A 114,144-nucleotide genomic window follows, 5' to 3' on the forward strand; every position below is an offset into this window, starting at 1 on the left:
CCAGGCACGACCCCGGCCAACCCGAACCCCCCACCACGCACCCATCCCGACACGCCAACCGGCCGCCGGGCCGAACACCCACGCCCACACCCACCACAGGACCCTGTTGACACGAACCCTCATAGGCTGCTCAGGGAGCAGAGGGAAGGCATCGCCTGCGCTCCTCGCACCTCAGGGAGCAGAGGGAAGGCATCGCTAACGCTCCTCGCACCTCAGGGGCCGATTGGTGTGCGGCTCTTTCGGATCTGGGAGCAGGGTTGACGCACCCTCCCTCAGCGCCGCCCGATGATCAGCCGTCCCAGGATCCCGACGGCGAACATCGCGACGCCCACGCCGCCGACGATCAGTGCGACCCGGGTGACGTCGTCGTAGGCGCCGTCGATGATGAGCTCGGCGACCTGGCGGCCCGAGCGCTCTGCGCCGGCCACCTCCTGCTTGGCGCGGTCGGCGAAGAACAGGCCCATGGCCCAGGTCGAGACGCCGGCTGCAAGCACGCCGAGCCCGAGCCACGCGAAGACGGTTCCGCGTCGTCGGGCGATCAGCAGCGCGAGCACGGCTGCGATCACGGCCACCGCCGCCGAGCCCCAGGCGAGCAGCGTGATCTGGCTACCCACCTCCGCGTACCGGCCCGCCTCGAGGCCCGAGGAGCCGTTGGTCAACTCGACGACCACCGGCCCCTGGATCGCGTTGCCACCGGTCAGGTTCAGGGAGCGGTTGATCATGTTCGTGATGTCGAGTTGCATCACCGAGGTGTCCGAACCGGGCGCCGGCTCCTCGAACAGGAACGCGTGCTGCTGGCCGACGACATCGGCGAAGTCCTGCTGGAACTGTTCACTCTCGGTGTAGCGGCCCGCCAGCGGCCGCACCAGGACGCCGGCGATCGGCAGGTCTGTCCGCGCGGTCGCCTGCGCGGCGATCTCATCTGCGAGGTAGTCCTTGACCTGCTGGTTCTCGGCCATCGGCGCGACCGTGGCGACGAACCCCGCCTGGTCGACGATGCGTTGATCCAGCCAGAAAGACGGTACGGCGAGAACGGTCGCCGCGATCGCGACAAGTGTCAACAGGGCACTCAGGAAGCTACGCACAGCCACGAGGCTACCGAGCCGGGGAACTACTCCCCGATCACATCCGAGGCGCGGCCGACGATCAGCGGGTCGGGCGTGCCCACGAAGGACTCGTTCTTGCCGTCGTAGTCGAAGAGACTCAGCACGTGACGCATGGCGTTGATGCGCGCCCGCTTCTTGTCGTTGGACTTCACCACCGTCCAGGGTGCGTGGTCGGTGTCGGTGGTGGCGAACATCGCCTCTTTCGCCTCGGTGTAGGCATCCCACTTGTCCAGCGACGCCAGGTCCATGGGCGACAGCTTCCACTGGCGCACCGGGTCGATCTGACGGATCGCGAACCGGGTCCGCTGCTCGAGCGGGGTGACCGAGAACCAGAACTTGACCAGGTTGATCCCGTCGTCGACGAGCATCTTCTCGAACGCCGGGACCTGGGCGACGAACTGCGTGTACTGCTGCGGACTGCAGAACCCCATGACCCGTTCGACGCCGGCGCGGTTGTACCAGGAGCGATCGAAGAACACCATCTCCCCGCCGGCGGGCAGGTGCTGCACATACCGCTGGAAGTACCACTCGGTGGCCTCGCGTTCGCTGGGCTTCTCCAGGGCGATCGTGCGTGCGCCGCGCGGGTTGAGGTGCTCGTTGAATCGTTTGATGGTGCCGCCCTTGCCCGCCGCGTCTCGGCCCTCGAAGACCAGCAGATGCCGCTGCCCGGTCTGCTTGGACCACTTCTGCAGCTTCAGCAGTTCGATCTGCAGCCGCCGCTTGGTGACCTCGTACTCGCGGCGGCTCATGCGCTCCTCGTACGGGTAGTCCTCGCGCCAGGTGTCGACGACATTCCGTTCGGGCAGGGTCAGCAGGACCGGGTCGTCGTCATCGTCGTCGTTGACCGTGAAGTGCGTGGTGTCGTGGAGGTCGACGAGTTGCTGAAGTGCTTCGCGGCCGTTGAGCACGCTGAAGTCGGGGCCGATCTGTGTCTCGGGATCGTGGAGGTCGGTCACTCCACAACGATAGGTCGAAGCGGCGAACGACGCCCGACGCTCCGGTGAACTACCGTCGCGCCGGGCGTGTTCTGTCTCTCAGATGTCGTGCACTCGATGGCTTCGACTCGACCAGCGGTGGCGCAGCTCAGTGTCGGTCGGCGTCAGTTCCGCAGGTCGATCGAACCGGCGTGCAGACATGCCTTACCGGTGCTGGTGTCGAACGCGGTCGCGAAACCGCCACTGCAGCGGGCACCTTCGGGACCGGCGTAGGCCTCGCCGCCCCAACCGCCGATCGCGACCGTCGTACCGCCGCGACGCGCCTGCGCGACGGACAGCGCGCTCGGGCCGGTCGTGACCGAATAGGCGTTGCCCCGGCTGTTGGCGCCGGCGAGCGCCGTCGAACCGGGCTGCAGGTTGTAGGCCGCGGCGTTGCCGCCGTTGTCCGAGACCGAGACCGCGGTGCCGCGACCGCTGTATTCGTCGGCACTCGCGCGACTGCCGACTCCGGCCTTGGCGCCGCAACCGCTGCGCCCCTCGACACGCTCGACCTGATGACCGTTCGACACCGAGCAACGCGTGTCCGCCGCGGCGACCCCTTCGCCCGACAACCCGGCGAAACCAACACATCCGGCGAGCCCCGCCGCCAGGACCAGGCCGCGAACGGCAAACTTCTTGATTCTCAACTGCTTTGGCCTCCATAGCTCGGGCGCCCGGTAAGGAACGCCCTCAGCGTACAGGGGCCGACGCCGCGGAGGAGACGATCGACTCGTCACGTCCCGGTCACGATCGTCCTCAGGCCGCCGCGCGCTTCTCCACTTCCGCGGTGAGTCCCTTGCGCGCGGTGTCCACGGCCATCTTCTGGGCGCGTTTCACGATGAGTCCGGGCAGCTTGATCTTCAGCTCGACGGCCAGGTCGAAGCGGACATGGGCACCCTTGTCGGATTCGGTGACGGTGTACTTGCCGTGCTGCTCGCTCAACTGATTCGACTCGATGAGGTGCCATTCGCACGAGTTCTCGGTCCAGTCATAGGTGCAGGTCTGCTCGTCGGAGATACCCGCGGCGGTGACGACCATCCGCACCTTCTGCGGCGTGCCGTCGTCGTAGCTGGACAGGATCTCGGCTTCCTTGTGCGGTCCCGACCAGTCCGGTAGGGACTCGATGTCCATGAGCACTTCCATCACCACCGAGACCGGGGCGGCGACGTCGAATTCGATGTTCGCTGAGACAGCCATGCGCTGAATCTACCGCGCGCCCGGGCCGCCGATGCAACGAACTGTCGAGGCTGTGTCGAGCCGCGACGGAGTCGCCCTGGATCGCCGCGACGGAGTCGCCCTGGATCGAACCGTTCAGCTCTCGCGATCGACCAGGTTGACCGGCCACGCCTCGTCCGGAATGTCACGCAACGAGCACGCCTGGTCGACGGCGGTGAACCAGCCGCGGAAGTGCATGATCTCGCCGATGACCGGGTTGCGGACGGTCGCGTCGCAGCGGAATCGATCCCGTTTCTCGTCCCACCCCTCGATGTACTTCATCTGAGCGGTGAACAGGCCCTTCATCCCGACCTTGGGTCCGCGTCCGAGCCAGCGCATCGGTCCGCTCTCGAGCAGCAGTTCGCCGGATCGCGTCACCGACGGTTCGATCGGATACAGGAACTCGGGGCCGTCGCCGAAATAGTCGACCAGGCCCGTGCGCCCGGCCACCAGCAGGGAGTTCAGCTTGCGCGGGCCGGTCGTGTACTGGAAGTTGCGCAGCACCGCGAGCGACTCGCGCCCCAGCTCGTCGGAGTAGCAGTAGTAACCCTGGGTGAATGGAACCATGCGACTGGTCTTCGAAGGCAGCGCATTGCGCTTGGCATAATGCCACAGGGCGGGCGGCGGCAGCGCCGACGACACGTAGACCGACTCGTAGATCCCGCTACAGACCTGCGCGACACCGGAAGTCGAGTCGATGCCGTAGCGCCATGCGACGTTGGGATGCAGACGGTCGAAGTCCGAACCCAGCGCATGCCGGAAGACCGGCGTCATGGCGCAACCTCCCCGAGCTCACCCACCGATTCGAGCCCGTCCCGACGATGAACGGATACAGGCCAGACGCCACCACGGCGGTGACGACATGGTGAACCTACTAACGGAGCACACCTGTGTCCAACGTCTCGCCCCGGATCAGACCCGATCGACGGCCGCGTCGCAGAGGCTCGCCAGTTCGGCGATGACGCGATCGAGGGGTTCGACGCTGCGCCGTGTCTGGCACAGTCCGACCGCTCCCTCGACCGCCGCGATGATGAGGTTGGCCAGTGAGTCGGCACGGTCGCTGTCGACGCCGTCGACCACCAGCCGCGCGGTGACCAGGTCGGCCCAGCGCTGCAGGATCTCGGCGGATGCGTCCGCCACCGCGGGTTCGCTGCGGCGGGCGAGGCCGCCGGCCAGCACGGGGCAGCCGAACTGGAAGTCGGTGTTGACCAGAAGTCGCCGCCACACCCCGCCGATCTCGCGCACCGTGTCGGCCGGGGTCATCGTGGTCGGACGTCCGATGCGTTCGGCGATGAACTCGCCGGCGTACCGGACGGCTTCGGTCATCAGTTGGGTCTTACCGCCCGGGAAATGGTGGTAGATCGATCCCCGTGGTGCGGAACTCGCCGAGATCACGTCGCCGATGGAGGTGGCGGCGACCCCGTCGCGGCCGATCAGATCGGCCGCGTGCACGACCATGCGTTCGCGGGGGCCGCGCTCGTCCGCGCCGGTGATCACGGACTCGGCGGGATGTGACGCCATGCAGCAACAACTCCTATGCCGACCCTCATACAACCGATGTCGTGGCCAGCATACATAGCATCGGCCGAGGTCATCCCGTATGCGGCGCGGCCTCGCCGATATGCAGACCTTCATAACCACGACGGAGTATGCAACCATGCATAGTCATGACGACCACGACTAACGCACCCACCGACCCCACCGCCATGTCCGGACTCGAGCTGCTGCGAGCCTGGCAGGCGGGCGGCGCGGGCTCCGACCGTCCGAGCATCGGCCGCCTCCTGGGCATGGTGCCCAAGCAGATCGACGAGGGCGCGGTCACCTTCGCAGTGACTCCGCAGCCCGACTTCGCCAACCCTCTCGGCACCGTTCACGGCGGTATCTGCGCCACGCTGCTGGACTCGGTGATGGGGTGCGCCGTCCACACCACCCTGCCCGCCGGGGTCGGCTACACGACGCTGGAGCTGAAGGTGAATTACATCCGCTCGGTCGCCGTGGACGCCGGGGAGCTGACCGGCGTGGGTACCGTCATCCACGCCGGCCGCACCACCGCGACCGCCGAGGGCAAGGTGTTCTCCGCCGACGGCAAGCTCGTCGCCCACGGGACCACCACCTGCATCGTGTTCCGGTAGCCGGATCCAAGTCCGGCTGCATCAGCTGGCGAAGAGCCGAGGCGACATCTGTGCATGTCGCATGCCGAACAGCTCGAGCGCGAAGCTGCTGGAGCTCAGGGCGTCGAGCGGAGCCCGCTCGACGTCGGCGGCAAGGTCGACGAGAGCGGGTGTCGCCGCGACCAGTGCACGCTGTGCGCCGAGCGAACCGAGCCTGCCGAGACGTACGCACGCGCTGAACGCGGATGCCATCGACGAACGCAGCGTCCCCAGGGTCGCGATGCGCCGGTCGATCCCGAGGCCCGCCTGGACCACGGCTTCGACGACGGCCAGATTGCCCGGTGCATTCGCCGACGACACCGCGCGAAGGTAATCCGCGCGAGCACAGTCCGGCACTCCGCAGATCATCCCGACACGAGCTGCGGTGTCGGCGAGCTGACGCCCCGGCTTGAGCGACGCGTCTCGCGCGTTCTCCGAGGTCTTGTAGCTGAGCAACTCCCGATCGAGGCCCGTGAGCATCGCGAGATCGTCACTCGCCCAAGCGTGGACACCGACAACCGCATCGAGCGTCGCGACCGAGGTCGCCACGTAATCCGCGACGAGCTCGACGATCTGATCGGGCCCGGCGTCGGGAAACGCACGCAGCCAGCTCTCGATGCCGTTGCTGTGGACCAGACGGCCCGCGGGAAAAGCGCTGTCGTGCAGGTTCAGCCAGCCGACGGCCGCCGCGAAGGAATCGGGCACAGAGCAATCGGACACAGCGGAGTCGATCGCGGTCCTCGGGCAGCAACTGATGACGGGTCGATCAGTCATGATGGTGATGATGGTGATGATCGGCCGACGTGTTCGACCATCCGTGTGAGGCGAGCGGGACGTCGGCCACCACACCCTGCAGACGCAGTGCGGCGAGGGTGTCCTTCGCGGTCGTCGCGCTCGTCATCAGCGGCGTCGACACCTGGTGCGCCGAGACATCCAGCGGGGCATGCTGGTTGCCCAGCAGATAACCCAGCAACAGCATTCGCCGCGCACCGTCGGGTCCGCCGTTGGCATCGAAGTCGACGACGATGGCGGGCTCGGCAGCACGACGTACCACGGTGATGGTCTCGCCGTCGTCGGCCAGGACCGCGCCGTCGTCGAGAAAGGAACCTCGTGGGAGGCGGAGCCGCACCGTCGATCCCGATGCGGTCGTGAGCATCTGTCGGTGCTTACGCGCGTCCCCCCAACCGATCTCGACGAGGTCGAGTCGACGTCCGTGGAACTCTTCATCACACTCACGTCCCAGGAGGTGGGTCACTTCCCGCGCCTGCTCGGTGGATTCAGTGGTCATGGGGTGTCCTCTCAGATCAATCGCCTTGGGGGCGGTGCCAGCATCAACAGTTCGGACCGGATTGACGCCAGACACACGGCGAGCGCCTCACGCATCGCGGGTGCTCTCGTGCCGAGCACGCGCACGATCGCACCACTCTCGCCCGGCAGTGCGCTGACGCCGCTGACCACATCCAACGCGTCCAGGGCCGATTGCAGTGCATTCTGTAATGCACCGGTGCTTCTCGTGGGAGCTACTACCAGCAACGTAGCGCAGTAGTTCGCGCCGATCAGCCGCTCCGGCAGCGAACCGGCGTCGTCGACCCGCCCTTCGGGTCGACTGAACCGAAGCGCGTCCCGCGCAACGACCTCACCGTCGACCCGCACCGTGGTCCGGCAGACGAGAGACCGGTACCGGAACCGCTCCCCACGGCCGATCCGCCCGGAAGCGAGCATCTCCCATCCGACGAAGAGCCCCGAACCCCGGACGTCGATCTCGGTGTACTGAGCGAACCGGGAGTCGGCCTGCGGAATGATTTCGCGCGGTACGAACTCGACCACCGATCGATCTGTGACCCGGATCCGTTGGTGGTGGGTTGCCCCCGGTCCGTCGTGCCCGTCGAACACCTGGGTTGCCGCCTGGGACGTGAACAGGAGATGGCTGCCGGGGCCGGCCGCCACAGTCGTGTGCAACGAGTCGTCGGCGAAGATCCCGCCGGACGGATTCTGTACGCAGAGATAGGCGATCCGTGGGTCGACGTCGACATACAGCGGTGTGGTGACCCGTTGCGGGTAGGCCTGCCGCAGATGCCGCACCCGAGTCCTTCCGCGAACATCGGCGACCACGTCGACATCGAGAACCCCCGGTTCGATCATGCCTTCGGCGGCGTGGGAAGCATTGCTCCCTTGACTATCTCGTCGGCCACCTCGACAACGCCCGCCTGATGCCGTAGGTCGGTGAACAGTGTGGGTTTACTCGGCCGGGCAACCGAACAGTCGTGTCGCATGCGATCCAGGTCGGCTCCGACCATCTCGGCGAGATCGATCTTGTTCACCAGGAGCAGGTCAGCCTGCAGAAGGCCGATACCCTGCTTCCGCGGGATGTCGTCGCCGGCGGCGGTGTCGATGACGAAGATCCAGTAGTCGACGAGATCACTGCTGAACGTGGCAGCGAGATTGTCTCCGCCGGACTCGATCAGCACCGCGTCGAGGCCTGGGTAGGCAGCCGCCAGGTCATCCACGGCGGCCAGATTGACCGATGGGTCCTCGCGGATCGCGGTGTGCGGGCACGCACCGGTCTCGACGGCTCGGACCCGCGCGGGGTCGATGATGCCGCTGCGTCGTACACGCTGGGCGTCCTCGTCGGTCACCAGGTCATTGGTGATCACTGCGAGATCGACCCCGCGTTCTGTGAGGACGGGGACCAACGACTCGACCAGCCTGGTCTTGCCGGAGCCGACCGGTCCGCCGATTCCGATACGGATCGGATCCGAACTCATGCTCTCCTCCTATTTGAGCGTGTACCGGCGTCCGAGCGGGACGCTCGACATCGGTGTGCTCGTGCAGATCTCCCCGTTCACCACCACCCGGTAGGTATCGGGTTCGATGGAGATCTCGGGCAGGTGGTCGTTGTGGACGAAGTCCGCCTTGGTCAAGGCCCTCGAACCCGTGCAGCCGATCAGCGGGGTGTCGAGGCCGAGTCGTTCCCCGAGGCCCGAGTCGAGGGCCGCACGTGCGACGAAGTTGACCGACACGTCAACCGGCGACTTGCCGAAAGCCGCCCATTGCGGGCGATACTTCAGCGGTTCGCAGGTCATCAGCGAGGCGTTCGATTCACCCATCACCGACCACGCCGGGAAGCCACCTTTGAACACCACTTCTGGACGGATACCGAAGAACTTCGGCTCCCACAGCACGATGTCGGCGAGCTTGCCGGGCTCCAGCGAGCCGACCTCGTGGTCGATGCCGAACATCTTCGCCGGATTCAACGTCAGCTTGGCGATGTAACGCAAGATGCGCTGATTGTCCGCGCCGGTACCGGCGTCGTCCGGCAACGGCCCACGGGTGGCGCGCATGTGCGAGGCGAGTTGCCATGTACGGGCGATGGTTTCGCCGATGCGGCCCATCCCTTGCGAGTCCGAGCCGATCGCGGAGATGGCGCCAAGATCGTGCAGGACGTCCTCGGCGGCGATCGTCTCTCGCCGGATACGCGACTCGGCGAAAGCCACATCCTCCGGTATCCGCGCATTGAGGTGATGGCACACCATGACCATGTCGAGATGCTCGTCGAAGGTGTTGAGCGTATACGGGTTGGTCGGATTCGTGGACGACGGAAGGCAATTCGGCTCACCCACGACCCGCATGATGTCCGGGGCGTGTCCACCGCCCGCACCTTCGGCGTGATAGGTGTGGATCGTGCGCCCACCGATTGCGCGCATGGTGTCCTCATAGAAGCCCGACTCGTTCAGGGTGTCACTGTGGATCTGCACCTGTAGGTCGAGTTCGTCGCCCGCGTCGAGCGAGGCGCGGATCGATGCCGGCGTCGCACCCCAGTCCTCGTGGATCTTGTAGCCGATCGCACCGGCGAGTCCCTGCTCGATCAACGGTGCTGTGGATGCGGCACTTCCGTTCGCGATGAATCCGAAGTTCATCGGGAATGCCTCTGCTGCCCGAAGCATCCTTGCCAGATTATGTGGCCCCGAGCTGGTGATCCCCACCGTGACCGGACCCAGGCCCCCACCGATCATGGTGGTGATACCGCTCGAGATGGCTTCCTCGACCAGTCCGGCGCTGTCGAAGTGCACGTGGACGTCGATGGCTCCCGCGGTCGCGATCATGCCTTCACCCGAACGGATGTCGGTGCCGGCTCCGATCACCAGCTCGGCATCGACCCCATCCATGGTGGCGGGGTTGCCGGACTTGCCGATGCCGGCAATGCGCCCGTCCTTGATCCCGATGTCGGCCTTACGAATCCCCAGCACAGCATCGATGATGAGGACGTTCGTGATCACGAAGTCCAGTGCGCCTTCGGCATTCGTGATCGCATTGTGCACGGCCATGCCCTCACGCATGGTCTTGCCGCCGCCGAACACCGACTCGTCGCCGTATACGGTGGCGTCGGACTCCACGCGCGCCAGGAGTTCGGTGTCGGCCAGACGCACCCTGTCGCCGGTCGTCGGCCCGAACAGCTCCGCATAGTGCCTACGCGTCAGTCTCTGCACCATAGTCCCCTCCTGAAGTGGTCCTCCCGGTTACGTCTCCCGCGGACGTGTCCAGGAATCCCGCTGCGCGCAGGTCGCGTAGCGTCGCGGCGGGCAGCGCAACATCGGTTGGGCCGTTGGTCATGTCGTTGAGGCCGGTGATGACGCGCTCGCCGCCGAAGGCGACGAGTTCGACATCGTGCTCGGCCCCGGGCTCGAATCGGACAGCGGTGCCCGACGGGATGTCCAGACGCATCCCGAAGGCCTCCCGCCGATCGAACAACAGCGCCCGGTTGGCCTCGAAGAAGTGGAAGTGCGAGCCGACCTGGACCGGTCGATCACCTGTGTTGACCACCGTGATCGCTGCCGTGTCCCGCCCGTCGTTGATCACCACGTCTTCGTCGACGAGCAGATACTCCCCGGGCGTGTGCTCGTCACCGGCCAGTCGCGTCGGCGCAGGGCCGGTTCCCGGCCGGATCGGGTCGTGAACGGTCACGAGCTTCTGGCCGTCGTCGAAAAATCCCTCCACCTGCACCGACCCCAGGAGGGCTGCGACCCCGGGGGCCACGTCGTCATCGGTGAGGAGCGACGCACCGAGTGCCGCCGCCTCCGAGACGCTGGCTCCCCCACGAGCGGCTTCCGCCACCTCGTCGGCGATCAGAGCACGAGCTTCCGGATAGGTCAGTCGCAGTCCGCGAGACCGACGTCTGCGCGAGAGCTCGGCTGCGAGGAAGAGCAGCAGCCGGTCCTCGTCCTTCGGTGTGAGATGCACAGGTGTTCCCTCTCAGATGGCCGACACGTCGGGAGGTTCGCGGGTCAGGCCCCGACACCCTCAGCCCACGGGTAGGTGTCGAGGAAAGGGTCGGGTTCGATCGGTCCGTCAGAACTCCACACCACGTCGAACTGACCGTCGGCGGTCACTCGGCCGATCCGCGCCGTCTTGGTGACATGGTGGTTCTCGCCGTCGACGGTGACCAGTCCCTCGGGCGCTTCGTAACTGACGCCGGCCGCAGCAGCGGACACCTCTTCCGGTGTGAACGTATCCGCCTTCTCGACCATCTGCTTCCACAGGTGCACAGCGGTGTAGGCCGACTCCATCGGGTCCGAGGTCACACTCGACGACCCGAACCGCTCCTTGAAGGCGACAACGAACTCGTCGTTCACCGGATTGTCCAGTGACTGGTAGTAATTCCACGACGACAACTGACCGACGAGATTCTGGGCTCCGATGCTCCTGACCTCTTCCTCGCCGACGCACATCGACATGACCGGCATCGTCGATGCGTTCAGGCCGACGTTGTTGTACTCGCGGAAGAATGCGGCCAACGAGTCGCCGACAACCACATTGAACACGGCATCGGCGTCGGATCGACGGATCTTGTTGACGATCGTGGAGAAGTCGGTGGAGCCGAGCGGAGCGTAATCCTCACCGGCGATGGTCATTCCGTTCTCCTCCGCATAAGCACGCACAATCGCGTTCGAGGTGCGGGGGAAGACGTAGTCACTGCCCACGAGGTAGATCGACTTCACTCCTTGTTCGCGGAGGTAGTCCAGTGAGGGGATGATCTGCTGATTGGTCGTGGCACCCGTGTAGAAGATGTTCGGAGAGCTCTCCAGCCCCTCGTACTGCTGGCCGTAGTAGAGCAGCGCACCGGTGTCCTCGAACACGGGGAGCATCGCCTTCCGGCTGGCAGAGGTGTATCCGCCGAAAACTGCTGCGACACAGTCGCTCGCTACGAGCTTCTGGGCCTTCTGGGCGAAGATCGCGGGATCGGAGGCACCGTCCTCGGAGATCTGCCGCAGTTGCTTTCCGAGCACACCTCCGTCCGCGTTGATCTGCTCCACGGCGAGCGTGATGGCGTCATGGATCACGACTTCGCTCACTGCGGTACCACCGCTGAGCGAGTTGATCGATCCCACCGCGACCGAATCTCCGCTCGTATCGAGACAGTCGACGCGGCCTGCGGCGCTGTCACTGTCGGAAGCCGCACTCCCGCACGCGGACAGCATGACACCGGCCACCGCCACAGCGGTGATCGACATCGTCATGCGCCATCGGGAACGTTCACGTGAAGAGTCCGTGGTCATCGGTAACTCCTGGCTTGTCGGCCGGAGTTGCTGCTCCGGGCCGTCTGAGATCAATCGGTCACCGGCCGCACAGCGGTGTGCGACCCGTGCCTCGAATCTAAGGACCGAGACCTGCCGCGCGAATCGGGAGAATTCCCCATCTTTCCCACTTCGATTGTTAACTGCTGGTTTCTAAATCGACAACGAGTGTTGCGTCGCCGGCCTGATGTGAAACATCGCCGAAACGCGCTTGCGGAACAATGCAACCCATCGAATGATCATCGTCGGGGGGTTACGGAGAGCGCATGAGATCGTCGACCACCGGGCCCTATCATGAGGCACTGGGGAGCGCGGCCGACCTCAACACGCGTGCCGACGAACTGCTGTGCGCGCTCGGTGAGCGCGTGTCGTCGTCGGCAAGCGCGATCAGTCTGTGGGATCCGGTCGCGGGCCGGCACCTGACCCTCGCCAATCACGACTATCCCGATTCAGTCATGAGCCATTTCAACAGCTGGTTCGTCTCGAACGACCCGCTGTTCAAAGAGATGGAGAGAACCCGCTCCGGCGCGTTGCGCTGGCGTGACTTCCCCGGGTACCGACGGACCCACTCGGTCACCAACGTGTTCACCCCGGCCGGATTCGACGAGGGACTGTCCGCCCGCCTGGTCACCGCACAAGGCACTTATGCCGGGACCTTGCACGTCAATTCCGACGACCGCCGCTACCCCCGCGACGTGGACGTCACCGAAATCAACGAGCTCCGCAGCAGTGTCGCGTCGCTTCTCGACACGACAATGCGTCCGGTGATGGTGGCTGACTTCCTCTCTCCAGGGAGCCCCGCGTGGCTCATCGACAGGTCGGGAAACTGCCGGGCCCTGCACGATCAGCTCATACCAGATGTCGACCCCGAACTGCTCTCGATCGTCGCACGACTCGCCGGTACCGAGCGCAAGTTCCGATGGTGCGACCCCGGGGGAACCTGGCATCTGGTCCGGCTGCTCCCGGCGACGCCGCGATATCGGGCCGCCACCCCCGTGGCCCTGACCTTCGCCACGCCCGAGCCGCTCCCATTCGACCTCACCGGACGGGAGCTGGAGGTCCTCACCCTGGTGGCGAACGGTCTGACCTCGGCGCAGGTCGCCGGTGCGCTCGTCATCAGCGCCAAGACAGTCGGCCGCCACATAGAGCATCTACTCGGCAAGACCGGGGTCGCCAACCGCGTCGGACTGGCAACGCTGGCGCATCAGCACGGTCTCCTCAGCGGACGCCAGATGCAGCCTTGAATCGCCGGCGTAGTGTCGGAGGTACCCGGCCGGTCAGTCCGTGCGTGCCGCCGCGATGATCGCGGCGATGTCCTCGTCCCGCATCCCGAACCCGGCGAGGCGTCCGAGCGGTATCGACGCCATCATCCGTGCCATGTCAACGCCGAGGGCGTCGTCGGAGCTCGCCAGCGGGTTGTCCTCGAACCGGGACGCGAGCGCCTGCGCCGCAGCAGGATTCGCCAGGACCTCGCCAAGGGTCGAGTTCTCGTCGATTGCGAGATGAACCTCGTCGCCCGCGATCTCGACGGTGGTGGTCAGCCGGATGTCCCGACTCGACGCGCCGACGTCCACCCCGTACTCACCCGGTTCGACGACCCAGCGGTCGACGCGGGTGTCCCAGTACGCGAGGTCGTTACGGTCGATCGCGATCGAGATCCTCTGCGACTCACCGGGTTCGAGGTCGCGGGTGGTCGCGAAGCCCGTCAGCTCGCGCGGCGGTCGTCCGACTCGTGAGTCCGGCTTCGACGTGTAGACCTGGACGATGTCACGTCCGGCTCGAGAACCGGTGTTGGTCACCGTCAGCCCGACGACCACTCCGTCGACGCCCGGATCATCCGATGCGACAGACAGATCCGAGTACTCGAAGGTCGTGTAGGACAATCCGTGCCCGAACGGGTAGGCGACCTCGATGTCCCGGGCGTCGTACCAGCGGTAGCCGACGAAAATGCCCTCGCCGTAGCGGATGTGCGAGTTCTCGTTCGGGAAATTCAGGTATGCCGGGGTGTCCTGCAACCTGACCGGCACGGTCTCGGTGAGCCGACCCGACGGGTTGACGACCCCGAAGAGCACGTCGGCGATGGCCCCGCCCCCGGCCTGGCCGAGGAGCGCGCCGTCGAGGATTGCCGGGGCCGCGGCGATCGATCCGAGGCGGAGGACGCCTCCGTGAGCGAGCACGACCACCGTTCGCGGTTGCACCGCCAGGATCGCGGTCAGCAACTCGACCTGGTCCGCCGGCAGTTCGATGTCGTCGCGGTCGAAGCCCTCCGACTCCTGTGCGGCCGCCAGTCCCAGGAACAGCACGGCGGCATCGGCGCCCGCCGCCGCGGCGAACGCGCCCGCCGTATCCACCCGCGAGCCGTCGGTGCTGAAACCCGGGGCGTAGGTCACCGTGCCGCCTGCTGCCCGGATCTCGTCCACCGGTACGTCGAGGCGCGTCGGGTTCACGTGCGAACTGCCGCCGCCCTGATAACGGGGGTCGTGCGCGAACGAGCCGACGACCGCGACGGAGCGTCCGGGGCTCAACGGGAGCAGATCGCCGTCGTTCTTGAGCAGGACGATGGACCGCGACGCGGCCTCGCGCGCGAGTCGGTGGTGGAGATCGAAGTCGACGACGGACCGGTTCGCCCGGCCCGCGGCGGCCCGCTCCGCGAGTTCCCGGACCGCCCGGGCCGACCGGTCCAGCGCCGCCTCGTCGAGGGTTCCGTTCCGGACCGCGTCCACGACCTGCGCGTCGGTGCGGTCCCCCGGGCCGGGCATCTCGAGATCCAGGCCGGCGGCGACCGCCCGAACGCGGTCGGCGACCGCACCCCAGTCGGAGACCACCACGCCGTCGTAGCCCCACTCACCCCGCAACAAGTCGGTGAGGAGCCACCGGTTCTCCGCCGCGTACGTGCCGTTGATGCGGTTGTAGGAGCACATCACGGTCCACGGGTTCGCCGTGCGGATGATGTGCGCGAAGGCGCGGAGGTAGATCTCCCGCATCGGGCGCGGGTCGACGTCCGAACTCGACCGCATCCGGTCGTCCTCGGCGTTGTTCAGCGCGAAGTGTTTGAGCGACGTGCCGACCCCGATGCTCTGTACGCCGCTCACCCACGCCGCGCCGAGCCGGCCCGTGACGAACGGATCCTCGGAGAAGTACTCGAAGTTGCGGCCGCACCGGGGATCTCGCTTGATGTTCACGCCCGGGCCGAGCAGCACGTCGACGTCGAGACCGCGTGCCTCGCGGCCGAGCGCTTCGCCGACACGACGGATCAGCTCGGTGTCCCAACTCTGGCCGAGTCCGACCGCGGGCGGGAAGCAGGTGGCGGGTTCGCTGCCGGCGAGGCCGAGGTGATCGGTGGCGCCGGTCTGTTTCCGGACCCCGTGCGGACCGTCCGTGAGTGTCAGCGCGGGAACGGAACCGACCGATTTGGTGGTCCAGAAATCGGCGCCGCTGCCCAACGCGGCCTTCTCGGTCGAGCTGAATTCACTCACTCCAAGACACTACCGACGATCGTCGGGCGGTCAGCTCGCTCCCGGGCAGTTCACGGTGTAGTCCCACTCCGTGTTCCGGTCCGGCCCGGTCACTCGAACCACGACCGAGGTGTCGCCACCGGGTGGAACCGTGATCCGGACACTGCCGGTTCCCTGGTTGATGTCGTCTCCGACGTAACCGGTGTTGTAGATCTGCCGGCCACCGTAGAACACCCGGATCTCGTCCGGGATGTCGTAGGTGTCGTAGTTCAGCGTGAAGCTCGTCGGGCCTCGCAGGCCGAGGATGTGCCGGGTCTCGGTGACACCGTAGCCGCCGGACTTGGTCTCGGAGTTGCACCGCTGGGTCGACGGCGGAGCCTGATTGCCCCCGAGACTCCCGAAATAGTCGAGGCCGCCCAGACCGTATTCCTCGAGACTGCCCCCGTCGACGCTTCCGCCGTCGAGGCTCCCGGACTCGAGTGGCGCGGCATCGGCGATCGCGGCCGGGACGACCGCAGCGGTCGCCGTCGCGGCCAGGATGAGGGCAGCTCGAACGAAAGTGGTTGTGCGCATCGATTTCTCCGGCAGTCGAGTCGTTTCGGGGGTGGTTCCGACGCTAACGCGACCTGCCATCCGCGGATATCCCCTCATCGGGTGAAAGCACGACGACCAGATGACACCCGTGCGGGTGACACCTCGCTGCCACAGCGTCTCGGGCGGCCAGCCCCTACGTCAGATAACGGTCCCGGAGCGCCTTCTGGTCCGCGGCACCCAGACCCAACGCCTCGCCGAAGTAACCCTCGATTCCGCCGTACCGCTTGTCCACCTCGCCGAACGCGGCGTCGAGATAGCCGGAGTCGACGCCCAGCACGCCGACGAGCAGCTCGGGATCGCCCCCGGCGGCGGCGAACCCGTCGAAGATGGGTGTGAGCGACGGGATCAGACGTTCATTGGTGAGCAGGTAGTCGCGATAGACGTCGTCCTTCGGCACCCCGAGCAGTGTCAGCAGAGACGCTGCGGCCCAACCTGTTCGGTCCTTGCCGGTGGTGCAGTGCATGAGGGCCGGCGTCGAGCCGTCGATCAGTCCACGAAACAGCTGCGTGTACGACGCCGTCGCACTGGGCACGGTGATCATCTCGCGATAGGTCCCGCAGATCATCTCGCGCGCCTTGCCGCCGGACAGCATCTCGTCGGCCTGCGCGACGACGGCGGGATCGGCGAGGACAGCACCGATGTTGGCGGGAATCGACATCTGCGCATCGGCGAGGACATCGAGTGCGATGTTCGACGCGCCGGGCAGGACGGGGTCGGGGATGGCCTCGCTCTCGTGCGCCGATCTCAGGTCGTAGACGGTCTTCAGGCCGAGCGACTCGAGCGCGGAGACGTCGGCGGCGTCGAGCGCGGAGAAATCCGTGGACCGGTACAGCACGCCGGATCGAACCGTCTGCCCGTCCCCGGTCCGCCAGCCGCCGAGATCGCGGAGGTTGGGCATGCTGGAGATGGGGCTGGGCGCGCCGGGGGTCGCAGTCACGGTCACATCGTGACAGATTGTGCGGCGGTCAGTCGGTGAGCGCGCTTTCGAGCATCGGCCACGACTTCACGAGCTGGTCCTGCCAGTAGGGCCAGGCGTGCGTCCCCGGTGCATAGTCGACGGTCGCGGGAATGCCGAGTTGCTTGAGTCGACGGGCGAGATTGAGCGTGCACTGGTGGGTGGCGGCCTCGATGGCGCCGCCGACCGCGATCTGGTCGATGTAGATCGTGGTCTTCCCGTCGATTCCCTGGCCCTGCAACCGGTCGTGCGGTCCGGGGACCCCCGTGCCGGTGCTGATGTAGATCGCCTTGCCGCGCAGCTTGTAGGCGTTGACGACCGGGTCGTGCGCCCGCCACCCCGGGGAGCCGACCGGGCCCCAGATGTTGGCGATGTCGCCACCGCCGCGTCCTTCGACGACCGCGCGGATGGCGAGTCGGCCGAGATTCGTACTCGTCTCCGCACAACCGCTGTAGGAGGCGACCGCGCGGTAGAGCTGAGGTGCGGCTTGGGCAAGACTCAGCGACGACGTTCCCGCCATGGAGATCCCCGCGATCGCGTTCACGCCGGTGGTGTTCAGCTTCCGATCGATGAGCGGCGGTAATTCGCTGGTCAGAAACGTTGTCCATTTGTTTCGCCCCAGCACCGGGTCGACTTTCACCCAGTCGGTGTAATAGCTGTACGCACCGCGCATCGGCACGACGACATTCACATTCTTGTCGGCGACGAAATCAACGATGTCGGTTTGCTCGAACCAGTGTCCGGTGCCCTCGCCGCCACCCGCGCCATTCAGCAGATACAGCGTCGGTCGGGGCACCGAGCGGTCGGCGGGCACGAGAACCCGGACCGGTACGTGACGTTTCATCGACGGCGAATACACCGACAGGTCCAGGACCCGGCCATCGGCGACAGCGCGGGCCAGCGCCTTCGCCCGGGACGAGGAATCTCCCGAGTCGGCGCCGGCGAACGACGGAACAGCAAGCGCGACAACGAGTACAACGATCGAGACCGTTCTGGCGACCAGGCGTCGGCGGAACAGACCACCCACTGCGGACATCACAGTCCCTTCACATCACTACATGCTCACATCGCTACCGCGCCGCCGTCTCGACAACGGAATTCACACACGCAGATATCGATCCGAATACGTTTCACCATACGCACCGGAGACGGCCCCGTCCGGATTACCACGGCCGGGGCCATCGCTGTTCACCTCGCGATTGCGCACACCATGGTCATTATTGGAGGCGATTTCACGATGACTGATCCCGGCCGGTCGAGGCGTCGTGCTCCTGAACAGCTGATCTCGTGCGAGTGCGCCGGCCGTGATCGTCTCTGCCGTCGAAAAACGACCGGCCACTTCGAAAGGCGCAGGGAACGCATTCACCGACCACCCGGTGCCAGATTCGGCCGATCGGACTACAGCCGGACCGCCTCTGATCGCACCGACACCGGAAACATCATGCGTGGATTCTGGAGCAGCGCCGGCGGGGCGACGGCCGACCGCTCGAGCGTGCCGGTCCAGCGGACCCGACGCCGATGCGGGGTGAGCGCCCTGCCCCGGCGGGAGAACTCGTACTCGCCGATCAACGTCCCCAGGGGCAGCACGTCCGGATCGGTGGGGTCGACGACGGCGACCTCGTCCCCCACCCGCAGATCGGAGACGAACGACGCGAGCACGCGGAGGTCCTTGCCCGGCCGCCGCCCGGGGCTACGCTCCTTCAGCAAGGCGCGCAGGGCGGTCTTGGTGCCCACCGAGGCGTCAGCGTCGATGCCGGATTCGACGCCCAATCCGACCATCTGCCGGCGTCGGAACTGAGCGAACTGTTCGTCGGATCCGGCCCGGATGATCCACACGGTGCGGGTCGGTTCGTCCAGATCGTGCGCGTCGGTGGCCGGCGGATCCGGCCAGAAGTACGGCATCTCGTCGTCGAGGTCGACGTCGTCGAACACGGAGCCGTAGAAGTCCGGCGCTTTGCGGAGCAGCGCCGAACGGTGACTGCGATGGAGTCGGTCGTCGCCGAGCCACGCGGGCATCAGACCCTGCGCGGTCAGCTCGGCTTGGGACGCACCCACCACCCCGGGCGCGAACTCGGCGATCATCGGAGCAGTGGTGTCCGCACGACCGCCGCCGGTCCACACGTCGACGAAAGCGAGCCCGTAGGCGACCAACGCCGGGGTGTGCCCGCGCCACATCGTGACCGCGGGATGGCTGGCCCAGCCGTAATCGAAGAGTTCGAGCGCCCGCAGGATCTGCAACGTCTCCACGCGCTGCTTACCGAGGCGCGCGGGGTCCAGGACCTCGGCAGAGCGTCGAAAGTCCGGGTAGGGCAGGAACGTCTGCATGGCGCTCGCATACCCACTTCGGACGGGCGCTCACACCCGGCGGAGCCGCGCGGCGCCGAACTCAGAGTTGTCAGCTGCTACCGAAGATCGGCGATCCCGGCCCCGGCGTCACACCAGGACCGGCTCAACCAGCGGCGGGTGCGATCTTCTGCCGCGCAGCGTCAGCCGAAGCCCGCGATGGCCTCGAGGAGGTGATCGACGCTCGGACTTCGGGGCTCAGTCGGATGCGGAGTCCGACGCGTCGGTCCCGACCTCCGGCACCGCACACACGCCGTCGACGCAGACGGCCGCGTCGTCGTCGCCGATCATCTCGAAGGGCACCACCGGGTCAGACACGATCGGACTCCTCGGCGCGGACCTTGTCGAGGGCCTGCGCGAAGGTTTCCGGCGCCTGGGCTCCGGAGATCCCGTACTTGCCGTTGATCACGAAGAAGGGAACCCCGCTGATCCCGTATGCACGGGCTTGGTCGATGTCGGCCTCGACGGCCGCGGCGTACTCGCCCGACTCGAGCGCGGCCAGCACGGCGTCGCGATCGAGACCGACATCGGCCGCCAGATCGGCGAGTTCGTCGGCGCGGCCGAGTGGCGCCCCTGCTCGAAGTACGCCTGGAACAGACGCTCGGCCAGATCCGCCTGTCGGCCATGCGCTTTCGCGAAGTGCAGGGCCTCATGCGCTTTCAGGGTCTTGGTGTGCTGCAGCCGGTCGAAGTCGTAGTCGAGACCGACCTCGGCGGCGATCCCGCGGACCTGGTCGAGCATCCCCCGGACCTGATCGGCCGGCATGCCCTTGTGCCGGACGAGGAAGTCGACCTCTGAACCGTCGAAGTCGACCGGCGTATCCGGTGCGAGCTCGAAGCTGTGGTAGGTCACTTCGACGTCGTCGCGTCCGTCGAACTCGGCGAGGCCCGCCTCGAACTTCCGTTTGCCGATGTAGCACCAGGGGCAGGCGATGTCGGACCAGATGTCGACGGTGATGGGAGCGCTCATTGCCCTCTCAACACCTCGCGGATCGAGAACGTTCCCGGGAGTGCCTCACATGCGATCAGCCGACCCGCGCGCGTCGAGCAGGTCGTCGAGATGCGTTCGCGACCAGTCGCACAGGCCGTGGACCGTCGTGACGAGGTCGCGGCCGGCGTCCGTCAGGGTGTAGTCCACCCGCGGATTCGCGCTGCGATGGTCGTGCCGATGGATCAGGCCGTGCGCCTCAAGATCGCGCAGCGTCTGGGTGAGCACCTTGTCGCTGATCGTCCCGATCGACCGCTTCAACTCGCGGAACCGGCGGGGACGCTGCCGGACCTCCTCGAGGACGGTCAGACCCCATTTCGTCGACACGACGGCGAACACCGACCGCGCGAGTTGCCGGGCGCGCTCTTCGGCCTCGGACGACGGCGCGGCGTCCCCGCTCACCTCGAAGTGCGTACTGCCGCTCATCCGCCTGCGCTCCTAGCGTGGGGTCGATGCGAGTGCTGAAGACCTACGCCAGGATATTCGTCGCCGACCTCGACGAGTCTCTACCGCTCTACGAGACGATCGTCGGCGCATCCGCCGATCTGCGGTTCACCTTCGAGAAGGCCGAACTCGCCGCCGTCGGAAACTTCCTCCTCATCGCGGGAGCCGACGACGACGTCGAGGCCTACCGGTCGACCGTCGGACCGGTCATCGTCGACGATCTAGACGCCTTGATCTCGCAGGTCAGTGGCGAAGCCGGGGCCGAGGTCATCGGCGAATCCGAGAGCACGACAGGACGATTCGCCTACCTTCGCCATACCGACGGTGCGGTCCTCGAGTATGTCCAGTGGTCGCGGGAAGTCGCCGAAGCCGTGCTCGGAACGCCGAAGGCCGGCCCCCCGCTCGGGTGACCGGCCTTCGGTTGGTGCTGCGTGAGTGGACGCAGGGATCTGATCAGGAGATCAGAAGCCCATCCCGCCCATCTCGTCGCCACCCGGCATGGCCGGTGCGGCGTTCTTCTCGGGCTTGTCGGCGACGACGGCCTCGGTGGTGAGGAACAGAGCCGCGATCGAGGCTGCGTTCTGCAGCGCCGAGCGGGTGACCTTCACCGGGTCGTTGATGCCGGCCTTGAGCAGGTCCTCGTACACACCGGTGGCGGCGTTCAGGCCGGTGCCGGTGGGCGAGTTGAGGACCTTGTCGGCGACGACGCCCGGCTCGAGGCCGGCGTTGATCGCGATCTGCTTGGCCGGAGCCGACAGCGCGACCTTGACGATGTTGGCGCCGGTGGCCTCGTCACCCTCGAGCGAGAGTGCGTCGATGGCCGGCTCCGACTGCAGCAGGGCCACGCCACCACCGGCGACGATGCCCTCTTCGACGGCAGCCTTCGCGTTACGGACGGCGTCCTCGATGCGGTGCTTGCGCTCCTTGAGCTCGACCTCGGTGGCCGCGCCCGCCTTGATGACCGCAACACCGCCGGCCAGCTTGGCCAGACGCTCCTGCAGCTTCTCACGGTCGTAGTCGGAGTCGCTGTTCTCGATCTCGCCGCGGATCTGGGCCACGCGACCGGCGATGGCGTCGGGATCGCCCGCGCCCTCGACGATGGTGGTCTCGTCCTTGGTCACGACGACCTTGCGAGCGGTACCGAGCAGCTCGATGCCCGCGCCCTCGAGCGAGAGGCCGACCTCTTCGCTGATGACCTCGCCACCGGTGAGGATGGCGATGTCGGCCAGCATGGCCTTGCGGCGGTCACCGAAGCCCGGGGCCTTGACGGCGACGGACTTGAAGGTGCCCTTGAGCTTGTTGACGACGAGGGTCGAGAGAGCTTCGCCCTCGACGTCCTCGGCGATGATCAGCAGCGGCTTGCCGGCCTGGATGACCTTCTCCAGCAGCGGCAGCAGGTCCTTGATGGTCGAGACCTTGCCCGAGACCAGCAGGATGTACGGGTCGTCGAGGACGGCTTCCTGGCGGTCGGCGTCGGTGACGAAGTAACCCGAGATGTAGCCCTTGTCGAAGCGCATGCCCTCGGTGAGCTCGAGCTGCAGGCCGAAGGTGTTGGACTCCTCGACCGTGATGACGCCTTCCTTGCCGACCTTGTCCATCGCCTCGGCGATGAGCTCGCCGATCGAGGCGTCGCCGGCCGAGATACCGGCGGTGGCAGCGATCTGCTCCTTGGTCTCGACCTCCTTGGCGCTCTTCAGCAACGACTCGGTGACGGCCTCGACGGCCTTCTCGATGCCGCGCTTCAGACCCAGCGGGTTGGCGCCGGCAGCGACGTTGCGCAGACCCTCACGGACGAGAGCCTGGGCGAGAACGGTGGCGGTGGTGGTGCCGTCGCCCGCGACGTCGTCGGTCTTCTTGGCGACTTCCTTGACCAGCTCGGCGCCGATCTTCTCGTACGGGTCCTCCAGCTCGATCTCCTTGGCGATGGACACACCATCGTTGGTGATCGTGGGGGCGCCCCACTTCTTCTCCAGGACGACGTTGCGACCCTTGGGTCCCAACGTCACCTTGACGGCGTCGGCAAGGCTGTTGAGGCCCCGCTCGAGGCCGCGACGGGCCTCTTCGTCGAACGCAATTTGCTTGGCCATGGGTAAGTGATCCTCCGAAGGGGGTGACACTAGGTTCGTATGGCCGGAACTCGGTGCCCGCGACGGACGACCGGTGTGTCATTCGGTACCGGCCTCACCGTCCCGACCTGGCACTCACAGCTCGCGAGTGCCAACCTCGTTTTTAGCACTCGACCAGTGCGAGTGCAAGGCTGGATCAGGTGTCCCGGTCGGCTGCGTGGTCGGCCGCCGCGACGCTGACTACGTTGAGGACATGTCACTCGCCTCCAGGGAGTTCAGGTTCGGGGTCAACATGCTCGCGGCCGACACCGCGTCGTCGTGGCAGACGCGTGCCCGATCGGTGGAGGAACTCGGCTACGACGTCCTGCTCGTCCCCGACCACCTGGGCATTCCGAGCCCGTGGCCGGCACTGGCCGTCGCGGCCACCGCGACGCAGCGCCTGCGCGTCGGCCCGTTCGTCCTCAACGCCGCGTTCACCAACCCCGCGCTGCTCGCCCGGGACGCCGCCACCGTCGACCGGTTGTCCGACGGCCGCGTGGAACTCGGACTGGGCACCGGCTACGTCCGGGATGAGTTCGACGCAGCCGGGATCGAATTCCGGTCCGCGGGCCGGCGCGTCGATCACCTGTCGGCGACCGCCGCCCGCGTGACTGAGCTGCTCGCCGACGAGGATCATCAGCCCCGACCCGTGCAGCCCAGGATTCCGCTCCTGCTCGCCGGCAACGGCGACCGCGTGCTGACGATGGCCGCCGAACACGCCGACATCGTCGGCTTCACCGCGGCCCGAACGGGACCCGACGGCGATCTGGAACCGCTGTCCGCCGGCGATTTCGACGAACGGGTGGCCTTAGCACGCGCCGCCGCCGGGGACCGCGCCGTCGAGGTGGAGTGGAATCTCCTGCTACAGATCGTCACCGTGACCGATGATCCGACGGCGGTGGCCGACGAGCTCATCGCGAAGCACGAACTGTCGATGAGCGCCCAGGAGTTCCTGGGCCTGCCGTCGGTGCTCATCGGATCGGTCTCCGACATCGCCGCCCGCCTCGTCGACCTCCGGGAGCGGACCGGGATCAGCTATCTCACCGTGCTCGAACCCGCGCTCGAGGTGTTCGCCCCGGTGATCGCGGAGCTGCGCGCCGTCGACGCCGGAGGGCGGTGAGGCGGTCACGGTCATTCGCACCCCCGACGACCGACGTCCCGCAAGCTGCCGGTCGACTAGGGTCTGAACCGTGGAATTCCTGCTGATCATCATCGTGGCGCTGCTGGCGATCATCGCGGTGGTCGTCATCTTCAACTTCCTGGGCAATCGGCGGGCCCGGCAGGCCGAGCAGGACGCCCTGCGTGAGCGGACCTATCGCCCCGGCGATCCGTTCTCGTCGGCCGACGACGATTCCGTCTACGGCGACCCCCGCGATCTCAAACCCGGCGATCTCGTCGAACTGCGCGGTCAGACCTACGCGGTCCGGGGCACCCTGCGCCTGACGCAGGACGGCTACACCTGGACCGAGAACTTCCTCGACACCGGTGTCGGGTCCAAGGCCTGGATCTCGGTCGAGGACGATCCCGACCTCGAGGTCGTGCTGTGGCACGAGGTACCCGGTGCCGCCGTCACCCCCGGCCCCGACACCGTGGAGCTCGAGGGGCGTCGATACCAGTCGGAGGAGGCGGGCTCGGCGCGTTTCACCTCCGCGGGGACCACCGGCGTCGCGACCTCGGGCCGGATGGCCTATCACGACTACCAGGCCGGCGACGACCGTCTGTCCTTCGAGGACTACGGCAGCGGCTGGGAATGCGCCCGCGGCGAACTGTTGTCCCGCGCGGACTACCGCATCTACCCCACCAACCCGGCTCCGGAAACACCCTGACGGGGGCCCCGACGCCCGCCCATCCACACGACGCCCTGAGCACGGAGACCCCACACCGCATGACCGAGAATTCCGAACATCCCGGCGACCCCGCCGCGCAACTCGCGGTGGCCTACGCCGACACCAGCGCGAGCCAGCTCGGCTTCTCGCTGAGCGCACCCTTGCAGGAGCCCCTGGCACAAGAGGATCGCGAGATCGACGGCATCACGGTGTCGGTGCGGTTGCTCGGCGCGAGCCATCAGGTACTCGTCGAAGACGGGGTGCAGCGGATCTGCGAGACCGTCGCCTGCCTGCCGGAGGTGACCTCGGCACTGCCGGAGAGTTTCCAGGAGAGCGGTTACTACTTCAGTTCCCGTGTGGAACAGGTGAATCCCGACCAGCTCGCCGCCCTCGTCGAACAGCTGAGCGCCCGCGTCACCGAACAGCTGGCCACCGGACACCCGTGCGTGATGGGACGGTTCCCGGGGGAGCCGCACGCCGTCACCGCGATCGTGTCGGAGTCCACCGATGACTCCATCAGCTGGCACACCTGGCACACCTATCCCAAGGCCGCCGAGGTCGTGATCACCTCCAGCAGGATCGACCGCGGTCCGGTGGCCCGTCCATGACCGGGCAACCACCGCCCGGCGGCCCGCCGGACCCACGCCGTCGTCTGAACAAGACCCGCAACATCATCATCGGCGTGATCGTCGTGCTCACCATCTTCGCGCTGATCGGTGCGTGCACCGCGCGAGTTGCCCGTGGCGGCGGCATCGGGGGGTCGGCGCGCGACTACATCACGCAGAACTACGAGCGCGACACCTCCCTCGACGAGGGCGACGTCGACGCCTATGTCGCCGACGGGACACCGGAGCAGGTCGCGGCCGAGATCCGCGACGCCGAACGTCCCAGCGACCAGCGGAGCGGCGCCGCCGGCGCGGGCAACATCGCCGGCACGCAGTTCCTCCAGTACCCCGACTACCTCGTGGGCCTCTTCCCGCTGGCGGCCGGCGCCACCCGGGTGATGCTCAGCCGGGACTACCGGTCGGGGTATCACCACTACCACCCCTACGTCGGCGCGTTCTGGGTCCCGACCCCCCGCTATGCGGGTAGCGGCAGCGGAAACCGCGGCGGCGGGAGCGGCGGTGGTGGCAAATGATCGTCGTCCGCCCGGCACGTGCCATCGAATTCGTCCGACCAACCAACGGAGAAGACCATGCTCGCTGATATCGCTGAGAACGCCTACGCTGCAGGCGCTTACGCCGGTGTCGGCGTGATCCTGATGATCGTCTCGTTCGGCATCCTCGACCTGCTCACGCCCGGCAAGCTCCGTTCGCAGCTGTGGACGGACCGCAACCGCAACGCCGGCATCCTGGTGGGTTCCAACATGCTCGCCGTCGCCGTGATCGTCACCGCCGCCATCGTCGCGAGCGAGGGACGACTGCTCGAGGGGCTCACCTACACCGCGGTGTACTCGGCGATCGGCCTGGTCGTGATGGCGGTGACCTTCCTCGTCATCGACCTGCTGACCCCCGGCAATCTCGGCGAGTTGCTGGTCCACCCGGAGAGCCACCCGGCGGTGTGGGTGCAGGGCGTCGCACACATCGGGGTGTCGATCATCGTGGCCGCCTCCATCCTGTGACCGGGTTCCCGCACTCCCCCGTTTGTCCGTGACCGGTCACGACTCCGCTGCCGCCGACACCGAACCGGTGACGACCGAACCCGTTCCGGACGCGCTGGCGATACGACCGCGATTCGCCCGCGCCGGACTGCTGGCCGTCGTCTTCGTCTGCGCCGCCTGCGGGTTGGTGTACGAGCTCGCGCTGGTCTCGCTCGGCTCGTTCCTGATCGGCAACACCGCGACGCAGGCGTCGATCGTCCTCGCGGTCATGGTCTTCGCGATGGGCATCGGGTCACTCGCCGCGAAACCGCTCCAGCCACAATCGGTCACGGCCTTCGCGGTCATCGAACTGCTGCTCGCCCTCATCGGCGGCCTGTCGGTGATGGCGCTCTACGCGGCGTTCGCCTACCTGGAGTTGTACACGCCCGCCCTCGTCTTGGTGGCCTTCGTGCTCGGCATCCTGATCGGTGCCGAGATTCCGCTGCTGATGGTTCTGCTGCAACGGATTCGACGCCAGGAGGCAGGTTCGGCGGTCGCCGACATGTTCGCGGTCGACTATATCGGCGCCCTCATCGGCGGCCTGTGCTTCCCGTTCCTGTTGCTGCCGTTCTTCGGCCAGTTGCGGGGTGCTCTGGTGGTCGGGCTGGTCAACGCCGCGGCCGGCTGCTTCCTCGTCTTCGTCATCTTCCGCAAGTCGATGTCGCGCACCCAGATGGCCGTCCTCTCCGCGTCGGCCGTCGCCGTCGTCGCCGTCCTGATCGCCGGCCTGATGCTGTCCGGCCGCTTCGAGATCACCGCGCGCCAAGCGCTGTACCGCGATCCCATCGTCGCCGCCGAACGTAGTGCGTACCAGGACATCGTCATCACCGAGAACCGTTTCGGCGCAACGGCCGACACCCGCCTGTACCTGAACGGCGACCTGCAGTTCTCCTCGGTCGACGAGCATCGCTACCACGAGACGCTGGTGCATCCGGCGATGTCCGGGAACCACGACTCCGTACTGATCCTCGGCGGCGGTGACGGACTCGCGCTCCGCGAGGTGCTCACCTACCCCGACGCCCGCGACGTCACGCTCGTCGAACTCGACCCGGAGATGATCCGACTCGCCCGGACCGACGAGCGTCTCACCACCTTGAACCGGGGATCGATGACCGACCCCCGAGCCGAGGTGATCGCCGCCGACGCCTTCTCCTGGCTGCGCGGCACCGACCGCCGGTTCGACGTCATCATCGTCGACATGCCCGACCCCGACGACTCGGCCACCGCGAAGCTGTACTCCACCGAGTTCTACGCGATGGTCCGGGCGCATCTCGCCGAGGCGGGCCGCACCGTGGTCCAGGCCGGGTCCCCGTACTTCGCGCCGAAGTCGTTCTGGTGCGTGGCCTCGACCATGCGCGCGGCCGGACTGGACCCGACCCCGTACCACGTCGACGTGCCGGCCTTCGGCGACTGGGGATTCCACCTGGCCGGCGCCGGGGGCAGGGTGACCCCGACCGTGGCGGCGCCCGGCCCCCTCCGGTTCCTCAGTCCTGAACAGTTGGCAGCGGCAACGGTTTTCCCGCTCGACCGGCAGCGACTGGATCTGCCGCCGTCCACCCTGATGGATCCCCGGATCCTGCGGTACGCACAGGGCGAGTGGGCGACCTACTGACGCCGCAACGCCTCCGCGCGCAGGTACTCCAGGTGATCCCACAGGTCGCGCTCACGATCGAGGTCATGACTCTCCGCGGATGACTCCGACACCCGCCCGCGATCGATGTAGGCACCGGTAACCGCCTGCGGCACACCGTGAATCGTCTCGGCGAGCCGTCGACCGGCCGTCGGCACCCGATCGAACGGCCCTACCAGGGTCAGACCCGGCAGGACCCATCTGTTCGCAAGACGCTGCGGTGCGCTCGCCGCCCGGGCCAGGTCCGTACCGGGCACGTAACCCGGGTTGTACGAGACGATCTCGACGCCGTCGGGGAGCCGACGTGCCCACTCGTGGACGAGATGGATGGCCGCCAGTTTGCTCGTCGAGTACGCGGTGCGGCCGGCGGCCGGACTCGAACCCCCGAACGCACCCGGGCGGGACAGGCGTGCCGGGCTCGTCCACCGCGGCGCGGGGACCATCCCGAGGTTGTGCCGGAGATCGCCGAAGTGCGTGTCGCTCACCGTGATGGTGATCCGGGAGCCACGGGTCAGATGTCCGCCGAGCTCACCGATCAGCAGGTGGTTCGCGAGTACGTTGACCGCGAAGGTCGCCTTTAGTCCGTCGGCGGTGACGTGCTCGTCGTCGAGGTACTGGATGCCCGCGTTGCCTGCCAGCCCGCGCAGCGGCGGCAGCGTCGCGTCGTCGAGCATCCGCCGGATCTCCGCCGCCGCCCTCATCGTCCCGGCGGTGTCGGCGAGATCGGTGTCGACGGCGACGACGCGCCCGGCGCCCTCGCCGAAGCCGTCGACGAACCCCGCGGGCCCGCCGCCGCGAGCGAGGACCAGGAGATGACATGACCGGTCCGTCGACACGATGGACCGGGCGGCGACCAGACCGAGCCCGCGGGTGGCTCCCGTCATGACCAGCGTCCAGTCCGGATTCGGGGTGAGTGGTCGAGTCATGTCGGCTCCCGCCGCTTGAGTTGACGTTGTCAACACCAGAAGACGCCATTCGGTTGACGATGTCAACTGTAAGGTCGGGTGATGACCACGAGGGCGGAGAGCGCGGCACACACCAGGCAGGCACTGCTGGCCGCGGCGTCGGCACTTCTCGACCGCGGCGGGCCGGAGGCGGTGACCCTACGCGAAGTCGGCAGTGGCGCCGGGGTTTCCCGCTCGGCCGCCTACCGCCATTTCATCGGGAAAGAGGAACTGCTGGCGGCCCTCGCCACCGACGCATGGGCGGTCGTCGCTTACGGTCTCGACGCCATCGCCGCCGACCCGGAACTGTCGCCCGAGGATGCGGTCCGATCGGCGCTGCACGCGCTGTCAGACCTCGGACTGGGCCGGCCGCACCTGTACCGGCTCATGTTCGCGACCCCGGCCGGCACGCCGTCGATCCCCGCAGCGGCACGCGCTCAGGACGGCCTGGTGTCCCTCGTGGGCCGCATCGTCGGCGCCGATGCCGCGCGACACCACGCAGCGCTGCTCTTCGCGGCGGCCCACGGCCTCACCGACCTCGCCACCCACGGCCATCTGCCGCCCGACAAGTGGCACGCCGATCGGCACACCCTCATCGACCTCGCCGTGTCGTCGTTGCCGCACACCACGGACGCTGATCGGGGCATCGATGTCTAGCGGCGTGACCATCGCTCTCGTTCTCCTCGGCGTGCTCGCGTGCGTCGGCGCAGTCGCGCTGATCCGCACCCGGCGCGTCGTGCGGACCCCGGCCGAGCGGGCAGTTCATCTGGCGCTGCACACCGCGTCGCTCGCCGCCCGCTCACTGCGCACCGGACTGTCGGCGGAGTCGGCTCGCGAAGCACTGCCGCACCTGCACACCCTGACCGGCGCCGAAGCGGTCGCACTGTACGACGGCGAACCGAGCCGCCTCGCCCACGAGCCGGACGGTGAGGCCATCTGGGACGACGAGATGCTCGGTCACGCCGACCGTGCGGCGTCGTCCGCGCTGGGTGACCTCCGACGCGTGCTGCTCACCGACCCCAGCGGCGCCGAGTCGCCCGTGCGCGCGCTGGTAGCCCAGCCGCTCCTCGCCGACGATGTCGGGGTCGGGGTCCTCGTGGTCGCCACCACGCGACGGCCCGGCCCCGGAATGCTCGGCGCCATCGCCGAAGTCGCGCGGTACGCGTCGAGCCAGATCGAACTCGCCGACCTCGACGCATCCCGCGCACGGCTCAACCGCGCCGAGGTCCTCGCCCTGCGCGCGCAGATCAGTCCGCACTTCATCTACAACGCGCTCAACACCATCGCCTCGTTCGTGCGGACCGACCCCGACCGGGCGCGCGATCTCGTCCTCGACTTCGCCGACTTCACCCGATACTCCTTCCGGGCCGCCGGCGAATACACCGTGCTTGCCGACGAGCTGCGGAACATCGACCGCTACCTCACCCTCGAACGAGCCCGCTTCGGCAATGCCCTGGACGTCAAACTGCATGTCGCACCGGAGGTCCTGAACGTCGTCGTGCCGTTCCTCGCCTTGCAGCCGCTCGTCGAGAACGCCGTCCGGCACGGTCTCGCGTCAAAGGGCGGCGGCACGATCACCATCGTCGCGGCCGACGAGGGCACCGACTGTGTCATCACGGTCGAGGACGACGGCGTGGGCATGGAACCGGAGCTCCTGCGCAGCGGCGCTCTCGACGCCCTCGACCACAGCGAGGGTGCCCACGTGGGCCTGACCAACGTCGACCACCGGCTCCGCGCCGCGTTCGGCAACGACTACGGACTCGTCGTCGAGACGGCGGTCGGCGCCGGCACCAAGGTGGGGATGCGTGTCCCGAAGTTCCGCGCGGGCATCCGGGCGTGAAACGCAACGCCGGAGTTCCGGCGGTGACCAAACTCCAGGGCGGTAAACTGCGGGCTGTCGTCGAGGCGGGAGGTGTTCCATGACCGCACTGGTCGTACTCGCGGTCGACGACGAACCACCCGCTCTCGACGAGCTCGGCTACCTGTTGAACCGGCAGGACGACGTTGCCGAGGTCCACTCCGCGTCCGACGCCACCGGCGCCCTCCGCGAACTCAACGAGCACCGCATCGACGCGATCTTCCTCGACATCAACATGCCCGGCTTGTCGGGACTCGAACTCGCCGGCGTCCTCGCGAAATACGCCTCGCCCCCGGCGATCGTGTTCGTCACGGCCCACGACGACCGGGCCGTCGACGCCTTCGAGGTCGGAGCGGTCGACTACCTGCTCAAACCCCTACGCGAACAACGTCTCACCCAGGCGGTCGACCGGGTCCGCGCGAGCCTCGACAGTCGGGAGCGTGCACCCGAGCCCGCGCAACCGACCGTTCGCCCGGATCGTCGCGCCACATCGGACGAGGTCATCCCGGTGGAGATGAGCGGCGTCACCTCGCTCGTCCGGCGCGATTCGATCTCCTGGGTCGAGGCCGTCGGCGACTACGCCCGACTGCACGCCGACTCGGGCGCACACCTCGTCCGCATCCCGTTGTCGACGCTCGAATCGCGCTGGCAGGAAACCGGATTCGCCCGAGTACACCGGTCCTACCTCGTCGCGCTGCCGATGGTCACCGGATTGCGGACGGTCGGCGGCGGCACGGTGGTGTGTGTCCGCGCGAACGGCGCGTCCGAGGCCGTCGAGCTGCCCGTGAGCCGCCGACAGGTCCGCGAACTCAAGGACCGCCTCATCCGGGACCCGCTGCGCCAGTACCGTTCCCCCACCGCACGGGACGATGGCTGAGCACCCGCCTCAGCGCGAACGGGTGGTGCTCGCCTCCCGCCGCGGGGCGCGAATGGTCCGCACCCGCGTCGAGGTCCAGGAACAGACCGAGGTCGGCGACGCGCTCGTCCGCGGCCTCATGCGCGCCCAACTCGGTCTCGGCCTGCGGCTCGGGGGCGCCCTGCTCACCGTTGCTGCCGCCATACCCGTTGCGGCCTGGATGTTTCCGGGGATCGCCGACGCCGGCGTCTTCGGGATTCGACTCATCTGGCTGATGCTGGGAGTACTCGCCTTCCCACTCCTGTATCTGACCGGACGGCTCTACGTCCATCTCGCCGAGCAGGCCGAACGCGACTTCATGGGCCTCGTGGATGACGATCTGTCCGACGCACCCGAACCGGGCCCGCCGTGACGACCGACGTCCACGCCCTCACCGCGATCGGCCTGTTCGCCGCGGCCATCGCCACGATCGCGGTCGGCGCGTGGGGTGGGCGTTTCTCACGGACCACGTCGGACTTCCTCGTGGCGTCGCGGAGCGTCGGCTCACGCTGGAACGCTGCCGCGGTGTCCGGTGAATACCTCTCGGCAGCATCGTTTCTCGGCGTGGCGGGCCTCATCGCGAAGTACGGCGCCGACGCACTCTGGTACCCCGTCGGGTTCACCGCCGGCTACCTGGGCCTGTTGCTGTTCGTCGCCGCGCCCCTGCGTCGTTCCGGGGCCTACACGGTGCCCGACTTCGCCGAGTTCCGCCTCGCCTCGCCGGCGGCACGGAAGACCGCGATGCTCGTCGTGGTCGTCGTCTGCGTGCTGTACCTCATCCCGCAGTTCCAGGGCGCGGGACTCACCCTCAACATCCTTCTCGGCGCACCGGTGTGGGCCGGCGTGGTCGGCGTCGGACTGATCGTGATCGTGAACGTGGTGGGCGGCGGCATGCGATCGATCACCTTCGTGCAGGCCTTCCAGTACTGGCTCAAGCTGACCGCGATCGCGGTCCCCGCGCTCGTCCTGATCGGCGTCTTCGCCCAGGACCCCACTCCCGTCGGCGAACCCGCGCCGCCGCGCATCACCACCGCGACGACCGTCGACGTGACCACCGACGTCTCGGTCACCGTCGCCGAGACCACCGGCGTGCGGGTCACCGGGACGCTCGACGGGGTCGTCGTCGACGACGCGCCGGTGGACACCACCGGACCCCACGTCATCTCCGCGGGCTCGACGATCTTCCTCGACGCCGGTGCGGCCACTCCGGTCGTCGCGGGCGCGCCGGCACAGAACGCGGACTGGATCGCCCCCGGCGGGGGCTTCGGCGGCAGTCACCCGCTGTACCAGGTGCTGTCGCTCATCATCGCGATGTTCCTCGGCGTGATGGGTCTGCCCCACGTGCTGGTGCGCTTCTACACCAACCCCGACGGGCGATCGGCGCGGCGAACCGCGCTGGCCGTCATCGCACTGCTCTCGTTGTTCTACCTGTTCCCCATCCTGCTGGGGGTGTTCGCACGGCTCTATGTCCCCGAACTGCTGATCACCGGCACCGCCGACGCCGCGGTCCTGTTGCTGCCGAGCGCGGCGGTCGGCGGGATCGCCGGTCAGATCCTGGCCGCGCTCGTCGCCGCCGGGGCGATCGCCGCCTTCCTCGCCACGTCGTCGGGACTGCTGGTGTCGGTCGCCGGGGCGCTCGCCACCGACCTGCTGCGCGGCCGGGTGCGCGACTTCCGGGTGGCCGCGGTCATCGGCGGACTGATCCCGATCGGCTTGTCGCTGGCCGCCGCGTCCCTGGAACTGTCCCGCACCGTCGGGTTGGTGTTCGCCGTCGCCGCGTCGACGCTGTGCCCGCTGCTGGTCCTCGGGATCTGGTGGCGCGGACTCACGGCCGTCGGCGCCATCGCCGGGCTCGTCGTCGGCGGCGCGTCGTCGGGGTCGGCGACGATGCTGGCGATCGCCGGGGTCGTCGACGACGACGTGCTGGGCGGGTGGCTTGCGGTCGTGATCGGCTACCCGGCCGCCGTGACGGTCCCGCTCGCGTTCGGCACGATGGTGCTGGTCAGCAAGGCAACCCGGGGACGGGTACCCGTCGACCTCGCACGGACCTTTGCCCGGATGCACGTCCCGGAACGCGTCGGGATGGGGCTCGATCGCACCCCGGGACGGGCCCCGGACGAGCGGACGACCTGACCGTTCGGACAGGTGACCGTTCGCCGTTCGTCGGATCTCACCGACCGTCCGGCGCACGGACGGCGGGTTTCGGCGTGTGACCCAGGCCACCCGATTGTCTGTGATCTGCACCTCATTCAGGCTGAGTTCCGTAGAGCCATCACACATGTGGCCACGTCACCCTGGGAGGAAACGTGTCGACCGTCGACCAACCACCACCGGCGCCACACGCGCCGACCGGCGAAGAGTTCATCGAGATGCAGGCCAGTCCGGAGTTCCAGGAGCTGCGACGGACGCTGCGGAAGTTCGTCTTCCCGCTGACCGCGTTCTTCCTGATCTGGTACGCCCTCTACGTGCTGCTCGGCGCCTTCGCCCATGACTTCATGGCGACCCAGGTCTGGGGCAACATCAACCTCGGCCTGATCCTCGGTCTGTTGCAGTTCGTCAGCACCTTCGTCATCACCGGCATGTACGTACGCTTCGCCAATCGCAATCTCGACCCGAAGGCCGAGGCGATCCGCAACGAGATGGAAGGCGGGCCCGCACTGTGAACACCACAGCCGTACCCACCACCGACGTGACCGTCCTCGCGGCGACCGTCGGCAGCCCGGCCGCCAACATCGCCATCTTCGCCGCGTTCGTCGCGGTCACGATGTTCGTGGTCATCAAGGCCAGCAAGAACAACAACACCGCCGCCGACTTCTTCACCGGCGGTCGCGGCTTCTCCGGACCGCAGAACGGCGTCGCCATCGCCGGCGACTACCTGTCGGCGGCCAGCTTCCTCGGCATCGCGGGCGCCATCGCGGTCTACGGCTACGACGGCTTCCTCTACTCCATCGGGTTCCTCGTCGCGTGGCTGGTCGCGCTGCTGCTCGTGGCGGAACTGCTGCGCAACACCGGCAAGTTCACGATGGCGGACGTCCTCAGCTTCCGCCTCAAGCAACGCCCGGTGCGTCTGGCCGCGGCGATCTCCACCCTCGCGGTGTCGCTGTTCTACCTGCTCGCCCAGATGGCCGGCGCCGGCGGCCTGGTCGCGTTGCTCCTCGACATCGAGGGGCGCCTCGGCCAGTCCATCGTCATCGCCGTCGTCGGTGCGCTGATGATCGTCTACGTGCTCATCGGCGGCATGAAGGGCACCACCTGGGTGCAGATCATCAAGGCCGTCTTGCTCATCGCGGGTGCCGGCATCATGACCGTCATCGTGCTGGCCAAGTTCGGCATGAACCTGTCGTCGATCCTCGGTGCGGCACAGGACGCGGTGACCGACTCGACCAGCGAAAAGGTCGCCGCGCGTGACGTTCTCGCTCCCGGTGCCCAGTATGGCGGGTCCCTGACGAGCCAGATCAACTTCATCTCGCTCGCCATCGCGCTCGTCCTCGGCACCGCGGGCCTCCCGCACGTGCTGATGCGGTTCTACACCGTGCCGACCGCGAAAGAGGCTCGCAAGTCGGTGGTCTGGGCCATCGCCCTCATCGGCGCCTTCTACCTGTTCACCCTGGTTCTCGGTTACGGAGCGGCCGCCCTGGTCGGACCGGACAAGATCCTCGACGCCGCCGGCGGACAGAACTCGGCCGCACCGTTGCTCGCGTTCGAACTCGGTGGCGTGGTCCTGCTGGGCATCATCTCGGCGGTCGCCTTCGCGACGATCCTCGCCGTGGTCGCCGGCCTCGCCATCACCGCGTCGGCGTCGTTCGCCCACGACATCTACGCCTCGGTGATCAAGCGCAACAAGGCAAGTGAGGACGACCAGGTCCGCGTCTCGCGATACACCGTCGTGGTCCTCGGCATCGTCAGCATCGTCCTCGGCATCCTCGCCAACGGCCAGAACATCGCCTTCCTGGTGGCGCTGGCCTTCGCGATCGCCGCGGCCGCGAACCTGCCGACGATCGTCTACTCGCTCTACTGGAAGCGGTTCAACACCCGCGGCGCCCTGTGGAGCATGTACGGCGGCCTGATCTCCACGATCGTCCTGATCGTCTTCTCCCCCGCCGTCTCCGGGTCGTCGACCGCCATGATCTCCGGCGCCGACTTCGCCTGGTTCCCGCTGGCCAACCCGGGCATCATCTCGATCCCGCTGGCCTTCGTCCTCGGCATCGTCGGCACGCTGACCAGCCCGTCGGACAACGGCACCCCGGAACGCAACGCCGAGATGGAGGTTCGCTCCCTCACCGGCATCGGCGCCGAGAAGGCCGTGCAGCACTAGCCAACTCGCGCTCGACCCGCAACGACAGACGCACCACCGATCTTCGGTGGTGCGTCTGTCGTCGGTGTGGGATTCCTCCCGCGGCGCAGTTTCCGTCGTGCTTATAGGATCCAATAAGCGGAACGGAAACGGCACCGCGGGAACGAATTACGTATCTCAGGCATCCTGAATCCGCGCGAACGGTCGAGCCGCCTCGAGTTCGAAGGCCAACTCGAGGAGGGTGCGTTCCTGGCCGAGGTCGGCCGCGAAGTGGATGCCCACGGGCATGCCCGACTCCGTTTGTCCGAGAGGCAGACTGATAGCCGGGGTGCCCGCGGTGTTGTTGGCCGGGGTGAAGGCGATGAACCGGGTCAGTCGGCCCATCGCCTCGTCGAAGTCGAGTGCGGGATCGAGGTACCCGATCTCCGGGGTCGCGTGGACGACGGTCGGGTTGAGGACCACGTCGAAGGTGTCATGCAGTCCGCGGATCGCCGCCGTGGACCTCCGCAGCCCGCGGACCGCCCCGGGCAGCCGGTAGAAGTGCCGGAGCGCGCTACGCGAGAGCCCACGGGTGAACGAGTCCACCTGGGAACGGTCGAAGCCCTTGTCGACCACCCGTTTTCCGAATCGGTCCAGCGCCAGGGCCAGCAGTGACCAGTAGTCGATGAAGTCCCGGACGTAGTCGCGATCGACCGGCAACGGCACCATCTCGGTGCGATGTCCGAGGGACTCGACCAGCTCGGCGGCCTCGGTGACACACCGTTGTGTGTCCCGGTCGAGCAGCGAGCCGGTCAGCGGCTCGGTGATCAGCGCGATCTTGAGCCGTTTGGTCCCCGGCCCCTCGACCAGCCCGACCGGCGGCATCCCGGGCGCGGGCCGGAAACCCTGTGTGTCGGCGAGGAATCGGGCGGTGTCGCGCACCGAACGGCTGACGATCCCGTTCGACACGAGGTCGATCGGCGCGTCCCGGGTCTCTTTCGACGCCTCGACGCGCCCGCGACTCGGCTTCAGTCCGACCAGCCCACAGATGGCGGCGGGGATGCGGATCGACCCGCCACCGTCGTTGGCGTGGGCAATCGGCAGTGCACCGGCCGCGACGAGCGCCGCGGAACCACCGGACGAGCCGCCCGACGAGTAGTCGGTGTCCCACGGGTTGCGGGTCGGCTCGCGGTCGACGAACTCCGTCGTCGAGGTCAGTCCGAAGGCGGGCATCGTCGACGCGCCGACCACATTGACGCCGCTCGCGAGGAACTGATTGGTGAACGCCTCGTTGGCCTTCGCCGGGCGCTGGGGCACCGCAGCCGAACCGTGACAGGTCGGCAGCCCCGCGAAGTCGGTGTTGTTCTTGATGATCGACGGCACCCCGATGAACGATCCCAGCGGGAAGTCGTTCTCGACCGCGCGTTTGCGCGCACGCTCGCGATCGTCGAAAGCGATGGCGTTGAGGTGCGGGTTGACGGCATCGATCCGCGCGATCGCGGCCTCGACCGCCTCTGCGGCGGAGATCTCGCCGGATGCGATGGCCTGGGCGACGCCGACCGCGTCGTGCTCGCCGAGTGCGTCGTCGGTGAATGCGTGAACGTGTTTCATTCCCGGGACCCTATCGTCTCGGCCTACCTTCTCGGCGCAGCTCCGATCATCGACAAGACGTCATCGACCAGGCCGGCGGCGTGATCGGCGTCGAGCTCGAGTCCGAAGACCGCATGGTGATACAGCGGGGCGATCACGTGGTCGAGCACCTGCCGGACCGACGGTGTGGCCTCGCCGCGGTCCCGCGCCCGCGCGATCATCTGTTCGGCGTGCTCCCGCCGGATCTCCCAGCAGGGGCAGACCTCGACGATGTCCTCGCGCGCGGCGACCATGGCCCGGAGGTAGGCCCGGCGCTTCGGGCGTGCGATGTCGGCGGCGATGATCTGCGCCCACTCGGACAGGTCCTCGGCGAGAGTGCCGGTGTCCGGCAGGGGTTCGCCCTGCGTCAACGCCGCAACGGCGACCTCCCCGAGAAGCGCGTCGATCGTTCCCCAGCGTCGATAGATGCTGGTCGGATTCACCCCGGCGAGTTCGGCGACCTCGGGAATCGTCATCGTCTCGCGGCGCCCGGCGCCGACGAGCTGACCGACTGCCGTGTAGACGGCCGATTGCACGCGCGCGCTACGACCACCTGGACGACGGGTCGGCGAGGCGGGAGCACCAGAAATCGGGCTGTCGGGGGTGCGGGCCGTCGTCATGGAAGCCATTATTGCAAAGCTGATTGCTTTTGGAACGCGGTCCGGGCTAGTTTCTGAATGCAAATCTGTTTGCTTTAAGGAGACCTCGTGGCGCCACTGCACCCACATCGCGCGTTCTGGCTGATCGCGGCGACGTACATGATGGTCCTGTTCGCGTCCGCGGCACCGTCGCCGCTGTACCCCGTGTATCAGGAACTGTGGGGATTCTCCGCGCTCACACTGACGCTCGTGTTCGCGGTGTACGTGGTGACCATGCTGGTGAGCCTCCTGACGGTCGGGTCTCTGTCCGATCATGTCGGCCGGCGGCCTGTCCTCGCCGTCGCGCTCGTCCTGCTCATCGCGAGCATGGTGCTGTTCGTCGTAGCCGAGGACGTCGGCACCCTGCTCGCCGCGCGCGCCCTGCAAGGCCTGGCCACCGGCGCGGCGATGGGCACCTTGACCGCGACGACCGTCGATCTGCAGCCCTCGGCCCGTGCCGGATCGACGATCGTCGGCGCGGCCCCGGCGATCGGCCTGGCGAGCGGCGTCGCCGTGGCCGGGGTGCTCGTCGAGTACGCACCCGCACCCCGCGTCCTGATCTACGAGATCATCCTCGGCCTGTTCGCCGCACTGCTGATCGCCCTTCTCGTCGTCCCGGAGACCCGCGAGCGAATCGGCTTCGATTCTCGACGGCAACTGGCCGGCACGCTCGCGCCGCAGGTGCGCGTGCCTCGCGAGGTCCGCACGGTGTTCCTGGCGTCTGTTCCCGCGCTCGTCGCCACCTGGTCCCTCGGCGGCCTGTATCTCTCGCTCGGGTCGTCGGTGGTCTCCAGTGTGTTCGGCGTGGACAATCACGGCGCGGCGGGCGCGATCCTGTTCGTCTTCTTCGCCTGCGCGGCCGTCACGTCCCTGTTCATCACCGATCGCACGTCGACGATCAAGGCTGCGTACGGATTCCCCGCACTCGCCGCCGGCGTGGTGATCTCACTGGCCGGGGTCCTCATCGAATCCCTGCCCTTCTACATCGTCGGTTCGATCGTGGCCGGCTCGGGCTGGGCCGCCACCTTCCTCTCCGCGATGGACAACATCACCGCCGCGACACCTCCCACGAAGCGCGGTCAGGTCTTCTCGTCGGTGTTCGTGGCGAGCTATCTCGCGTTCAGCGTCCCGGCCGTGATCGCCGGCATCGTCGTCTCGCACATCGGTTTGCGCGACACCATCATCGGCTACGCCGGTTACGTTCTCGCGATGGTGATGATCGCGGCGGCATCCGCGGTGACAGTGCGCCGCCGGGCAGCATCCGCAGCCCGGAACGCAGTCGAAGTCTCTCCGGCGCAACCGGAACCGGCATGCAGGGGCTGAATCACCCGCCGACGGGCGGTCGCCATCCCACCATCCGCGTGGCCAGCTCCGCGTAGAAGCCCCCCATCTCGTCAGGCGAGAGTGACCCCCCGTCGCGATACCAGCGCGCGACATCGATCCCCATGGACAGCATCGCGTTGGTGGTGGCGAGTGAGTCGGCGACATCGAAGTCCCCGCATGCGATCCCGGCTTCGATGATGTCGCGCACCCGTTTGGTGATCTCGCGACGCATGGCCATCACCGTGTCCAGATGGTCGGGCGCGAGGGCGTTGAGTTCGTAGTTCACCACCCGGCCCCCCACGTGCTCGCGCGCGTGGTGCTCGGTGAAGGCGTGGAAGATCGCCCGCAGCCGGTCGCCGGGGGACGCCGACGGATCATCGGCGTCGTCGATCGCCGCGAGAATCGCGCGATGACCGGCGTCGGAGATCTCGAACAGCAGCTCCTCCTTGGAGCGGAAGTGCACGTAGACCGCCGCCGAACTCATCTGCGCGCCGTTGGCGATGTCTCTCGTGGTCGTCCCGTTGAACCCCTTGGCGGCGAACGCCTCGACGGCGGCGCGCAGGAGCCGGGCCCGGGCGGCCACGGGCCGGACTTCGGGCGTCGGATCGGCAGACGGGCCCACGGTCACCTTCTCGGAACGGTCGGACTGGTCTTCGCGACGAGCCCGTGATTGACAGCATCCGGCCCGCGCGGCATAGTGCAACCTATCACTAAGCAAGCGCTTAGTCATTCGTGGCTCGGTTGGGTTTCCCCAGCTTGGGTGCACACGGCAGAGGTCCCCAGTTCGACCACACCGCCCGGGGTACGGACACCCTCGACAGGAGTAGAGAAGAACCCATGCAGCTGAAATTCAGTCCTGAAGAAGAGGCCTTCCGCGAGGAGTTGCGCAGCATCTTCGCCAAGGTCCCCGAAGACGTCCGCAAGCGGTGCGAAGAGGGCAAGCTCCAGTACCCCGAGGACCTCGTCACCACGACGCGCATCCTCAACGAGCACGGCGTGGCCACCCCCAGCTGGCCGGTGGAGCACGGCGGCAAGGACTGGACCCCGATCCAGCACCACATCTACCGCGAGGAGATGAGCCTCGCGTTCGTCCCCGACATGCTGCCGTTCAACGTCGGCATGATCGGCCCGGTCATCGCCCAGTTCGGTTCCGACGAGATGAAGGAACGCTTCCTGGCCAAGACCGCCAACCTCGACATCTGGTGGTGCCAGGGGTTCTCCGAGCCCGAGGCCGGCTCCGACCTCGCCTCGCTGAAGACCCGCGCGGTCCGCGACGGCGACGACTACGTGATCAACGGCCAGAAGACCTGGACCACGCTCGGCCAGTTCGCGGACTGGATCTTCTGCCTCGCGCGCACCAACCCCGATGTCAAGAAGCAGGCCGGCATCAGCATGTTCCTGTTCCCGATGGACACGCCGGGCGTCGAGATCCGCCCGATCCAGCTCATCGACGGCAGCTACGAGGTCAACGAGGTCTTCTTCAACGACGTCCGCGTGCCCGCCGAGAACATGGTCGGCGAGGAGAACAGCGGCTGGACCCAGGCGAAGTTCCTGCTCGGCAACGAGCGCAACGGCATCGCCCGCGTCGGCTACACCAAGGCCAAGCTCGCCCGCGCCAAGGAACTCGCCAAGCAGACCCGGACCGCCAAGGGCACCCTGCTCGACGATCCGCTGTTCGCCGCCCGCCTGGCCGAGGTCGAGAACGAGCTGCTCGCCCTCGAGCTCACCCAGCTGCGCGTCGCCGCCTCGTCGGCCGACGGCAAGCCGAACCCGGCATCGTCGCTGCTCAAGCTGACCGGCAGCCAGCTGCAGCAGGCCGCCATGGAGCTCCTCGCCGACATCGCGGGCCCCGACTCGCTCCCGGTCGCCCAGCTCGACGCCTCGGCTCCGAACGGCAGCGCCGAGGTGAGCGCCCCCGAATGGGCCCAGCTCGCCGCCCCGACCTATCTCAACTACCGCAAGGTCACGATCTACGGCGGGTCGTCGGAGGTCCAGCGCCAGATCATCGACAAGGCTGTCCTCGGCCTCTGAGCGCCGACCCCGCACCTTTCGACCTTTCACTAAGGAACACCATGGATTTCGAGCTTTCCGAAGAGCAGGGGATGCTGCGCGACACCGTTCGCGAGGTCCTCACCAAGACCTACGACGTCGAGACGCTGCGCAAGGTCACCGACACCGATCTCGGCTGGAGCGAGAAGGTGTGGAAGTCGCTGGCCGAGATAGGCATCCTCGGCCTCACCTTCCCGGAGGACGAGGGCGGCATGGACGCCGGCCCCGTCGAATTCACCAGTGTCATGACCGAACTCGGCCGCGCACTGGCACCTGAGCCCTACCTCGACTCGGTCCTCGTCCCCGGCTCGCTCCTCGGCCTCGCCGACGACGCGACCCGCGCCGAGCTGCGGACCGCACTGGCGTCGGGCGAACTGCTGATGGCCTTCGCCCACACCGAGCCGGGCGACCGCTGGCCGGAGGCGCGGGTGGAAACCACCGCGTCGGCCGACGGCGTCCTCAACGGCACCAAGAGCCTTGTCGGACACGGCGATTGCGCTGCGAAGCTGATCGTTTCGGCGCGCGACGACAACGGCGTCGGCCTCTACCTGGTCGACGCGGACGCCGACGGCATCACCCGGACCCCGTACCGGACGCACGATCGCCGCCGCGGCGCACAGATCGAGTTCCGCGACGTCAAGGCCACCCGCCTGGGCAGCGGCGACGCGTCGCAGACCATCGCCGACGCCGAGGTCGGCATCCAGACCGCACTGTGCGCCGAGGCCGTCGGCGCGATGGAGCGGAGCCTGGACCTGACCGTCGAATACCTCAAGTCGCGCAAGCAGTTCGGCGTCACGCTGTCGGCCTTCCAGGCCCTCACCCACCGGGCCGCCGACATGTACGTCCAGCTCGAACTCGCCCGCAGCCTGAGCCTCTACGCGACGTCGGCGCTGGCGGACGGGATCGCCGATCCGATCATCGCGTCGCGGGCCAAGCTGCAGATCTGCCGGTCGGCGCGCCTGATCGGTCAGGAAGCGATCCAGATGCACGGCGGCATCGGTATGACCGCCGAGTACCCGATCGCCCATTACGTGAGCCGTCTGACGGCGATCAGCCACACCCTGGGCGACGCGTCGGACCATGTGACCCGCCTGGCGGAGAACATCGACACCTACGACATGCTCAGCGTCGGCTGATACCGGCTACTGTCCTTCAGCGAAGGCCCTGCGCGTTCTCGCGCGCAGGCCTTCGCTGAAGTCGTTGTCGGGCGGCAGCCCGCTGATGCCGATGCGAGGCGAGAGGGAGCCGGATGGAACTGCTGCGGGACAACCTGGCCGCGGGGGCATCGTTCAGCCTGGTGGGGATCGCCGTGCTCGTCCTCGGCTTCGCCGCCCTCGACCTGGTGACACCGGGCCGGCTGCGGCAGCTGGTGTGGATCGAGCACAACCGCAACGCGGTGCTGCTGACCACATCGGTGGTCATCGGTCTCGCGATCGTGCTGGTCTGTTCGGTCATCGACACCGAACTCCTGGAACTGTGGCGCGCGTTGCTCTACACCGTCGCGTACACGGTCTTGGCGATCGCGGTGATGATGTGGTCGTTCGTGCTGATCGACTGGCTCACACCCGGGAAGCTCGGCACGCTGCTCTTCGACGGCGCGCCGCGCAGTGACGAGACCCCCGACGACGCCGTGACCACCGGCCGCCGGGCCGCCGACGAACACCCCGCCGGGTGGATCACCGCCGCCGTCTTCGTGGCCATCGGTGCCGTCATCGGGATCACCCTGCTGGTCTGAGTTCGGAGCGACATCGCTGGTCCAGGCGTTTTCCGGGGTTGACTCGGGCGCCCGAACATGCTTATTGACCCTCGGCCAACAAGCCCATAGGGTGAGCGACCATGACCGCAGCACTCATCGAGGAATCCATCGACATCGACGCCACGCCCGAGCAGGTGTGGTCGGTGATCTCCGATCTGAAGCGCATGGGCGAGTGGAGCCCCCAGTGCAAGAAGATGATCATCCGCGGCGGCACCGTCGGGTTGGGGACCAAGACCATCAACATCAACCGCCGGGGTCCGCTGGTGTGGCCGACCACCTCCAAGGTCGTCCGGTTCACCCCGAACCAGGAACTCGGCTTCCGGGTCGCGGAGAACCACACCATCTGGAGCTACACCATCACCCCGAAGGACGCCGGGGTCACGGTCACCGAGCGGCGCGAGGTCAACGGGTCGACCACCAAGGTGTCGTCGGTACTCGTCGACAAGCTCTTCGGCGGCGCCGAGTCGTTCGAAGAGGAGCTCAAGCTCGGGATGGCCGAGACGCTGGGCAAGATCAAGCGCGCCGCCGAGTCCAACTGATGATCAGGTCCCGCTGAGCTTGCCGATGAGCTCGGGGAGGTCGGCGACCGAGTCGATGATGTGGTCGGGGTAGGGCCCGAACTCGTCACGCTGCAACGCATGCAGCGCCTCCTCGCGGAACTTGCCGGTACGGACCAACACCCCGATCAGCGCCGCCGCCTGGGCACCGAGAACGTCGTTGTGCATGTCGTCGCCGACCATCACCACCTGGGTCGGCTCGAGACCGAGCACTTCGGTGGCCGCCCGGAAACCGACCGGCGACGGTTTGCCGATCGCCTTGATCTTTGCGCCCGAAGCCTTTTCGAGGCCCTCGAGGTACACCCCGGTGTCGATGCTCAGACCGGCCGACGTCGACCAGGTCATCGACCGGTGCATCGCGATCACCGGGATGCCGTCGAGCAGCATCTCCAGGACCTTCGACAATGCCACGTGGGTGAACACCGAGCCGGCGCCGCCGAGTACCACCACCTCGGCCGACGCCGGGTCGTCGGTCAACTCCACGCCGGTCATGTCCTCGGCGATCGGGCCCTGGTTGAGCACCCACACGCGCTTGCCCGGATAGGTGGCGGCGACGTGTTCGGCGGTCAGCTTGGCGGCCGACAGGATCTCGTCCGGCTTCACCTCGAAACCGCATTCGTTGAGCGCCTCGGCGATCTCGCCACGCGAGCGGGACGTCGTGTTGGTCAAGAACATCCGCGGGATGCCCTGGTCGGCGAGATCGGCGATCGCCTCGACCGCGCCGGGCAGCGCCTGCCACGAGGTGACCATCACCCCGTCGATGTCGAACAGCAGACCCAGCGCCATGCGCACGAATGTAGTCCTCGCCCAGCGGCGTCGCAGGACGGCCCGGCCACGAGCCGGGACGGCGGCATCGTCCCCGTCGACACCTGGCATGCTGAGCGCATGCGTACCGTCGTAGAGCATCAGCGCGTCGTCGCGGCGTTGTTCGGCGCACCCGAACCGTCGGAGGTCGCGGTACCCGAATCGCTGGGTCTCGCCACGTTCACCGACGTCGACGCCCCGCTGTCGCTGCCCGGCTTCGACAACTCCGCGATGGACGGATTCGCGGTCCGCGCCGACGATCTCGCGGACGCGAGCGCCGACGATCCGGTCACCCTGCCGGTCGCCGCGGACATCCCCGCCGGCCGCACCGACGACCTCACTCTCGAGCCGGGCACCGCGCACCGCATCATGACCGGCGCCCCGATGCCCGCGGGCGCCGACGCGGTGGTCCCGGTCGAACTGACCGACGCCGTGGTGGGCCCGGTCGCCGCGGCGCCGACCGTCACGTTCACCGCCGCACCCGAGCGCGGCAGGCACATCCGGCGCGGCGGCTCCGACATCGAGGCCAGCACCCGGGCGCTGCCGGCCGGCACGGTGATCGGCGCACCGCAGATCGGCCTGCTCGCCGCACTGGGCCTCGCCGAGATCACCGTCGCCCGACGGCTGCGGGTCGTCGTGCTGTCCACCGGTTCCGAACTCGTCGAACCCGGAAAACCGTTGCGCCACGGGCAGATCTATGAGTCTAACGGCGCGATGCTGACCGCCGCGGTCATCGAGGCCGGCGCGGCCGGCCGTCACCTGCACTTCGTGCCCGACAACACCGCGGACTTCGCCGCGCGGCTCGACGAGGTCGCCGACGACGCCGATCTGATCATCACCTCGGGCGGTGTCAGCGCCGGCGCCTTCGAGGTGGTGAAGGACGCACTGTCGGCGACCGGGACCGTCGAGTTCGTGAAGGTTGCGATGCAGCCGGGCATGCCCCAGGGGTGCGGCCACTTCCCCTCCTCCCGCGGCCGGCGCGTGCCGATCATCACGCTGCCGGGAAATCCCGTCAGTGCACTCGTGTCCTTCGAGGTCTTCATCCGGCCCGCGCTGCGGGCCGCGATGTCACTGCCCGCCGACCGGGAACGAATCCGAGCTCGTCTCGGTGCCGACATCCGCTCACCCCGCGGCAAACGACAGTTCCTGCGGGGCGTGCTCGACGCCGGGCCTCGCGACGGGGTGGTCGGGGTGGACCCGATCGGCCCGCCGGCGTCCCATCACCTGCGCTACCTCGCCGAGGCCGACGCGCTCATCGACGTCCCCGCCGACGTCGAGACGGTCGAGGCGGGAGCCCTGGTGGACGTGCTGGTCCTGCGCTGACGACGAGGTCTCCGGGCGCGGCGCTCTAGAGTGGACGCCGATGCACCCGGCGATGCGGTGCGCACCATGTACCCGGCCTGGACACAGGCCAGAGGAGGTTGATCGTGGCCCGACGTCCGCGTCCGGACGGCTCCGGTGACACCGGCCGTGTCGCCCATTTTCTCGATCTGGCCCGAGAGACCATCCCTCCGATCCACCCGGCGGGTGTGCCGTTCGTCGCCGCGCCCGCCGCCGTCGCGCTCCTCGGGCGTCGACACCGCTGGATCGCCCGGCCGGCCGCGCTGACCGCCGGCGCGTGCGCGGCCTTCTTCCGGCATCCGAAGCGGGTCACCCCTACCGAACCCGGTGTGGTGGTCGCCCCCGCGGACGGGACCATCGCCCTGGTCGACGAGGCCGTCCCGCCCGCCGAGTCCGGCCTGGGCACACAGCCGCTGCCCCGGGTCTCGACCTTCCTGTCGATCTTCGACGTCCACGTGCAGCGCGTGCCGATCGCGGGCACGGTGACCACCGTGACCCACACGCCCGGCGCGTTCGTCTCCGCCGACCTGCCCGAGGCCAGCCGTGACAACGAGCGGACCACGATGACCATCCGCACCACCGCCGCAGACGGCGCACCCGGCCCCGAGCTGGCGGTCGTGCAGATCGCCGGTCTCATCGCCCGTCGGATCGTGTGCGAACCCACGGTCGGGGACTCGCTGGCGATCGGCGAGACCTACGGGCTGATCCGATTCGGGTCGCGGGTCGACGTCTACTTCCCGGCCGGCACCCGGCCCCGCGTCTCGGTCGGCCAGCGCGCGGTCGGCGGCGAGACCCCGTTCGCGTACCTGAATCAGTGAACTCCGGCCCGGTGAACCCGACCGACATGACCTCACCCGGCACGAACCCCGGGCGGCGACGCCCCGGCTCGCGCACCGCGCGCATCCCGACCGCGCGCTCGGCCAGCCGGCACGCACAGGCACATCCGGTTCCGCGGGAGCCGGAGCGCCGGCGTCTGCGCCGCCAGGCACAGGCCAGCCGGATCGTGATCCCGTCGTCGCTGACGATCCTCGCGATCTGCGCGGGCCTCACGGCCATGCGGTCGGCGATCAACGGCGACGTCGACACCGCGATGGCCCTTCTGGTCGCGGCCGCGTTCCTCGACGGCATCGACGGTCGGGTCGCACGCCTGATGGGAGCCACGAGCCGGATCGGCGCCGAGATCGACTCACTGGCCGACGCGATCAACTTCGGTGTGGTCCCGGCGATGATCGTCTACTTCCACTTCATCGACGGGCATGACCTCGGCTGGGTGCTCGCACTGATCTACTGCTGCGCCATCGTCCTGCGCCTCGCCAGGTTCAACACCCTGCTCGACGACGACGAGGCACCCGCGTACACCAAGGATTTCTTCGTCGGTGTCCCCGCGCCCGCCGCGGCGATCTGCGCGCTCCTGCCGATCGGGCTGGAGCAACAGTTCGGCGACGGGTGGTGGACGTCGTTGCCGGCCGTCGGCGGGTGGCTGATCTTCGTCGCCTTCCTGGCCGTCAGTCGCGTCCCGACGTCCTCGCTGAAGACCGCGTCGATCCCGGCCCGCGCGGTGGCCGGCCTGCTGGTGCTGGTCGCCGCGGCCGCGGCACTGCTGGTGACCTTCCCGTACGTGCTGATGATGATCGCCATCGCCGGATACGTCCTGCACATCCCGTATGCGTGGCGCGCGCGCCGCTGGGTCGCCTCCCGGCCCGAGCACTGGGACGACAAGCCGGCCGAACGTCGGGCACAGCGTCGGGCCCTGCGTGCCACGTCGCCCGGAGGTCGACGCCGTCGGCCGGTCATCAACTCCCTCGGCCGTATGGGCCTGAACCGTCCCACCGGCCCCGGCCGGTCCGTGGTCGGCGCGCCCGGCGAGACGACCGAAAGCGAGCCCGAATGAGCACACCGGCCTCCCTCACGCTGACCGCGCGGCACAATCCCTCGGCGGCCGAGGCGCGGCGCGGCATCATCCGCGTGCATCCCGAGGTGTTGACGGCCCTCTCGCTGCGGGAATGGGACGCGGTGTCGATCACCGGCGCACGGGTCACGGCGGCCGTGGTGGCCGCGACCGAGGCCTCCGCGCCGACCGGCGTCGCCCTCCTCGACGAGATCGCCTTCTCCAACGCCGGTGTCCGCGAGAACTCGACGGTCGTGCTGGCGCCCGTTGAGGTGCAGGGCGCGAGCCGGGTGGTGGTGAGCGGTTCGGCGCTGGCCACCCAGTCGATCACCGAGTCGACGCTGCGCCGCGCGCTGCTGGGGAAGGTCTTGTCCGTCGGTGACGCCGTCTCGCTGCTCCCCCGCGACCTCGGCCCCGAACTCGCCGCGACCGAGGCCACGCGCGCCCTGGCCCGGTCGGTCGGGATCACCTGGACCACCGAGCTGCTGACCGTCACCGCCACCGAGCCCGGGCCACCCGCGGGCGGTCCGGCGTCGACGCCGGTGAGCGTGCAGACCAACACCGCTGTGCTGTGGTCGACGACCGCGGGCGAGGTGCCGCCCCTCGTCGACCGGACCGGTCCGGGGTCACCCCGGATCCCCGGCGCCCTCGGCATGGTGTCGGAGTCCGACTCCCGCCCGCGGCCGGTCGCCGCGCCCAGCCCGGTCCGCGAGCCCGCCCGTGAGCCCGAGATCCCGGTCCGGCCGGTGTCGGAGCTGGTCGGCGTGGACTCCCAGATCACCAAGCTCACCGAGTGGCTCACCATCACCCTCGACGAGCCGGAGGTGCTGCGCACCCTCGGTGCGACACCGCGTCTCGGCGTCCTGGTCACCGGCCCGGCCGGCGGCGGCAAGGCGACCTTCGTGCGTTCGGTGTGCGCGTCGCGCACGCTGGTGACCATCGACGGCCCGACGGTCGGCGCGACGGAGGCCAACACCCGCCTGCGGACGGTCGCCGACGCGGTGGCCCGCACCCGGGCGGCCGCCGGGGTCCTGCTGATCACCGACGTCGACGCGCTGTTACCCGCCGAACCCGAGCCCGTCGCCGCACTGATCCTCGACGAACTGCGTTCCGGCATCGCCGACGGCCGCATCGCACTCATCGCGACCACCGCCGAACCGGTACGCCTCGACGCCCGGTTGCGCGACCCGTCGCTCTGCGACCGGGAACTGGTCATCGGCCTCCCCGACGCCGCGACCCGGGCGCGGTTGCTCTCGGCGATCCTGTCGAACGTCCCGACCGACGGCGACCTCGACCTCACGTCGGTCGCCTCGCGCACCCCCGGTTTCGTCGCCGGGGATCTCGCCGCGCTGGCCCGCGAGGCCGCACTGCGCGCCGCGACGCGTGCGAGTGCCGAGAAGTCCGCGCCGTCGCTGCGCACCGAGGATCTCGTCGGCGCCCTCGACGTCATCCGGCCGGTGTCCCGCTCGGATTCCCCCGAAGTCGCGCTTGGCTCGATCACCCTCGCCGACGTCGGCGACATGGTCGAGACGAAACAGGCTCTGACCGAAGCGGTCCTGTGGCCGCTGCAACACCCCGACACCTTCGCCCGGCTCGGCGTCGACCCGCCGCGTGGGGTGCTGCTGTTCGGCCCGCCGGGCTGCGGCAAGACCTTCGTCGTCCGCGCGCTCGCGGCGTCGGGTCAGCTGTCGGTGCACACGGTCAAGGGCGCCGAGCTGATGGACAAGTGGGTCGGGTCGTCGGAGAAGGCGGTGCGGGATCTGTTCGCCCGTGCCCGCGAGTCGGCGCCCTCGCTGATCTTCCTGGACGAGGTCGACGCGCTGGCCCCGCGCCGCGGTCAGTCCACCGACTCCGGTGTCGGCGACCGGGTGGTCGCCGCGCTGCTCACCGAACTCGACGGCGTCGAACCACTCCAGGACGTCGTGGTGCTCGGTGCGACGAACCGGCCCGACCTCATCGACCCGGCGCTTCTGCGGCCCGGGCGACTGGAACGGCTCGTCTTCGTGCCGCCGCCGGACGCCGACGCCCGCGGCGACATCCTGCGCGCCACCGGGCGCGACGTCCCGCTCGACGGAGTCGACCTCGACGAGCTGGCCGGCGACCTCGAGGGCTACTCGGCGGCCGACTGTTCGGCCCTGCTGCGCGAGGCCGCCCTGTCGGCGATGCGCCGGGACATCGACGCCGCCGCGGTCACCGTGGCCGACGTCGAGGAGGCCCGCAAGCGGGTTCGGCCGTCGCTCGATCCCGCGCAGGTCGCCGACCTCAAGGCCTACGCCGAGCGTCGGCTCGACTGAGCACCGCCGAGCCTCCCTCGGCCACCGGGTGAGTCCCGGAACTCACCCGGAATAACCTCCGATAGTTGTTGGTTGCAACCATCACGACTTATGGTTGCATCAATCAACCAATCGGGTGCGCCACCGCGCGCGCCGATTCGCCGCCCGCCCGTCTCCTCGTCGCGGGCAGCTCTCTTTCTCGGAGGTTTGCCATATGAGTGCACCCGCGTCCGCGATGGCGCCGGCCGAAGACGTGCCGATGACGCATCGTCAGAAGATCGAGGCCCTCATCGGCCTCCTGCTCGGCATGTTCGTCGCGTTCCTGTCGTCGACCGTGGTGTCCAACGCCCTGCCGACGATCATCACCGACCTGCACGGCACCCAGGACCAGTACACCTGGGTCATCACCGCGACCCTGCTCGCGTCCACCGCGACCACGCCCATCTGGGGCAAGTTCGCCGACCTGGTCAGCAAGAAGCTGCTGGTCCAGGGCGCGCTGTTCCTGTTCACCCTGGGTTCGGTCCTCGCCGGGCTCTCCACCTCGGTCGACATGCTGATCGGCTTCCGCGTCATCCAGGGCCTGGGCCTCGGCGGCCTGCAGGCGCTGGTCGTGATCGTCGTCGCGACGATGTTCAGCCCGCGCGAACGCGGCCGCTACCAGGGCCCGATGGCCGCGGTGATGTCCGTCGCGACCGTCGCCGGTCCGCTCATCGGCGGCGTCATCGTCGACACCAGCTGGCTCGGCTGGCGCTGGACGTTCTACGTCTGCGTCCCGCTCGCCGTCATCGCCCTACTCGTCATCCAGCGCACGCTGAACGTCCCGGTGGTCCGCAAGAAGGTCAGCATCGACTACCTCGGCGCCGCCCTCATCGCCTCGGGCGTCAGCACCCTGCTCATCTGGGTCACCTTGGCGGGCAAGAACTTCGACTGGGCGTCGATGACCTCGTACGGACTGGTGGCACTCGGAGTCGCGCTGCTCGCCGCAGCCGTCTTCGTCGAGTCCAGGGTGTCCAGCCCGATCATCCCGCTGCACATCTTCCGCGACCGCACCACGGCCCTGGCGACTGTCGCCAGCGTCGGCGTCGGTGTCGCCCTGTTCGGCGGCGCTGTGTTCCTCGGGCAGTACTTCCAGATCGCGCGCGGCTACTCGCCGACCGCGGCGGGCCTGCTGACGCTGCCGATGGTCATCGGCTCGATGCTCTCGGCGACCGTGTCGGGCAACCTGATCACCAGGTACGGGCGGTGGAAGCGATTCCTCGTGGCCGGTGCCGCGATGATGACGATCGGCTTCGGCCTGCTCGCGACGATCGACGCCCACACCGACATGGTCGTGGTCGGTGTATTCCTCTTCGTCCTGGGCTGCGGCATGGGTATGACGATGCAGAACCTGGTCCTCGCGGTGCAGAACAACGTCAGCCCCGACAACCTCGGCGCGGCGACCTCGACGGTCACCTTCTTCCGCTCCCTCGGTGGCGCGGCGGGTGTCTCGGTGCTCGGCGCGGTTCTGTCCAACCACGTCACCGACCTCATCGCGAAGGGGCTCGGCGCACTCGGCATCGGCGCCGGCGCATCCGGTGGCGGCAGTGCCGGCCTGGCCAATCTGAACGAGCTGCCGGCTCCGATCGCGGCCATCGTCCGCGGCGCCTACGGCGACGGGACCGCCCGGGTGTTCCTGGTCGCGGCGGTCATGGCGGCCCTGAGCTTCATCGCCATCGCGTTCATCAAGGAGGTTGCGCTGAAGACGATGAGCAGCGACGAGGAGCGCCGCGCGCAGGAGGCGGCGGTCGCCGACGTCGCCGTGCCCGCAGCCGTGGCACCGTCGGCGGTCGGTCCCGTCGCGGACGACGCCGTCGCCGGCGAGACGCGGACGGGCGACGCCACCCGCGCCCGATGAACACCATCGCCGTCGGGGTCGATCTGAGTCCCGAATCCGAGGCGGCCGCTCACTGGGCGGCCGCCTCGGCCCGCGACGGGGACCACCTGCTACTGATCCACGGATTCGCGGCAGCCGTTGCGCTGCAACCACTCAGCGAGTTCGAACTCGACTTCGACGTCAGCGCCACGCGGCGAGCAGCGGCCGCCCACCTGACCGCGGTGGCCGGCCGTCTCGGCACCCGGCATCCGGGCCTGCGCATCGAGACCGTCGTCGAACACGACTTCGCGATGCCCCTGCTCACCAGGCTGTCGGGCCAGGTCGATCTGATGGTCCTCGGCCATCATCGACCCGGCCTCATCGAACGCCTCACCACCGGGAGCATCAGCTCAGCGCTCTCGGCCCGGTCGCGATGCCCGGTCGTGACGGTCCCGTACGGCAACCTCGCGACGGGCGGTCCGGTCGTCGCGGCCATCGATGCCGACGCCCCGTCCGATCTCGCGCTGTCGACCGCCTTCGAGTACGCCGATGCCACCGGCAGCCCCGTGGCGATCGTGTGCGCGATCCCCGACGACGCCCCGCCCACTCGGATCGAAGCGGTGTACGCGCGAGCCGATGCGCTGCTCGAACCCTGGCGCCGGCGCTTCCCCGACCGCGACACGACGCTGCAGTTGGTCAACGGCAACCCGTCGAGGGCCGTCGGCGAGGCGGTTCCGCAGGCGTCGCTGCTCGTCGTCACCCGGCCACGCGCGGGAAGCACCTTCGCGACCTGGGCGGGGTCGGTGGCGCGCGCCGCCCAGCACCACACGCGATGCCCGATCGCGATCGTCGATCACAGTCGGTCCGGTCACCTCGACCGCGGGTCGACGAGCTAGTGGTGTGTCTCGGAAATAGGTGGCCGGTATCCGGTGGAGCGATCGGTGTTCTGGCAAGGCGGAGGAGGGAGGGATAGCGGAGCTATCTCGACCGACGACAACGCAGCCAGGCGCCGATCGAGCGCCGGAGACCAGTCGCTTATTTCCGAGACACACCACTAGTGCGATGCCTACTCCACGTTGACCAGATAGAACACCGACGACCCACCGCCCGCAGCCTGCGGGGACGCGCCGATCTGGACCCAGTAGGTCGAACCCTCCTTGGTCGCCGACAGCACGACGACCGATTGTCCACCCTCGGTCGACCGGTGCGATTCGACGTAACCGGCCTCGGTGAGCGTCTCGGTCGCGGCCTCGAGCTGATTGCCCGCGTTGGCCGGGCCCTGCACCGCGACCTCCCAGCCGTCGGAGCGACTGCCGCTCGCCGAGAGCACGTGACCATCGATGAGCGGGACCTGCGCGGCCGGGAAATCCGACGGCAACGGGACGCCGTCGGGGCCGGCCTGCTCCTCGTCCGCACAACCCGCGACGAGGCCGAACACCAGCAGGACAGCGGCGATGCTGACGGCGGTACGCCGGAGCCAGTCGAACCGGAACATACGGGCAACGGTAAAGTAGCCACCGCGGGTGTTCGCCCGTGACACCCCGCCGGGAGAAAGACGGAGTGCCCTTTTGATCTCTGTGTTGGCTGCGTTGGCAGTGTGCGCACTCGTCGCGCCCGCAGTCATCCATTGGATGGGTACCCGCGGTTTCTACGTTCTCGCACTGGCGCCCCTCGGCGCGCTGATCTGGGTCGTGCTCAACTGGCCGCCGGCCGATGCGGCTGCCGCCCGGGTCGAGACGGTCAGCTGGGTCCCATCACTCGAGATGGACATCGCCACCCGCTTCGACACCCTGACCGCCATCCTGTCGGTGCTGATCCTCGGGGTCGGTGCGCTCGTCCTCTGCTACTGCGCCCACTACTTCGACGACGCCCGTCCCCGCGTCGCCGTGTTCGGCGGGGAGATGGTCGCGTTCGCCGCGGCCATGTTCGGCCTCGTCATCTCCGACAACATGCTGGTGCTGTACGTGTTCTGGGAGCTCACGACCGTGCTCTCGTTCATGCTGGTCGGCTTCTACGGGGTGCGCGCGACGGCTCGACGGTCCGCCACCCAGGCGCTGCTGGTCACCACGTTCGGCGGTCTGGCCATGCTCGTCGGCATCATCATGCTGGGCGAGCGGTCGGGCACCTACCTGCTGTCGGAGATCGTCTCGGCACCGCCGACCGGCGTCTACGTCGACATCGCGGTGGTCCTGCTGCTGATCGGCGCGCTCACCAAATCGGCCATCGTCCCGTTCCACTTCTGGCTGCCCGGCGCCATGGCCGCACCGACCCCGGTCAGCGCGTACCTGCACGCGGCCGCGATGGTCAAGGCCGGCATCTACCTCATCGCACGACTGGCCCCCGCCTTCTCGGTGACGATCAGCTGGCAGATCGCGGTCGTCGGCCTCGGCCTGGTGACGATGGTGCTCGGCGGATGGCGCTCGCTGCGCGAGCTCGACCTCAAACTCATCCTCGCGTTCGGCACGGTGTCCCAGCTCGGCTTCATGGCCGTGCTGGTCGGCATCGGCGACGCGAACGTCGCCATGGCGGGCATCGCGATGCTCGTCGCGCACGCGCTGTTCAAAGCGTCGCTGTTCATGGTCGTCGGCATCATCGACCACTCCACCGGCACCCGCGATGTCCGCAAACTCGCCCGGCTCGGCCACCGTCTCCCGGGGCTGGCGATCACCGCCGCGGTCGCCGGGGCGAGCATGGCCGGCATCCCCGTCACCCTCGGATTCGTCGGCAAGGAAACAGCTTTCGCCTCGGTGTGGGAGACCGGGGCGTTCGTCTCGTGGCAGGCCCACGCCGTCGACATCATCCTGCTCGTCGGCTCGATCATCACCTGTGCCTACACGCTCCGTTTCCTGTGGGGCGCGTTCGGCCGCAAGGTGCGCAGCACCCCGAGTCCGGCGGTCGCCAAGATGCACCCGCCGAAGTGGCCCTTCTACTTCTCGCCCGTGGCGCTCGCCGCGGCCGGTGTGGCGGCCGGCGTGTTCAGCCCGCAGCTAGGCGCTCTCTTCGAGCCGTACGCCGAGACCCTCGATGGGTACGGGCACGAACTCGAGCATCTCGCGCTGTGGCACGGGTTCGGTCTGCCCGTCGTGTTCTCGATCATCGTCATCGTCGGCGGCGCCCTGCTGTTCCTCGGTATCCGCCGGGTCCGCGACCGCGTCTTCGGCTTCCGCCCGCTGGTGAACGCCGACCGCATCTACGACGCAACGCTGCGCGGAGCCGACACCCTGTCGCTGCTGCTGACGCGCAACACCCAGCGCGGGTCACTGCCGGTGACGCAGGGCGTCATCCTGTGCACCGCGATCCTGCTGCCGACCATCGTGCTGTTCGCCGGCGCTCGCGACCGACTGGAGATCGACTACGACGCCAAGCCGGTCCAGCTGGTGATCGGCGGGTGCATCGTCGCCGCGTCGTTGGCCGCCGTGCTGCTGCGCAACCGCCTCGCCGCGACGCTCGTCGTCGGGATCACCGGTTACGGCTGCGCGATGCTGTTCGCGCTGTACGGCGCCCCCGACCTCGCGCTCACCCAGTTCCTCGTCGAGACGCTCACCCTGGTCATCTTCGTGCTGGTGCTGCGCAAGCTGCCCGCCGAACCGGAGAAGCGGCACGCCACCGGGTTCAAGCCGCTGCGCGCCCTCATCGGACTCGCCTTCGGCGCCATGCTGGTCCTGATCGGGTTGTTCGCGGCGTCCGCGCGCTCGACCGAACCGCTCCACGTCGACCTGCCCGAGGCCGCCTACGACTACGGTCACGGCGCCAACGCCGTCAACGTCCTGCTCGTCGACATCCGCGCCTGGGACACCCTCGGCGAGGTGTCGGTGCTCATCGCGGCCGCCACCGGCGTCGCGTCGATGGTCTTCCGCAACCGCCGCTTCGGGGCGGCACCACGCGTGGCCGACGCCGCCCGGTTGCAGGCCGGCGACAACGGGGACGACAGCGACGACGACGATCACGTCCCACCGGACCGCACCACGTGGCTCCTCGGTTCCGGACTGCGCGACCCGCGCCACCGGTCGATGGTTCTCGAGGCCACGACGCGATTACTGTTCCCGACGATGGTCGTGCTGTCGATCTACTTCTTCTACGCCGGCCACAATGCGCCGGGCGGTGGCTTCGCCGGCGGCCTGACGATGGGTCTCGCGCTCGTCCTCCGCTACCTGGCGGGCGGACGCTACGAACTCGGTGAGGCGCTGCCGATCGAGCCCGGCCGCATCCTGGGCGCCGGCCTGGCCGTCTCGGCGACCACGGCGATCGTCTCGATGTTCCTCGGCGCCCCCGCACTCTCGTCGGCGGTCTTCGAGGTCACCGTCCCGGTCCTCGGCAACATCAAGTTCGTGACCGCCCTGTTCTTCGACCTCGGCATCTACCTGATCGTCGTCGGGCTCGTCCTGGACGTGCTGCGAAGTCTCGGCGCGCGTCTCGATGTGGAGACCACGATCGCCCGCACCGCGGCGCGCATCGAGAACTCGCGTGGCGACACCGCGGCGGACGACGCCGCGAGTACCACCGGCGAGCAGGTGAGCCGATGACCACGAATCTCTCGCTGATGCTGGTCGTCGGCGCGATGGCGGCTTGCGGCGTGTACCTGCTGATGGAACGCAGTCTGGTCCGGATGCTCTTCGGGCTCCTGCTCGTCGGCAATGCGCTCAACCTGATGATCATCGTCGTGTCGGGCGGCATGGGGAACCCGCCGATCATGGGCCGGTCGTCGGAGAACCGGGCGTCCGACGCCGATCCCCTCGCGCAGGGCATGGTCCTGACCGCGATCGTGATCATGATGGGCGTCGCCGCGTTCGTCCTGGCGCTGGTCTACCGGCTGTTCGTGATCAATCGGGACGACGACGACGTCGAGGACGACGAGGAGGACGTCAAGATCTTGAGCGGATCGCTGGGGACGGCACCCGACCGCGATCGCAGCGACGATCCACTGACCCACTCCGACACCCCGACCGGCGATCACTTCGACGACAAGGGCAATCCGCTCACCGCGGAGGAGGCCGCCGCCCGGCACGCCGCGCTCTACGAGACCGACATCATGCCGACGGACTCCGACGTCGTCGACGAGATCGGCGGCGCGGAGGAGGAGCCCGATCCCGAGACCTCGGCGCAGACCGCCGCCCGCGAGGACGGGCCGGACGTGTACGGGCCGGGCGAACTCGGTCCCGACGAGGTGGGTCCCAAGTCGGCCGTCGCGCCTCCCGACGGGTCCGGCGAGGACGACGCCGACCCCGACGTCATCGACCAGCGCGAGATGCCGGACCGCGACGTGGTCGGGCCGGACAAGAAGAAGCACGCCGACGAGGACGGGGGTGACCGATGACCCCGCAGGAGTCATGGATCCCCGTCCTGATCACGCTGCCGACGCTGGTGCCGCTGGGAGCTGCCGCCGTCTCGCTGCTGCTCGGCCGCAGCCCCAAGATCCAGCGGGCGGTGTCGATCGTCGCCATCACCGTCGCGTTCGTCGCGTCGTGCCTGATGCTGTACCTGACCGACCGCCACGGGACCTTCGCGGTCGCGATCGGCGGCTGGGGAGACAAGGGCTACCCGAACGGACCGCTCGGGATCACGCTGGTCGTCGACCAGCTCGCGGCCCTGATGCTCGTCGTCTCGACGATCGTGCTGCTGTGCGTCGTCGTGTACGCGATCGGGCAGGGTATCCGTGACGGCACGGCCCAGCAGCCGACGTCGATCTTCCTGCCGACCTACCTCATCCTGACCGCGGGTGTCTGCAACGCGTTCCTCGCCGGCGACCTGTTCAACCTGTACGTCTCGTTCGAGATCCTGCTGACCGCGAGTTACGTGCTGCTGACCCTCGGGGCGAGCGCCGAACGTGTCCGAGCGGGCGCGTCGTACGTGATGGTGTCGATGGTGTCGTCGCTGATCTTCCTCGCGGGCATCGCGTTCGCGTACGCGACGACCGGCACCCTCAACCTCGCCGAGATGGCCGTGCGCCTCGACGACGTCCCCGACGGGACCCGCAACGCGCTGTTCGCGGTGCTGCTCGTGGCGTTCGGCATCAAGGCCGCGGTGTTCCCGCTGTCGACGTGGCTACCCGACTCCTACCCCACCGCGCCGGCACCCGTCACGGCGGTGTTCGCCGGCCTGCTCACCAAGGTCGGTGTGTACGCGATCGTGCGCGCCCACTCGCTGCTGTTCCCCGGCGGCACGATGGACGCGGTGCTGCTGGTCGCCGGCCTGTTGACGATGCTCGTGGGCATCTTCGGCGCGATCGCCCAGGCCGACATCAAGCGACTGCTGTCGTTCACCCTCGTCAGCCACATCGGCTACATGATCTTCGGCATCGCGCTGTCGTCGGACCTCGGGATGTCGGCGGCGATCTACTACGTCGCCCACCACATCCTCGTGCAGACGACGCTGTTCCTGGTCGTCGGCCTGATCGAACGTCAAGCCGGTTCGGCCTCGCTCCGCCGCCTGGGCGGGCTCATCGCCAGCCCCCTGCTGGCCGTCCTGTTCCTGGTGCCCGCGCTAAATCTCAGCGGCATCCCACCGTTCTCCGGTTTCATCGGCAAGGTCGCCCTCCTCGAGGCGGGCACCCAGGACGGGTCCGTGCTGGCCTGGATCCTCGTCGCCGGGTCGGTGGTCACCAGCCTGCTCACCCTCTACGTCATGGCCCGCATCTGGACCAAGGGATTCTGGCGACCGCGCGCCGACGCCCCCGAAGGCGATCTCGCCGACAAGGGCCCGTCCGCGCTGATCGACGAGAGCGCCGACGACGCCGCGTTCTCCGACCGTGAGGACGTCGGTCGGATGCCCGTGATGATGGTGCTGCCGACGATGGCGATGGTGGCCGCGGGACTCGTGCTCACCCTCTGGGCCGGGCCCATCTTCGACTTCACCGACCATGCGGCGACCGACGTCGTCGACCGCGCCGTCTACGTCGACGCCGTGCTGGGAGTGGGTGGTACCCGATGAGCGCGCAGGATCGAGCCGACGACCGCGCCCGCGGAGCATCCGCGGCGCCCAAACGGCGGCCGCCGGTCGTCTCGACCAAGGGACCGGTCCTGTCCCTGATCATCAACGTGTGGCGCGTGTCGCTGCTGTTCGTCTTCTGGCACTTCGTCGCCGCGCTGGTGTGGTTGCGCACGCACACCCGTGTGCCCAGGTGGCTGGGCAGCGACGGCCGCGAGGTCGCGGTCCGGTTGTGGACCATCGCGTGGCTGACGTTCGTCTGGGTCCTGCTGTGGGGCACGCCGTCCTGGGCAAATGTGATCGCAGGGATCGTGCTGGCGATCCTGGTGCTGACGGTGCTGCCGTTGCCGCGGGTCCCGGTCGAGGGCCGTATCCATCCCCTGTCGGTACTGCAGCTCGTCGGCCGCCTGATCGTCGACTTCTTCGTGTCGAGTGTGCAGATCGGCTGGATGGCCATCCGTCCCGGCCGGCCACCGCTGGGCGCCGTGGTACGGGTGCGCGTCGCGATCAAGTCCGACATGGTGCTGACCCTGGCCGTCGACTACCTCAACCTGGTGCCGGGCACCATGGTCCTGGAGATCGACCATCGACGCCGGATGCTCTACGTGCACGTCTTCGACGTCCGCTCGGAGAAGAAGGTGCGGGCCTTCTACGATCAGGTCGCCTATGTCGAGCGGATGTTCATCAAGGCGTTCGAGCGGGACAGCGAATGGCATCCGAGTCCGTTCCACGGCATCGACGAGGACTTCCACCACGTCCGCACGGTGGACCGGTCGGTGGACAACGCCCGGTCGATCGACGACACCGAACCGGAACGTCGACAGGGCGAGCCCGAGCGGGAACGAGGTGACTCATGAGCTACGTCTGGACGATCGCCGCCGCCATGCTGCTCGTCGCCGCGGTGCTGACGATGATCCGCATCCTGCGCGGCCCGACGACGCTCGACCGACTCGTCGCACTCGACGTGCTCATCGCGCTGTGCATGTGCGGCCTGGGGACCTGGGCAGCGTTCAGCCGTGATTCGACGGTGGTCCCGGCGATCGTGGCCCTGGCCCTCCTCAGCTTCGTCGGGTCGGTGTCCATCGCGCGGTTCCGAGTCCGGGACGACCAGACATGATCATCGACATCATCAGCGCGACGCTGCTGCTCCTCGGATGCCTGATGGCGGTCACCGCCGCCATCGGACTCGTCCGGTTCCCGGACACCCTGAGCCGGATGCACGCGGCCACCAAACCGCAGACCTTCGGCCTGCTCCTCATCCTGCTGGGCGCCGTGCTCCGGCTCGGCGACAACGTCGACAGCGGGATGCTGATTCTCGCCGGGCTCTTCGCCCTGATCACCGCGCCTGTCGTGGCGCATCGGATCGGCCGGCTCGCATACCAGGAGCAACGGGCCCGCGACGGGCTCATTGATCAGCGGGACATGGAGTCACCGGACCGGGACTGACTGCGGACCGATCGTCCGACGCCCCTCGCGCCTCACGGACCAGCGCGAGCGCGGTGTCGATGCCCCGGGCGGCTTCCCCGGGAACCACCCGCACGAGCGCGAGTGCGGCGATGACCAGGGCCGTCACGGCGTCGGCAAGGACTGCCTGTCGATCGTCATCAAGCTCGGGCGAGCTGGCCCGCACACCGGACCCCACCGCCCCCCGCAGCTCGTCGCGATAGGCGGCAATGGTCCGGGTGACGGCAGCGTCGCGCCCGATGGGGGCACCGGCGGTGTTGATGAGCAGACAGCCCTCGCGCGCCGGGGAGGTGTCATCGGTCAGCGCCGATCGCAGCCCGCTCAGGTAGTTCTCGACGGCGTCAGGCGCAACGGTGCCGCCGGTCAGGGGACGCAGCCGCGGGCGGACCACCTCGTCGAGATAGCTCTGTACGGCGGCGTCGAAGAGACCCCGCTTCGATCCGAAGGCATGGTAAAGACTCGATCGACCGATCGGAACACTATTCTCCCGACGGGCCCGTCGACAAGGAGGAGTACGAAATGGTCATCGCAGGTCTGGTGCTCGCCGCGATCGCGGCGCTCGTCCACGTCTTCATCTTCTATCTGGAGTCCATCGCATGGACGAGCGCGCGCGCACGCGCGACGTTCGGCACCGGCACGGTGGAACAGGCGAGCGCACAAAAGGAACTGGCGTTCAACCAGGGGTTCTACAACCTGTTCCTCGCGATCGCCGTGTTCGTCGGGATCGCCTTTGCCATCGGCGGATCCATCGCGATCGGCGCAACACTCGTCATCACCGGCACAGCCTCGATGGCGGCCGCGGCACTTGTGCTGGCGCTGTCGAGCCCCGACAAGATCGCGGCCGCACTGAAGCAGGGTGTGGTTCCCGCTCTCGGAATCGTCGTGCTCGCCATCGGTCTGGCCATCTGAGCCCGGGCCCTGCCTCCCGGATCTCGCGCCGACTGAGATCAGGGAGCGTCCAGCTCGGCGACCACCGACGCGACCACCTCGCGTAGCGAACCGGTGCGACGATGCACGTCACGCTGCCGCTGATAGCTCGCGCCCTGGGCGATGATGCGCTCGACGCCGGCCAGCTCGTCGACGCAATCGAGCTCGCGCGCAATCGGTTCGAGACGTTCGAGCAGAGCGGTGAGGTCCTCGGTCACGAGTTTCTCGGTGCAGTCGGAGTCGAGGATGACGATGGCGTCGAGTCCGTAGCGGGCTGCCCGCCATTTGTTCTCCTGGACGAGCCAGGGCGCCATCGTCGGCAGCTTCTCACCCGCCGAGAACCGCCGGTCCAGGTCGACGACCAGGCAGTGGATGAGTGCCACGATCGCCGACAGCTCGCCGAGGTTGGTCATGCCGTCGCACACGCGGACCTCGATGGTCCCCAGATGCGGGGAAGGCCGGATGTCCCAGCGGATCTCGTTGAGATGGTCGATGATCCCGGTCGTCTTCTGGTCTGCGACGAAGGCCTCGAACTGCTCCCAGGTCTCGAACTGGAATGGCAGCCCGGCGGTCGGGAGTTGCTGGAACATCATGGCGCGATTGCTCGCGTATCCGGTGTCCTGACCGGCCCACATCGGCGACGACGAGGACAGCGCGAGCAGGTGCGGATAGTAGTTCAGGAGCGCGTCGAGAACGGGTAACACCTTGTCGCGGTGGCTGATCCCGACGTGGACGTGCACGCCCCAGATCAGCATCTGCCGCCCCCACCACTGGGTGCGCTCGATCAGCTCCGCGTATCGGTGACCCTCGGTGAGCAGTTGGGTCGAGTACTCCGCGAACGGATGCGTACCGGCGCCGTACAGATCGACGCCGAGGTCCTCGGTCAGCCCCCGCACCACGCCGAGCGTGCCCGTGAGGTCGGCGATCGCCTCGCCCGCGGTCCGGCAGATGCCGGTCACCAACTCGACGGTGTTGCGCAGCAGCTCCTTGTGGATTCTGCCCGCGAAGTCGGGATGGTGTTCGCCGACGGCGGCGAAGAGCGCCGCCGCCGAGTTCGACAGGTCGCCGGTTCCCTTGTCGGTCAGGGCGAACTCCCATTCGACCCCGAGGGTGGGGGTCGGTGACCCGTCGAACTCGATCGGTGTCATGTGCTCAGGTGGCGTCGGACGGCGCCAGAACCCCTAGCTCTCCTCCTCGATGACACCGCACGCGATGCGTGCGCCGGCGTCGCCGGTCCGCAGGGTGTCGGGGTTCGGTCCGCCCGGGTACTTGTCGGCCGGGATGTTCCCGAAGTTGTCGGGCTTCTCATGGATCATGATCGACTTGCCGATCAGCTGCTGGATCGTCACCGCATCGGTCGTGGTGACCGTCCGGCCGGTGTGGTCCTCGAGGATGTTGATCGAGATCAGATCTCCGCTCGAGGGATGGTCGGTGTTGCCGTCCACCTGCAGGTGTCCGCCCGCCGAGGTGAACGCCTGCGAGCCGCCGGCGCCCGCGTCACAGGTGCCGGTCTCGTGGATGTGCATGCCGTGGAACCCGGCCGGCAGCTCACCGGCGGTGACGCGCACGTTGATGGTGACCGGCTCGGAGGTCTCGGTGGCCGCGGAGATGTGGGCGTGGCCCACGACCTCGCCGGAGGTGTCCTTGATCTCGGCGACGGCGATCTGGCCGCTGGGCTCGCCGTCGACGTCGTCCTCGGCGCCCGGCGGGAGCGGCGCATCGCTGACGACGGGCGGCGTCGTGCCCGGGACGTCCGTGGGTTCCTGGTCGGGGCTGCACCCGGCCAGTGTCACGCCGATCAGTCCTGCGGAGAACAACGCGGCGAGAGCGCGGGGCGCGGCGAGTGTGGAACGTCCGGACATGTCACTCCTTGGTTGGCGGACAGTGGTTTTCGGTAATTCTCGGTTCAGCTGTTTCGTAATTCAGAGGTTCGCGGCTCGGCCCGGGTCATGCGCCGCTGACCGCGGTCACCACGACCACCGGGATGCCGCCGCGGCACCGGGTGAACGAGGCCGGCCGCTCCTCGACCGCGACCTGGCCGCCGAGTGCCTCGGCGACCTCGTCGGCCTGGGCCTTGTCCGTGTCGTCCTCATGGAAGACCGTGTTCTCGCTGAACCCGCCCGCGGTGTAGTTGCCGGGCTCCGCCATCTGGTAACCCCTGGCCTCCAGCAGATCGGTGACGTCCGAGGCGAGGCCCGCGACCTGGCCGGCGTTGATCACGCAGAGCCGCTTGTCGGTCGACGCCGCACTCGTGGACGCCGGCGTCGACGTGGGCGACGAACTCACGGTCGTCGCGGCTTCGGTCGTCGGGGCGTCGTTCCCGGCGGTCGCCGCGGAATGCCAGCCGAGGCCGATGAAGACCACGGCGACTGCGAAGAGCATCATCGCCCCCGCACGAAGCGGCAGGCGATTGGGCTCACGATCTGCATTCATCACCGACGACCTTAACGCACCGCGCGAGGGCGACCGGGTTCAGCGTCTCAGGTGATCTCGAAGCCCAGACGGCGCGCCGCACGGGCCTTCTGACGGGTCGCGCGCAGGCGCCGGAGCCGCTTGACGAGCATCGGATCGGCCGCGAGCGCCTCCGGCCGGTCGACCAGCGCGTTGAGCACCTGGTAGTACCGGGTCGCCGACAAACCGAACAGCTCTTTGATCGCTTCTTCCTTGGCGCCGGCGTACTTCCACCACTGGCGCTCGAACGCGAGGATGTCGTGTTCGCGGCGGGTCAGACCGTCCGCACCGACCTCGTGCGGATCGACCGGCCGGCCTGCCGCCCCGGCCTCTGCGTCCTGGCCGGGGGTGGGTTGATCGCCCTGTTTCTGGCTACGCGCAGCTGCGCCGTCCATCTCACTCCCTCAGATACCAGTCGACGACCTCACACCACCGCTGACGTGCACCTATTCGCGATGCGACGCGGGCGCGGACGTCTCCTCACGGAGACGAATGACAGCGGTGTGGTTCGCAGCCAATCTAACCACGGCGGGCCGGTCCGATCGCGGTGTGACTCGCCACGGCGCGCATCACGACCATTCCGTCGGACGGCGACCGCTGTTAGGCTGCCCTCACTCATCCCTGTCCGGGATGGGTCGAGGCGGGGGGACAGAGATGACGACGGTCGGGATGACGACAACCGGATCCGGGGTGGCGAGGACCCGGCGAGCAGTGATGGGAGCCATCGCGGCGCTGGCCTCCACGGCCGCCGTCGCGACCGCGGCACTCGCCGCGCCCGCTGCCGCCGCGCCCGCCGAGCGCGTCGTGGTCATCGTGCCCGGCCAGCAGCTCTACGCCGGCAACGCGCAGAACGAGGAGACGTTCCGTCCGCTGGCCGAGGCGATCCGCGCCGACGGGAACACCGTGGTGTACGCGCACGCCGGGGGACGCGACGTGGCGTCCGACGCCCGGCTGATCCAGCGGACGATCGCACCTTTCGTCGGCACCGCGAAGTCGATCGGGCTCGTCGCCCACAGTGCGGGCGGGCTCGGCGCCCGCCACTACCTGAAGTTCCTCGGCGGGTCCGACGTCGTCGACGAGTACGTCGCCATCGGGACCGCCCAGTACGGCTCGCCCGGCGGTTGCGCGCAGCCGCGCGACGGCGGGTACGACACCTGCATGTACGCCGACGCGGTCACCGAGCTCAACCGTGGTCCCGACGCCCCCGGCCCCACCCGGTACTCGGTGGTGCAGAGCGACGGCGAATGGACCGACGGGCGCCTCGACGGCACCGCACAGTGCCGCGCATACTCCCCGGTCCCCCTGGCGAACACCGGGTACGACCACGTCATCGAGATGCGCGACCCGACGATCATCGCCAACGTGCGGACGTCGCTGCGCGGGTCGTGCGCGGGCTCGGTGGTGACCGAGCCGGTCGACAGCTTCGACTGGCAGTCGACGCTGTTCCCCGGCATTCCCGGCCCTGCCGGTGACGCCATCCGCGACGCCGTACCCGGCGTCGTTCCTGCGCCCTGAGCAGCGCTAAGGTGATCGCCATGGCGATTCTCCCGATCTGCATCGTGGGCGAGCCGGTCCTGCACCAGCCGACCACTCCGGTCCCCCTCGACGCGGACGGCCGTCCGTCCGATGAGGTCGTCGGCCTCATCGACGACATGTACGAGACCATGGACGCCGCCCACGGTGTGGGCCTGGCCGCCAATCAGGTGGGCGTCGGGTCCCGGGTGTTCGTCTACGACTGCCCCGACGGCGACCGCTCGGCGGCCCGCCGCCGCGGCGAGGTCATCAACCCGGTCCTCGAGACCTCCGAGATCCCCGAGACCATGCCGGATCCAGACGACAACGACGAGGGATGCCTGTCGGTGCCGGGTGAGCAGTTCCCCACCGGCCGTGCCGACTGGGCCCGCGTCACCGGCACTGACCGGACCGGCACCGAGGTCGTCATCGAGGGCGAGGGGTTCTTCGCCCGGATGCTCCAGCACGAGGTCGGCCACCTCGACGGCTTCCTCTACGTCGACGTGCTCGTGGGGCGCAACGCCCGGGCCGCGAAGAAGGCGATCAAACGCAACAAGTGGGGGGTCCCCGGTCTGACGTGGACGCCCGGCGAGGTCGCCGACCCGTTCGGGCACGACGACGACTGATCTCGCTTCCGCGTGGAGGTCTCATTGTCGGGTGCCGTCGCTGGCGACCGCGTCGTCGTTCGCTATCTGCTGGGCGATGCGACCCCCGCCGATTGGCGGGGAGATCCCGCGGCCGCCCGGTCGGACGTGACGGGCGTCCTGCTCGACGACTCCGACCCGCTGCGGATACGACGCGACGACGAGGAGTTGTCGATCCCGTTCGCGGCGATCACCTCGGTGCGTCTGTTGTCCGCGAAACCGGTGCGCAACAGCGAGATCCGCGCGCTCGAGCACGCCGCCGCCGTCGCCTGGCCCGGTGTCGAGACGGAGTGGGTCGACGGCTGGCTCCTGCGGGCCGGTCACGGATTCAGCAGACGCGCCAACTCAGCTGTGCCCCTTGAACGCCACGCACGTCCCGACGCCGCGACCCTGCGACATATCGGTGAGTGGTACGCCGACCGCGGACTCCCTCCGCTCCTCGCCTACCCGGATCGCCTCATCCCGTCGGGCTCCGTTCCCGGAGACCCCGGGGTCGAGGTACAGATGCTGACCGCCGACCTGCCGGGGCTCCGCGCGCGCACCGGCGAGATGCACGGACGGACAGTACAACTCGATCCGCAACCGGACGCCCGCTGGTTGAGCGCATACGCCGGTGGGCGCGCGTCGCGCGGACTCGACACCGTGGCCGGCGTCGTGACCGCCGGGGACGGCCCGATGACCTTCGCGACCGTCGACGACGCAGCAGCGATCGGGCGGGGTTCGGTGACCGAGTCGCCGGACGGACACCGGTGGCTGGGGTTGACCGCCCTGTGGACCGACCCGGGCTCGCGCGGGGGCGGGCTATCCTCCGCGGTGGTCGCGGCGCTGACGGCGTGGGGGGTCGAGCAGGGCGCCGACTCGGTCTACCTGCAGGTCGAGTCCACCAACCGGTTGGCCGGATCGTGGTATCGCCGCCTGGGTTTCGGGCTGCATCACACCTATCGCTATGTGACACCGCACGTGCCGGCCGCGTCGGAGGACATCCGATGAGGATCGCCACCTGGAACGTCAACTCGATTCGCGCCCGGTCCGAGTCCGTCGTCGCCTGGGCGGAGACCGCCGGCATCGACGTTCTCGCGATGCAGGAGACCAAGTGTCACGACGACGCGTTCCCGCTGATGAGTTTCCTCGCCGCCGGTTACGACGTCGCGCACGTCGGGCAAGGCGCCTACAACGGTGTCGCGATCGCCTCACGGGTCGGGCTCGACGAGGTCGAGATCTCCTTCGACGGCGTGCCGACGCACCCGGTCGACGGCCAACCGATCCGGGAGGCTCGGTCGATCTCCGCGCGCTGCAACGGTGTTCGCGTCTGGAGTCTCTATGTACCCAACGGCAGGACACCCGACGACCCGCACTACACCTACAAGCTCGCCTGGCTCGACGCGCTGCGGAATCACGTCACCCTGCGGCTGGCCCACGACCCCGCCGCAGACATGATGCTCGCCGGCGACTGGAACGTCGCCCAGACCGACGACGACGTGTGGGATCGCGAGTACTTCGAGGGACGCACACACGTGACCCCACCCGAACGCGCCGCAGTGCAGGGGTTCCTGGAGGCCGGCCTCGTCGACTCGGCCCTTCCGTACGCCCCGGGGTACACCTTCTGGGACTACACCCAGCTGCGGTTCCCCCGGAACGAGGGCATGCGCATCGACTACGCGTTCTGCTCGCCCGCTCTCGACACCCGCATCATGGGCGCCGTCGTCGATCGCGCCGCGCGAAAAGCGAAGGGCGCCAGCGATCACGCCCCCGTGGTCTTCGACGTCGCCGACTGATCGCGGCTGCGCAACACAACTACTCCCTCAGGTGCGAACCTCCCCATGCTCCCTGAGGTGCGAGGAGCGATAGCGACGAGCCACGAAGGGCGCGGCGAGATGCGTCGCGAGGCCCTTCGAGGCTCGCTTCGCTCGCACCTCAGGGAGCAGGGGCGCCGTCAGGCGAACGACTTCCCGACGATCCAGTAGGCCTGGGATTTCACCGACTTCTTGGGAATCCCGTAATCGTCCCTGAACAATCCGGCGACCGTGCGGGTGTTCGTGGAATCGAGTGCAACCCAACCGAAGTGGTCGGCGGCGGCGAAGGCGGCGGATCGGACCGCGTCGACGAGGGCCGCGCCGTCGCGCTCACGCGGGAGCCAGTGCACCGTGTCCTGTGTGCGGGCGCGCAGCGGCAGCGACCTGTCGCTCTCGTGCTGATACTCGAACCAAATCGTCGCACCCGCCCCGGAGTCGCCGAGCGAGTCCAGCAGCGAATTGATCGCCGGCAGCGAGGCGGTGTCGCCGGCGATGAGCCATCCCGCCGGCGCGGGGTCGGGGATCGCGAACTTCGAGCCCATCAGGGTCGCGCCGATGGCGTCACCCACATGTGCGTCCTGAGCCCATCGGGCGGCGGTGCCGTCGTGGATCGCGAACTCGATGTCGAAGGTGTCCGTCGCCGGGTCGGGATCGACGAGCGTGTACCCGCGCTGATGCAGCTTGCCGCCGTCGGCGAACCAGAGGCGCACCCACATGGTCGGGTGGATCGCGGAACCGGCGAGGAGCCCGCCACCGTGGAAGCGCAGTCGCAGATAGTGATCCGTCACCGCCTCTTTGCCGGTGAGGGTGAAGGTGAAGTCGTCACCGCCCAGGATCTTCATGACGGCGCCCTGCCAGCCGCGCCCCTTCGTGGATACCTCGCTCATGTCTGAACCTCTCTACAGTGCCTCCCCGGCCCGGGGTCCGGGCCGGGGAGACACTGTCATTCTCGTGACCGTCGGCATGACACGACGCACCACGGAAAACCGGACCTACTGGAAGGTGCCGTTCTCGACCATCTGACGGGTCTCCAGGCGACGGATCTTGCCGGATGTGGTGCGCGGCACCGAGTCCGGCGCGACGAAGATGACTTCGGCGGGCATGATCCCGCACGCCGACGCGACCTCGGAGTTGACCTCTGCACGCGCCTGGTCGGGATCGGACCCCTTGTACTCGGCGAGGATCACCAGGCCCGGCCGGGCCGAACCCTCCCCCCGCGCCATGGCGACGACGCCGCCGCGACGCACGCCGGCGACTTCGGCGGCCGCGCGCTCGATCTCGATCGGGAACAGGTTGCGGCCCGCGACGATGATGACCTCCTTGGCCCGGCCGCAGATCACCAGCCGATCGTCGATCAGGTAGCCGAGGTCGCCGGTCGAGAACCATTCGCCCGCACCGAGATCGGCGTCGCCCAGGTAGCCGCGCATCATCGACGCGCCGCGGATCTCCACGTGTCCGACGTTGCGCCCGTCGATGACCGGGACGTCGACATTCGGCTCGACGATGCGAACCTGCATGCCGCCCAGCGGCTTACCGAGGATCGCGTACCGGCGGCGAATGGGCTCGCCACCGCCGGGCGGGGTCACGGCGACCTCGTCGTAGTGCACCCCCTCGCCGACCGCGGGCATCGTCACCGCGCAGGCGGATTCGGCCATTCCGTAGGCGGGTGCCGCGGCGGAACGATCGAATCCGAACGGAGCGGTCGCCTCGAGGAACTTGTCGAAGGCGTCGGCGTCGATCGGCTCACCGCCGCTGATCGCGACGCGCAGGTGTGAGAGGTCGATGTCGCGCAGCAGTTTGCCGTAGCGGCCGAGGATGTCGTAGGCGAAGTTCGGCGCCGCGGTGACGGTCGTCTTGGTCTCGGTGAGCCACTGCATCCACTTGAAGGGCGCCGCCGCGAAGGCGGTGTTCGGCACGATGTAGGCGGGGATGCCGGTGGTCATCCCGGCGAGCAGGAACATCAGACCCATGTCGTGGTAGAGCGGCAGCCAGCTGAACCCGGTGTCGCGGGTGCGGTGGAGGCCGAGCCGGCTGACCAGTTCGATGGCGTTCGAGTAGACGGCCGAGGCCGTCAGGGCGACGGTCTTGGGGTCTCCGGTCGATCCGGCGGTTCCCTGGAGGACGGCGATGGTGTTGCCGTTGACGTTGCGGGCGACGAAGTCGGTGGTGTCGGCGCCGAGGCCGTACTCGCCCACTCGCGCGATGTGCAGCCGTCCCTCGACCTTCGACAGCAGATCGAGCTGGGCTCCGCTGCCGAGGACGGTGCCGACGCCGATCGACACGTACCGGTGGTAGGTGTTCTGCGCCCATCGCTCCTCGTCGGCCCCCCGGATGGGGCCCGGCAGGATAGTGACCGGAACACCGGCGAGCCACGCGCCCTGGATGGCGGCGATCAGGTCGACCGTGGGGTCCCCGATGAGGCCGAGCGCCTGCGGCTCGTGCAGTTCGCTGTCGGCCAGCAACTGGACCGCGATCTGCTCCGCGCGGGCATGGACCTCGCGCCACGGCGCCGTCACCCACTCGCCGGTGTCGGAGTCCAGGACGGACAGACTCGTATCCCCCGCCAGCATCGCCTCACGAACGGTGGCCGCCAACGCATTGGTCGAGCCCGCTTCCTCCAGGATCACGCTGTTCTGCGACATTCTCGTTTCCCGTTCTCGCCAGCACCTGGCGTCGGTCGTCTGATCGTCTTCCGGTCGTGTGAGCGACCGAGTGGTCATACCGCGGGTCGTCCCCGACCGCTGGTCTCGCGAACACAACTGCTCGCACCATTTGGGTAGGGTAGCCTAATCTTTCTCGGACACAAGACCCAGAGTCGATCATCGCGACTACGTGATCCGCGTCATCCGATGAGACGAGTTCGCGAAACTTAGGCTAACCTAATTCGCGTCGGCTCGCGGGGCTCTCGCCGGCATTGCCCAGAGATTGGGCGGAGCGGTTAGTTAGTATAACCTACCCTAAATGCGGGTTCCCCGGACTGAGTAAACATGTCACCGAACTGCGAGAGGCACGCCGGCTGATGGCCACGAATTCCCAGACCACGGATCTTGTCACCGCGGCCGACATCGTCGCCGAGGTGTCCGAGGCCCTCGGCCTGACGCCCGAGTCGATCGACCCTGAGCAGGACCTCATCGCCCAGGGACTCGACTCGCTGCGGATGATGCGACTGGCCGGCACCTGGCGCAAACGCGGCCTCGACGTCGACTTCGCCCGCCTCGCCGCACAACCCACGGTCACGGCCTGGGCGGCACTTCTGCGCTCCCCGGCCGGTCGGCCGAGCGACGCGAACCCGGCCGGTGCCGGCGCGGCAGCCGCCGCGACCTCGGACATCCGCGACGAGGTGGCCACGGCGCTCGGCGTGACCCCCGAGTCGATCGACCCGGAGCAGGACCTCATCGCCCAGGGACTCGACTCGCTGCGGATGATGCGACTGGCCGGCACCTGGCGCAAACGCGGCCTCGACGTCGACTTCGCCCGCCTCGCCGCGCAACCGACCATCACCGCGTGGGCGGCGTTGCGGGGCGGCACACCCGCGCCGACCACCGACGACATCGCACCTTCGTCATCGGAGCCGACCGAAGGACCGTTCCCCCTCGCTCCGATGCAGCACGCCTACTGGATCGGCAGGTCGGACAGCCACGCGTTCGGCAATGTCGCCGCTCACCTCTACATCGAGTTCGACGGTTCCGACGTCGATCCCGACCGCTTCACCTCGGCGATGGCCGCGCTGCTGGAACGCCACCCGATGCTGCGCGTCCGAGTGCTTCCCGACGGCACCCAGGAGATCGGCCCGGCACACCCCGAAGCCATTGCGGTGCACGACCTTCGGGAACATTCATCGGAGACGGTCGAGCAGGTCCTGGCGGCCCGCCGCGCGAACGGCACACACCGCGCGCTGCCGGTCGACGAGGGAGCGGTGATCCGCGCCGAACTGAGTCTGCTGCCGGGGAACTCGACCCGTGTCCATCTCGACGTCGACATGATCGCCGCCGACGCGATGAGCTACCGCGTCCTCGTCGACGACTTCGCTCGCCTGTACCGCGGCGAGTCCCTGCCGGAACTCGGCGTCACCTTCGCGACGATCACCGCGGATCGCACGTCGCGGGAGATCCGCGACGACGACGTGACCTGGTGGCGCGAAAGGATTCCCACACTCCCCGGCCCGCCCGAACTCCCGCTCGACGAACGTGCGATGCGCGGCGATGTCGAACCGCACAGCGTCCGCCTCCACCATTCGGTGTCCGCGTCGGACTGGAAGCGACTCGAGGAGCACGCGCACCGGCGCGGCGTCACCCCCGCGGCCGCGGTGGCCGCAGTCTTCGCCGAAGCCGTCGGAACACATTCGGCCACACCGCGATTCCTGCTCACGGTACCGTTGTTCGATCGTCCTCAGGTCCATCCGGACGTCGAGCGGGTGGTGGGCGACTTCACGTCGTCGATCCTCGTGGGCGTCGACCTGAGTGAGCCGGCGACGCTCGCCGAACGTGCGCGATCGATGCGGACATCGATGCACGAGGCCGCCGCGCACGGTTCGATGAACGGACTGGACGTGCTTCGCGAACTGAGTCGCCACCGGGGCGAACCGGTGGTCTCGCCGATCGTGTTCACCAGCGCGCTGGGACTGGGAGACCTGTTCTCGCAACAGGCAACCGACGTGCTGGGCGATCCGTCGTGGATCGTCTCGCAGGGTCCGCAGGTACTGCTCGACGCACAGGTGACCGAGGTGGCCGGCGGGCTGCTCCTCAACTGGGACGTCCGCGCCTCCGACCTCGAACTCACCACCGCACGTTCGATGTTCGACCACTATGTCCGTCTGCTCGGGCTCCTCGTCGACGGTGAATGGGATGCGCCCGCGCCGGACCCGATCACGGCCGAGGTTCGAGCACAGCGCCTTTCGGTGGAGAGTCCACTACCGGCCACCGACACCTTCGACGGCACCCTGCACGGAACCTTCTTCGCCCGCGCCGCCGAGCGTGCCGGGACACCGGCAGTCGTGTCCGACGCACGCATCTGGACCCACGCCGAATTGGCCGACGAGGCCCGCCGAGTCGCCGGAGCCCTGGTCGCAGCCGGGGTCACACCGGGTGACACGGTCGTCGTGCACCTCCCCAAGGGCGGCGACCAGATCGTCGCCGCGCTCGGAGTGCTCGCCGCCGGCGCGGCCTACGTCCCGATCGCCCCCACCCAGCCCCGGGCGCGCCGCGAGCGCATCGTCGACGTCGCCACCCCGGCCGCAATTCTCACCTCCGAACCCTCCGCCTGGACCTCTGCCGAAGCCACCGTGCTCGAGGTGGACGACGCCCGACGCACCGATCCGGTCGACCCGGTCGCGATCGGCGGCGACGCCCTCGCCTACGTCCTGTTCACCTCGGGCTCCACCGGATTGCCCAAGGGCGTACAGGTTCCGCACCGGGCCGCGGTCGCCACGATCACCGACCTCGTCGACCGGTATGCGATCGGAGCCGACGATCGCAGCCTGCAGGTGTCCTCGCTGGAGTTCGACCTCTCGGTCTTCGACATCTTCGGCCTCCTCGCCGTCGGCGGCGCCGTCGTCGTGCCCGGCGACGACGAGCAGACCAAGGTCGACGACTGGGCGCGGCTGCTCACCCAGCACTCGGTGAGCGTGCTCAACTGCGTGCCGTCGATCCTCGGCATGCTCCTCGATCTCGCCCCCCTGCCCGCGTCGCTACGGATGATCATCATGGGCGGCGACAAGGTCGACGTGTCGCTGCTCGAGCGCGTCGGCGCACAGCTGCCCGATTGTCGCGTGGCCGGCCTCGGCGGGACCACCGAGACGGCGATCCATTCCACCATCTGCGAAGCGGATGCCGTCCCGGCCGGAATGGCGTTCGTGCCGTATGGGATTCCGCTACGCGGCGTCCGCTGCCGGGTCGTCGACGACGCCGGCCGCGACCGCCCCGACCTCGTGCCGGGTGAACTGTGGATCGGCGGAGCCGGCGTGGCCGACGGTTACCGCGGCGACCCGGAGCGCACCGCCGATCGTTTCGTCGAGCACGAGGGACAGCGTTGGTACCGCACCGGCGATCTCGCGCGCTACCTCCCGGGTGGCTTCCTCGACTTCCTGGGCCGCGCCGACCACATGGTCAAGATCCGCGGGTACCGCGTCGAACTCGGTGAGGTCGAGGCCGGGTTGCTGGGTCTGGCCGGGGTGGGCTCGGCCGTCGCCTGGTCCGACGGTCGCGACCTGCGTGCCGCGGTGGTACTCACCGACGGATCGACCGAGGACGACGCCGCCCTGCGGGCCCGGTTGTCGGAAGCCCTTCCACCGCACATGGTCCCGCGGTCCATCACGGTCCTGGACCGGTTCCCGCTGACGCCGAACGGCAAGCATGATCGCAAAGCCATCGCCGCCGGCGTCCGGTCCGACGACGACGCCGTCGAGGCGGTCGCGCCGCGCGGCCCGGTCGAAGAGGCCCTCACCCTGATCTTCGGCGAGGTCCTGCCGACCCCGCCCGTGAACGTCACCGAGGACTTCATCTCCCTCGGCGGCGATTCCGTCCAGGCCACCCGGGTGGTCGCACTGACGCGCCAGTGGCTCGACGCACCCGGCCTCTCGGTCGCCGACATCTTCTCCCGGCGGACGATCGCGGGGCTCGCCGGACGACTCACCGAACTCGGCGGGGAACGCGCCGAGTTCGTGGCACAGACCTTCCTCGACGTCCTGCAACTCACCGACGAACAGGTGGAGGCCGAGATCGCGCGCGGCTGAGAGCATCCGGCACCTTCTCCGGCACCCCAACAGACCACCACCCAGAGCAAAGGCATCATGACCATTTCCTCCGCCCCGACCTACGACCTGACCTCGGTCGACCTCGACGACGTATCGCACGCCGCGACGGTCCACGGATGGCTCACCCATCCCAAGGCCAAGTACTGGGACATGCTCGACAGCTCGGCTGCCGACGTGGAGAAGATGATTCGCGAGTCGGCCGAGGCCACCGCCGGCACGCCCCACGGAATGCGCCTGGGTTACCACGACGGGCGCCCGCAGTTCCTGTTCGAGCTCTACGACCCGGCCACCAGCGAACTCGCCGCCCCCTCCAGCGGTTACGTACCCGCCGACGGTGACATCGGCATGCACCTGCTGGTCGCCCACGCCGAACAGTCCCTGCCGGGCTTCACCGGCGCGGTGATGCTGCACATCATGCGGACCGCGATCCTGGAGGTCGGCGCCGCGCGCGTCGTCGTCGAGCCCGACGTCCGCAACAAGGCCGTGCACCGCCTCAACGCGAGTGTCGGCTTCCGCGTCGACGGCGACTACCCCGTCGGGAACAAGACCGCGCACCTGAGCTACTGCACCCGAGCCGACTTTCTCGAGGTGACCGACAACGGCAAGTCCGTCGGACCCGTCGAGGTCACGGACCTGGGGGCGTAGATCGTTGACTCTCCAGGACATCGGAACCATTCCGGGATTCGCGACGCGCACGGCCGGGGGGTCGGGTGCGCGAAGCCATCGCCAGACGTACCACACCAGGATCGCGAAGAAGATCCTCGCCGAGTTCTCCCACGAGCGGGCACTCGCCCCGGTGGCGAGTGGCGACGGGTACGTCGTCTCCTCCGCCGACGGCCGCACCGACTACCACTTCCGCGCCGACCGACTCGCCCTGGACAGCTGGGCGATCGACGAGTCGACGCTGCGTCGTGTGCGCGACGGCGCCGAACTCCCCGTCGACGCGGTGGCGATGATCGTCGACCTCGCCCCGTTCCTGGGGATCGGTCCCCAGGCGCTGCCGGAGTACCTCGAGGAGTTCATCAACACCCTGGCGATCAGCGCCGACCGTCCGGACGAACGACGCATCCCGGCAACGGATCTCGCTCACGCCGACTTCCAGACCATCGAGGCGACGATGACGGAGGGGCACCCGTGCATCGTCGCCAACGCCGGCCGTCTTAGTTTCAGCGCGGACGACATCGAGCGCTACGCCCCCGAGGTGGGCAACCACTTCCGACTCGTCTGGCTCGCCGTCCGTCGCGAGGACTGTGACGTCGCCACCGTCAGCGACGTCGACTACGACGCGCTGCTCCTCGACGAGCTCGGACCCGAGACGCTGTCCGACTTCGGGGACGCCCTGCGCGAAGTCGGTTGTGACCCGGCCGATTACCGGTACCTCCCGGTGCATCCCTGGCAGTGGGTCGAGAAAGTACGCAAGCTCTACTCCGCCGACATCGCCGACCAGCGCATCGTCGAGGTCGGCACGAGCCCCGACCTCTATCAGGCACAGCAGTCGATCCGCACGGTGTTCAACGCGACCACCCCGACCCGCAACTACGTCAAGGTCGCACTGTCGATCGTGAACATGGGTTTCACACGCGGGATGTCGGCCGACTACATGCGGACGACGCCGCTGATCAACAACTGGGTCCGTGGACTCGTCGCCGACGACCAGTACCTCGCCGCGATCGGCTTCGAGATGATCTTCGAGGTCGCGGCGATCGGTTACCGCAGTCCGACGTTCACGCCGATCACGCAGCCGGGGTCGGAGTACCGCAAGATCCTGTCCGCGCTGTGGCGACAGAGCCCGGTGCCGCTGGCAGCCGCCGACGAGCAACTGTCGACCATGGCCGCGCTGCTTCACGTAGACCACCTGGGGGAGCCACTGGTCGGCGCGTTCATCGACCGTTCGGGTGTTCCCGCGACCGAGTGGATCCGTCGCTACCTGCGCACCTATCTGCACCCCATCGCCTACCTGCTCTACCGATACGAGCTGAAGTTCTCACCGCACGGGGAGAACCTCATCCTCGTTCTCGCCGAGGGCATCCCGGTGCGAGCGATCCTCAAGGACATCGGCGAGGAGGTATCGGTGTTCGGCGAGGCGGACGGACTCCCGGAGAGTTGCGCCCGCGTCCGGACCACCGAACCGGACGAGATCCGCAACCTGGGTGTGCTGTCGGACGTCTTCGACGACTTCCTACGTCCACTCGCCGAGATCCTGCACACGCACGGCATCATCGGCGACGACGAGTTCTGGTCACTGGTGGCCGAGAGCCTGCGTGAGTTCGTCGCCGCCCACCCCGATCTGGAAGACAGGTTCGCTCGCTGGGATCTGTTCGCACCGGAGTTCGGGGCGGTGCACATGAACGGGCTGCAACTGCGCAACAACAAGCGCATGGTCGACATCGAGGACTCCTACGCATCGCTGATCGACGCGGGTCACCGGCTCGTCAATCCGATTGCGCCGCCGAGGGACCGGTGACGGAGATGACCACCACCCGCACCCACGCACCCGACGACGTGGAGATCCTGCGTGATGACCACGGCATCCCGCACGTCCTCGCCACGACGCCGCGCGGAGCTCTGTACGGACAGGGCCGGGCATGCGGCGAGGACCGGCGCTGGCAGATCGAGTTCATGCGGCTGCGCGCCGAGGGACGCACCGCCGAGGTCTTCGGGGCCGGCTGCGTCGAATGGGACACCTTCGCCCGCCGCGCCCAGCTCGACGTGGCGGCGAAACGCATCTTCGACGCATCGTCCACCCGCACCCGGGAACTGGTCACCGCCTACGCCGACGGCGTGAACAGCACCCTCGGCGACCTCGAGAAGTCCTCTGCTGCACCGGAACTCGAGGCGTTGGCGCATCGCCCGCTGCCGTGGCGGCCGTGGACGCCGATCTCGGTGTTCATCATGCACCACGTGCTCTTCGGGCGGTTCACCACGAAACTCTTCCGCCTGCACGCCTGCCGCACGCTCGGTCTGGATGCGCTGCGGTTCTGGGACTTCGAGACGCGGGAGACCGACCCCACGGTGCCCGCGATGCCCGATGAGGCGTTCCTGGGGGAGATCCTCGCGATCACCCGCCCGGCGTCGCCCGAGCAACCCGCCCCGGCGGTGGACCTCGGCGATCCGATGTCGGGCAGCAACGCCTGGGGTGTGTCCGCCGAGCGGAGCTCGACCGGTGCACCCATCGTCGCCGGCGACCCGCATCGATTCCTCGAACTGCCGGGCATCTATCAGCAGTTCCACCTCGCCTCGACAGGTCCGCACGAAGCGTTCGACATGGCCGGGTTCGCCTTTGCCGGCGTCCCGGGAGTCCCGCACTTCTGTCAGGGCGACGACATCGCTTGGGGCATCACGAATGCCATGGGCGACTATCAGGATCTGTACCTCGAGCGATTGACGCGCGACGAGGCCGGCACGCTCCTGGTCGAGGTACCGGGCGGCGGGCGGGTGCCGGCCGGGGTGAGCACCGAGACGATCCTCGTCCGGGATGCCGAACCCGTTGCCGTGCAGCTCCTCACCACCCCGAACGGTGCGGTCGTCTTCGGCGGCCCCGACGAGTCGTTCGCGATGAGCATCCGGTCCCCGCTGCTCACCGAAGAAGTCACCTTCGACGCGCCGATCGACCTCCTCTTCGCGCACACCGTCGCCGATGTCGAAGCAGCCCTGACGAAGTGGGTCGAGCCGGTCAACCGCGCGGTCATCGCCCACGCCGACGGCACCGTCGCCACCCACGTGGCCGGCCGGGTGCCGGTCCGCGCGCCCGAGAACTACTGGTTGCCGGTCCCGGGCTGGGACGAGCGCTACCAGTGGCGCGGATACGAGACGGGTTCGCTCGGTGACCCCGGCTTCGACGCGACCCTCCGCAGCAGCATCACCGTCACCGCCAACCAGCGGATGTCCGATGTGCCCGCGTTGCAGCCGCTCACGAGTGAGTGCGTCGAACCGTTCCGCGCCGACCGGATCACCGCGCGGCTCGACGGTCTCGGTTCGGTGAGTCCGGCGGATTGCGCCGACATCCACACCGATGTCCGGCTCGAGCAGGCGAGCGTCGTCCAGGAGTTGCTGTCACGCGTACGCGGCGCCGACGCCGAGGCCGAGGGCATCCGGGAGCGCCTGGTGGCGTGGGACCGGTCGATGACCGCCGACAGCACCGACGCGTACCTCTATGCCGAGTTCCGTACCCAGTTGGTCCTCGGGGTCGCGAGTACCGACGTGCTCGCGCCGCTGCGCGGGCCGCACGGATTCCCGGCGGTGTTCCAGCCGTGGTTCGTGCCCGAGCCCCGTCTCGCGACCGCGCTGACCTCCGTCGTCGCCAACACGGCGGGGATCGGCATAGACATCGAGGCCGCGGCGGTCGCCGCCCTCGATGCCGTGGTGGCCCGGATCGGGACCTTCGGTTCGACGCCCACGTGGGGCAGCGTCCATCGCCTGGCACCGATCCACGGATTCGACCTGGTCGGCGCGTCGCCGCAGCACCCGGATCTGTTCGCCACCCTTCGTCCGACTCCCCTGCCCCTGGCGGGGGACGCCGAGTGCGTCTTCGCCAACGCCGCGGCGGTCGGCACCCACCTGTGCATCACGGGTGCCGCCGCACGCTACGTGTGGGACCTCGCCGACCGCGGGGCGAGCCGCTGGATCGTCCCGCTGGGCGTGAGCGGTGATCCCCGTTCCGATCACTTCCAGGACCAGGCGCCGCGGTGGGCGGCGGGCGAGCTGATCGAGGTCGTCCGCGACTGGGATGTGTTGCGTGGCACGACCGCAGCAGCGTCGACACCGTCCACCGCCACATCGACCGAGAGGGAACCATGCCCGCGTTGACCGAAGCGCGACTGACGCTGTTGCGTCGTCGAATCGCGCAGGCCAGCGAACCCGCCCAGACGGCGCCCGCGACTGACGAACCGAGGGCCTCCGTGCCGTTCGGCGAGTTCGGCACCGCCGAACGGCGGATGTGGCGGATCTACGAACTGGATCCGGAATCGGTGTCGCACAACATCGGACTCGTCCTGCAGTTCGGCGGTACTCGAACGCTCCGATCGGTCGTCGCCTCCGCCGAGCTACTCGTCGAGCGCTTCGGGGTCCTGAGCTCGGTGGTCGAGGTCGACGACGCGGGCACGCCGCGTCGCCGCGCCGTGTCGCACGCGGGATCGTGGGACGCATCGGGCACGGTGTGGACCTGGGGCCTGCCGGACGCGGAGGCAACCGGACCCGTCGACGATGCCGACGCGATCGCGACCGCGCTGACCCGCACGCCATTCGATCTGACGTCGGATGTGCCGCTCCGGCTTCGGGTCTCGGGCTCGGACGGCGACGTCACGATGATCCTCGTCGTGCACCATCTCGCCGTCGACGACACCTCGTGGCCGCTGCTGCTGGGCACCCTGGTGTCGGGTTCGTGGCCCGGGGACGTCACCGCCGACTCCCGCCCGGTCACACCAGATTCCACGGCCGCCTCGGCAGCCGCCGAGGACGCGGTGCGCCACGCCCTCACGACCTGGGCCGCCGACGACGTCCGCTATCCGCTCAGCGGCGAGTTGCCCACCGAGAGTGCCGCCGACAGCTGGCTCTCGCCGATGGACGACCGCGACGGCATCAAGGTCGCCGCCCCGGTTGCGGCCGACTCGCTGGCCGCTTTCGGCCGGGTCGCCCAGACCGTCGGGGCCACCCCGAACGCGTTGCTGATCGGCGTGTGTTCGCTGGCCGCGTATGCCCTGACCGGCGCCGCCGATCACGTCCTGGTGGTGCCGGCCGACAACCGTCGTCGGACGCAGTCACCCCAGAACGTCGGATACTGCGGCAACATCATCCCGATGCGGTTCCGCATCGACCCCGACGCCACCGTCGAGCAGGCTCTCCGGGACGCGGGCGCGGTCATCTACCGATCGATGGAACACTCCGGCACCGACTTCGGGCCGATCCTCACCGCGTTGCGACAGCAGGGCGGCCGTTTTCCCGTCATCGAGATCATGGCGTCGGTCCGGCCCGCACCGCTGCGCGGAATCCCACAACCCGCCGACGCCCCGGTCACCTGCCGGTCGGTGTTCAACGGGATCGCCAACTACCCGCTCTCGATCGCCTTCGAGGCCGACGACGAGAGCACCCACGTCGAGGTCGACCACCAGCCGGGGATCGTCCCCGACGCGGTGGCCGACCGCGCCACCGCAGTACTCACCGCACTCGTCGATCTGATTCCGACGTCGTTGCACCAGAACGTCTCCGCACTCGTCGAAACCCTCGCCGAGAGCGCACCACAGAAGGGCAGCGCCGGATGACCGGCCTGCCACCGCGCCACCGCGCACCAGAGTCAACAGGGGGGAACTCAGTGTCCGAAGACCGCCAGTCCGTATGGGGTGCCTCGCGATTCGCCCGTCCCGGCGATGGCTGGGCCGACGTCGGGCGCGGCTTGGCCGAGGTCGCGGCCGCGGTCGGCGACGACCATCACGGCGCCCCGCTGCCGAGCGGTGACCCCGTCGCGGTGCTCGGCGGGGTGACGGCACTACTCGGCCCGCACGGAGTTCCGGAGAACGGGATCGGCGAGTCCGAGGCGCTGACCCGACTCGCCCGCCTGGTGGCCGAGTTCGGACTGGACCTCACCCATCCGATGGCCGCGGCGCATCTGCAACCCGCTCCGCTGTCGGTCGCGGTCGCCGCCGACGCCCTGGCCTCGGCCACCAATGCCTCACTCGACACCTACGATTCCGGCCCGGCCACACTGGCGCTCGAGACCTGGACCGTACAGTCGCTGGCTCGTATGGCCGGGTTCGGCGAACATGCCGGCGGTGTCTTCAGTCCCGGTGGATCGATCTCGAATCTGCTGGCGCTCATGATCGCTCGCGACCACACCGCTGCCCGGCGGGGCATCGACGTGCGGCACGACGGCGTCGGCGCGTTGCACCGCCCGGTCGTCTTCTGCTCGCGCGTGGCGCACTTCTCGGTTCACCGCGCCTGTGCGGCACTGGGGCTGGGCGAGACCGCGGTCATCCCGGTCGAGGTCGACTCGCATCACCGGATGATCCCGGAGGCGCTGGAGACGGCCATCCGCGAGGCCGGCGCGGCGACCCCGCTGGCGATCGTCGCCACCGCGGGCACCACCGACTTCGGTACCGTCGACCCGCTCGGGGAGATCGCCGACATCGCCGAGCGGCACGAGATCTGGATGCACGTCGACGCCGCCTACGGATTCGGCTCGCTGTTCTCCGACCGTCTCGCCGGTCTGCTCACCGGCGTCGAACGCGCCGACTCGGTCACCCTCGACCTGCACAAGGTCGGTTGGCAACCGGCGGCCGCGAGCCTCATGCTGCTGTCCGACGCCGATCGCTTCGTGTCCCTGAACCGTTCGGTGGCCTACCTCAACCCCGACGACGACGTGGAGGCCGGGTACAGCGGCCTCCTGGGTCAGACGCTGCAGACGACGCGACGTCCCGACGTCCTCAAGGTCGCGGCGAGCCTGCTCGCCTACGGACGCCGCACTCTGGGTGACATGCTCGACAAGTGCAACGACCTCGCGGTGTACGCCGAACAGCGAATCGCCACCGAACTGCAGCTCGAGCTCATCGCACCGGTCACGTTGACCACCGTCGTGTTCCGGTATCGGTGCACCGATCTCGACGCGGTCAACGGCGAACTGCGGCGTCGGTTGATCGCCGACGGCAAGGCACTCATCGGCCGTACCCAGGTCCGGGTGCCCGGTGAGGAAGAGCCCCAGACCTGCCTGAAGCTGACCCTCCTCAACCCGGAAACCTCGGAGAGCGACATCGACGAGCTGTTCGATGAACTGTTGCGCGTCGCGCTCGAGGTGGAGTCGGAAGGCACCGCCGCACCCGGCGCGGAAGTCCACAGTGAAGAAATGGTGAGAGTGTCCGAATGACCCCAGAAGAGAAGACCACTGTCGAGAACGTAGACGTACTCGCGATCGGTTGCGGCCCATTCAATCTGGGCCTCGCCGCGCTCGCCTCGACGCTCGACGACGTGAACCTCCTGGTCGTCGACTCGCGAGACGAGTTCCGGTGGCATCCGGGCCTGATGTTCGACGACGCCACCCTCCAGGTGAGCTTCCTGTCGGACCTGGTGACGCTCGTCGACCCGACCCATCCGCTGTCGTTCCTGAACTACATGGCCGACATCGATCGCATGTACCGGTTCCTGGTACGCGAGGACTTCTTCCCGACCCGCATCGAGTACGAGGCCTACCTGCTCTGGTGCGTGTCCCGGCTCGACTCGCTCCGGTGGGGCACCACCGTCGACGACGTGGCCTGGGACGCCGAGGCCGACGCGTTCCGGGTGACCGTGCACACCGGCGCGAGCTCCTCGACGGTCATCGCACGACACGTGGTGGTCGGCATCGGCACCGAACCGTTCGTCCCGCAGGCACTCTCGTCGGACTCGCCCGCGGTGGTCCACAGCTCCGACTACCTGTTCAACCAGGAGAAGGCGCTCGCCGCCGACACCGTCACCGTCATCGGCTCCGGCCAGTCGGGTGCCGAGATCGTCATCGATCTGCTGGAATCCAACCTACGCGGCGGCCCCGCGGTCCGATGGTGGACGCGCACACCATGGTTCGCGCCGCTGGACTTCACGAAGCTCTCGCTGGAGATGACCACGCCGGCCTACATGGACTACTTCCACAGCCTTCCCGAGGCCGCACGGGATCGGGTTCGCCCGCAGCACTGGCAGTTCCACAAGGGCATCTCCACCGACACCCTGGAGCGCCTGCACGACCTGCTGTACCGGCGCCAGTTGCAGGACAAGCTCAACCCGGTGCAGCTGCGGATCTCGGTCGAGGTCGAAGGCATCGACACCCTCGCCGACGGCAAGCTCCGGGTCCGCGGCCGTCACCTCGACACCGGCTCCGAGCTGGCCCACACCACCGACATGGTCATCGCCAGTACCGGCTACCAGGCCCGCAGGGCGGACTTCCTGGCCCCGATCGAGTCTGCGCTGCACCGGGATTCGCGCGGACGCCTGGTCATCGGCGCCAACCACGAGATCGAGACCGACGACGCCCTGACCAACCGGATCTTCGTCGCCAATGCCGAGGAGCACGCGCACGGCGTCTCGGCCCCGAACCTCGACATCGGCGCGGTCCGCAACGCACGCATCCTGAACACCGTGCTGGGCCGCGAGGCCTACCGCCTGCCCAGGCACACCGCGTTCACAAGTTTCGGCGCCTCGGACGACGACGACATCGTCGCGCCGTAACCCGCTAGCCGGCTCACGGCCCGATCCGCCACGTGCGGCTCGGGCCGTTGTCGTTGTTGCGAAGTGGCTTCGACACGGCTCCTCACTGCGCTCGTCGCCTGCTCAACCAGCGGGGGTGATCCGCTGCGCTCGTCGCCTGCTCAACCAGCGGGGGCGATCCGCTGCTCCCTGAGGTGCGAGGAGCGATAGCGACGGGCACCCCCCCTGCTCCCTGAGGTGCGAGGAGCGATAGCGACGGGCACCCCCCCTGCTCCCTGAGGTGTGAGGAGCGATAGCGACGAGCCACGAAGGGTCCGGCGACCCCGAAAACCAACTCGCCCTCCACATTCCGCGGAGGGCGAGTTCGTTTCAGACCGAGCTCAGTTGGACGCCGCGGCGAACGACGGCTTCAGCAGGTCGAGGACGTACGGGATCGAGTTCGGCGTCGGCGCGTTGAGACCCGTGATCTGCGACTGGGTCATGAACGTGACGGCGTTGTCCTTGACCGCCTTCAGGTTCTTGTACCCGGGCAGCGACTTCAGGGTCTCCGCCTGCTCGGGGGTGGCCGTGGCCACGACGAGTACGTCGGCGTCGAGCATCGGGATGTTCTCGGTGCTCAGCCCGAAGCGCGGCTGGCCGGTCCGCTGGTACTCGGCGACCAGCTTGGGAGCCATCTTCATCCCGAGCGAGGTGAACAGCTTTCCGGCGCCGTCGTTCTCGTCGCCGAGCACCGACAGCTGGTCGTTGCCGTACATGAACGCGAAGGCGTAGGTCTTACCCTTCAGATCCGGGTACTCCTGCGCCACCGCCGCGATCTTCGCGTTGGTGTCGTCGATGATCGACTTCGCCTTCTCCGGGTCGTGCAGCACGGTGCCCATCACCGTGACCATGTCCTGCCAGGGATCGATCTCCTGGTCGCTGATGGCATTGACCGTCGGGGCCAGCTTCGAGATCTGCTGGAACTCCGGGCTGTCCGAGGCGAAGCCGGGTGCGAAGATCAGGTCCGGGTTCAGCTTGGCGATGGTCGTCGCGTCGTCGCCCTTGGTGGGATCGACGAACGTCGCGTCGGCCAGCTTCTCGCCGTACCACGGCTGCATCTCGCCGGTCGCCGACTTCGAGTAATCGTAGTACCCCACCGGCGTCTCACCGAAGGACAGAACGACGTCGGTCCATTGATCACCCAGGGTCACGATCCGCTCCGGGGTGTCCGGGATCGTCACCGACCGGCCGTCCGGAAGGTTGAGTTGAACGGTGCCACCGGCGGATTCGTCATCCGAGCTCGAGCAACCGGCCAGCAGGCCCGCGAACAGGAGTGCACTCGCGGCGAGTGCGCCCAGGCGTGGTCGTGAAATCACGTGAAGATCCCCCAATGGGTTGTCGGTGTCGTCCGGCGGACCGGACCGTGTCACCCCGCGCGGTCAGAGCGAGCAGGGCAGCAGGACGAATCCCGCGATGGTGCAGACGCTTCGGTTGGAGAGCTTCCACTTGTTGCCGCTCCACACGAACGTCATCGAGCGATTCTGGCTACCGCGGCCGACCACGCTGATCTGCAGCGGAGCGGTCAGCGTGTTGCCGCTGACCTGGACGGGCCCGACCATCTGGTAGCTGAGCCCGACGTTGCCGTAGGTCGTGATCGCGCGGGCGACGAGGTCGATCTGACGGAGCGCGCGCTCACCGCCCTCGAGTTCGGCGGCGCGTGCGGCGCGGCTGCCGTTGGAGTTCATGACGATGCGGACCTTGGTGTTGAGCTGTCCGGGCGTCAGCGCGGTCGGGCCGGCGGCAACGCTCTGCTGCGGGGCGGCCGTGGTGCCCGGCGCGGGAGCAGGTGCGGGGGCCGCACCCGGAGCCGGCGCGGCTCCTTCACCGGGAGGACCGACCGGTCCACCGATCGCTCCGCCGCCTTCGGGCACGTTTTCCGTCGGGGCCGCTGCCGGTGCGCCGGCGGGTGCGGGCTGACCGGGGACGGGCTGCTGGCCGGCAATGCCCTGCTGGGGCAGCGCGGTCTGCGCGGCACCGAGGTTGACGACGGTCGGCTGTGCGGCGGTGGCGGAGTCGTTGCGCTCGCTCACCACGATGCCCACCACGCCGATCGTCACGACGATCGCGGAGATGATGGCAGCGATGCCTGCCGACGCCAGGACGGTCGGGACGCTGACCCCGCCCGACCGGCGAGACGAACCGGTGTCCGACTCGCGGTGGTCGACCCCCGAGTAGTAATCGGCCCCGGCCGGGTCCTGGTAGTTGACGTCGTTGCTCATGTTGTTCTTTCTCCGTGTATGTCTTCGCCCCCGCCGAGCCGACGGCCACCTGTATATTGCAGCCCTCGGACCCCGGATTACAAGGCAAGCCTAAGCTCGCACCCCCGTCAGGTTGACGGGAGGGCCTCCTGCAGCACTTCGTCGAGCGCGGCCACGAACCGTTCGGCGTACCCGGGTAGCGCCTGCGCGTCGGTGACGACGCCGAACGTGGTGGTGTGTCCGAGGATCAGGGTCGTCACCGACAGCGAGTAACCCGCGAGCGGCGACAACGGTGTCAGGGTGACGATCGAGCGCCCCAGCACCGACCGGACCCGCGAGAACCCGGGGTTGATGCCGATGTGGATGTCGGGGTGCATGTGGGACATCGACGCGTTCACGATCGCGCGCTGCAGACCCCACAGCGGGGCGCGCGGCAGATCGTCGGCGGCGGCCAGGTACAGCTCCGGCTTCCGCGTCGCTATGGTTTCGAGTTCGCTTCGCGCACGGCCGATCTGACGTGACAGATCGGGCTCGTTGCCGAGCAGGTTGAGGAGCGCCACGGACACCGCGTTGCCGGTGTGCCGGAACTCGTCGTCGAGGGTCACCGGCAGTGTCACGCGGACGACGTCGGCCTGTGGGGACGCGGGCGGGTTGAGGCTGATCGCCCGGCCGATGGCGGCGAGGAGGAACTCGTGAACGGTCGCGCCGTTGCCCTTGGCAGCCTTGCGCAGCGTCCGGGTCGACGCGGCGAACAGGGCGTACTCGCGCTCGCCCGACTTCGTCAGCGCGGGCCAGGCTCGTTTCTTGCCACCGCCCGCCGCGTGCTGGTCGCCATAGGCGGCCTTCGCCTCTTTGAGTTCCTCGGGGTCGATGCCGCTGATCCGGAAGCGGGGACTTGTGGCGAATCGCTCGAACTCCGCGAGATCGTCGGGTTCCCCGTCGGCGAGGAGAGCGGCGAAGGCCGCCCCCGCGATGCCGTCGGAGATGCTGTGGTGCACCCGGAGCAGGACCCACTGTCCGACGCCTTCGGCACCCGCCGACGGCGTGAACAGGGTGATGTCCCAGAACGGGCGCGGACGCGGCAGCGGCGACTCGAGCAGTTTCGTCACCCGTCGCTGGAGATGGGCGCGATCGGTGAACCCGAACTCGGTCACGTGCTCGCCGGCATCCCAGCTGTCGTCGGCGAGCACCATTTCGGGCTTGCGCCAGCGGCCGTTGCGGATACCCAGCCGGAAGATCTCGAACAGCCCGGCCCGCTCCCGGACCCGCGTCCGCACCTCGTCGAGGCCGAGCAACGCCCCGTTGCTCTCGAGCTGCAGGATCATCGACCAGTGCATGGGCGCGCTGTCTTTGTCCATGTGCAGGTAGGTGTGGTCGGGCGGCGCGAGTTCGGTGACACGCGCGTCGGCCGGCGCCTGGCTGGCTGGGCTGTTCATGGGATGACCGCCTGGGTAAGAGGGACGATGGCTCGAGCGCTTCAGGACACCGGCGAGCCGGTGCCGTGGAGTTCGGAGTCGACGAACATGGCCTTATAACGCTCGGTGTCGGGTTTCATCGCCGCCGCGACCAGTTCCCACAGCACCTCGTCGGTGCCGCCGCCGACGCGGGCCAGTTTCATGTCCCGCCACCAGCGACCGATGGGGGATCCGGTCTCGAGGTAACCGATACCGCCGAAGATGTGCAGGCACTCCGACGCGACCTCTTCCCCGAGGTTGGCGGCGGTGGCCTTCAGCGCCGCGGCGGTGCGCAGGTTGATCTTGCCCTCCGCGGCGACACCGGCCAGCGAATAGCGCAGGACGTCGACCCTGGCCTGCAGATCGGCGACGCGCAGCCGGAGCGCCTGATGGTCGTAGAGCTTCTTGCCGAACTGGGTACGCTCCACCATCCGGGCGAGTGTCACGCCGATCATCACGTCGCACGCGGCGGCGATCTGGGCGGCCACCGAGTACCGCTCGTGCGCCAGTCCCCAGCTGATGATCGCCAGGCCCGTCCCCGGCCGGGCGATCAGCGCCTCGTCGGGAATCCAGGCGTCGATGGTCACCGGCGCGGTGTCGAGGGGCCCGGCGCCGAGTTTCGCATACGGCTTCCCCACCGTCACCGACTCGATCGGGACGGCGGCCAACGCCACGTTGCCGCCCACGTCAGGACCGTCGTCGACGCCACGGCAGACCACGAACACGTGGTCCGCGATCGGCGAGAGAGACACGAACTTCTTGTGCCCGACGACGCGGAACCCGCCGTTCTCCGGCAGGATCCGGGTCTCGGAGTTCTGTAGATCCGACCCGCCTTGCTCCTCAGAGGCCCCGATACACAGCACGGTCTCGGCGGTCAGGGCGCGCTGGGCCAGGTCTCTGAGATAGTCGTTGCGGCCGAAGCGGCGGAGGATTGCGATGGCCGAATCGTGCAGGCTCACACCCACTCCGATGGCCGCGGAGCCCAGCGCGCCGAGATGTGCGCCGAGGGCGAAATGGTCGTGGAGGTCGGTGACCTTGCGGTCCTCCCACTTGCGGACGAAGACGCCCTCGGCACCGAGGTGTTCGAGCAGGGGCCGCGGGAATCGATGATCCCGCTCGGCCTGCGCCGTCCAGGCCGTCACCTGCTCGTCGAACGCGGCGTCGAGCAGTTCGGCGTACGTCTGCACTGGGGTCTCCACAGTCATGTCGGGTCCGGGTCCTCTCAGGCCGGGGTGCCGGCCTTCGACCGGATGAGGTCCTCGAGGTCGCCGACGGTCTTGGACTCGAAGAGCTCCCGTTCCGACAGCTTCACGCCGAGACGCTCTTCGATCGCCACCACGCCGATGGCGAACGCCACCGAGTCCAGCCCGAGGTCGTCGATCAGCTTCGAGTCGCGGCTGATGTCGCCGAGCGCGAGGTCGAGGTCCTCTTCGAGGATGCCGCGCAGGGCTTCGGTGATGTGGTCGGACATGTGGTGGCTCCTGGGGTGGTGATGTTCGGTCGAAAGTATCGGTCGGTCAGCGCGGGACCACGTACGGGGCGACGCTGGCCAGCTTCTCGCAGGTCTCGGTGAACTCGCGCTCCGGCGTGGACTGCGCGACGATCCCGGCACCGGCACGCAGCCATGCGCCTTGCCCGGACGAGAAGATGGTGCGCAGGGCCAGGGTCGCCTCGAGCTCGCCCGTCGACGAGGCGGTGAGGATCGCGCCGGAATACAGGCCGCGGCGTCGGGGCTCGAGACGGTCGATCGCCTCCACGGCCGGGGTCTTGGGGATGCCCGACGCGGTGATCGACGGGAACACCACCTCGATTGCACGCCAAGGCGTTTCGTGATCGGCGAGGGTCCCGCGCACGGTCGAGGCCAGATGCTGGACGCTCCCGCGCTCACGAACCTCCATGAACTCACTCACGGCCGTGGTGTCCGCAGCGGCGATCGAGGAGATCTCGTCGAAGCACGCGCGCACCGACATGGCGTGCTCGGCGATCTCCTTGGCATCCGAGAGCAGGTCGGCGCGGGCCGCCGCGTCCTGCTCCGCGGAGATCCCGAAAGCCCTTGTGCCGGCCAGTGGTTCGGTGACCACGGTCCGGTCGTCGTGCACCGCGACGACGAGTTCGGGACTGAACCCGGCCGCCTGCAGGTCACCGAGCGAGAGCAGGTAGCTCCGGGCGGGGTTGTTGTCGGCGCGGCCGCGGGCGTAGGTGGCGGGGATGTCGACGTCGAACGGGATGTCGACGGCACGCGAGAGGATCACCTTCTGGTACCGCCCGGCTTCGATCTCGGCGACAGCGGTGGCCACACGGCCGCGGTAGTCGTCCGGGTCGGACTGCACGTCCACCGGCCGCGACTCGCCGGGAACGGTTGCTCGCGAGGCGATCTCGAGGAGACGACCGGCACGCTCGGCGTCGAGCGACCCGGTGTCGACCCCGTCGGCATCGACAGTCGCCTCGAACTCGGGAACGATGAGGTGCGCCAGCACCGTGTCCTCGGGAACGCGCTCGAGGATGCCGTGATACGGGGCGCAGAAGTCGAAACCGACCCAGCCGTAGACGCGCCAGTCGGAAATCGACAGCGACGCGGTCGCGGCGGCGAGCGCGTCGGCGGGGTCGCCGCGCCAGGGCGTCGTCGTGCGGTCGCCCTGATCGTCGACGATGACCTCACTGCGTGTGATCACCACGCGGGCGCGGACACCCGCCGCGAAGGTCCAGCGCCGGTCGCGCTCGTAGACGACATGGTCGCCGAATTCGCCGGAGCCGGCCCAGGCCGCCGTGATCCGCGCGGCATCGGACTCGCTCAGCGGCGAGGCCGGCGCGAGCAGGTCGACGAACTGCGCGGCGTGCGATTCGGTTGTCAGCGACATGTCCTTCGTTCCTCCGGTCGTGATGCACTCGAGCACCGATGATCATAGGGAATCTTAGGGCAGCCTAATCAAACAATCCCCCGCGGGTCGACAGCCGGCCTCCCGCCCTGCATCGACCGGTAAGGTTACCCTATCCTGCCTGTGTTTGAATGAACTCATGCCGACGCATCTCGACCCCGCGACCGATCTGCTCGACGGTTTCGCTCCCCACACCGACGCACAGGCACAGAAGTACCGCGACGCCGGCGTCTTCCTCGACCGCCCGTTGTTCGCCGGCCTCGATCTGGCCGCCGAGCGAACTCCCGACTCCCCTGCGCTGACCGACGCCTCCACCGACGGGCCGCGCACGCTCACCTATGCCGAGTTCCGCGACGCCACCCTCCGTCGTGCCGCCGGTTTCGTCGCGGCCGGACTGCGGCCGACGCAACGGGTCGTGTTGCAGCTGAACAACTCCCTCGACTTCGCGGTCACCCTGTACGGCCTCCTACGCGCGGGTGTCGTTCCGGTGATGACGCTGCCCGCGCACCGGATCACCGAGATCGCCCATCTCGCAGCCGGTGCCGGCGCGGTCGCCTACATCGGTGAGGACGGCCGCCGGGGGTTCGACTATCGCGAGCTCGCGACCGAGCTGCAGTCACGGGTGCCCGACGTCGCGCAGGTCTTCATCTCCGGCGAACCTGGTCGATTCACACCGCTCCCCGACGCCGACCCCGCCTCGGTCGAGCTCCCGGCTGCCCCCGACGCCGGGCTACCCGCCCTGTTCCTCGTGTCGGGGGGCACCACCGGACTGCCGAAACTCATCGCGCGCACGCACGACGACTACGACCTCAACGCCCGGCTGTCCGCGGACGTCGCCGGCCTCACCGCCGACGACACCTACCTCGTCGCCCTGCCGGCCGCGCACAACTTTCCGCTGTGCTGCCCGGGAATCCTGGGCGTCTTCGGTGCGGGCGGCCACGTCGTCTTAGCCGACAACCCCAGTCCGGACAACACTTTCGACCTCATCGAGCGGCACCGCGTCACGGTGACCGCGCTCGTCCCCGCGCTCGCGCAACTCTGGTGCGCGGCGACCGAGTGGGAGCCGGCGGACATCAGCTCCCTGCGCCTGCTGCAGGTGGGCGGCGCCAAGCTGGCACAGTCCGACGCCGTCGCCCTCGACGCGGCCCTCGGCCCCGTCGTCCAGCAGGTCTTCGGCATGGCCGAGGGGCTGATCTGCTACACCCGGACCGACGACCCGCGTGACTTGGTGCACCAAGTGCAAGGGGCACCGATGTCGGAGCTCGACGAGGTGCGGGTCGTCGACGAGGGCGGAGCCGATGTCCCCGACGGGGAAGAAGGTGAACTGCTGGTGCGGGGGCCCTACACGATCCGCGGTTACTACCGCGCCACGGCGCACAACGAGAAGTCCTTCACGCCGGACGGCTTCTACCGGTCCGGGGACAAGGTCACCCGGCTGCCGTCGGGGCACCTGGCCGTGACCGGCCGCATCAAGGACACCATCGTGCGCGCCGGGGAGAACGTCGCCGCCGACGACGTCGAGGAGAACCTCCTCGCCCACGATTCGGTCCGGCAGGTCGCGGTGGTCGGGCTGCCCGACGACGCGCTCGGTGAGAAGATCTGTGCGGCAGTCGTGCTCTCGCACGAACACCCCCCGGCCCGACCACTCGAGCTGGCCGCGATCCGCACCTTCCTCGCCGACCGCGGACTCGCCTCCTTCAAACTGCCCGACGTGGTCCGCGTCGTGCGCACGCTCCCGGTCACCGCAGTAGGCAAGATCGACAAAAAGGTGCTCCGCGAGACACTGCTGTCGGAGCCGTCGGCAGGCTGAGCCGAGTCGGAGCCCGCTCCTCACACCGGCGCGAGGAGCGCGACCACCGCACCATAATCCCAAGGAAGCGCATAACCCCTGCTCCCTGAGGTGCGAGGAGCGATAGCGACGAGCCTCGAAGGGTCCGGCGAGGAATGTTCCGGAGCCGCCGAGGCTTACCTTCGGATCACACCGGCGCGAGGGTCACGATCCCGGGATGGCCGTCGAGATAGTGCTTGGTGAAGGTGCACACGGGCCGCAGGCGGGCGCCCTGCTCGCGGGTGAAGTGCACGACGGTGCGGGTGAGTCGGGTGGCGAGACCATGTCCGGTGTACTCGTCGTAGAGCACGGTGTGTAGGACGGTGATGGTGGTCTGACCGTCGACCGTCTCGGTCGAATAGCCGAGCACGCCGACCAGGTCGCCGGCGACCCACAGCTCGAACCGGTCGCGGTCGGGATTGTGCACCACCTGCGAGATCTGCTGCAGGATCGACTTCGCCGACTGTGGTGGTCGCTGACGATGCTTGCGTAGCACCCGACCCTCCTCACCTCTTGATCGTGGACATCGGACCACTGACATGTGCCGTCCGAACCTCGGCATAGGCCCCGCTTGTGATCCGGGTCACACGGTACCTTACGGAACCGTAACTGATGACCCCGATCGTCCGGTCGTCGCACATCGAGACGGTCGCGCGCACCCCTACGACCCGAACGAACTCCGCGCTGTAGGGTGGCGGACGCACGACAACTACACCGCGGGGGCTCTCACGATGACCGAGGGCTGAGATGGCGACGGGCGGTCGCCGACCGCTCGAACCTGTCCGGGTAATGCCGGCGTAGGGAGACAAGCCATGGGCACACGTGTATCCGCGACTCGCGACGGCAGCGCACCCGCCGACTCAGGGTTCCTGACCCTCGGTCCGATCGAGGGCAGCACCAAGCACCACCTCACGGTCGGCGACCTGCGCGTCCCGCAGCGTCGTATCCACCTCACCAACGGCGAACACCTCGACGTCTACGACACCTCGGGTCCGTACACCGATCCGACGGCGCGCATCGACGTCGAGAAGGGCCTCGCCCCCACCCGCGACAACTGGCGCCGCCCGGAACCGGTCGACGGCGCGAGCACCCAGCTAGCTTGGGCGCGGGCCGGGATCATCACCGAAGAGATGCGGTTCATCGCCGCCCGAGAGGGCATCGACCCCGAACTGGTCCGGTCGGAGGTGGCGATCGGGCGAGCGGTCATCCCGGCGAACCACCGGCATCCGGAGTCCGAACCGATGATCATAGGCAAGAACTTCGCGGTGAAAGTCAATGCGAACATCGGAAATTCGGCGGTGCGCAGCTCGATCTCCGACGAGGTCGAGAAGATGGTGTGGGCCACCCGCTGGGGCGCCGACACGATCATGGATCTCTCGACCGGCGCCGACATCCACACCACCCGCGAGTGGATCATGCGTAACTCGCCGGTCCCCGTGGGGACGGTTCCGATCTACCAGGCGCTGGAGAAGGTCAACGGCGATCCCGCCTCGCTGACCTGGGAACTGTATCGCGACACCGTGATCGAGCAGGCCGAGCAGGGTGTCGACTACATGACCGTGCATGCCGGTGTCCTGCTGCGCTACGTTCCGCTGACCGCGAAGCGGGTGACGGGCATCGTGTCGCGCGGCGGTTCGATCATGGCGGCCTGGTGTCTCGCGCACCACCGGGAGTCGTTCCTGTACACGCACTTCGACGAGTTGTGCGAGATCTTCCGCCGCTACGACATCACGTTCTCCCTCGGCGACGGCTTGCGCCCCGGATCGATCGCCGACGCGAACGACGAGGCCCAGTTCGCCGAACTCCGCACTCTCGGCGAGCTGACCGCGATCGCCAAATCGCATGGTGTGCAGGTCATGATCGAAGGCCCCGGGCACGTCCCGATGCACAAGATCGCCGAGAACGTGCGCCTGGAGGAGGAGTTGTGCGAGGAGGCCCCCTTCTACACCCTGGGTCCGCTCGCCACCGACATCGCGCCGGCCTACGACCACATCACCTCGGCCATCGGCGCGGCGATGATCGCTCAGGCCGGCACCGCGATGCTGTGCTACGTGACTCCGAAAGAGCATTTAGGACTTCCGGACCGCGACGACGTCAAGGTCGGCGTGATCACGTACAAGATCGCGGCGCACTCGGCCGACCTGGCCAAAGGCCACCCGCGGGCACAGGAACGCGACGACGCACTGAGCAAGGCGCGCTTCGAGTTCCGCTGGACCGACCAGTTCAATCTCGCCCTCGACCCCGACACCGCGCGCGCATACCACGACGAGACGCTGCCCGCCGAGCCCGCGAAGACCGCCCACTTCTGCTCGATGTGCGGACCCAAGTTCTGCTCGATGCGGATCTCGGCGGACGTCCGCGCCTACGCCGAGGAGCACGGTCTCGTCACCGCGGACGACATCGACCGGACTATCGCCGAGGGCATGGCCGCGAAGTCGGCCGAGTTCGCCGAGGCTGGTAACCGCGTGTACCTCCCGCTCCAGACGACCGGCGGCGCCTGATGCGCACAGACGACGCACGACGACGCACAGTCGACGCGAATCAGCGCACGGTCGACGAACAGGCCTACACGGGACTCCCGCTGTCACCGCCCGGAACGGCCCCGGTACGGGTCCTGACCATCGCGGGTTCGGACTCCGGCGGGGGCGCGGGAATACAGGCAGACATGCGCACCTTCGCCCTGCTCGGGGTGCACGGGTGTGTCGCGGTGACCGCGGTGACGGTCCAGAACTCGGTGGGCGTGAGCGGGTTCGAGGAGATCTCACCGCAGACCGTGGCGGCGCAGATCGACTCCGTGTCCGGTGACATCGGTGTGGCCGCGGCGAAGACCGGGATGCTCGCGTCGGCGCCCATCATCGAGGCCATCGTCGAGCAGTGCCGCACGAGCGGAATCGGCCGGGACACATCCGTTCCGCTGGTGGTCGATCCAGTGTGCGCGTCGATGCACGGCAACCAGCTGCTCGCCGACTCGGCACTCGACACCCTGCGGCACAGCCTGTTTCCCCTCGCGACGGTGGTGACACCGAACCTGGACGAGGTCCGGCTCATCACCGGCATCGCGGTCACCGATGCCGCGTCGCAGCGCGACGCGGCCAGGGCACTGCTCGATCTCGGGCCGCGCTGGGCGCTGGTGAAAGGCGGGCACCTGCGAACCTCGGACCACTCCCCCGATCTGCTCTACGACGGCGACCAGTTCATCGAGCTCAGCCACGAACGCATCGACACCCCGCACGACCACGGCGCCGGCGACACCCTCGCCGCCGCGATCGCATGCGCGCTGGCCCACGGGCACGACGTTCCCGCGGCGGTCGGCTTCGGCAAGGACTGGGTGACCCGCTGCCTGGCGGCCGCGTATCCACTGGGCGCCGGCCACGGTCCGGTCAATCCGCTGTGGCGTGTGGGCGTCGGGTCGGCGGACTGACGCGAACACGAGAAACAGACAACGCTCCCCGACGGCGACCGGCGCCATCGGGGAGCGTTGTCTGTGTCGAGGGACCGTCAGGCGGTTCCGCTGAGGGCCTTGCTCTTCAAGTGCTCGAACTCCTGGGGTGTGATCGCGCCCGAGTCGAGCAGGTTCTTCGCGTCGGCGATCTGCTGGGTCGGTGAGGTGCCTGCGACGGACCGGATGTACTCGTCGGACGCCTGCTTGGCCTCGCTGTACGCCTCACGCTGACGCTCGGCCATCCCCTTGCCCTTCGCGAGCAGGTACACGATGGCGGTGATGTACGGGAAGATGATCAGGAAGACCACCCACGCCGCCTTCGCCCACCCCGAAGCCGCCTTGTCGCGGAACAGGTCGCTGATGATGTGCCACAGGACGATCAGGTATGCGACGAACGCGAAGATGACGATCGTGTACCAGATGAAGTCCCAGAATGAATCCCACATCGGAGTGTCTCCCTTGTCTAGAAGAATCGGCGCTCGCACGCCGAGCACATGAACCGATATGAAGCATTACACAGCACCGACCTCGACACCGTGACGAACTGGAAAGAATTTAGTGAAATCGTGTGAAGAGACCAATGCGGGCGCAATTCCTCCGATTTCGCCCCGCACGATCACAACTTCGCGAAGGGCGACATGGAATCTCACCCGGTAGGTATCGAGAAGGTCGAGCTCGGTCTCGACACGTTCGGGGACATCACCGCCGAACCCGACGGCACATTGCGCTCGGGGTCGCAGACCCTGCGCGATCTGCTCGAGCAGGCCATCCTCGCCGACACGGTCGGCGTCGACTTCCTCGGTGTCGGTGAGCATCACCGCGACGACTACGCGGTGTCGGCACCCGAGGTCGTACTCGGCGCGATCGCGGCGCGCACCACCCGGACGCGTCTCGGTTCGGCCGTCACCGTCCTGAGTTCCGATGATCCGATCCGCGTGTTCCAGCGGTTCTCGACAGTCGATGCGTTGTCGTCGGGTCGCGCCGAGGTGATCCTCGGGCGCGGGTCGTTCACCGAGTCGTTTCCGCTGTTCGGTTTCGACCTCTCCGATTACGAGGAACTGTTCAGCGACAAGCTGGCCCTGTTCGCCGAACTGCGCACCGGCCGACCGGTCTCCTGGTCGGGTTCCACGCGCAGTCCGCTGCAGTCCCAGACGGTCTACCCCGAACTCGAGAACCCGCCCCTGCCGACGTGGATCGCGGTCGGCGGCAGCCCGGAGTCGGTGGTACGTGCCGCGTCGTACGGCCTGCCGCTCATGCTGGCGATCATCGGCGGCGACCCGCTGCGCTTCAAGCCGTACGTCGATCTCTATCACCGCGCCCTGCGCGAGATGGACAAGCCGCTATTGCCCGTCGGCGTGCACTCACCGGGACATGTCGCCGACACCGACGCGCAGGCACGCGACGACCTGTGGCCGCACTACCGCGAGTACGTCGGACGCATCGGTCGCGAACGCGGCTGGCCGCCGCCGACCCGCATCGAGTTCGAGCGGTCGACCGGACCCGGCGGCTCGCTCTACGTCGGGTCGCCCGACACCGTCGCCCGCAAGATCGCGTCGACCGTCCAAGCACTGGGACTGAGCCGATTCGACCTGAAGTACTCGCACGGGACACTCGGCCACCCCGAGCTCATGCGCAGCATCGAACTCTATGGAACGCAGGTCATCCCGCGGGTGCGCGAACTGCTCAGCGTCGGGTCAGGGTGAGCTGGAAGTCGCCCGCGGGATCGGTCCACGCCGACACGACGGACAGTCCGGCCGACTCGAGTTCTTCCGCGAGCGCCCCGGGCTGGAACTTGGTGCTGATCTCGGTGTGGATCTCGGTTCCCGCGGGCACCCGCCACGATCGGCCCAGCACACCGAAGTACGCGTCGACGTCCCGCCGGGCGCGAAGCCACATCTCGACGCGGTGCTCGCCCGGATTCCAGCGGGCGATGTGTTCGAAGTCGTCGGCGTAGAGCCCGCGAGCGTCGAGGCCGGCACGGAGCACCTCGATCATGTTCCGGTTGAAATCGGCGGTCACACCGGCACTGTCGTCGTAGGCGGCGACGAGCCGCCCGGTGTCCTTGACGAGGTCGGTACCGAGGAGAAAGTAGTCACCCGGGGACAACGAGCCGACCATCGAACGATAGAACTCCGCGCGCGCAGCAGGATCGAAGTTGCCGATCGTGCCACCGAGGAACACCGCGAGGCGCGGGCCGTCGGCGGGCGGGAGATCCAGGTCGGGCTCGGTGAAGTCGGCGACCACGGGGACGACGTCGATCCCGGGATAGTCGACGGCGAGCACTTCGGCTGTCGTCGTGAGCATCTCGGTGCTGACGTCGACGGGGACGTAGGTCGGACGCTCACCGTCGGCGGCCGCGTCCACGAAGGCGTCGAGCAGCAGACGCGTCTTGGTCGATGTGCCCGAGCCCAGTTCGACGATGACGTCGGCACGGGTCGTCGAGGCGATCTCGGCCGACCGCGCGCGCAGGATCGCGGTCTCGCGGCGGGTGGGATAGTACTCGGGCAGACGGGTGATCTCGTCGAAGAGCTTGCTGCCGCGCTCGTCGTACAACCACTTCGTCGGGAGGACCGGCGGTTGCTGCCACAATCCCGAGAGTGCGTCTGCGGCAAGGCCCCCGATGGCCGTGTCCCCGGTGGTCGCCGTCACCGGGGTGTCGCTGTCGAGGCTCATCGGGCCAGCCGGAGTCCCGAGAAGACCCAGCGCGACGGCGCCGGGAAGAAGTTCCGGTACGTCAGTCGTTCGTGACCCACAGGCGTCACCGCGCTCGCCCCACGCAGCACATGCTGGTCGGACATGAACTTGCCGTTGTATTCACCCACCGCGCCGTTGGCGGGCACGAAGCCGGGATAGGGCAGGTACGCACTGGCCGTCCACTCCCACACATCCCCGATCATCGCCGCACCGACGCGGCCGGGATGACATCGGTCCGGGTCGAGCAGGGCCCCGCGCTCGGTACCCAGTGAGCCGGCGGCGATCTCCCACTCGAATTCGGTGGGCAACCGGGCCCCCGCCCAGCGGGCGTAGGCGTCGGCCTCGTAGAACGAGACGTGCAGGACGGGCTCGTCGGGCACGATGCGCCGCCGACCGGACAGGGTGTACGTCGTCCAGTCCGACGGGTCGGTGGAGCGCGCACCGGTCTCGTCGCGCCAGTATCCCGGTGCGTCCCATCCGGTCTGGCGGATGGTCGCCCACCCGTCGGACAACCAGAATTCGGCGCGCCGGTAACCGTCGTCGGCCATGAACTCCAGCCAGTCGGCGTTGGTGACCGCGCGGTCGGCGATCTCGAAGTCCTCGAGATACACCCGGTGTCGGGGGCCCTCGTTGTCGTAGGAGAATCCGCTGCCCAACGCGCCGATCTCGTTGACGCCGCCCTCGAACTGCCGCCAGCCCAACGCTTTCGCGATGCCCGGTTCGTCGGGTTCGCGATCGACGTACACCGGCCCGAACGTATTGGTGGAGAAGAGATGCTTGATGTCCATGAGCAGCAGCTCCTGGTGCTGCTGTTCGTGATTGAAGCCGAGTTCGACGAGTTCGAGTGCGGCCTCGTCGAGGTCGCCGCGCTCGAGGAGATCCACCATCGCGGCGTCGACATGCTCGCGATAGCGGGTCACATCGCGGACACCCGGCCGCGTGACGAGACCGCGATCAGGTCGTGGATGCCGTTCTCCCACAGCCTCGTAGTAGCTGTTGAACAGGTACCGGAACGTGTCGTCGTAGACCTTGTACGCGGGGTCACGCCGCAGGATGAACTCCTCGAAGAACCAGGTGACGTGCGCCCGGTGCCATTTCGCCGGGCTCGCCTCGGTCATCGACTGCGGTGTCTGGTCCTCGGGCGAAAGCCGTTCGGACAGCGTGTCGGTCAGGGCGCGGACGTCGAGGTAGCGACGCGCGACATCGGTGACGACACCGTTCGCCGGCGGGCTCTCGGCGGACCGGGTGTCTGTGGACTGGGGACGAACCGACGGTTCGGTGATGCTCACTGGATAACCTCCCGTGGCAAAGCCTGGAGCGGCCGGCGACGACTTCGCCGATCTCCGCATCCATCGTCATGACGCTTGCCGTTCCTGTCAACGCACACGCGCTTGATAGGCCTCGACGTGTCGTCGTCAACTCGGGGTTGACGCGATCGACTCGTCAACCTACGGTTGACGCATGCCCCAGAATTCAGTCTCCATCCGCCTCGACGACCTGATCCATGCCATCCGCAAGGTCCACGAGGACCCGCTGGACCAACTCTCCGACGCAGTGGTCGCCGCCCAGCACCTGGGCGACATCGCCGACAGCCTGATCGGTCACTTCGTCGACCAGGCCCGCCGCTCGGGAGCATCGTGGACCGCCATCGGCACCAGCATGGGCGTGAGCAAACAGGCCGCTCAGAAGCGGTTCGTCGATCGGGTGTCGTCCGCGGGCGAGAACGATGCTCCCGGCGCGGACAACCCGTTCTCGCGTTTCACACCTCGGGCCGCGAACGTACTGATGGCCGCGAACGCGGCAGCTGCCGCGGGCCGTGCCGAGCACGTGACCCCGGCCCACATCGCGCAGGCCCTCACGGCCGAACCGAAGTCCCTCGTGTTCCATGTGTTGCGGGACTCCGGCGTCGACGCCGACACCTGGCGTGCGGCCATCGCGCCGCTGCTCCCGGCACCGCGGGACATCGCCGACGACGAAGCAACGAGCGTGGTGCCCTACGACGACGCGTCGAAGTCGGTCTTGGAGTCGACCGTCGGCGCCGCCCTCGATCTCGGGCACAACTACATCGGCACGGAGCATCTCCTGCTCGGCTTCTTCGCCGATGGCACGCTTGCCGAGGCGATGAGCGCGCTGGGCCTCACGGCCGACGCCGTCCGCTCGACCATCGTCGCGACGTTGGCGCAGGTACTGGAGCAACCCGGCGCCGGGAGCGAAGCGAGCGGGCCGAATCAAACCGGCCCCGGGAGCGAAGCGAGCGGGCCGAATCAAGCCGGCGCCGGGAGCGAAGGGAGCGGGCCGGGTCAGACCGACTAGTCCGAATCGGAGATGTAGTGCACCGCAGCCTCTTCCGCGGAGGCTCCGGCGCCGTCGATCCCGGCGTCCTCGGCGACGGCGTCCGACTCGGTGTCGATACCCGATCCGGCGTCCGGGGCGATGAGACGTCCGGCGCGGCGGTCCCCGACCTCGTCGTCTTCCTCGAACTCGTCGTCACGATCGGAATCGTGTGCGCGCCAGTCGGTCCGCGCACGTTCCTCGGCGGTGATCTCGTCGAGCGGATCGACCGCTCCGACGTCGGGTTCCTCTTCGGCCAGCCGCTCGTCGAGCGTCTCGCCCTCGGCCTGCTCGCGAGAGGTCAGCCCGTGGACGGCGCCCTTGGGCGCATAGTCGGGCGGTGAGTACCCCTCGTCGAGGACGTCGTCGACGCCGCGGTCGTCCAGAGTGTCCTCCGGCTGCAGTTGGTCGTCCTCGTCCAGGCTGTACTCGCCGTCCGAACCCTCCGGGGTGCTACCGATGTCGTCCTTCATCCTTGCCACGATGCCAGCCCGCCGGGAGTCCTGCCAGGACGACCCGATGGCGCGACGTGGCCGACCGCTGTCGGTCGCGCTCACCCGGTTCGGCCGAATCGCCGATGCCGGCGTGCCGGATCGGCGACAATGTCGAGGGTGATCGAGGAAATGCAGGCCGAGGCCCGGGCGCTGCTCTCGGCCGGTGAATACGACCACGCGCTGGCCGAGTTCTCCGTGCTCCGCGAGATCAGATCGCGCCGCGAGGGACCGTATTCGGTGATGTATCTGTCCAATCTGCACGACTGCGTCCGCTGCATGTCCCATCTCATGCTGTGGTCCGACGCCAGCCACCTGTGTCGTGAACTGCACGGCAAGTACGTGCGCACGCACGGGCGCGCCGAAGCCGACACGGTCGACGTCGCGAAGCACTGGGCTTGGGCGCTCGTGCACCTGCACGACTATTCGCCGGCCGTCCGGTTGTACCTGCTGACCGCCGACGCGCTCTGGGAGTCCGATCCCGCCCAGGCGCAACGTCTGCTCGGCGCGGCGGTGGTCCACCGGCACGACACCGATCCCCTCGCGCTGATCTCGCCGGGACTCATCGACGGAGTCGGACTCCGTCACGCCGACGAGGAGCGAGAACTGCTCACGCGCCTGGTCGATAGGTTGGCCGATGGTGGCGGCGCCCCGGCGAGCGCGACCACCATCGACGGTCTGGCTCTGGTGTGAGCCGTCAGACGACGTCTCGGCGTCGGCGTCGCATGATGTAGCTGTCGGCGCCCATCCGGCCGGCCGAGGTGTAGCCGACGGCCAGCAGGCCCGCGATCAGCGCGAGCGGCCACTCGTAACCGCCGTCCATGTTCCAGAACCCGGCGTCCCAGTGCACGAACACGATCGCGCCGATCATATCGGCGATCAGCAGGGTCGCGACGATGGGCAGCAGCAGTCCGAGGATCAGCAGGATGCCGCCGATCAGCTCGACCCATGTCGCGTAGTACGCGGCGAGCTCTGGGTAGGGGATGTCCATGCCGGCCGGGCCGAATGCCGCCTTGGTGGCGTCCATACCCTGGGTGACCAGCTTCTGCCACCCGTGGGCGATGAAGATGATGCCGAGTATCAGGCGCGCGAGAAACTGCGCCACACTACCGAATCCGCTCATTCCGCACTCCTCGAATCGATCGGGCGGGCCGGCTGTGCCGCCGCCAGGTACTCTCTCAGTGTCCGGGACAGCATCGCCCCGTCGCGGGTGAACAGCCGAATCGAGACGTCACCACCGAACCGCAACCGCTTCGTGACCGGTCGCAGCGCGTCGCCGACGCGACTCGTCGAGGCGCGCCGCCGCACGTCAGCCCGCCGGGGCAGAACGGAGTAGGAGTCGAGAGTGCCGGGAAAGTCTGGGCTGGGTTCACGTGGCAACTCCGGGCAACCCGTGCTGGGGGCACCCGCCGACGTCCTCGATACATATCTGCCCGACAACGGCAATCTGGGCTATCGCATCTCTCGATACGATCTGGAACTCGAGTACAAGGTGTCGAGCAATCGACTCGAGGGCACCGCGATCCTGACCGCGACGTCGTATGCCGAGCTCAAGCGTTTCACCCTCGACCTGGCGAGCTCGCTGTCGGTGCAACGGGTGTCGGTCAACGACAAGCGCGCCCGCTATTCGCATCGTCGGCACAAGCTGACCATCACCCCCGACACTCCACTCCCCCCGGGCGGGGCGATGACCGTCACCGTCCGATACCACGGCAGTCCGCATCCGATCCGCGGCCCGTGGGGTGAGGTCGGTTGGGAGGAACTGACCGACGGCTCGCTCTGTGCGAACCAGCCCAACGGGGCGGCGTCGTGGTTCCCCTGCGACGACCACCCGAGCGCCAAGGCGCCGTACCGGATCTCGATCACCACCGACAGCCCGTATCACGCGCTCGCCAACGGCGTCCTGGAGTCCAAGCGGGTCCGCGCCGCGCAGACCACCTGGGTCTACGAGCAGGTGGAACCGATGCCCACCTACCTGGCGTCGATCCAGATCGGTCAGTACAAGCAGATCTCGTTGGCGTCCAAACCGATTCCGGTCTCGGGCCTCGTCCCCTCGCGACTCGAGGAGAACTTCGGGGTCGATTTCGGTCAGCAGACCGAGATGATGTCCGCGTTCGTCGAGATGTTCGGGCCGTATCCGTTCCCCCAGTACACCGTCGTGGTCACCGACGACGAACTCGAGATCCCCATCGAGGCACAGAGTTTCTCCACCTTCGGGGCCAATCACTGCGACGGCAGCCGGCACGCGGAGCGGTTGATCGCCCACGAGCTCGCGCATCAGTGGTTCGGCAACTCGGTGACCGCGGCCCGCTGGCGCGACATCTGGCTCCACGAGGGTTTCGCCTGTTACGCCGAGTGGCTGTGGAGTCAGCACTCGGGCGGCCGCAGCGCCGACGAATGGGCGCGTCACTACTACGCGAAACTCGAATCGTCGCCGGTGCGTGTGCCACTCACCGATCCCGGTCCGCGCAAGATGTTCGACGACTGGATCTACAAACGCGGCGCACTCACCCTGCACGCACTGCGGCTGACCATCGGTGACGGCGACTTCTTCGCGCTGCTGCAGCGGTGGACCGACAAGTATCGGTACGGCTCGGTGACCACCGAGGACTTCATGGCGCTCGCCGCCACCCACTCGTCGAAGCCGCTCAAGGATCTCTGGGACGACTGGCTGTTCACGCCCGAGTTGCCGCCGTTCCCGGGTCCTTCCTGAACCGTTCGATGACGACCGATCCGACGACGCCGGGTCCGGACGCCGGTTCGGCCAGTCCGCCAGGCGACACCGACGCACGGTCACTGGGCCGGGTCACGATGGCGACGATCGTCGCGGCCGCGTCGGGGTATGTCGTCCTGCTCTTGGCGGCCAGGCATCTCGGGGCCGTCGGTTACGGCGTGTTCGCCGTGTTCTGGGCCGCCTACGGCCTGGTGACCGGGGCGCAGAACGGGCAACTGCAGGAGACGACGCGGGCGGTCCGGACCGCCGCATCGGAGGGGCTCGCACGGTCGCGCCCGTTGCTGGTCAATGCGGGCATCGGGCTCGGCCTGGCCGTTCTGGTCGTCGCGACGTCACCGTTGTGGAGCTCACGGGTGTTCACCGCGGATCGCGGCCTGTCGGTGCTGCTGCTCGCCGTCGGCGTGGCGAGCTTCGCGGTGTACGCGCACCTGTGCGGAGCGTTGTCGGGGCGGCTGGACTGGTCGTCGTTCGCGGTGCTGCTGTCGGTCGACGCGCTGATCCGGCTCGCTGGTGCCGGTGTCGCGGTCGCGGCCGGCTGGGGCGTCACCGCGTTCCTGGTCGTCACCGTCGTCGGGTCGGTGTCGTGGTGCCTGCTGCTCGTGGTGTCGGCCTCGGCCCGCCGTGCCATCGGCGTCGCCGGCGACGTCGCGCCCCGACGTCTGACGGGCAACACCCTGACCGCGATGGCCGCCGCCGCCGCGAGCGCCGTCCTCGTCATGGGTTTTCCCGTTCTCATCAACCTGACCACCGACCTGCGTGGCGGCCCCGACGCCGACGAAGTCCGGACAATCGGCGCGCTGATCCTCGCCGTCACCCTGACCCGCGCGCCGCTACTGGTGCCGCTCAACAGCTTTCAGGGTGTGCTGATCTCGAGGTTCGTCGACCGCCGGGACCGTCGCCTCGGCGCGCTGGGTGCTCCCCTCGGGATCGTCGCCGCGGTCGGTGGCGTGGGGGTACTGGCCGCGTGGCTGGTGGGCCCGTGGCTGTTGCGATCGGTGTTCGGCGCCGACTTCGATCTCGACGGTGTGGTTGTGGCGCTGCTGACGCTCGGCGCGACGTGCTTGGCGCTGCTGACCGTGACCGGCGCCGCCGCGATCGCCGCGGGCGCCCACCGCTGGCACGCGGCCGGATGGTGGGTGTCGACCCTGGTCGCAATCGCGATGTTGTTGCTGCCGCTCGACGTCGCGACCCGGACCTGCGTCGCCCTCGTCGTCGGACCGCTGGTCGGCCTCGGCGTGCATCTCGTCGGGGTGCTGCGGGCCTGACCCTTCGTGACGCTCGCAAGCTCGCTCCTCAGGGAGCAGGGGGTCGGCTCGCAAGCTCGCTCCTCAGTACCTGCGGCCTCGCGGCCGTCGTTGACCGAAAGAACCGCATACCCCCTGCTCCCTGAGGTGCGAGGAGCGCAAGCGACGAGCCTCGAAGGGCTGGTGAGGCGCGCTACGAGCCCTTCGAGGCTCGCTTCGCTCGCACCTCAGGGAGCAGGGGTTAAGCTCGCTTCGCCCGCACCTCAGGGAGCAGGGGTTGGGCTCGCTTCACACGCACCTCGAGGAGCGGGGGGCGCTCCTAGCTCCCGGCCGAACCCCGCAACCGGCCGACCCCCGCCCCGACGCGAGCCGAGAGGTGGTTCAGCCTCGACGTCGCGTGCCACCTGGCGGCGCGTGCCGCCTTCGGCCAGCCGTGCGCCTCGCAACGCTGCGCTTCGTCGGCGAAGAATCGGTTCTCCTCGGCGAACCGCCGACCGTCGACGGCCTGCACGGAACTCACCGAGGCGCGGTGCCTGCGGTAGGAGAAGACCACCTCGGGGTCGTAGACCAGTGACCCGCCGGCGCTCGCCAAATCGACGAGGAGTGCGAGATCGAGGACGATCTCGAGTCCGGGCCGGAACCCGACCTCGCGCACGGCGGCGGTCCGCCACAACAGGGACGGAAAATAGGTCCAGTTGCCGTGGTACAGCGAGGTGGCCAGCCGTTCCCCCGACAGCACGGTCGCCCGCGGCGGCGCGAGAACCGACTTGATCCGGTCACCGAGCGGCGTGACCGGTTGACCGTTCTCGTCGATGACGTCGACGCCGGGCGCGAGGACCGCGGCGTCGGGATGGTGGCGGGCCATCGTACGGACGGCGGCGAGGTAGGCGCGGTGCATCACGTCGTCGCACCCCATGACCACGAACCAGTCGGCGGTGACCAGCTCGACGCAACGCCGGAAGTTCCCGTTCACGCCGAGGTTGGTCTCGTTGCGGAGGTACTGGACCCGGGCGTCGCCGAGCGACTCCAGCCATTGCCGCGGCGTCGGATCCGGGTAGCAGTCGTCGACGACGACGAGCCGGAGGTCCGGGTCGTCCTGGTCGAGCACACTGGTGACGGCTTGCCGGAACTGGGCGACGTCGCCGTAGAACGGCATCATCACGTCGATCGTCACAGGACAAGACTAACCAGGTCCGATCACGACGCGACCCCCGAGGCGTGCCGGGCGGCAGACCCCGCGCGGAAGCGGGTTAGGGTTGTTGACCATGGCCGAACCCAGTACCAACGCCGACGTGTGGCTGGTGGTACCCGTTTTCAACGAGGGCCAGGTGATCCGCGAGGTGGCGGCCAAGGCCCGCGAGACGTTTCCCAACATCGTCTGCGTCGACGACGGCAGCTCGGACAACTCGGCCGAGGAGATCCGGACCGCCGGGGTGCATCTGGTTCGGCACCCGGTGAACCTCGGCCAGGGTGCCGCGATCCAGACCGGCGTCGAGTATGCGCGTCGCCGGCCGGGGGCACGGTTCTTCGTGACCTTCGACGCCGACGGACAGCACCGGGTCGACGACGTGTCGGCCATGATCGAGCGCTTACGACGCGAGCCGGTCGACATCATCGTCGGAACCCGCTTCGCCGATGGTCGCAGCGAATCGGTTCCGATCCTGCGCCGGATGGCGTTGCGCACCATCGTGTTCCTGAGCCCGCGCACCCGTCGCCTCGGATTGTCCGACGCGCACAACGGACTTCGGGCGTTCAACAAGACCGTGGCCGATCAGCTCGACCTGCTCATGAGCGGGATGAGCCACGCGTCGGAGTTCATCGCGCTCATCGATCACCACCGGTGGCGGGTGGCCGAACAACCGGTGACGATCCTCTACACCGACTACTCGCGGGCGAAGGGACAGTCGCTGATCAACGGGGTCAACATCGTCGCCGATGGCCTGTTCCACACCCGGATGAGGAAGTGATGCCACGATGATCTGGTTCCAGATCTTCGCGATCCTGGGTCTGGTCGCGCTCGTCGGGTTCTTCGTGGTGAACCGGGGCACGGCCCGCGCGTCGGCAGGCGTGAAGCTGCTGTTCGTCGCGTTCATCGGCTTCGGCCTCTACGCGATGCTGCGGCAGGACGACGTCACATGGGTGGCCAACAAAATCGGCATCCAACGCGGCCTCGACCTGGTCCTGTTCCTGCTGGTCATCGCATTCGCCTTCACGACGGTGTCGACGTATCTGCGGTTCCGCGACCTGGAGGTCAAGTACGCGCGGCTGGCCCGCGCGATCGCGCTGCAGGACGCGGAGCGCGAGAACCATTCCGGAACGGGCGACTAGCTCCGGACCGTCGTCGACTGCGCCGCGACCCTCCCCGACTCCAGCCGATCGTTCGCACCATCGGCGGCGGAACGGCTTTCGGCCGCGGCCACCTGGAACATGGTGGCGACGATGGAGGCGTACAACACCAGCTCACCGAAGTTGCCGAGCCAGAGAACCGACGTGCCCGCGGCCGCGGTGACCAGCATCGTCACCGAGCCGAGCAACAGCCAGAACGACCGCACCTGACGCCACGCGGTCATCCCGATCGCGATGAGGATCAGCACGGTGCCCAGTGCGGGGACCGGCGGGCCGGCAGCGGCGGCGTTGGCGTACCGCAGCGCATCACCGTCGGTCGCCGGCGTCAGCTCCAGCGCCACGAAGCACTCGACGATCCCGACGACCACCAATGTGGCGACGAGAACGGCCCCGACCACGACCACCGGGCGACTCCACCGCACCCCCAGACGCCAGGCGAGCACGGCCGCGGCGACAACGATCAGCGGAGTCATCAGCCCGTGAATCCAGAAGCGCGGCAGGTTGATCGCGTACAGGAGGTCACCTAAGACGACCATCCGGCCTACGGCAACCGCCACGTTGTCGAATGTCAGTGCCACGCCGAGCAGGACCACCAACCAGGTGACGGCCCCACCCGACCGCCTCAGGCGGAACACACACGCCGTCAACGCGATCATCCCCAGCCCTATCGCGGCCATGATCGCCGAATTTCCGATCACTCCAGTGAGCATCTGCTCGCCACCTCCCATCGCTCAGCTTACTGAACGATTCGGAGCCGTCACCCTTCCGGACCGCCCACTCGGATGCAGTTTCACCAATCCCTTGCGTCTACGTATACATCTACATATAGTTACCGCATGCCCAACAAGACCATCTACGTCTCCGACGAGGACCTCAAAGTCCTCGAACGCGCTCAACAGGTGTCGGGAGGCAATCTCTCCGGCGCAGTCGTGGAGGCACTACGCGCGTACGTGCGGGCGGCCGACTACCGCGACGCCGGCTACGACGAGGTCGTCCTGCGCGACGGTCCCGACGGAGTGCGTCGTAAACGGTTCTTCGGCAGACTCCTCGCCGAGGAGACCGAGTACGACGAAACCACCGGCAATGCAACCAAATTGACCGCTTACGAAGGGCGGACCGGAAAGATCGTCCTCGCGGTCCACCACGTCGACTGGGCGAACTACGGGGTGACACATCGCCAGAAGACCGGTAACTGGCTGAAAGACCTGACCGGCCTTCCCAGTGTCCGCAGCCTGTTCACCGCCGACCTACCCGACTGGGGTGACTACCGCGTCGACATCGTCGACTCTCCCGACCAGCTCAAACCGCTTGTCCCCGAACGCTTCTACGCACGTACCGCCGCCGCCCTCCGACCCGAGGTCGAAGACCTGGACGTGTGAACCCCACCCGACCGCACCGCTAGAACCACCGAGTACTTCCCGGCGACGTCCATCAGGGACGGTCGTCTACCCACACATGCATATATGCGCATGAGTTTATTTATTGATCCATCAACCACTGGGAGCACGATCATGACAACAACCGCCATCCGCGCCTCCGGACTCACGAAGTCCTTCGGCGACCACACCGTCCTCGACGGTATCGATCTCGACGTACCGGCGGGCACGGTGTTCGCCCTGCTCGGACCCAACGGCTCCGGGAAGACGACCACCGTGAAGATTCTGTCCACGTTGTCGCAACAGGACGCTGGTGAGGTGGAGGTCGCCGGACTCGATCCGCGGACCGACCGCGCCGAGATCTGCGCGCAGATCGGCCTGACCGGGCAGTTCGCCGCCGTCGACACGTTGCTGACCGGGCGGGAGAACCTCACCATGGTCGCCCGCCTGCGACATCTCTCGAAAGCGGCGACCCGCGAACGGGTCGACCGGTTGCTGCGCGACTTCGACCTCACCGACGCCGCGGACCGTCGGGTCGCCGAATACTCCGGCGGTATGACCAGGCGCCTCGACCTGGCCATGACTTTGGTGGGCGAACCGTCGATCATCTTTCTCGACGAGCCGACGACCGGACTCGATCCACGGTCCCGCCGCGCGGTCTGGGACACCGTCCGCGGTCTCGTCGCCGGCGGCACCACCATCTTCCTCACCACGCAGTACCTCGAGGAAGCGGATCACCTCGCGGACCGGATCGCTGTGCTCGACCGCGGCCGCATCGTGGCCGAGGGGACGGCGGCCGAACTGAAGCGTCTCGTGCCGGGCGGATACATCCGGATCGACTTCACGAACGCCGACGACCTCGAACGGGCGCGGTCGCAGTTCCCCTCGGCGGTCGACACCCCGGGCGAGAACACCCTCGCCGTCCCCGGTGGCGCCGGGATCGGCGCTGTCCGCGGCGTGCTCGCCACCCTCGACGACGCCCGGATCGACGCTGCCGGGATCTCGGTCCACACACCGGATCTCGACGACGTCTTCCTCACCATCACCGGCCGCACCGCCGCTACCACCGCCAACTAGGAGAAGTCATGACCACCACGCTCGACCACACCCTGTCCGACTCCGCGGTGATGGTGCGCCGCAACCTGATCCGGCTACGGCGATACCCCACCATGATGTTCTCCACGATTGCGATGCCGGTCGTGATCCTGCTGATGATGACCTACTTCTTCGGCGGTGCCATCGAGAGCGCACTCGCCGCGGACGGACCGCTAGAAGGCAAGTACATCAACTATCTTCTCCCCGGCCTACTGCTCTTCGTGCCGTCGTTCCTGACGGTGGCGGTTGCGGTCTCGGTCAATCAGGACGTCACCGAGGGCATCATCAATCGGTTGCGATCACTGGCCACTCCGCCGACAGCGATCCTGGCCGGACACTTCGTCGGCGCCCTCATCCAAGGTGGGGTCGCGGTCTGCTTCCTGCTCGCGGTCGCGTTCGCGATGGGCTTCCGTGCCGACGCAAGCCTTCTCGACTGGTTCGCGGCCGGCGGATTGCTCCTGCTACTGACCGCCGGCCTCGTGTGGATCGCGGTTGCCATGGGCGTCGTCGCGCCGAATCCGGAGAGTGCGAGCAACATGCCGCTGCCGCTGCTGTTCCTGCCCTATCTGGGCAGTGGGCTGGTCCCGACCGACAGCATGCCCAACGGTGTCCGCCAGTTCGCCGAGTACCAGCCGTTCAGTCCCATCGCCGACACGCTGCGCGGACTCCTCATGGGTCTCGACATCAGTGATCGCTGGCCGTGGGCGCTGGGATGGTGCGTGGTGTTCCTGGTGGTCGGCTACTTCTGGGCGGTCACCGCGTTTCGGCGATCCACTACCGGCTGACGCTTCCCGCCCCGCGACGTGTACGGCTCGCGCCGTGCACGTTTCGGCGTTCGCGCCTCAATCCCGCAGCGAACCCAGGAAGTCGGCCACCTCGTCGTGGTTCGGCAGCAGACCCGACTCACGCGCCTCGGTGAGCCCCGGTGCCGCGGTGTCCTTCGGCGAGAGTTCGAACTCCAGCGGTGAACCGTCCCGGGCGTGCGTCGGCCATTCGATACCCAGTTCCGGATCGAGCGGGTTGATGCCGTGTTCACCCGTCGGGTTGTATCCGGTGGAGCAGAGGTAGGTCACGGTCGAGTTGTCGGCGAGCGCGCAGAATGCGTGGCCGAGACCCTCGGACAGGTAGACCGCACGACGATCCACGTCGTCGAGCAGGACGGTGTCGTAGGTACCGAAAGTGGGTGAGCCGACGCGGATGTCGACGATGACGTCGAGAATCGCGCCGGTGGGGCAGGTGACGTATTTCGCCTGTCCGGGCGGGACGTCGGCGAAGTGCACGCCGCGCAGCACGCCGGCCGCGGACACCGAGAGATTCACCTGCGCGAGGTCGAAGCGGTGGCCGATGGTCTCGCCGATCACGTCGGCCTTGAACGCCTCGGCGAACAACCCACGGGCATCGCCGTGTTGGACCGGGGTGAACTCCCACGCTCCGTCGATGGCGAGCGGGCGGACCTTCATGCGGACACCTTTCCCAGAGTCGGTCGTCGGACATGCGCCTCGGGGGCGGCGCTCAGAAACCCTTGCCCCGCTGCAACAGTTCGAGCAGGTAGTCACCGTAACCCGACTTGCGGAGTTTGTCGGCACGAGCCCGCAACTCCTCGTCGGAGAGATAGCCTTGCCGCCACGCGATCTCTTCTGGGACAGCGATTTTGAGTCCCTGGCGTTGTTCGACGGTGCGGACGAAGTTGCCGGCGTCCAGGAGGCTGTCGAAGGTGCCGGTGTCGAGCCACGCCGTGCCGCGCGGCAGGACGGTGACCGACAGTTTGCCGCGGTCGAGGTAGTGGGCGTTGACGTCGGTGATCTCGTACTCGCCGCGGGAGCTGGGGCGCAGGTTGCGGGCGATGTCGACGACGTCGTTGTCGTAGAAGTACAGGCCGGGCACCGCGAAGTTCGACTTCGGTTGTGCCGGTTTCTCTTCCAGTGAGATGGCGGTGCCGTCGGCGTCGAAGTCGACCACGCCGTAGGCCTCCGGGTTGGCCACCCAGTAGGCGAACACCGCACCGCCGTCGACGTTCTCGAAACCCTGCAACCGGCTGCCGAGTCCGGGGCCGTAGAAGATGTTGTCGCCGAGGACGAGAGCAACCGAGTCGGTACCGATGTGGTCGGCGCCGAGTACGAAGGCCTGTGCGAGTCCGTCCGGGGAGGGCTGGGTCTTGTAGGTCAGGTCGATGCCGAACTGGTCGCCGTTGCCGAGCAGGTTCTCGAAGGCCGGGGCGTCGTGCGGGGTGGTGATGATCAGGATGTCGCGGATCCCGGCCAGCATGAGCGTCGACAGTGGGTAATAGATCATCGGCTTGTCGTAGACCGGGACGAGTTGCTTGCTCACCCCCTGCGTGATGGGGTGCAGCCGCGTGCCCGTACCGCCGGCCAGGATGATCCCTTTCATGGCGATCAGGGTAATGCCCGCGGCCTTTCGCGACGGCACGCGAGTCGCACCGCTGCGCTCACCCGAGGCGAGCAGGTCAGCTGCTCGGTAGAGTGACTGCGACCATCGACCTCGACGAAAGGCGCCGCGCGTGCGTGTTCTCGTGACCGGGGGTGCCGGGTTCATCGGCGCCAACTTCGTGCTGCGCACCCTGACGACCCGCCCCGACGTCTCGATCCGGGTCCTGGACAAACTCACCTACGCCGCCAACCCCGACACCCTCGCCCCGGTCGCCGACCGCGTCGAACTCATCGAGGGCGACATCACCGACGCCGCCCTGGTCGGCCGACTCGTCGCCGAAGCAGACCTCGTCGTGCACTTCGCCGCCGAATCCCACAACGACAACTCCCTGGCCGACCCGTCGGCGTTCGTCTCCACCAACCTCGTGGGCACCTACACCCTGCTCGAAGCCGTCCGCGCCCACCAGGTGCGCTACCACCACATCAGCACCGACGAGGTCTACGGCGACCTCGATCTAGACGACCCGGCCCGCTTCACCGAACAGACCGCCTACAACCCGTCGAGCCCCTACTCCTCGACCAAAGCCGGCAGCGACCTGCTCGTGCGCGCCTGGGTCCGCTCCTTCGGCGTGGCCGCCACCATCTCCAACTGCTCCAACAACTACGGCCCGTACCAGCACATCGAGAAGTTCATCCCCCGCCAGATCACCAACGTGCTCTCCGGGGTGCGACCCAAGCTCTACGGCGACGGCCGCAACGTCCGGGACTGGATCCACGTCGACGACCACAACGACGCCGTGTGGACCATCATCGACCGCGGCCAGATCGGCGAAACCTACCTCATCGGCGCCGACGGCGAGGTCGACAACCGCACCGTCGTGGAGACCATCCTCGAACTCCTCGACCAGCCCGCCGACGCCTTCGACTTCGTCACCGACCGCCCCGGCCACGACCGCCGCTACGCCATCGACTCCACCCGCCTGCGCACCGAACTCGGCTGGACCCCCTCCTACCTCGACTTCCGCGCCGGCCTCGCCGCCACCATCGACTGGTACCGCGACCACCCCGGCTGGTGGCAACCCGCCAAGGAAGCCGTCGAACAGAAGTACGCCTCCACCGAACGCGTCACCAGCTGACCGGCCCCGAGCGAAGCGAGGCGCCGAGTCGAAGCCACCTGGTGACCTCCATGCAGTCCACTTGGCCCATTCCCAGGGTCGCCGCTTACGGTGGTCGTCATGCGCGTACTCGTGAGCGGAGGCGCGGGCTACATCGGCTCGCACACCGTCATCCAATTGGTCTCGGCCGGACACGACGTCGTCATCGTCGACGATTTCAGCAATGCCAAACCCACTGTCGTGGGTCGGCTCGAGGCGCTGACCGACCGTTCCATCCCCGTCCACGCCTTCGACCTCGCCGACGTCGACAAGACCGAACACTTCTTCGCCCACGAGGACATCGACGCCGTCATCCACTTCGCGGGGTTCAAGGCGGTCGGCGAGTCGGTGGCCAAGCCGCTCGACTACTACCAGAACAACCTCGGCACCACGTTCGCCCTGCTCCGCGCGATGGAACGCCACGATGTGCACACGCTGGTGTTCTCGTCGTCGGCGACGGTCTACGGCGCCGAGCCACAGTTGCCGATGACCGAGGATCTGCCGACGTCGGCGACCAACCCGTACGGCTGGACCAAGGTGATGATCGAGCAGATCCTGCGCGATGTCGCCGCCAGTTCGGACGTGTGGCGCATCGCGGCACTGCGGTACTTCAATCCGGTGGGCGCACATCCGAGCGGGCAGATCGGCGAGGACCCGTCGGGCATTCCGAACAACCTGATGCCGTTCGTCGCGCAGGTCGCGGTCGGCCGGCGCGAGAAGCTGGCGGTCTTCGGCAACGACTACGACACCCC

Annotated in this window: 109 protein-coding genes, 1 pseudogene and 1 riboswitch (1 of these 111 only partly in view); of the genes and pseudogenes, 60 read left to right on the forward strand and 50 right to left on the reverse strand. The window is 68.2% G+C overall.

Annotation, left to right across the window (positions count from 1 at the left end):
* Positions 1 to 272: 272 nt before the first annotated feature.
* The 6 genes from FFS52_RS01135 to FFS52_RS01160 form a co-directional block, all read right to left on the reverse strand.
* Positions 273 to 1,085 carry a hypothetical protein gene (locus FFS52_RS01135; RefSeq protein WP_058251298.1) on the reverse strand — a complete coding sequence of 271 codons (813 nt, stop codon included), beginning with the start codon at positions 1,083 to 1,085 and terminating at the stop codon, positions 273 to 275.
* 26 nt (positions 1,086 to 1,111) lie between these two features.
* Positions 1,112 to 2,062: a polyphosphate kinase 2 gene (ppk2, locus tag FFS52_RS01140; RefSeq protein ID WP_137808551.1), complete on the reverse strand. Its 951-nt coding sequence runs from the start codon at positions 2,060 to 2,062 to the stop codon at positions 1,112 to 1,114.
* Between the two features lie 143 nt (positions 2,063 to 2,205).
* Complete coding sequence (locus FFS52_RS01145; RefSeq protein ID WP_058251300.1) at positions 2,206 to 2,727, reverse strand: DUF6764 family protein; 522 nt, start codon at positions 2,725 to 2,727, stop codon at positions 2,206 to 2,208.
* Between the two features lie 109 nt (positions 2,728 to 2,836).
* A complete protein-coding gene (locus tag FFS52_RS01150; protein ID WP_058251301.1) occupies positions 2,837 to 3,277 on the reverse strand; it encodes an SRPBCC family protein in 441 nt (146 codons plus the stop codon).
* A gap of 114 nt (positions 3,278 to 3,391) precedes the next feature.
* Positions 3,392 to 4,069, reverse strand: coding sequence for a DUF4166 domain-containing protein (locus FFS52_RS01155; protein ID WP_058251302.1), 678 nt, complete (start codon positions 4,067 to 4,069; stop codon positions 3,392 to 3,394).
* A 138-nt stretch (positions 4,070 to 4,207) separates the two neighbouring features.
* Complete coding sequence (locus FFS52_RS01160) at positions 4,208 to 4,816, reverse strand: TetR/AcrR family transcriptional regulator (RefSeq protein ID WP_137808552.1); 609 nt, start codon at positions 4,814 to 4,816, stop codon at positions 4,208 to 4,210.
* 128 nt (positions 4,817 to 4,944) lie between these two features.
* Here FFS52_RS01160 and FFS52_RS01165 point away from each other — a divergent pair, with 128 nt between their 5' ends.
* Positions 4,945 to 5,427, forward strand: a complete 483-nt coding sequence (locus FFS52_RS01165; protein WP_137808553.1) for a PaaI family thioesterase — start codon at positions 4,945 to 4,947, stop codon at positions 5,425 to 5,427.
* Positions 5,428 to 5,448: 21 nt separating this feature from the next.
* Here FFS52_RS01165 and FFS52_RS01170 read toward each other — a convergent pair whose 3' ends face one another.
* The 7 genes from FFS52_RS01170 to urtA all read right to left on the reverse strand — a co-directional run bounded on the left by FFS52_RS01170 (position 5,449) and on the right by urtA (position 11,960).
* Positions 5,449 to 6,150: an urease accessory UreF family protein gene (locus FFS52_RS01170; protein ID WP_249356442.1), complete on the reverse strand. Its 702-nt coding sequence runs from the start codon at positions 6,148 to 6,150 to the stop codon at positions 5,449 to 5,451.
* Positions 6,151 to 6,211: 61 nt separating this feature from the next.
* On the reverse strand, positions 6,212 to 6,733 hold the full coding sequence (locus FFS52_RS01175; RefSeq protein WP_078111712.1) for a hypothetical protein: 522 nt from the start codon (positions 6,731 to 6,733) through the stop codon (positions 6,212 to 6,214).
* Positions 6,734 to 6,744: 11 nt separating this feature from the next.
* On the reverse strand, positions 6,745 to 7,587 hold the full coding sequence (locus FFS52_RS01180) for an urease accessory protein UreD (RefSeq protein WP_137808555.1): 843 nt from the start codon (positions 7,585 to 7,587) through the stop codon (positions 6,745 to 6,747).
* A complete protein-coding gene (gene ureG, locus FFS52_RS01185; RefSeq protein WP_137808556.1) occupies positions 7,584 to 8,210 on the reverse strand; it encodes an urease accessory protein UreG in 627 nt (208 codons plus the stop codon). Before ureG ends, FFS52_RS01180 begins: the two co-directional genes overlap by 4 nt.
* Before the next feature lie 9 nt (positions 8,211 to 8,219).
* Positions 8,220 to 9,935, reverse strand: a complete 1,716-nt coding sequence (ureC, locus tag FFS52_RS01190; protein ID WP_137808557.1) for an urease subunit alpha — start codon at positions 9,933 to 9,935, stop codon at positions 8,220 to 8,222.
* Positions 9,913 to 10,683, reverse strand: coding sequence for an urease subunit beta (gene ureB / locus FFS52_RS01195; protein WP_137808558.1), 771 nt, complete (start codon positions 10,681 to 10,683; stop codon positions 9,913 to 9,915). Before ureB ends, ureC begins: the two co-directional genes overlap by 23 nt.
* A 44-nt stretch (positions 10,684 to 10,727) precedes the next feature.
* Complete coding sequence (gene urtA, locus FFS52_RS01200; RefSeq protein ID WP_349291568.1) at positions 10,728 to 11,960, reverse strand: urea ABC transporter substrate-binding protein; 1,233 nt, start codon at positions 11,958 to 11,960, stop codon at positions 10,728 to 10,730.
* Between the two features lie 323 nt (positions 11,961 to 12,283).
* On the opposite strand from urtA, the gene FFS52_RS01205 reads away from it, so the two are divergent.
* Complete coding sequence (locus FFS52_RS01205) at positions 12,284 to 13,261, forward strand: LuxR C-terminal-related transcriptional regulator (RefSeq protein ID WP_137808559.1); 978 nt, start codon at positions 12,284 to 12,286, stop codon at positions 13,259 to 13,261.
* A 33-nt stretch (positions 13,262 to 13,294) separates the two neighbouring features.
* On the opposite strand, the gene FFS52_RS01210 is transcribed toward FFS52_RS01205, so the two are convergent.
* The 7 genes and pseudogenes from FFS52_RS01210 to FFS52_RS01240 form a co-directional block, all read right to left on the reverse strand.
* The gene (locus FFS52_RS01210) at positions 13,295 to 15,493 is read right to left on the reverse strand and encodes a glycoside hydrolase family 3 C-terminal domain-containing protein (protein WP_137808560.1); all 2,199 of its coding nucleotides are present in this window, start codon (positions 15,491 to 15,493) and stop codon (positions 13,295 to 13,297) included.
* Between the two features lie 30 nt (positions 15,494 to 15,523).
* Complete coding sequence (locus FFS52_RS01215; RefSeq protein WP_171011521.1) at positions 15,524 to 16,045, reverse strand: hypothetical protein; 522 nt, start codon at positions 16,043 to 16,045, stop codon at positions 15,524 to 15,526.
* A gap of 154 nt (positions 16,046 to 16,199) precedes the next feature.
* Complete coding sequence (locus FFS52_RS01220; protein WP_171011522.1) at positions 16,200 to 17,003, reverse strand: tyrosine-protein phosphatase; 804 nt, start codon at positions 17,001 to 17,003, stop codon at positions 16,200 to 16,202.
* A 28-nt stretch (positions 17,004 to 17,031) separates the two neighbouring features.
* The gene (locus tag FFS52_RS01225; RefSeq protein WP_137808562.1) at positions 17,032 to 18,057 is read right to left on the reverse strand and encodes an alpha/beta hydrolase family protein; all 1,026 of its coding nucleotides are present in this window, start codon (positions 18,055 to 18,057) and stop codon (positions 17,032 to 17,034) included.
* Positions 18,058 to 18,419: 362 nt separating this feature from the next.
* Complete coding sequence (locus FFS52_RS01230; RefSeq protein ID WP_137808563.1) at positions 18,420 to 19,346, reverse strand: MSMEG_6728 family protein; 927 nt, start codon at positions 19,344 to 19,346, stop codon at positions 18,420 to 18,422.
* 328 nt (positions 19,347 to 19,674) lie between these two features.
* Positions 19,675 to 20,333 (reverse strand): annotated as a pseudogene (locus FFS52_RS01235) (DsbA family oxidoreductase).
* A gap of 45 nt (positions 20,334 to 20,378) precedes the next feature.
* Positions 20,379 to 20,777, reverse strand: a complete 399-nt coding sequence (locus tag FFS52_RS01240; protein ID WP_137808564.1) for a helix-turn-helix domain-containing protein — start codon at positions 20,775 to 20,777, stop codon at positions 20,379 to 20,381.
* Positions 20,778 to 20,803: 26 nt separating this feature from the next.
* Here FFS52_RS01240 and FFS52_RS01245 point away from each other — a divergent pair, with 26 nt between their 5' ends.
* Entirely contained in the window at positions 20,804 to 21,205 is a 402-nt protein-coding gene (locus FFS52_RS01245; RefSeq protein ID WP_065630129.1) for a glyoxalase/bleomycin resistance/dioxygenase family protein, read from the forward strand.
* Between the two features lie 51 nt (positions 21,206 to 21,256).
* Here the strand turns inward: FFS52_RS01245 and groL are convergent, their stop codons facing one another.
* A complete protein-coding gene (gene groL, locus FFS52_RS01250) occupies positions 21,257 to 22,882 on the reverse strand; it encodes a chaperonin GroEL (RefSeq protein ID WP_058251318.1) in 1,626 nt (541 codons plus the stop codon).
* Positions 22,883 to 23,114: 232 nt separating this feature from the next.
* Here groL and FFS52_RS01255 point away from each other — a divergent pair, with 232 nt between their 5' ends.
* From FFS52_RS01255 to FFS52_RS01280, 6 genes are all read left to right on the forward strand, one after another.
* A complete protein-coding gene (locus tag FFS52_RS01255) occupies positions 23,115 to 24,020 on the forward strand; it encodes a TIGR03621 family F420-dependent LLM class oxidoreductase (RefSeq protein WP_137808565.1) in 906 nt (301 codons plus the stop codon).
* Positions 24,021 to 24,090: 70 nt separating this feature from the next.
* Complete coding sequence (locus FFS52_RS01260) at positions 24,091 to 24,726, forward strand: DUF4178 domain-containing protein (protein ID WP_068970516.1); 636 nt, start codon at positions 24,091 to 24,093, stop codon at positions 24,724 to 24,726.
* 59 nt (positions 24,727 to 24,785) lie between these two features.
* Positions 24,786 to 25,334 (forward strand): DUF2617 family protein, encoded by a 549-nt coding sequence (locus FFS52_RS01265; protein ID WP_068970517.1) that lies wholly within the window; start codon positions 24,786 to 24,788, stop codon positions 25,332 to 25,334.
* Entirely contained in the window at positions 25,331 to 25,864 is a 534-nt protein-coding gene (locus FFS52_RS01270) for a DUF4247 domain-containing protein (protein ID WP_137808566.1), read from the forward strand. Before FFS52_RS01265 ends, FFS52_RS01270 begins: the two co-directional genes overlap by 4 nt.
* A gap of 57 nt (positions 25,865 to 25,921) precedes the next feature.
* A complete protein-coding gene (locus tag FFS52_RS01275) occupies positions 25,922 to 26,347 on the forward strand; it encodes a DUF350 domain-containing protein (protein WP_068970523.1) in 426 nt (141 codons plus the stop codon).
* 67 nt (positions 26,348 to 26,414) lie between these two features.
* A complete protein-coding gene (locus FFS52_RS01280; protein WP_137808685.1) occupies positions 26,415 to 27,977 on the forward strand; it encodes a polyamine aminopropyltransferase in 1,563 nt (520 codons plus the stop codon).
* Here the strand turns inward: FFS52_RS01280 and FFS52_RS01285 are convergent.
* Entirely contained in the window at positions 27,971 to 28,921 is a 951-nt protein-coding gene (locus FFS52_RS01285) for an SDR family NAD(P)-dependent oxidoreductase (RefSeq protein WP_137808567.1), read from the reverse strand. The two genes, FFS52_RS01280 and FFS52_RS01285, sit on opposite strands and share 7 nt — an antisense overlap.
* Positions 28,922 to 29,002: 81 nt before the next feature.
* Between FFS52_RS01285 and FFS52_RS01290 the strand changes: the two genes are divergently transcribed.
* The 7 genes from FFS52_RS01290 to FFS52_RS01320 all read left to right on the forward strand — a co-directional run bounded on the left by FFS52_RS01290 (position 29,003) and on the right by FFS52_RS01320 (position 36,007).
* Positions 29,003 to 29,596, forward strand: coding sequence for a TetR/AcrR family transcriptional regulator (locus FFS52_RS01290; protein WP_137808568.1), 594 nt, complete (start codon positions 29,003 to 29,005; stop codon positions 29,594 to 29,596).
* On the forward strand, positions 29,589 to 30,779 hold the full coding sequence (locus FFS52_RS01295) for a histidine kinase (RefSeq protein ID WP_137808569.1): 1,191 nt from the start codon (positions 29,589 to 29,591) through the stop codon (positions 30,777 to 30,779). Before FFS52_RS01290 ends, FFS52_RS01295 begins: the two co-directional genes overlap by 8 nt.
* A 79-nt stretch (positions 30,780 to 30,858) precedes the next feature.
* Positions 30,859 to 31,674 carry a LytTR family DNA-binding domain-containing protein gene (locus FFS52_RS01300; protein ID WP_137808570.1) on the forward strand — a complete coding sequence of 272 codons (816 nt, stop codon included), beginning with the start codon at positions 30,859 to 30,861 and terminating at the stop codon, positions 31,672 to 31,674.
* Positions 31,667 to 32,065 carry a hypothetical protein gene (locus tag FFS52_RS01305; RefSeq protein ID WP_137808571.1) on the forward strand — a complete coding sequence of 133 codons (399 nt, stop codon included), beginning with the start codon at positions 31,667 to 31,669 and terminating at the stop codon, positions 32,063 to 32,065. Before FFS52_RS01300 ends, FFS52_RS01305 begins: the two co-directional genes overlap by 8 nt.
* Complete coding sequence (locus tag FFS52_RS01310) at positions 32,062 to 33,825, forward strand: cation acetate symporter (RefSeq protein ID WP_068970520.1); 1,764 nt, start codon at positions 32,062 to 32,064, stop codon at positions 33,823 to 33,825. Before FFS52_RS01305 ends, FFS52_RS01310 begins: the two co-directional genes overlap by 4 nt.
* Before the next feature lie 173 nt (positions 33,826 to 33,998).
* The gene (locus FFS52_RS01315; protein WP_058251329.1) at positions 33,999 to 34,355 is read left to right on the forward strand and encodes a DUF485 domain-containing protein; all 357 of its coding nucleotides are present in this window, start codon (positions 33,999 to 34,001) and stop codon (positions 34,353 to 34,355) included.
* A gap of 26 nt (positions 34,356 to 34,381) precedes the next feature.
* On the forward strand, positions 34,382 to 36,007 hold the full coding sequence (locus FFS52_RS01320; protein ID WP_065630162.1) for a sodium/solute symporter: 1,626 nt from the start codon (positions 34,382 to 34,384) through the stop codon (positions 36,005 to 36,007).
* Positions 36,008 to 36,163: 156 nt separating this feature from the next.
* Here FFS52_RS01320 and FFS52_RS01325 read toward each other — a convergent pair whose 3' ends face one another.
* Entirely contained in the window at positions 36,164 to 37,576 is a 1,413-nt protein-coding gene (locus FFS52_RS01325) for an amidase (protein ID WP_137808572.1), read from the reverse strand.
* 23 nt (positions 37,577 to 37,599) lie between these two features.
* Positions 37,600 to 38,214 (reverse strand): TetR/AcrR family transcriptional regulator, encoded by a 615-nt coding sequence (locus FFS52_RS01330; RefSeq protein ID WP_137808573.1) that lies wholly within the window; start codon positions 38,212 to 38,214, stop codon positions 37,600 to 37,602.
* Positions 38,215 to 38,301: 87 nt separating this feature from the next.
* Between FFS52_RS01330 and FFS52_RS01335 the strand changes: the two genes are divergently transcribed.
* Entirely contained in the window at positions 38,302 to 39,555 is a 1,254-nt protein-coding gene (locus tag FFS52_RS01335; RefSeq protein WP_137808574.1) for an MFS transporter, read from the forward strand.
* 1 nt (position 39,556) lies between these two features.
* Here FFS52_RS01335 and FFS52_RS01340 read toward each other — a convergent pair whose 3' ends face one another.
* Positions 39,557 to 40,183, reverse strand: a complete 627-nt coding sequence (locus tag FFS52_RS01340; RefSeq protein WP_137808575.1) for a TetR/AcrR family transcriptional regulator — start codon at positions 40,181 to 40,183, stop codon at positions 39,557 to 39,559.
* 209 nt (positions 40,184 to 40,392) lie between these two features.
* Here FFS52_RS01340 and FFS52_RS01345 point away from each other — a divergent pair, with 209 nt between their 5' ends.
* The 4 genes from FFS52_RS01345 (at position 40,393) to FFS52_RS01360 (ending at position 43,899) form a co-directional block, all read left to right on the forward strand.
* On the forward strand, positions 40,393 to 41,586 hold the full coding sequence (locus FFS52_RS01345; protein ID WP_058251335.1) for an acyl-CoA dehydrogenase family protein: 1,194 nt from the start codon (positions 40,393 to 40,395) through the stop codon (positions 41,584 to 41,586).
* 41 nt (positions 41,587 to 41,627) lie between these two features.
* Positions 41,628 to 42,740, forward strand: a complete 1,113-nt coding sequence (locus FFS52_RS01350; RefSeq protein ID WP_137808576.1) for an acyl-CoA dehydrogenase family protein — start codon at positions 41,628 to 41,630, stop codon at positions 42,738 to 42,740.
* A 113-nt stretch (positions 42,741 to 42,853) separates the two neighbouring features.
* Entirely contained in the window at positions 42,854 to 43,339 is a 486-nt protein-coding gene (locus FFS52_RS01355) for a DUF350 domain-containing protein (RefSeq protein WP_137808577.1), read from the forward strand.
* A gap of 101 nt (positions 43,340 to 43,440) precedes the next feature.
* Positions 43,441 to 43,899: an SRPBCC family protein gene (locus FFS52_RS01360; protein WP_058251338.1), complete on the forward strand. Its 459-nt coding sequence runs from the start codon at positions 43,441 to 43,443 to the stop codon at positions 43,897 to 43,899.
* A gap of 3 nt (positions 43,900 to 43,902) precedes the next feature.
* Here the strand turns inward: FFS52_RS01360 and FFS52_RS01365 are convergent, their stop codons facing one another.
* Positions 43,903 to 44,703 carry an HAD-IIA family hydrolase gene (locus FFS52_RS01365; RefSeq protein WP_137808686.1) on the reverse strand — a complete coding sequence of 267 codons (801 nt, stop codon included), beginning with the start codon at positions 44,701 to 44,703 and terminating at the stop codon, positions 43,903 to 43,905.
* 99 nt (positions 44,704 to 44,802) lie between these two features.
* On the opposite strand from FFS52_RS01365, the gene glp reads away from it, so the two are divergent.
* The 6 genes from glp (at position 44,803) to FFS52_RS01395 (ending at position 52,971) form a co-directional block, all read left to right on the forward strand.
* Positions 44,803 to 46,044, forward strand: coding sequence for a gephyrin-like molybdotransferase Glp (glp, locus tag FFS52_RS01370; RefSeq protein WP_137808578.1), 1,242 nt, complete (start codon positions 44,803 to 44,805; stop codon positions 46,042 to 46,044).
* Positions 46,045 to 46,148: 104 nt separating this feature from the next.
* The gene (locus tag FFS52_RS01375) at positions 46,149 to 46,880 is read left to right on the forward strand and encodes a phosphatidylserine decarboxylase (protein ID WP_137808579.1); all 732 of its coding nucleotides are present in this window, start codon (positions 46,149 to 46,151) and stop codon (positions 46,878 to 46,880) included.
* A gap of 26 nt (positions 46,881 to 46,906) precedes the next feature.
* Complete coding sequence (locus tag FFS52_RS01380; RefSeq protein WP_249356445.1) at positions 46,907 to 47,953, forward strand: phosphatidylcholine/phosphatidylserine synthase; 1,047 nt, start codon at positions 46,907 to 46,909, stop codon at positions 47,951 to 47,953.
* Positions 47,950 to 50,244: an AAA family ATPase gene (locus tag FFS52_RS01385; RefSeq protein WP_137808581.1), complete on the forward strand. Its 2,295-nt coding sequence runs from the start codon at positions 47,950 to 47,952 to the stop codon at positions 50,242 to 50,244. The genes FFS52_RS01380 and FFS52_RS01385 overlap by 4 nt, the downstream gene beginning before the upstream one ends.
* A gap of 193 nt (positions 50,245 to 50,437) precedes the next feature.
* Complete coding sequence (locus FFS52_RS01390) at positions 50,438 to 52,117, forward strand: MDR family MFS transporter (protein ID WP_137808582.1); 1,680 nt, start codon at positions 50,438 to 50,440, stop codon at positions 52,115 to 52,117.
* Entirely contained in the window at positions 52,114 to 52,971 is an 858-nt protein-coding gene (locus FFS52_RS01395) for a universal stress protein (protein ID WP_137808583.1), read from the forward strand. The genes FFS52_RS01390 and FFS52_RS01395 overlap by 4 nt, the downstream gene beginning before the upstream one ends.
* Before the next feature lie 170 nt (positions 52,972 to 53,141).
* Here FFS52_RS01395 and FFS52_RS01400 read toward each other — a convergent pair whose 3' ends face one another.
* On the reverse strand, positions 53,142 to 53,570 hold the full coding sequence (locus FFS52_RS01400) for a hypothetical protein (protein ID WP_137808584.1): 429 nt from the start codon (positions 53,568 to 53,570) through the stop codon (positions 53,142 to 53,144).
* A 73-nt stretch (positions 53,571 to 53,643) separates the two neighbouring features.
* Between FFS52_RS01400 and FFS52_RS01405 the strand changes: the two genes are divergently transcribed.
* Genes FFS52_RS01405 through mnhG form a run of 6 tightly spaced genes read left to right on the forward strand, consistent with a single transcriptional unit; the run spans position 53,644 to position 60,445 of the window.
* Positions 53,644 to 56,598, forward strand: a complete 2,955-nt coding sequence (locus FFS52_RS01405; RefSeq protein WP_137808585.1) for a Na+/H+ antiporter subunit A — start codon at positions 53,644 to 53,646, stop codon at positions 56,596 to 56,598.
* On the forward strand, positions 56,595 to 57,389 hold the full coding sequence (locus FFS52_RS01410) for a Na(+)/H(+) antiporter subunit C (protein WP_137808586.1): 795 nt from the start codon (positions 56,595 to 56,597) through the stop codon (positions 57,387 to 57,389). The genes FFS52_RS01405 and FFS52_RS01410 overlap by 4 nt, the downstream gene beginning before the upstream one ends.
* Entirely contained in the window at positions 57,386 to 59,002 is a 1,617-nt protein-coding gene (locus tag FFS52_RS01415; RefSeq protein WP_137808587.1) for a Na+/H+ antiporter subunit D, read from the forward strand. The genes FFS52_RS01410 and FFS52_RS01415 overlap by 4 nt, the downstream gene beginning before the upstream one ends.
* Positions 58,999 to 59,856 carry a Na+/H+ antiporter subunit E gene (locus tag FFS52_RS01420; protein WP_137808588.1) on the forward strand — a complete coding sequence of 286 codons (858 nt, stop codon included), beginning with the start codon at positions 58,999 to 59,001 and terminating at the stop codon, positions 59,854 to 59,856. The genes FFS52_RS01415 and FFS52_RS01420 overlap by 4 nt, the downstream gene beginning before the upstream one ends.
* Entirely contained in the window at positions 59,853 to 60,116 is a 264-nt protein-coding gene (locus FFS52_RS01425; protein WP_058251350.1) for a monovalent cation/H+ antiporter complex subunit F, read from the forward strand. Before FFS52_RS01420 ends, FFS52_RS01425 begins: the two co-directional genes overlap by 4 nt.
* Positions 60,113 to 60,445: a monovalent cation/H(+) antiporter subunit G gene (gene mnhG, locus FFS52_RS01430; protein WP_137808589.1), complete on the forward strand. Its 333-nt coding sequence runs from the start codon at positions 60,113 to 60,115 to the stop codon at positions 60,443 to 60,445. Before FFS52_RS01425 ends, mnhG begins: the two co-directional genes overlap by 4 nt.
* On the opposite strand, the gene FFS52_RS01435 is transcribed toward mnhG, so the two are convergent.
* A complete protein-coding gene (locus FFS52_RS01435; RefSeq protein WP_137808590.1) occupies positions 60,405 to 60,854 on the reverse strand; it encodes a hypothetical protein in 450 nt (149 codons plus the stop codon). The two genes, mnhG and FFS52_RS01435, sit on opposite strands and share 41 nt — an antisense overlap.
* A 128-nt stretch (positions 60,855 to 60,982) precedes the next feature.
* On the opposite strand from FFS52_RS01435, the gene FFS52_RS01440 reads away from it, so the two are divergent.
* Positions 60,983 to 61,372, forward strand: coding sequence for a DUF1304 domain-containing protein (locus FFS52_RS01440; protein WP_137808591.1), 390 nt, complete (start codon positions 60,983 to 60,985; stop codon positions 61,370 to 61,372).
* A 38-nt stretch (positions 61,373 to 61,410) separates the two neighbouring features.
* Here FFS52_RS01440 and FFS52_RS01445 read toward each other — a convergent pair whose 3' ends face one another.
* From FFS52_RS01445 to FFS52_RS01460, 4 genes are all read right to left on the reverse strand, one after another.
* On the reverse strand, positions 61,411 to 62,538 hold the full coding sequence (locus FFS52_RS01445; RefSeq protein ID WP_058251353.1) for a glutamate--cysteine ligase: 1,128 nt from the start codon (positions 62,536 to 62,538) through the stop codon (positions 61,411 to 61,413).
* A 33-nt stretch (positions 62,539 to 62,571) separates the two neighbouring features.
* Positions 62,572 to 63,252 (reverse strand): superoxide dismutase family protein, encoded by a 681-nt coding sequence (locus FFS52_RS01450; protein WP_058251354.1) that lies wholly within the window; start codon positions 63,250 to 63,252, stop codon positions 62,572 to 62,574.
* Positions 63,253 to 63,337: 85 nt separating this feature from the next.
* Positions 63,338 to 63,823, reverse strand: a complete 486-nt coding sequence (locus tag FFS52_RS01455) for a LytR C-terminal domain-containing protein (protein ID WP_065630470.1) — start codon at positions 63,821 to 63,823, stop codon at positions 63,338 to 63,340.
* A 47-nt stretch (positions 63,824 to 63,870) separates the two neighbouring features.
* Positions 63,871 to 64,236: a DUF3263 domain-containing protein gene (locus FFS52_RS01460; protein ID WP_137808592.1), complete on the reverse strand. Its 366-nt coding sequence runs from the start codon at positions 64,234 to 64,236 to the stop codon at positions 63,871 to 63,873.
* Between the two features lie 274 nt (positions 64,237 to 64,510).
* Between FFS52_RS01460 and FFS52_RS01465 the strand changes: the two genes are divergently transcribed.
* The 4 genes from FFS52_RS01465 to FFS52_RS01480 are packed head-to-tail and all read left to right on the forward strand — an operon-like array spanning position 64,511 to position 67,772.
* Positions 64,511 to 65,356, forward strand: coding sequence for a lipase (locus tag FFS52_RS01465; protein WP_137808593.1), 846 nt, complete (start codon positions 64,511 to 64,513; stop codon positions 65,354 to 65,356).
* A gap of 20 nt (positions 65,357 to 65,376) precedes the next feature.
* Entirely contained in the window at positions 65,377 to 65,979 is a 603-nt protein-coding gene (locus FFS52_RS01470) for a peptide deformylase (protein ID WP_137808594.1), read from the forward strand.
* Positions 65,980 to 66,003: 24 nt separating this feature from the next.
* The gene (locus FFS52_RS01475) at positions 66,004 to 66,987 is read left to right on the forward strand and encodes a GNAT family N-acetyltransferase (protein WP_249356567.1); all 984 of its coding nucleotides are present in this window, start codon (positions 66,004 to 66,006) and stop codon (positions 66,985 to 66,987) included.
* Complete coding sequence (locus FFS52_RS01480) at positions 66,984 to 67,772, forward strand: exodeoxyribonuclease III (protein WP_137808596.1); 789 nt, start codon at positions 66,984 to 66,986, stop codon at positions 67,770 to 67,772. Before FFS52_RS01475 ends, FFS52_RS01480 begins: the two co-directional genes overlap by 4 nt.
* 158 nt (positions 67,773 to 67,930) lie before the next feature.
* Here FFS52_RS01480 and FFS52_RS01485 read toward each other — a convergent pair whose 3' ends face one another.
* Positions 67,931 to 68,677: a siderophore-interacting protein gene (locus tag FFS52_RS01485; protein ID WP_137808597.1), complete on the reverse strand. Its 747-nt coding sequence runs from the start codon at positions 68,675 to 68,677 to the stop codon at positions 67,931 to 67,933.
* A 105-nt stretch (positions 68,678 to 68,782) separates the two neighbouring features.
* Positions 68,783 to 70,432 (reverse strand): long-chain-fatty acid--ACP ligase MbtM, encoded by a 1,650-nt coding sequence (gene mbtM / locus FFS52_RS01490; RefSeq protein ID WP_137808598.1) that lies wholly within the window; start codon positions 70,430 to 70,432, stop codon positions 68,783 to 68,785.
* Positions 70,433 to 70,809: 377 nt separating this feature from the next.
* Here mbtM and FFS52_RS01495 point away from each other — a divergent pair, with 377 nt between their 5' ends.
* From FFS52_RS01495 to FFS52_RS01525, 7 genes are read left to right on the forward strand one after another with little or no spacing between them, the layout of a single operon-like run.
* On the forward strand, positions 70,810 to 74,520 hold the full coding sequence (locus FFS52_RS01495; protein ID WP_137808599.1) for a non-ribosomal peptide synthetase: 3,711 nt from the start codon (positions 70,810 to 70,812) through the stop codon (positions 74,518 to 74,520).
* Between the two features lie 57 nt (positions 74,521 to 74,577).
* Positions 74,578 to 75,186 (forward strand): GNAT family N-acetyltransferase, encoded by a 609-nt coding sequence (locus FFS52_RS01500; RefSeq protein WP_137808600.1) that lies wholly within the window; start codon positions 74,578 to 74,580, stop codon positions 75,184 to 75,186.
* A 4-nt stretch (positions 75,187 to 75,190) separates the two neighbouring features.
* Positions 75,191 to 77,005 (forward strand): IucA/IucC family protein, encoded by a 1,815-nt coding sequence (locus tag FFS52_RS01505; protein ID WP_137808601.1) that lies wholly within the window; start codon positions 75,191 to 75,193, stop codon positions 77,003 to 77,005.
* A 5-nt stretch (positions 77,006 to 77,010) separates the two neighbouring features.
* Positions 77,011 to 79,347: a penicillin acylase family protein gene (locus tag FFS52_RS01510; RefSeq protein ID WP_137808602.1), complete on the forward strand. Its 2,337-nt coding sequence runs from the start codon at positions 77,011 to 77,013 to the stop codon at positions 79,345 to 79,347.
* On the forward strand, positions 79,335 to 80,798 hold the full coding sequence (locus FFS52_RS01515; protein WP_137808603.1) for a condensation domain-containing protein: 1,464 nt from the start codon (positions 79,335 to 79,337) through the stop codon (positions 80,796 to 80,798). Before FFS52_RS01510 ends, FFS52_RS01515 begins: the two co-directional genes overlap by 13 nt.
* A gap of 50 nt (positions 80,799 to 80,848) precedes the next feature.
* A complete protein-coding gene (locus FFS52_RS01520; RefSeq protein ID WP_137808604.1) occupies positions 80,849 to 82,393 on the forward strand; it encodes a pyridoxal-dependent decarboxylase in 1,545 nt (514 codons plus the stop codon).
* Positions 82,390 to 83,724 (forward strand): SidA/IucD/PvdA family monooxygenase, encoded by a 1,335-nt coding sequence (locus tag FFS52_RS01525; protein ID WP_137808605.1) that lies wholly within the window; start codon positions 82,390 to 82,392, stop codon positions 83,722 to 83,724. Before FFS52_RS01520 ends, FFS52_RS01525 begins: the two co-directional genes overlap by 4 nt.
* Positions 83,725 to 84,083: 359 nt before the next feature.
* Here FFS52_RS01525 and FFS52_RS01530 read toward each other — a convergent pair whose 3' ends face one another.
* The 6 genes from FFS52_RS01530 to FFS52_RS01555 form a co-directional block, all read right to left on the reverse strand.
* Positions 84,084 to 85,058 (reverse strand): ABC transporter substrate-binding protein, encoded by a 975-nt coding sequence (locus FFS52_RS01530; protein WP_058251432.1) that lies wholly within the window; start codon positions 85,056 to 85,058, stop codon positions 84,084 to 84,086.
* Positions 85,059 to 85,121: 63 nt separating this feature from the next.
* The gene (locus tag FFS52_RS01535; protein WP_058251368.1) at positions 85,122 to 85,961 is read right to left on the reverse strand and encodes a hypothetical protein; all 840 of its coding nucleotides are present in this window, start codon (positions 85,959 to 85,961) and stop codon (positions 85,122 to 85,124) included.
* Between the two features lie 107 nt (positions 85,962 to 86,068).
* Positions 86,069 to 87,376: a wax ester/triacylglycerol synthase domain-containing protein gene (locus FFS52_RS01540; protein ID WP_058251369.1), complete on the reverse strand. Its 1,308-nt coding sequence runs from the start codon at positions 87,374 to 87,376 to the stop codon at positions 86,069 to 86,071.
* A 41-nt stretch (positions 87,377 to 87,417) separates the two neighbouring features.
* Entirely contained in the window at positions 87,418 to 88,599 is a 1,182-nt protein-coding gene (locus FFS52_RS01545; RefSeq protein WP_058251370.1) for an acyl-CoA dehydrogenase family protein, read from the reverse strand.
* A 17-nt stretch (positions 88,600 to 88,616) separates the two neighbouring features.
* Positions 88,617 to 88,865: an acyl carrier protein gene (locus FFS52_RS01550; RefSeq protein WP_058251371.1), complete on the reverse strand. Its 249-nt coding sequence runs from the start codon at positions 88,863 to 88,865 to the stop codon at positions 88,617 to 88,619.
* Positions 88,866 to 88,911: 46 nt separating this feature from the next.
* On the reverse strand, positions 88,912 to 90,252 hold the full coding sequence (locus FFS52_RS01555) for a salicylate synthase (protein ID WP_058251433.1): 1,341 nt from the start codon (positions 90,250 to 90,252) through the stop codon (positions 88,912 to 88,914).
* Positions 90,253 to 90,409: 157 nt separating this feature from the next.
* Here FFS52_RS01555 and FFS52_RS01560 point away from each other — a divergent pair, with 157 nt between their 5' ends.
* A complete protein-coding gene (locus tag FFS52_RS01560) occupies positions 90,410 to 92,080 on the forward strand; it encodes an AMP-binding protein (protein ID WP_078111966.1) in 1,671 nt (556 codons plus the stop codon).
* A 166-nt stretch (positions 92,081 to 92,246) separates the two neighbouring features.
* On the opposite strand, the gene FFS52_RS01565 is transcribed toward FFS52_RS01560, so the two are convergent.
* Positions 92,247 to 92,594 carry a GNAT family N-acetyltransferase gene (locus FFS52_RS01565; protein WP_058251372.1) on the reverse strand — a complete coding sequence of 116 codons (348 nt, stop codon included), beginning with the start codon at positions 92,592 to 92,594 and terminating at the stop codon, positions 92,247 to 92,249.
* Positions 92,595 to 92,804: 210 nt separating this feature from the next.
* Positions 92,805 to 92,919: riboswitch (TPP riboswitch) on the forward strand.
* Here FFS52_RS01565 and thiC point away from each other — a divergent pair.
* Positions 92,911 to 94,599, forward strand: a complete 1,689-nt coding sequence (gene thiC / locus FFS52_RS01570; RefSeq protein ID WP_078111735.1) for a phosphomethylpyrimidine synthase ThiC — start codon at positions 92,911 to 92,913, stop codon at positions 94,597 to 94,599. It overlaps the preceding riboswitch by 9 nt.
* Entirely contained in the window at positions 94,599 to 95,519 is a 921-nt protein-coding gene (thiD, locus tag FFS52_RS01575; protein WP_078111736.1) for a bifunctional hydroxymethylpyrimidine kinase/phosphomethylpyrimidine kinase, read from the forward strand. The genes thiC and thiD overlap by 1 nt, the downstream gene beginning before the upstream one ends.
* A gap of 77 nt (positions 95,520 to 95,596) precedes the next feature.
* On the opposite strand, the gene FFS52_RS01580 is transcribed toward thiD, so the two are convergent.
* Entirely contained in the window at positions 95,597 to 95,986 is a 390-nt protein-coding gene (locus FFS52_RS01580; protein WP_058251374.1) for an SHOCT domain-containing protein, read from the reverse strand.
* 192 nt (positions 95,987 to 96,178) lie between these two features.
* Between FFS52_RS01580 and FFS52_RS01585 the strand changes: the two genes are divergently transcribed.
* Positions 96,179 to 97,243, forward strand: coding sequence for an LLM class flavin-dependent oxidoreductase (locus FFS52_RS01585; RefSeq protein WP_078111737.1), 1,065 nt, complete (start codon positions 96,179 to 96,181; stop codon positions 97,241 to 97,243).
* On the opposite strand, the gene egtD is transcribed toward FFS52_RS01585, so the two are convergent.
* Both egtD and egtB read right to left on the reverse strand, forming a co-directional pair.
* Positions 97,224 to 98,213 (reverse strand): L-histidine N(alpha)-methyltransferase, encoded by a 990-nt coding sequence (gene egtD, locus FFS52_RS01590; RefSeq protein ID WP_058251376.1) that lies wholly within the window; start codon positions 98,211 to 98,213, stop codon positions 97,224 to 97,226. The two genes, FFS52_RS01585 and egtD, sit on opposite strands and share 20 nt — an antisense overlap.
* On the reverse strand, positions 98,210 to 99,523 hold the full coding sequence (gene egtB, locus FFS52_RS01595) for an ergothioneine biosynthesis protein EgtB (RefSeq protein ID WP_078111738.1): 1,314 nt from the start codon (positions 99,521 to 99,523) through the stop codon (positions 98,210 to 98,212). Before egtB ends, egtD begins: the two co-directional genes overlap by 4 nt.
* A gap of 172 nt (positions 99,524 to 99,695) precedes the next feature.
* On the opposite strand from egtB, the gene FFS52_RS01600 reads away from it, so the two are divergent.
* Positions 99,696 to 100,547 (forward strand): Clp protease N-terminal domain-containing protein, encoded by an 852-nt coding sequence (locus FFS52_RS01600; protein ID WP_137808606.1) that lies wholly within the window; start codon positions 99,696 to 99,698, stop codon positions 100,545 to 100,547.
* Here the strand turns inward: FFS52_RS01600 and FFS52_RS01605 are convergent.
* On the reverse strand, positions 100,544 to 101,038 hold the full coding sequence (locus FFS52_RS01605) for a DUF5709 domain-containing protein (RefSeq protein ID WP_058251378.1): 495 nt from the start codon (positions 101,036 to 101,038) through the stop codon (positions 100,544 to 100,546). The two genes, FFS52_RS01600 and FFS52_RS01605, sit on opposite strands and share 4 nt — an antisense overlap.
* 129 nt (positions 101,039 to 101,167) lie before the next feature.
* On the opposite strand from FFS52_RS01605, the gene FFS52_RS01610 reads away from it, so the two are divergent.
* Positions 101,168 to 101,749, forward strand: a complete 582-nt coding sequence (locus FFS52_RS01610; protein WP_171011523.1) for a hypothetical protein — start codon at positions 101,168 to 101,170, stop codon at positions 101,747 to 101,749.
* Positions 101,750 to 101,753: 4 nt separating this feature from the next.
* On the opposite strand, the gene FFS52_RS01615 is transcribed toward FFS52_RS01610, so the two are convergent.
* Entirely contained in the window at positions 101,754 to 102,179 is a 426-nt protein-coding gene (locus FFS52_RS01615; protein ID WP_058251379.1) for a DoxX family protein, read from the reverse strand.
* Between the two features lie 222 nt (positions 102,180 to 102,401).
* Here FFS52_RS01615 and FFS52_RS01620 point away from each other — a divergent pair, with 222 nt between their 5' ends.
* Positions 102,402 to 103,769 (forward strand): M1 family metallopeptidase, encoded by a 1,368-nt coding sequence (locus FFS52_RS01620; protein WP_137808608.1) that lies wholly within the window; start codon positions 102,402 to 102,404, stop codon positions 103,767 to 103,769.
* Between the two features lie 8 nt (positions 103,770 to 103,777).
* Positions 103,778 to 105,055: a polysaccharide biosynthesis protein gene (locus FFS52_RS01625; RefSeq protein ID WP_137808609.1), complete on the forward strand. Its 1,278-nt coding sequence runs from the start codon at positions 103,778 to 103,780 to the stop codon at positions 105,053 to 105,055.
* A gap of 298 nt (positions 105,056 to 105,353) precedes the next feature.
* Here the strand turns inward: FFS52_RS01625 and FFS52_RS01630 are convergent, their stop codons facing one another.
* Positions 105,354 to 106,208 carry a glycosyltransferase family 2 protein gene (locus tag FFS52_RS01630; protein WP_137808610.1) on the reverse strand — a complete coding sequence of 285 codons (855 nt, stop codon included), beginning with the start codon at positions 106,206 to 106,208 and terminating at the stop codon, positions 105,354 to 105,356.
* Between the two features lie 91 nt (positions 106,209 to 106,299).
* Here FFS52_RS01630 and FFS52_RS01635 point away from each other — a divergent pair, with 91 nt between their 5' ends.
* On the forward strand, positions 106,300 to 107,001 hold the full coding sequence (locus FFS52_RS01635) for a glycosyltransferase family 2 protein (RefSeq protein WP_137808611.1): 702 nt from the start codon (positions 106,300 to 106,302) through the stop codon (positions 106,999 to 107,001).
* A gap of 7 nt (positions 107,002 to 107,008) precedes the next feature.
* Positions 107,009 to 107,362, forward strand: a complete 354-nt coding sequence (locus FFS52_RS01640; RefSeq protein WP_065630498.1) for a DUF2304 domain-containing protein — start codon at positions 107,009 to 107,011, stop codon at positions 107,360 to 107,362.
* On the opposite strand, the gene FFS52_RS01645 is transcribed toward FFS52_RS01640, so the two are convergent.
* Positions 107,359 to 108,090: a hypothetical protein gene (locus tag FFS52_RS01645; RefSeq protein WP_212743636.1), complete on the reverse strand. Its 732-nt coding sequence runs from the start codon at positions 108,088 to 108,090 to the stop codon at positions 107,359 to 107,361. The two genes, FFS52_RS01640 and FFS52_RS01645, sit on opposite strands and share 4 nt — an antisense overlap.
* A 126-nt stretch (positions 108,091 to 108,216) precedes the next feature.
* On the opposite strand from FFS52_RS01645, the gene FFS52_RS01650 reads away from it, so the two are divergent.
* From FFS52_RS01650 to FFS52_RS01660, 3 genes are all read left to right on the forward strand, one after another.
* On the forward strand, positions 108,217 to 108,759 hold the full coding sequence (locus FFS52_RS01650; protein WP_068970632.1) for an EXLDI protein: 543 nt from the start codon (positions 108,217 to 108,219) through the stop codon (positions 108,757 to 108,759).
* 132 nt (positions 108,760 to 108,891) lie between these two features.
* Positions 108,892 to 109,833, forward strand: a complete 942-nt coding sequence (locus FFS52_RS01655; protein ID WP_137808612.1) for an ATP-binding cassette domain-containing protein — start codon at positions 108,892 to 108,894, stop codon at positions 109,831 to 109,833.
* 8 nt (positions 109,834 to 109,841) lie between these two features.
* Complete coding sequence (locus FFS52_RS01660; RefSeq protein ID WP_137808613.1) at positions 109,842 to 110,636, forward strand: ABC transporter permease; 795 nt, start codon at positions 109,842 to 109,844, stop codon at positions 110,634 to 110,636.
* Positions 110,637 to 110,693: 57 nt separating this feature from the next.
* Here the strand turns inward: FFS52_RS01660 and rfbC are convergent, their stop codons facing one another.
* The gene (rfbC, locus tag FFS52_RS01665) at positions 110,694 to 111,311 is read right to left on the reverse strand and encodes a dTDP-4-dehydrorhamnose 3,5-epimerase (RefSeq protein WP_137808614.1); all 618 of its coding nucleotides are present in this window, start codon (positions 111,309 to 111,311) and stop codon (positions 110,694 to 110,696) included.
* 52 nt (positions 111,312 to 111,363) lie between these two features.
* On the reverse strand, positions 111,364 to 112,239 hold the full coding sequence (gene rfbA / locus FFS52_RS01670; protein ID WP_065630504.1) for a glucose-1-phosphate thymidylyltransferase RfbA: 876 nt from the start codon (positions 112,237 to 112,239) through the stop codon (positions 111,364 to 111,366).
* A gap of 130 nt (positions 112,240 to 112,369) precedes the next feature.
* Here rfbA and rfbB point away from each other — a divergent pair, with 130 nt between their 5' ends.
* Together rfbB and galE are read left to right on the forward strand one after the other, a co-directional pair.
* Positions 112,370 to 113,374: a dTDP-glucose 4,6-dehydratase gene (rfbB, locus tag FFS52_RS01675; RefSeq protein WP_137808615.1), complete on the forward strand. Its 1,005-nt coding sequence runs from the start codon at positions 112,370 to 112,372 to the stop codon at positions 113,372 to 113,374.
* Positions 113,375 to 113,473: 99 nt separating this feature from the next.
* On the forward strand, positions 113,474 to 114,144 hold the 5' portion of the coding sequence (gene galE / locus FFS52_RS01680) for a UDP-glucose 4-epimerase GalE (protein WP_137808616.1). Its footprint extends 349 nt past the window's final position; 671 of the gene's 1,020 nt are visible here — the first part of the coding sequence; the start codon lies at positions 113,474 to 113,476; its stop codon lies off the right edge, out of view.

The organism is Gordonia sp. ALPHA1B1 (genome assembly GCF_005502615.1).
GTDB lineage: Bacteria > Actinomycetota > Actinomycetes > Mycobacteriales > Mycobacteriaceae > Gordonia > Gordonia hongkongensis.

Coding starts and splice junctions, on each gene's coding strand:
- FFS52_RS01150 (WP_058251301.1), bottom strand. CDS start 3,277: ATGGCTGTCTCAGCGAACATCGAATTCGACGTCGCCGCCCCGGTCTCG.
- FFS52_RS01155 (WP_058251302.1), bottom strand. CDS start 4,069: ATGACGCCGGTCTTCCGGCATGCGCTGGGTTCGGACTTCGACCGTCTG.
- FFS52_RS01160 (WP_137808552.1), bottom strand. CDS start 4,816: ATGGCGTCACATCCCGCCGAGTCCGTGATCACCGGCGCGGACGAGCGC.
- FFS52_RS01165 (WP_137808553.1), top strand. CDS start 4,945: ATGCAACCATGCATAGTCATGACGACCACGACTAACGCACCCACCGAC.
- FFS52_RS01175 (WP_078111712.1), bottom strand. CDS start 6,733: ATGACCACTGAATCCACCGAGCAGGCGCGGGAAGTGACCCACCTCCTG.
- FFS52_RS01180 (WP_137808555.1), bottom strand. CDS start 7,587: ATGATCGAACCGGGGGTTCTCGATGTCGACGTGGTCGCCGATGTTCGC.
- ureG (WP_137808556.1), bottom strand. CDS start 8,210: ATGAGTTCGGATCCGATCCGTATCGGAATCGGCGGACCGGTCGGCTCC.
- ureC (WP_137808557.1), bottom strand. CDS start 9,935: ATGGTGCAGAGACTGACGCGTAGGCACTATGCGGAGCTGTTCGGGCCG.
- urtA (WP_349291568.1), bottom strand. CDS start 11,960: ATGACGATGTCGATCACCGCTGTGGCGGTGGCCGGTGTCATGCTGTCC.
- FFS52_RS01205 (WP_137808559.1), top strand. CDS start 12,284: ATGAGATCGTCGACCACCGGGCCCTATCATGAGGCACTGGGGAGCGCG.
- FFS52_RS01215 (WP_171011521.1), bottom strand. CDS start 16,045: ATGCGCACAACCACTTTCGTTCGAGCTGCCCTCATCCTGGCCGCGACG.
- FFS52_RS01225 (WP_137808562.1), bottom strand. CDS start 18,057: ATGTCCGCAGTGGGTGGTCTGTTCCGCCGACGCCTGGTCGCCAGAACG.
- FFS52_RS01230 (WP_137808563.1), bottom strand. CDS start 19,346: ATGCAGACGTTCCTGCCCTACCCGGACTTTCGACGCTCTGCCGAGGTC.
- FFS52_RS01240 (WP_137808564.1), bottom strand. CDS start 20,777: ATGAGCGGCAGTACGCACTTCGAGGTGAGCGGGGACGCCGCGCCGTCG.
- FFS52_RS01245 (WP_065630129.1), top strand. CDS start 20,804: ATGCGAGTGCTGAAGACCTACGCCAGGATATTCGTCGCCGACCTCGAC.
- groL (WP_058251318.1), bottom strand. CDS start 22,882: ATGGCCAAGCAAATTGCGTTCGACGAAGAGGCCCGTCGCGGCCTCGAG.
- FFS52_RS01255 (WP_137808565.1), top strand. CDS start 23,115: ATGTCACTCGCCTCCAGGGAGTTCAGGTTCGGGGTCAACATGCTCGCG.
- FFS52_RS01265 (WP_068970517.1), top strand. CDS start 24,786: ATGACCGAGAATTCCGAACATCCCGGCGACCCCGCCGCGCAACTCGCG.
- FFS52_RS01270 (WP_137808566.1), top strand. CDS start 25,331: ATGACCGGGCAACCACCGCCCGGCGGCCCGCCGGACCCACGCCGTCGT.
- FFS52_RS01275 (WP_068970523.1), top strand. CDS start 25,922: ATGCTCGCTGATATCGCTGAGAACGCCTACGCTGCAGGCGCTTACGCC.
- FFS52_RS01285 (WP_137808567.1), bottom strand. CDS start 28,921: ATGACTCGACCACTCACCCCGAATCCGGACTGGACGCTGGTCATGACG.
- FFS52_RS01290 (WP_137808568.1), top strand. CDS start 29,003: ATGACCACGAGGGCGGAGAGCGCGGCACACACCAGGCAGGCACTGCTG.
- FFS52_RS01295 (WP_137808569.1), top strand. CDS start 29,589: ATGTCTAGCGGCGTGACCATCGCTCTCGTTCTCCTCGGCGTGCTCGCG.
- FFS52_RS01300 (WP_137808570.1), top strand. CDS start 30,859: ATGACCGCACTGGTCGTACTCGCGGTCGACGACGAACCACCCGCTCTC.
- FFS52_RS01305 (WP_137808571.1), top strand. CDS start 31,667: ATGGCTGAGCACCCGCCTCAGCGCGAACGGGTGGTGCTCGCCTCCCGC.
- FFS52_RS01325 (WP_137808572.1), bottom strand. CDS start 37,576: ATGAAACACGTTCACGCATTCACCGACGACGCACTCGGCGAGCACGAC.
- FFS52_RS01330 (WP_137808573.1), bottom strand. CDS start 38,214: ATGACGACGGCCCGCACCCCCGACAGCCCGATTTCTGGTGCTCCCGCC.
- FFS52_RS01345 (WP_058251335.1), top strand. CDS start 40,393: ATGCAGCTGAAATTCAGTCCTGAAGAAGAGGCCTTCCGCGAGGAGTTG.
- FFS52_RS01350 (WP_137808576.1), top strand. CDS start 41,628: ATGGATTTCGAGCTTTCCGAAGAGCAGGGGATGCTGCGCGACACCGTT.
- FFS52_RS01355 (WP_137808577.1), top strand. CDS start 42,854: ATGGAACTGCTGCGGGACAACCTGGCCGCGGGGGCATCGTTCAGCCTG.
- FFS52_RS01360 (WP_058251338.1), top strand. CDS start 43,441: ATGACCGCAGCACTCATCGAGGAATCCATCGACATCGACGCCACGCCC.
- FFS52_RS01365 (WP_137808686.1), bottom strand. CDS start 44,703: ATGGCGCTGGGTCTGCTGTTCGACATCGACGGGGTGATGGTCACCTCG.
- glp (WP_137808578.1), top strand. CDS start 44,803: ATGCGTACCGTCGTAGAGCATCAGCGCGTCGTCGCGGCGTTGTTCGGC.
- FFS52_RS01380 (WP_249356445.1), top strand. CDS start 46,907: ATGACCTCACCCGGCACGAACCCCGGGCGGCGACGCCCCGGCTCGCGC.
- FFS52_RS01385 (WP_137808581.1), top strand. CDS start 47,950: ATGAGCACACCGGCCTCCCTCACGCTGACCGCGCGGCACAATCCCTCG.
- FFS52_RS01390 (WP_137808582.1), top strand. CDS start 50,438: ATGAGTGCACCCGCGTCCGCGATGGCGCCGGCCGAAGACGTGCCGATG.
- FFS52_RS01395 (WP_137808583.1), top strand. CDS start 52,114: ATGAACACCATCGCCGTCGGGGTCGATCTGAGTCCCGAATCCGAGGCG.
- FFS52_RS01400 (WP_137808584.1), bottom strand. CDS start 53,570: ATGTTCCGGTTCGACTGGCTCCGGCGTACCGCCGTCAGCATCGCCGCT.
- FFS52_RS01410 (WP_137808586.1), top strand. CDS start 56,595: ATGACCACGAATCTCTCGCTGATGCTGGTCGTCGGCGCGATGGCGGCT.
- FFS52_RS01415 (WP_137808587.1), top strand. CDS start 57,386: ATGACCCCGCAGGAGTCATGGATCCCCGTCCTGATCACGCTGCCGACG.
- FFS52_RS01420 (WP_137808588.1), top strand. CDS start 58,999: ATGAGCGCGCAGGATCGAGCCGACGACCGCGCCCGCGGAGCATCCGCG.
- FFS52_RS01425 (WP_058251350.1), top strand. CDS start 59,853: ATGAGCTACGTCTGGACGATCGCCGCCGCCATGCTGCTCGTCGCCGCG.
- mnhG (WP_137808589.1), top strand. CDS start 60,113: ATGATCATCGACATCATCAGCGCGACGCTGCTGCTCCTCGGATGCCTG.
- FFS52_RS01440 (WP_137808591.1), top strand. CDS start 60,983: ATGGTCATCGCAGGTCTGGTGCTCGCCGCGATCGCGGCGCTCGTCCAC.
- FFS52_RS01445 (WP_058251353.1), bottom strand. CDS start 62,538: ATGACACCGATCGAGTTCGACGGGTCACCGACCCCCACCCTCGGGGTC.
- FFS52_RS01450 (WP_058251354.1), bottom strand. CDS start 63,252: ATGTCCGGACGTTCCACACTCGCCGCGCCCCGCGCTCTCGCCGCGTTG.
- FFS52_RS01455 (WP_065630470.1), bottom strand. CDS start 63,823: ATGAATGCAGATCGTGAGCCCAATCGCCTGCCGCTTCGTGCGGGGGCG.
- FFS52_RS01460 (WP_137808592.1), bottom strand. CDS start 64,236: ATGGACGGCGCAGCTGCGCGTAGCCAGAAACAGGGCGATCAACCCACC.
- FFS52_RS01465 (WP_137808593.1), top strand. CDS start 64,511: ATGACGACAACCGGATCCGGGGTGGCGAGGACCCGGCGAGCAGTGATG.
- FFS52_RS01470 (WP_137808594.1), top strand. CDS start 65,377: ATGGCGATTCTCCCGATCTGCATCGTGGGCGAGCCGGTCCTGCACCAG.
- FFS52_RS01480 (WP_137808596.1), top strand. CDS start 66,984: ATGAGGATCGCCACCTGGAACGTCAACTCGATTCGCGCCCGGTCCGAG.
- FFS52_RS01485 (WP_137808597.1), bottom strand. CDS start 68,677: ATGAGCGAGGTATCCACGAAGGGGCGCGGCTGGCAGGGCGCCGTCATG.
- mbtM (WP_137808598.1), bottom strand. CDS start 70,432: ATGTCGCAGAACAGCGTGATCCTGGAGGAAGCGGGCTCGACCAATGCG.
- FFS52_RS01495 (WP_137808599.1), top strand. CDS start 70,810: ATGGCCACGAATTCCCAGACCACGGATCTTGTCACCGCGGCCGACATC.
- FFS52_RS01500 (WP_137808600.1), top strand. CDS start 74,578: ATGACCATTTCCTCCGCCCCGACCTACGACCTGACCTCGGTCGACCTC.
- FFS52_RS01510 (WP_137808602.1), top strand. CDS start 77,011: ATGACCACCACCCGCACCCACGCACCCGACGACGTGGAGATCCTGCGT.
- FFS52_RS01515 (WP_137808603.1), top strand. CDS start 79,335: ATGCCCGCGTTGACCGAAGCGCGACTGACGCTGTTGCGTCGTCGAATC.
- FFS52_RS01525 (WP_137808605.1), top strand. CDS start 82,390: ATGACCCCAGAAGAGAAGACCACTGTCGAGAACGTAGACGTACTCGCG.
- FFS52_RS01535 (WP_058251368.1), bottom strand. CDS start 85,961: ATGAGCAACGACGTCAACTACCAGGACCCGGCCGGGGCCGATTACTAC.
- FFS52_RS01540 (WP_058251369.1), bottom strand. CDS start 87,376: ATGAACAGCCCAGCCAGCCAGGCGCCGGCCGACGCGCGTGTCACCGAA.
- FFS52_RS01545 (WP_058251370.1), bottom strand. CDS start 88,599: ATGACTGTGGAGACCCCAGTGCAGACGTACGCCGAACTGCTCGACGCC.
- FFS52_RS01550 (WP_058251371.1), bottom strand. CDS start 88,865: ATGTCCGACCACATCACCGAAGCCCTGCGCGGCATCCTCGAAGAGGAC.
- FFS52_RS01555 (WP_058251433.1), bottom strand. CDS start 90,252: ATGTCGCTGACAACCGAATCGCACGCCGCGCAGTTCGTCGACCTGCTC.
- FFS52_RS01560 (WP_078111966.1), top strand. CDS start 90,410: ATGCCGACGCATCTCGACCCCGCGACCGATCTGCTCGACGGTTTCGCT.
- thiC (WP_078111735.1), top strand. CDS start 92,911: ATGGGCACACGTGTATCCGCGACTCGCGACGGCAGCGCACCCGCCGAC.
- thiD (WP_078111736.1), top strand. CDS start 94,599: ATGCGCACAGACGACGCACGACGACGCACAGTCGACGCGAATCAGCGC.
- FFS52_RS01580 (WP_058251374.1), bottom strand. CDS start 95,986: ATGTGGGATTCATTCTGGGACTTCATCTGGTACACGATCGTCATCTTC.
- FFS52_RS01585 (WP_078111737.1), top strand. CDS start 96,179: ATGGAATCTCACCCGGTAGGTATCGAGAAGGTCGAGCTCGGTCTCGAC.
- egtD (WP_058251376.1), bottom strand. CDS start 98,213: ATGAGCCTCGACAGCGACACCCCGGTGACGGCGACCACCGGGGACACG.
- FFS52_RS01600 (WP_137808606.1), top strand. CDS start 99,696: ATGCCCCAGAATTCAGTCTCCATCCGCCTCGACGACCTGATCCATGCC.
- FFS52_RS01605 (WP_058251378.1), bottom strand. CDS start 101,038: ATGAAGGACGACATCGGTAGCACCCCGGAGGGTTCGGACGGCGAGTAC.
- FFS52_RS01610 (WP_171011523.1), top strand. CDS start 101,168: ATGTCGAGGGTGATCGAGGAAATGCAGGCCGAGGCCCGGGCGCTGCTC.
- FFS52_RS01615 (WP_058251379.1), bottom strand. CDS start 102,179: ATGAGCGGATTCGGTAGTGTGGCGCAGTTTCTCGCGCGCCTGATACTC.
- FFS52_RS01625 (WP_137808609.1), top strand. CDS start 103,778: ATGACGACCGATCCGACGACGCCGGGTCCGGACGCCGGTTCGGCCAGT.
- FFS52_RS01635 (WP_137808611.1), top strand. CDS start 106,300: ATGGCCGAACCCAGTACCAACGCCGACGTGTGGCTGGTGGTACCCGTT.
- FFS52_RS01640 (WP_065630498.1), top strand. CDS start 107,009: ATGATCTGGTTCCAGATCTTCGCGATCCTGGGTCTGGTCGCGCTCGTC.
- FFS52_RS01645 (WP_212743636.1), bottom strand. CDS start 108,090: ATGCTCACTGGAGTGATCGGAAATTCGGCGATCATGGCCGCGATAGGG.
- FFS52_RS01650 (WP_068970632.1), top strand. CDS start 108,217: ATGCCCAACAAGACCATCTACGTCTCCGACGAGGACCTCAAAGTCCTC.
- FFS52_RS01655 (WP_137808612.1), top strand. CDS start 108,892: ATGACAACAACCGCCATCCGCGCCTCCGGACTCACGAAGTCCTTCGGC.
- FFS52_RS01660 (WP_137808613.1), top strand. CDS start 109,842: ATGACCACCACGCTCGACCACACCCTGTCCGACTCCGCGGTGATGGTG.
- rfbC (WP_137808614.1), bottom strand. CDS start 111,311: ATGAAGGTCCGCCCGCTCGCCATCGACGGAGCGTGGGAGTTCACCCCG.
- rfbA (WP_065630504.1), bottom strand. CDS start 112,239: ATGAAAGGGATCATCCTGGCCGGCGGTACGGGCACGCGGCTGCACCCC.